General features: G+C 73.5%; 75 protein-coding genes and 1 pseudogene (1 of these 76 running past the window's edge). 38 read left to right on the top strand and 38 right to left on the bottom strand.

Annotated elements, in window-relative coordinates; all coding sequences use genetic code 11:
* Positions 1 to 22,594 carry the 5' portion of a type I polyketide synthase gene (locus tag IE305_RS18690; protein WP_190130788.1) on the bottom strand. It extends 7,328 nt beyond the left edge of the window, so 22,594 of the gene's 29,922 nt are visible here — the first part of the coding sequence; its start codon is at positions 22,592 to 22,594; its stop codon lies beyond the left edge, outside the window.
* Positions 22,595 to 22,844: 250 nt separating this feature from the next.
* Here IE305_RS18690 and IE305_RS18685 point away from each other — a divergent pair, with 250 nt between their 5' ends.
* Positions 22,845 to 23,972, top strand: coding sequence for a nucleotide disphospho-sugar-binding domain-containing protein (locus IE305_RS18685; RefSeq protein ID WP_190130787.1), 1,128 nt, complete (start codon positions 22,845 to 22,847; stop codon positions 23,970 to 23,972).
* Between the two features lie 92 nt (positions 23,973 to 24,064).
* On the opposite strand, the gene IE305_RS18680 is transcribed toward IE305_RS18685, so the two are convergent.
* The 3 genes from IE305_RS18680 to IE305_RS18670 form a co-directional block, all read right to left on the bottom strand.
* Positions 24,065 to 25,615 (bottom strand): PH domain-containing protein, encoded by a 1,551-nt coding sequence (locus IE305_RS18680; protein ID WP_190130786.1) that lies wholly within the window; start codon positions 25,613 to 25,615, stop codon positions 24,065 to 24,067.
* Positions 25,612 to 26,103 (bottom strand): PH domain-containing protein, encoded by a 492-nt coding sequence (locus IE305_RS18675; RefSeq protein WP_190130785.1) that lies wholly within the window; start codon positions 26,101 to 26,103, stop codon positions 25,612 to 25,614. Before IE305_RS18675 ends, IE305_RS18680 begins: the two co-directional genes overlap by 4 nt.
* A gap of 94 nt (positions 26,104 to 26,197) precedes the next feature.
* Positions 26,198 to 26,761 (bottom strand): hypothetical protein, encoded by a 564-nt coding sequence (locus IE305_RS18670; protein WP_229891169.1) that lies wholly within the window; start codon positions 26,759 to 26,761, stop codon positions 26,198 to 26,200.
* Between the two features lie 154 nt (positions 26,762 to 26,915).
* On the opposite strand from IE305_RS18670, the gene IE305_RS18665 reads away from it, so the two are divergent.
* Together IE305_RS18665 and IE305_RS18660 are read left to right on the top strand one after the other, a co-directional pair.
* The gene (locus tag IE305_RS18665) at positions 26,916 to 28,166 is read left to right on the top strand and encodes a sensor histidine kinase (RefSeq protein WP_229891167.1); all 1,251 of its coding nucleotides are present in this window, start codon (positions 26,916 to 26,918) and stop codon (positions 28,164 to 28,166) included.
* On the top strand, positions 28,163 to 28,792 hold the full coding sequence (locus tag IE305_RS18660; RefSeq protein WP_190130784.1) for a response regulator: 630 nt from the start codon (positions 28,163 to 28,165) through the stop codon (positions 28,790 to 28,792). The genes IE305_RS18665 and IE305_RS18660 overlap by 4 nt, the downstream gene beginning before the upstream one ends.
* A 58-nt stretch (positions 28,793 to 28,850) precedes the next feature.
* On the opposite strand, the gene IE305_RS33515 is transcribed toward IE305_RS18660, so the two are convergent.
* Both IE305_RS33515 and IE305_RS18650 read right to left on the bottom strand, forming a co-directional pair.
* Positions 28,851 to 31,613 carry a helix-turn-helix transcriptional regulator gene (locus IE305_RS33515; protein ID WP_268255937.1) on the bottom strand — a complete coding sequence of 921 codons (2,763 nt, stop codon included), beginning with the start codon at positions 31,611 to 31,613 and terminating at the stop codon, positions 28,851 to 28,853.
* 192 nt (positions 31,614 to 31,805) lie between these two features.
* Complete coding sequence (locus IE305_RS18650; protein ID WP_190130782.1) at positions 31,806 to 32,570, bottom strand: thioesterase II family protein; 765 nt, start codon at positions 32,568 to 32,570, stop codon at positions 31,806 to 31,808.
* Positions 32,571 to 33,058: 488 nt separating this feature from the next.
* On the opposite strand from IE305_RS18650, the gene IE305_RS18645 reads away from it, so the two are divergent.
* Positions 33,059 to 33,874 carry an AfsR/SARP family transcriptional regulator gene (locus IE305_RS18645; protein ID WP_190130781.1) on the top strand — a complete coding sequence of 272 codons (816 nt, stop codon included), beginning with the start codon at positions 33,059 to 33,061 and terminating at the stop codon, positions 33,872 to 33,874.
* Between the two features lie 19 nt (positions 33,875 to 33,893).
* On the opposite strand, the gene IE305_RS18640 is transcribed toward IE305_RS18645, so the two are convergent.
* The 9 genes from IE305_RS18640 to IE305_RS18600 all read right to left on the bottom strand — a co-directional run bounded on the left by IE305_RS18640 (position 33,894) and on the right by IE305_RS18600 (position 44,595).
* Positions 33,894 to 35,867, bottom strand: coding sequence for a class I tRNA ligase family protein (locus IE305_RS18640; protein WP_190130780.1), 1,974 nt, complete (start codon positions 35,865 to 35,867; stop codon positions 33,894 to 33,896).
* Positions 35,864 to 36,955, bottom strand: a complete 1,092-nt coding sequence (locus tag IE305_RS18635; RefSeq protein ID WP_229891165.1) for an NAD(P)/FAD-dependent oxidoreductase — start codon at positions 36,953 to 36,955, stop codon at positions 35,864 to 35,866. Before IE305_RS18635 ends, IE305_RS18640 begins: the two co-directional genes overlap by 4 nt.
* Complete coding sequence (locus IE305_RS18630) at positions 36,943 to 38,259, bottom strand: lysine N(6)-hydroxylase/L-ornithine N(5)-oxygenase family protein (RefSeq protein ID WP_190130779.1); 1,317 nt, start codon at positions 38,257 to 38,259, stop codon at positions 36,943 to 36,945. Before IE305_RS18630 ends, IE305_RS18635 begins: the two co-directional genes overlap by 13 nt.
* 34 nt (positions 38,260 to 38,293) lie before the next feature.
* Positions 38,294 to 39,697 (bottom strand): KamA family radical SAM protein, encoded by a 1,404-nt coding sequence (locus tag IE305_RS18625; protein WP_190130778.1) that lies wholly within the window; start codon positions 39,695 to 39,697, stop codon positions 38,294 to 38,296.
* 77 nt (positions 39,698 to 39,774) lie between these two features.
* Positions 39,775 to 40,407, bottom strand: a complete 633-nt coding sequence (locus IE305_RS18620; RefSeq protein ID WP_190130777.1) for an SET domain-containing protein — start codon at positions 40,405 to 40,407, stop codon at positions 39,775 to 39,777.
* Between the two features lie 4 nt (positions 40,408 to 40,411).
* Positions 40,412 to 41,698, bottom strand: a complete 1,287-nt coding sequence (locus IE305_RS18615; RefSeq protein ID WP_190130776.1) for a preATP grasp domain-containing protein — start codon at positions 41,696 to 41,698, stop codon at positions 40,412 to 40,414.
* A gap of 17 nt (positions 41,699 to 41,715) precedes the next feature.
* Positions 41,716 to 42,444, bottom strand: coding sequence for a class I SAM-dependent methyltransferase (locus tag IE305_RS18610; protein WP_190130775.1), 729 nt, complete (start codon positions 42,442 to 42,444; stop codon positions 41,716 to 41,718).
* A 75-nt stretch (positions 42,445 to 42,519) separates the two neighbouring features.
* Positions 42,520 to 43,368 carry an alpha/beta fold hydrolase gene (locus IE305_RS18605; RefSeq protein ID WP_190130774.1) on the bottom strand — a complete coding sequence of 283 codons (849 nt, stop codon included), beginning with the start codon at positions 43,366 to 43,368 and terminating at the stop codon, positions 42,520 to 42,522.
* On the bottom strand, positions 43,369 to 44,595 hold the full coding sequence (locus IE305_RS18600; protein ID WP_190130773.1) for an MFS transporter: 1,227 nt from the start codon (positions 44,593 to 44,595) through the stop codon (positions 43,369 to 43,371).
* Between the two features lie 138 nt (positions 44,596 to 44,733).
* Between IE305_RS18600 and IE305_RS18595 the strand changes: the two genes are divergently transcribed.
* Together IE305_RS18595 and IE305_RS18590 are read left to right on the top strand one after the other, a co-directional pair.
* Complete coding sequence (locus IE305_RS18595) at positions 44,734 to 46,011, top strand: ATP-grasp domain-containing protein (RefSeq protein ID WP_190130772.1); 1,278 nt, start codon at positions 44,734 to 44,736, stop codon at positions 46,009 to 46,011.
* Positions 46,008 to 47,138, top strand: a complete 1,131-nt coding sequence (locus IE305_RS18590; protein WP_190130771.1) for a GNAT family N-acetyltransferase — start codon at positions 46,008 to 46,010, stop codon at positions 47,136 to 47,138. The genes IE305_RS18595 and IE305_RS18590 overlap by 4 nt, the downstream gene beginning before the upstream one ends.
* 45 nt (positions 47,139 to 47,183) lie before the next feature.
* On the opposite strand, the gene IE305_RS18585 is transcribed toward IE305_RS18590, so the two are convergent.
* Positions 47,184 to 48,413, bottom strand: coding sequence for an MFS transporter (locus IE305_RS18585; RefSeq protein ID WP_229891163.1), 1,230 nt, complete (start codon positions 48,411 to 48,413; stop codon positions 47,184 to 47,186).
* A 443-nt stretch (positions 48,414 to 48,856) separates the two neighbouring features.
* Here IE305_RS18585 and IE305_RS18580 point away from each other — a divergent pair, with 443 nt between their 5' ends.
* The 8 genes from IE305_RS18580 to IE305_RS18545 are packed head-to-tail and all read left to right on the top strand — an operon-like array spanning position 48,857 to position 59,117.
* Complete coding sequence (locus IE305_RS18580; RefSeq protein WP_190130770.1) at positions 48,857 to 52,003, top strand: non-ribosomal peptide synthetase; 3,147 nt, start codon at positions 48,857 to 48,859, stop codon at positions 52,001 to 52,003.
* 27 nt (positions 52,004 to 52,030) lie between these two features.
* A complete protein-coding gene (locus IE305_RS18575) occupies positions 52,031 to 52,984 on the top strand; it encodes a fatty acid desaturase family protein (protein WP_190130769.1) in 954 nt (317 codons plus the stop codon).
* Between the two features lie 46 nt (positions 52,985 to 53,030).
* Positions 53,031 to 53,717, top strand: a complete 687-nt coding sequence (locus IE305_RS18570; protein WP_190130768.1) for a GNAT family N-acetyltransferase — start codon at positions 53,031 to 53,033, stop codon at positions 53,715 to 53,717.
* Positions 53,689 to 55,398 carry an aspartate aminotransferase family protein gene (locus IE305_RS18565; RefSeq protein ID WP_190130767.1) on the top strand — a complete coding sequence of 570 codons (1,710 nt, stop codon included), beginning with the start codon at positions 53,689 to 53,691 and terminating at the stop codon, positions 55,396 to 55,398. Before IE305_RS18570 ends, IE305_RS18565 begins: the two co-directional genes overlap by 29 nt.
* 8 nt (positions 55,399 to 55,406) lie before the next feature.
* The gene (locus IE305_RS18560) at positions 55,407 to 56,903 is read left to right on the top strand and encodes an AMP-binding protein (RefSeq protein ID WP_190130766.1); all 1,497 of its coding nucleotides are present in this window, start codon (positions 55,407 to 55,409) and stop codon (positions 56,901 to 56,903) included.
* Entirely contained in the window at positions 56,900 to 57,868 is a 969-nt protein-coding gene (locus IE305_RS18555) for an amidohydrolase family protein (protein WP_190130765.1), read from the top strand. Before IE305_RS18560 ends, IE305_RS18555 begins: the two co-directional genes overlap by 4 nt.
* A gap of 38 nt (positions 57,869 to 57,906) precedes the next feature.
* Positions 57,907 to 58,155, top strand: coding sequence for an acyl carrier protein (locus tag IE305_RS18550; RefSeq protein ID WP_190130764.1), 249 nt, complete (start codon positions 57,907 to 57,909; stop codon positions 58,153 to 58,155).
* The gene (locus IE305_RS18545; protein WP_190130763.1) at positions 58,152 to 59,117 is read left to right on the top strand and encodes an amidohydrolase family protein; all 966 of its coding nucleotides are present in this window, start codon (positions 58,152 to 58,154) and stop codon (positions 59,115 to 59,117) included. Before IE305_RS18550 ends, IE305_RS18545 begins: the two co-directional genes overlap by 4 nt.
* Positions 59,118 to 59,134: 17 nt before the next feature.
* On the opposite strand, the gene IE305_RS18540 is transcribed toward IE305_RS18545, so the two are convergent.
* Positions 59,135 to 60,010: a phenylalanine 4-monooxygenase gene (locus tag IE305_RS18540; protein ID WP_190130762.1), complete on the bottom strand. Its 876-nt coding sequence runs from the start codon at positions 60,008 to 60,010 to the stop codon at positions 59,135 to 59,137.
* 174 nt (positions 60,011 to 60,184) lie between these two features.
* Between IE305_RS18540 and IE305_RS18535 the strand changes: the two genes are divergently transcribed.
* Together IE305_RS18535 and IE305_RS18530 are read left to right on the top strand one after the other, a co-directional pair.
* A complete protein-coding gene (locus tag IE305_RS18535) occupies positions 60,185 to 61,519 on the top strand; it encodes a cytochrome P450 (protein ID WP_190130761.1) in 1,335 nt (444 codons plus the stop codon).
* Positions 61,458 to 62,225, top strand: a complete 768-nt coding sequence (locus tag IE305_RS18530) for a serine/threonine protein kinase (protein ID WP_229891161.1) — start codon at positions 61,458 to 61,460, stop codon at positions 62,223 to 62,225. Before IE305_RS18535 ends, IE305_RS18530 begins: the two co-directional genes overlap by 62 nt.
* Before the next feature lie 41 nt (positions 62,226 to 62,266).
* Here IE305_RS18530 and IE305_RS18525 read toward each other — a convergent pair whose 3' ends face one another.
* Entirely contained in the window at positions 62,267 to 63,250 is a 984-nt protein-coding gene (locus IE305_RS18525) for an aldo/keto reductase (protein WP_190130760.1), read from the bottom strand.
* A gap of 188 nt (positions 63,251 to 63,438) precedes the next feature.
* Here IE305_RS18525 and IE305_RS18520 point away from each other — a divergent pair, with 188 nt between their 5' ends.
* Positions 63,439 to 67,407, top strand: coding sequence for a non-ribosomal peptide synthetase (locus IE305_RS18520; protein ID WP_190130759.1), 3,969 nt, complete (start codon positions 63,439 to 63,441; stop codon positions 67,405 to 67,407).
* Positions 67,408 to 67,468: 61 nt separating this feature from the next.
* Positions 67,469 to 67,951, top strand: coding sequence for a nitroreductase family deazaflavin-dependent oxidoreductase (locus IE305_RS18515; protein WP_190130758.1), 483 nt, complete (start codon positions 67,469 to 67,471; stop codon positions 67,949 to 67,951).
* Between the two features lie 10 nt (positions 67,952 to 67,961).
* On the opposite strand, the gene IE305_RS18510 is transcribed toward IE305_RS18515, so the two are convergent.
* The gene (locus tag IE305_RS18510) at positions 67,962 to 70,400 is read right to left on the bottom strand and encodes a helix-turn-helix domain-containing protein (protein WP_190130757.1); all 2,439 of its coding nucleotides are present in this window, start codon (positions 70,398 to 70,400) and stop codon (positions 67,962 to 67,964) included.
* 161 nt (positions 70,401 to 70,561) lie between these two features.
* On the opposite strand from IE305_RS18510, the gene IE305_RS18505 reads away from it, so the two are divergent.
* The 3 genes from IE305_RS18505 to IE305_RS18495 all read left to right on the top strand — a co-directional run bounded on the left by IE305_RS18505 (position 70,562) and on the right by IE305_RS18495 (position 73,335).
* Positions 70,562 to 71,692: an AfsR/SARP family transcriptional regulator gene (locus tag IE305_RS18505; RefSeq protein ID WP_190130756.1), complete on the top strand. Its 1,131-nt coding sequence runs from the start codon at positions 70,562 to 70,564 to the stop codon at positions 71,690 to 71,692.
* Positions 71,689 to 72,447, top strand: a complete 759-nt coding sequence (locus IE305_RS18500) for a DUF6585 family protein (protein ID WP_190130755.1) — start codon at positions 71,689 to 71,691, stop codon at positions 72,445 to 72,447. Before IE305_RS18505 ends, IE305_RS18500 begins: the two co-directional genes overlap by 4 nt.
* Positions 72,448 to 72,576: 129 nt before the next feature.
* Positions 72,577 to 73,335, top strand: a complete 759-nt coding sequence (locus tag IE305_RS18495) for a PE-PPE domain-containing protein (protein ID WP_190130754.1) — start codon at positions 72,577 to 72,579, stop codon at positions 73,333 to 73,335.
* An 81-nt stretch (positions 73,336 to 73,416) separates the two neighbouring features.
* Here the strand turns inward: IE305_RS18495 and IE305_RS18490 are convergent, their stop codons facing one another.
* Complete coding sequence (locus IE305_RS18490; RefSeq protein ID WP_190130753.1) at positions 73,417 to 74,790, bottom strand: condensation domain-containing protein; 1,374 nt, start codon at positions 74,788 to 74,790, stop codon at positions 73,417 to 73,419.
* Positions 74,791 to 74,895: 105 nt separating this feature from the next.
* Here IE305_RS18490 and IE305_RS18485 point away from each other — a divergent pair, with 105 nt between their 5' ends.
* From IE305_RS18485 to IE305_RS18465, 5 genes are all read left to right on the top strand, one after another.
* The gene (locus tag IE305_RS18485) at positions 74,896 to 75,657 is read left to right on the top strand and encodes a class I SAM-dependent methyltransferase (RefSeq protein ID WP_190130752.1); all 762 of its coding nucleotides are present in this window, start codon (positions 74,896 to 74,898) and stop codon (positions 75,655 to 75,657) included.
* A 144-nt stretch (positions 75,658 to 75,801) separates the two neighbouring features.
* Entirely contained in the window at positions 75,802 to 76,812 is a 1,011-nt protein-coding gene (locus IE305_RS18480) for a Gfo/Idh/MocA family protein (protein ID WP_190130751.1), read from the top strand.
* Positions 76,809 to 78,191 (top strand): alkaline phosphatase, encoded by a 1,383-nt coding sequence (locus IE305_RS18475; RefSeq protein WP_190130750.1) that lies wholly within the window; start codon positions 76,809 to 76,811, stop codon positions 78,189 to 78,191. Before IE305_RS18480 ends, IE305_RS18475 begins: the two co-directional genes overlap by 4 nt.
* 166 nt (positions 78,192 to 78,357) lie before the next feature.
* Positions 78,358 to 79,494 carry a DegT/DnrJ/EryC1/StrS family aminotransferase gene (locus IE305_RS18470; RefSeq protein ID WP_190130749.1) on the top strand — a complete coding sequence of 379 codons (1,137 nt, stop codon included), beginning with the start codon at positions 78,358 to 78,360 and terminating at the stop codon, positions 79,492 to 79,494.
* Between the two features lie 96 nt (positions 79,495 to 79,590).
* Entirely contained in the window at positions 79,591 to 80,550 is a 960-nt protein-coding gene (locus IE305_RS18465) for an aldo/keto reductase (protein ID WP_190130748.1), read from the top strand.
* Between the two features lie 99 nt (positions 80,551 to 80,649).
* On the opposite strand, the gene IE305_RS18460 is transcribed toward IE305_RS18465, so the two are convergent.
* Complete coding sequence (locus IE305_RS18460; protein WP_190130747.1) at positions 80,650 to 81,864, bottom strand: ParB/RepB/Spo0J family partition protein; 1,215 nt, start codon at positions 81,862 to 81,864, stop codon at positions 80,650 to 80,652.
* A 460-nt stretch (positions 81,865 to 82,324) separates the two neighbouring features.
* Between IE305_RS18460 and IE305_RS18455 the strand changes: the two genes are divergently transcribed.
* From IE305_RS18455 to rfbD, 3 genes are all read left to right on the top strand, one after another.
* A complete protein-coding gene (locus IE305_RS18455) occupies positions 82,325 to 83,392 on the top strand; it encodes a glucose-1-phosphate thymidylyltransferase (RefSeq protein WP_190130746.1) in 1,068 nt (355 codons plus the stop codon).
* 18 nt (positions 83,393 to 83,410) lie between these two features.
* Entirely contained in the window at positions 83,411 to 84,400 is a 990-nt protein-coding gene (gene rfbB / locus IE305_RS18450) for a dTDP-glucose 4,6-dehydratase (RefSeq protein WP_190130745.1), read from the top strand.
* Positions 84,401 to 84,476: 76 nt separating this feature from the next.
* Positions 84,477 to 85,340, top strand: coding sequence for a dTDP-4-dehydrorhamnose reductase (gene rfbD / locus IE305_RS18445; RefSeq protein WP_190130911.1), 864 nt, complete (start codon positions 84,477 to 84,479; stop codon positions 85,338 to 85,340).
* Between the two features lie 25 nt (positions 85,341 to 85,365).
* On the opposite strand, the gene IE305_RS18440 is transcribed toward rfbD, so the two are convergent.
* The 5 genes from IE305_RS18440 to IE305_RS18420 form a co-directional block, all read right to left on the bottom strand.
* Positions 85,366 to 85,968: a dTDP-4-dehydrorhamnose 3,5-epimerase family protein gene (locus IE305_RS18440; RefSeq protein WP_190130744.1), complete on the bottom strand. Its 603-nt coding sequence runs from the start codon at positions 85,966 to 85,968 to the stop codon at positions 85,366 to 85,368.
* Between the two features lie 89 nt (positions 85,969 to 86,057).
* Positions 86,058 to 87,101 carry an inosamine-phosphate amidinotransferase 1 gene (locus IE305_RS18435; protein ID WP_190130743.1) on the bottom strand — a complete coding sequence of 348 codons (1,044 nt, stop codon included), beginning with the start codon at positions 87,099 to 87,101 and terminating at the stop codon, positions 86,058 to 86,060.
* Between the two features lie 65 nt (positions 87,102 to 87,166).
* The gene (locus IE305_RS18430; RefSeq protein WP_190130742.1) at positions 87,167 to 88,108 is read right to left on the bottom strand and encodes a phosphotransferase; all 942 of its coding nucleotides are present in this window, start codon (positions 88,106 to 88,108) and stop codon (positions 87,167 to 87,169) included.
* Between the two features lie 50 nt (positions 88,109 to 88,158).
* Positions 88,159 to 89,400, bottom strand: coding sequence for a DegT/DnrJ/EryC1/StrS aminotransferase family protein (locus IE305_RS33510; RefSeq protein WP_190130741.1), 1,242 nt, complete (start codon positions 89,398 to 89,400; stop codon positions 88,159 to 88,161).
* Between the two features lie 61 nt (positions 89,401 to 89,461).
* A complete protein-coding gene (locus IE305_RS18420; RefSeq protein WP_190130740.1) occupies positions 89,462 to 90,979 on the bottom strand; it encodes an FAD-binding protein in 1,518 nt (505 codons plus the stop codon).
* A 211-nt stretch (positions 90,980 to 91,190) separates the two neighbouring features.
* On the opposite strand from IE305_RS18420, the gene IE305_RS18415 reads away from it, so the two are divergent.
* Positions 91,191 to 92,465 carry a DegT/DnrJ/EryC1/StrS aminotransferase family protein gene (locus IE305_RS18415; RefSeq protein WP_190130739.1) on the top strand — a complete coding sequence of 425 codons (1,275 nt, stop codon included), beginning with the start codon at positions 91,191 to 91,193 and terminating at the stop codon, positions 92,463 to 92,465.
* 34 nt (positions 92,466 to 92,499) lie between these two features.
* On the opposite strand, the gene IE305_RS18410 is transcribed toward IE305_RS18415, so the two are convergent.
* The 6 genes from IE305_RS18410 to IE305_RS18385 are packed head-to-tail and all read right to left on the bottom strand — an operon-like array spanning position 92,500 to position 99,213.
* Positions 92,500 to 93,126, bottom strand: coding sequence for an HAD family hydrolase (locus IE305_RS18410; RefSeq protein ID WP_190130738.1), 627 nt, complete (start codon positions 93,124 to 93,126; stop codon positions 92,500 to 92,502).
* Between the two features lie 52 nt (positions 93,127 to 93,178).
* A complete protein-coding gene (locus tag IE305_RS18405; protein ID WP_190130737.1) occupies positions 93,179 to 94,174 on the bottom strand; it encodes a phosphotransferase family protein in 996 nt (331 codons plus the stop codon).
* The gene (locus tag IE305_RS18400; protein WP_190130736.1) at positions 94,171 to 94,851 is read right to left on the bottom strand and encodes a StsF protein; all 681 of its coding nucleotides are present in this window, start codon (positions 94,849 to 94,851) and stop codon (positions 94,171 to 94,173) included. The genes IE305_RS18405 and IE305_RS18400 overlap by 4 nt, the downstream gene beginning before the upstream one ends.
* 39 nt (positions 94,852 to 94,890) lie before the next feature.
* Entirely contained in the window at positions 94,891 to 95,652 is a 762-nt protein-coding gene (locus IE305_RS18395) for an SAM-dependent methyltransferase (RefSeq protein ID WP_190130735.1), read from the bottom strand.
* A 52-nt stretch (positions 95,653 to 95,704) separates the two neighbouring features.
* Positions 95,705 to 97,444: an ABC transporter ATP-binding protein gene (locus tag IE305_RS18390; RefSeq protein WP_190130734.1), complete on the bottom strand. Its 1,740-nt coding sequence runs from the start codon at positions 97,442 to 97,444 to the stop codon at positions 95,705 to 95,707.
* On the bottom strand, positions 97,441 to 99,213 hold the full coding sequence (locus IE305_RS18385; RefSeq protein WP_190130733.1) for an ABC transporter transmembrane domain-containing protein: 1,773 nt from the start codon (positions 99,211 to 99,213) through the stop codon (positions 97,441 to 97,443). The genes IE305_RS18390 and IE305_RS18385 overlap by 4 nt, the downstream gene beginning before the upstream one ends.
* A 173-nt stretch (positions 99,214 to 99,386) precedes the next feature.
* Between IE305_RS18385 and IE305_RS18380 the strand changes: the two genes are divergently transcribed.
* Complete coding sequence (locus IE305_RS18380; protein ID WP_190130732.1) at positions 99,387 to 100,673, top strand: NAD(P)H-dependent oxidoreductase; 1,287 nt, start codon at positions 99,387 to 99,389, stop codon at positions 100,671 to 100,673.
* A 12-nt stretch (positions 100,674 to 100,685) separates the two neighbouring features.
* Entirely contained in the window at positions 100,686 to 101,459 is a 774-nt protein-coding gene (locus tag IE305_RS18375) for an inositol monophosphatase family protein (RefSeq protein WP_190130731.1), read from the top strand.
* A 4-nt stretch (positions 101,460 to 101,463) separates the two neighbouring features.
* Here the strand turns inward: IE305_RS18375 and IE305_RS18370 are convergent, their stop codons facing one another.
* From IE305_RS18370 to IE305_RS18345, 6 genes are all read right to left on the bottom strand, one after another.
* Positions 101,464 to 102,609 carry a dTDP-dihydrostreptose--streptidine-6-phosphate dihydrostreptosyltransferase gene (locus IE305_RS18370; protein ID WP_190130730.1) on the bottom strand — a complete coding sequence of 382 codons (1,146 nt, stop codon included), beginning with the start codon at positions 102,607 to 102,609 and terminating at the stop codon, positions 101,464 to 101,466.
* Positions 102,610 to 102,719: 110 nt separating this feature from the next.
* The gene (locus IE305_RS18365) at positions 102,720 to 103,325 is read right to left on the bottom strand and encodes a streptomycin biosynthesis protein StrG (RefSeq protein ID WP_190130729.1); all 606 of its coding nucleotides are present in this window, start codon (positions 103,323 to 103,325) and stop codon (positions 102,720 to 102,722) included.
* Positions 103,326 to 103,333: 8 nt separating this feature from the next.
* The gene (locus tag IE305_RS18360) at positions 103,334 to 104,077 is read right to left on the bottom strand and encodes a glycosyltransferase family protein (RefSeq protein ID WP_229891159.1); all 744 of its coding nucleotides are present in this window, start codon (positions 104,075 to 104,077) and stop codon (positions 103,334 to 103,336) included.
* Positions 104,078 to 104,438: 361 nt separating this feature from the next.
* On the bottom strand, positions 104,439 to 105,362 hold the full coding sequence (locus tag IE305_RS18355) for an aminoglycoside phosphotransferase family protein (protein WP_190130727.1): 924 nt from the start codon (positions 105,360 to 105,362) through the stop codon (positions 104,439 to 104,441).
* 41 nt (positions 105,363 to 105,403) lie between these two features.
* Positions 105,404 to 106,951: a M1 family metallopeptidase gene (locus IE305_RS18350; RefSeq protein WP_190130726.1), complete on the bottom strand. Its 1,548-nt coding sequence runs from the start codon at positions 106,949 to 106,951 to the stop codon at positions 105,404 to 105,406.
* Between the two features lie 225 nt (positions 106,952 to 107,176).
* Positions 107,177 to 108,970 (bottom strand): glycoside hydrolase family 15 protein, encoded by a 1,794-nt coding sequence (locus tag IE305_RS18345; RefSeq protein ID WP_229891157.1) that lies wholly within the window; start codon positions 108,968 to 108,970, stop codon positions 107,177 to 107,179.
* Between the two features lie 177 nt (positions 108,971 to 109,147).
* Here IE305_RS18345 and IE305_RS18340 point away from each other — a divergent pair, with 177 nt between their 5' ends.
* The 6 genes and pseudogenes from IE305_RS18340 to IE305_RS18315 form a co-directional block, all read left to right on the top strand.
* Positions 109,148 to 110,563 carry an eCIS core domain-containing protein gene (locus IE305_RS18340; RefSeq protein ID WP_190130725.1) on the top strand — a complete coding sequence of 472 codons (1,416 nt, stop codon included), beginning with the start codon at positions 109,148 to 109,150 and terminating at the stop codon, positions 110,561 to 110,563.
* A gap of 548 nt (positions 110,564 to 111,111) precedes the next feature.
* A complete protein-coding gene (locus IE305_RS18335; RefSeq protein ID WP_190130724.1) occupies positions 111,112 to 112,344 on the top strand; it encodes an NHL repeat-containing protein in 1,233 nt (410 codons plus the stop codon).
* Positions 112,345 to 112,356: 12 nt separating this feature from the next.
* Entirely contained in the window at positions 112,357 to 113,922 is a 1,566-nt protein-coding gene (locus IE305_RS18330) for an NHL repeat-containing protein (RefSeq protein ID WP_190130723.1), read from the top strand.
* Positions 113,923 to 114,022: 100 nt separating this feature from the next.
* Positions 114,023 to 114,418 carry a hypothetical protein gene (locus IE305_RS18325; RefSeq protein WP_229891155.1) on the top strand — a complete coding sequence of 132 codons (396 nt, stop codon included), beginning with the start codon at positions 114,023 to 114,025 and terminating at the stop codon, positions 114,416 to 114,418.
* Complete coding sequence (locus tag IE305_RS18320; protein WP_190130722.1) at positions 114,415 to 114,573, top strand: DUF6760 family protein; 159 nt, start codon at positions 114,415 to 114,417, stop codon at positions 114,571 to 114,573. The genes IE305_RS18325 and IE305_RS18320 overlap by 4 nt, the downstream gene beginning before the upstream one ends.
* Positions 114,570 to 115,343: pseudogene (locus tag IE305_RS18315) on the top strand (hypothetical protein); the annotation flags it as partial. The gene IE305_RS18320 and the pseudogene IE305_RS18315, both read left to right, overlap by 4 nt.

Here is a 115,343-nt window from a genome sequence, read left to right as displayed (position 1 = left end):
CCACCTCGCGGAACGCGTCCAGCATGCCGTCCATCAGCGGCGAGTGGAACGCGTGGCTGACGGTGAGGCGACGGGTCTTGCGGCCCTGCGCCGCGAACCGCTCGGCGATCGCGAGAACCGCGTCCTCGTCACCGGCGACGACGACCGACGCCGGGCCGTTGATCGCAGCGACGCTCACACCGTCGACGAGCTCGATCTCACTCTCAGTGGCCTGGACGGCCACCATCGCGCCACCCGCAGGCAGCTCCTGCATCAGGCGGCCACGGGCAGCGACCAGCGCACACGCATCAGCCAGCGAGAACACGCCGGCCACGTGCGCGGCAGCGATCTCGCCGATCGAGTGACCGGAGAGCGCGTCGGGCTTCATGCCCCAGGTCTCCACCAGGCGGAAGAGAGCGACCTCGACCGCGAAGAGCGCCGGCTGGGCGAACTCCGTGCGGTCGAGCACCGCCGCGTCCTCGCCGAAGAGCACGTCCTTCAGCGGGCGGCGGAGGTGCGTGTCCAGCTCCGCGCACACCGCGTCGAGTGCCTCGGCGAACACCGGGTACGCCTCGTACAGCTCACGGCCCATGCCGAGCCGCTGGCTGCCCTGCCCCGTGAAGAGGAAGGCGGTCTTCCCGCCGGTCGGCGAGCCGTGGACCAGGCCGGCGGCGTCGCGGCCGGCGGCCAGCGCCTCCAGGCCGGCGAGGGCCTGCTCACGGTCGCGGACCACCAGCGCGGCCCGCGTCTCGAAACCTGCCCGGCCCACGGCCAGCGAGTGGGCGACATCGACCAGAGGCGTCGCCTCGTCCAGGAGGTGCGTCCGCAGTCGCTGCGCCTGGTCCCGGAGCGCGTCGCCGCCCTTGGCGGAGAGCACCAGCGGCAGGACCGACGGCGCGATGGCCGTCTCGTCCGTACGGTCGGTGTCGGGCTCGGTGTCCGGGGCCTGCTCGATGATGGTGTGCGCGTTGGTGCCACTGATACCGAACGACGACACGCCGGCGCGGCGCGGGTGACCGGTCTCCGGCCACTCACGGGCCTCGGTCAGCAGGGAGACAGCGCCTGCCGCCCAATCCACCTGGCTGGTGGGCTCGTCGACGTGGAGGGTCTGCGGCAGCACGCCGTGCCGCATGGCCATCACCATCTTGATGATGCCCGCGACGCCGGCCGCGGCCTGGGTGTGACCGATGTTCGACTTGATCGAACCGAGGTAGAGCGGCTGCTCCTCGGCCCGCTCGCGCCCGTAGGTGGCCAGCAGCGCCTGCGCCTCGATCGGGTCACCGAGCTTGGTGCCCGTACCGTGCGCCTCCACCGCGTCGATCTCGCTCGGCGCGAGGCCGGCGGCAGACAGCGCCTGCCGGATGACGCGCTGCTGGGACGGGCCGTTGGGCGCGGTCAGGCCGTTGCTGGCGCCGTCCTGGTTGATGGCCGAGCCGCGCACCACCGCGAGGACGGGGTGGCCGTGCTTCCGCGCGTCGGACAGCCGCTCGACGAGCAGCATGCCCGCGCCTTCGCCCCAGCCGGTGCCGTCGGCGGCGTCGGCGAAGGACTTGCAGCGGCCGTCGACGGCGAGACCGCGCTGGCGGCTGAAGTCGATGAACGTCTCCGGCGTGGCCATGACCGCCACACCGCCGGCGAGCGCCATGTCGCACTCGCCGTTGCGGAGTGCCTGGGCAGCCAGGTGCAGCGCGACGAGGGACGACGAGCAGGCCGTGTCCACGGTGACGGCCGGGCCTTCCAGGCCGAAGGTGTAGGCCACCCGGCCCGAGGCGATGCTGCCCGCGTTACCGGTACCGATGTAGCCCTCGACGCCCTCGGGGAACGTCGCCATGCCGGCGAGGTAGTCGTGGTACATGACGCCGGCGAAGACACCGGTGCGGCTGCCGCGCAGCGCGGTCGGGTCGATGCCGGCCCGCTCGAACGCCTCCCACGACGTCTCCAGCAGCAGACGCTGCTGCGGGTCCATGGCGAGAGCCTCGCGCGGCGAGATACCGAAGAACGCCGGATCGAACTCACCAGCCCCGTGAAGGAAGCCACCCTCACGCGTGTACGACGTCCCCGCATGGTCCGGGTCCGGGTGGTAGAGCCGCTCGACGTCCCAGCCGCGGTCGACCGGGAAACCCGAAATGCCGTCGCTGCCCGACAGCACCAGTCGCCACAGGTCCTCCGGCGACTCCACGCCGCCCGGGAACCGGCAGCTCATGCCGACGATCACCACCGGGTCGTCGACGACGCCGGTGATCGCGGTGCCACCGCGCACAGCGGTGACAGCGGGCTCGTCCGTCCCCACCAGCTCCTCGCAGAGATGCCGGGCGAGGTCGGCCGGGGTCGGGTAGTCGAAGACCAGCGTGGCGGGGAGGCGCAGGCCGGTGAGCGAGTTGAGCTCGTTGCGCAGTTCGACGGCGGTCAGCGAGTCGAAGCCGAGCTCCTTGAACGCGCGGGCGACGTCGACGGCCTGCGGTCCGCTGTGGCCGAGGACGGAGGCGACGCGGGCCCGGACCAGTTCGGCCATGACCTCTTCGCGCTCGGCCCGTGCCAGGCCGGCCAGCCGGTCCGCGAGCGAGCTGCCGCCGCTGTCCACGGCCGAGCCGGCCGCACGGCGTACGGGTGCGCGGACGATGCCGCGCAGCAACGGCTGCACCCCACCGTCGGCCGCGGCCGACGACTGGAGCGCGGCCAGGTCCAGCCGTATCGGCAGCACCACTGGCGCCTCGGCGGCCGAGCACGCCACGTCGAAGAGGTGGAGGCCCTCGTCCGACGACAGCGGAACGACGCCTTCGCGGCTGATGCGCCGCAGGTCGAGGTCGCTGAGGTGCCCGGTCATACCGCTCGCCTGGGCCCACAGACCCCAGGCCAGAGCAACCGCCGGCAGCCCCTCGGCACGCCGCTGCTGCGCCAGCGCCTCAAGGAAGGCGTTCGCGGCGGCATAGCTCGCCTGTCCGGCAGCACCGAACGTGGCGGCCGCACCGGAGAACAGCACGAATGCGGACAGATCGAAGTCGCGGGTGAGCTCGTGCAGGTTCCAGGCCGCGTCCACCTTCGGACGCAGCACACCGTCCACACGCTCCGGCGACAACGACGTGATCACACCGTCGTCGATCACACCGGCGGCGTGCACCACGGCCCGCAGCGGCTGCTCGGCCGGTATGGACTCCAGCAGCCCGGCGAGTGCCTCGCGGTCGGCGACGTCACACGCGGCCCACGTCACCGACTCGGCACCGAGGCCGGTCAGTTCCTCCGCGAGCTCCTGGGCACCTTCGGCCTCGGCGCCCCGGCGGCTGACGAGCAGCAGGTGACGGGTGCCGTGCTCGGTCACAAGGTGACGGGCCAGGAGCCCGCCCAGCGTGCCCGTCGCACCGGTCACCAGAACCGTGCCGTCGCCCGCGAAGGCATCATCCCCGTCGACGTCCGCCAGCGCGGCACGGCCGAGACGCGGAACGCGCACCAGCCCCTCACGGACGGCCAGTTCGGGCTCGTCCAGCGTCAGCCAGGCCGGGTCGACCGCCTCGACGGATGCGTCGAGGTCGACCATCACGAACCGGCCCGGGTGCTCCGACTGCGCCGAACGGAACAGACCACGCACCGCAGCAGCCGCCAGATCGGCCACACCCTCGCCCGGCAGCACCTCCACCGCACCACGCGTCACCAACACCAACCGCGCATCCGCACAACGCTCATCGGCCAGCCACACCTGGACGTCGTCCAACGTGCGGTGAACGGAAGCACGTACGGAGCCGGAGCCGAAGGGCTCGCCCGGCGCGCCGCACTCGACCACCACGGTGGCGGGTACGGCAGCACCGGCATCGAGCGATGCGAGGAACGACCGCAGCCCGTCGGCACCCAGCGTCACGACCTCACCGGCAGCATTCGCCGCCCCGGCGGCCGGAGCGGCAACCCACTCCACCCCGAACAGCGACTCGACACGACCGGCAGCCCGCACACCCTCCGCAGAGGCAGCACGCAACGCCACCGAATCGACCGCCGCGACCGGCTGGCCCACACCGTCGGCCACCAGCAGCGACACTGCACCCGGACGCAGCGCGGACAGCCGTACCCGCAGCACCGACGCACCCGCCGCCCGCAGCGACACACCGCTCCACGCGAAGGGGAGCAGGGCGCCGGACGCGGACTCGTCGTCCTTCTCCAGGCCGAGGGAGTGGAGGGCAGCGTCCAGGAGCGCCGGGTGCATGCCGTACCGGGCAGCTTCTTCCCGAGTCTCGTCGGGCAGCGCGACCTCGGCGAAGAGGTCGGTGCCACGCCGCCACACCGCGCGCAGCCCGCGGAACACCGGTCCGTACGCCAGACCGTCGCCTGCCAGCTCCTCGTACAGCCCCTCAACGGGGAGGGCCGTCGCATCGACCGGCGGCCAAAGGGTCAGGTCCTCGTCGCCGGCGGGGACGTCGTTCGCGAGCACGCCGGTGGCGTGGCGCGTCCACGGCTCGCCACCCAGCACGTCCTGGCGTCGCGAGTACACGCTGAACGAACGGTGACCGGCCGCATCCGCAGCCTCCACCATCAACTGCACCCGCACACCCACACCGTCAGGAAGCACCAACGGCGCCTCCAGCGTCAGCTCATCGAGCCGACCAGCCCCCACACGGCTTCCCGCATGCAGAGCCAACTCCACAAACGCCGTACCCGGCAGCAGAACAGAGCCCAGCACCACATGGTCCGCAAGCCACCCCGGCGCACCAGCCGACAACACACCCGTGAACAGGAACCCATCACTGTCGGCCAGACCCACCACAGCACCCAGCAACGGATGACCAGCAACGCTGAGGCCCATGGCCTCGGGGTCACCACTCGCGACGATGCCGGCGACGTCCGGCCAGAAGCGCTCGCGCTGGAAGGCGTACGTGGGCAGGTCGACGCGGCGGGCGCCGGTCGTGGCGTAGTACGCGTGCCAGTCGACGGCAATACCGCGCGTGTACGCCTGGGCGAGGGCGGTGGTCAGCGTCTCGGTCTCGGCGCGGTCGCGACGCAGGACGGGCACGAAGACGGCATCCGCATCGACGAACTGCTGCGCCATGCCCGACAGCACACCGTCGGGCCCGAGCTCCACGAACGTCGTCACGCCCTCGGCGAGGAGAGCCTGCACACCGTCGTGGAAGCGGACGGCCTCACGCACGTGCCGCACCCAGAAGTCAGGCGATGCCATCTCGTCACCTGCGACGAGTCCACCAGTCAGATTGGAGACGACCGGGACACGCGGCTCGCTGTAGCTGATCCCAGCGGCCACCTCCCGGAACGCGCCCAACATGCCGTCCATCAACGGCGAGTGGAACGCATGGCTCACGCTCAGGCGACGCGTCTTACGACCGTCCGCCTCGAAGCGGGCCGCGATCTCCAGAACCGCCGCCTCGTCACCGGAAACGACCACCGACGACGGGCCATTGATCGCAGCAATACCGACCAGATCGGTCAGGTACGGGGTGACTTCCTCCTCGGTGGCCTGCACGGCCACCATCGCACCGCCCGCAGGCAGCTCCTGCATCAAACGGCCACGGGCCGCGACCAGCGCACACGCATCAGCCAGCGAGAACACACCCGCCACATGCGCAGCAGCAATCTCACCGATCGAATGGCCGGCCAGCGCATCGGTCGTGAGACCCCACGCCTCGACGAGCCGGAACAGCGCCACCTCGACGGCGAACAGCGCCGGCTGAGCGAACTCCGTCCGCTCCAGCAGCTCCGCGTCGTCGCCGAACATCACCTCGTACAGCGGCAGCCGCAGGTGACCGTCCAGCTCGGCGCACACCGCATCAAGCGCGTCCGCGAAGACCGGATAGGCGTCGTACAGCTCACGCCCCATACCGATTCGCTGGCTGCCCTGCCCGGTGAACAGGAACGCAGTCTTCCCGCGCCCGCCGTCCACCGTGCCCCGCACCAGACCAGCGGCCTTCTCCCCCGCCGCCAGCGCACCGAGCGCATCGACAAGAGCCACCCGCTCACCGGCAACCACAACAGCACGCTGGTCAAGCGCCGCACGACCCGTCGCCAGACTGAACGCAACATCAACAGAGGCAGCAGCATCCGGCCGCTCCTCCAGGTGAGCCCGCAGCCGCGCCGCCTGCGCGCGCAGCCCCGCCTCGTCCTTCGCCGACAACACGTACGGCAGCACAGCCGGAGCACCCATGGACGCACCCTGCGCGGACTCCGTCTCCGGCGCCTGCTCCAGGATCGCGTGGGCGTTGGTCCCGCTGATGCCGAACGACGACACGCCGGCTCGGCGCGGGCGGTCGGTGCCGGGCCACGGCGTGGTCTCGGTCAGCAGGGACACGGCACCCGCGGACCAGTCGACGTGCGGCGTCGGCTCGTCGACGTGGAGGGTCTGCGGCAGCACACCGTGCTGCATCGCGAGCACCATCTTGATGAGCCCGGCGACACCCGCGGCGGCCTGCGTGTGGCCGATGTTGGACTTGATCGAACCGAGCCACAGCGGCTGGTCCTCGTCCCGGCCCTGGCCGTAGGTGGCCAGCAGCGCCTGGGCCTCGATCGGGTCACCGAGCGTCGTACCGGTGCCGTGCGCCTCCACCGCGTCCACATCAGCAGCGGACAGACCTGCGGACGCCAGCGCCTGCTGAATGACGCGCTGCTGCGACGGGCCGTTCGGTGCCGTGAGGCCGTTGCTCGCACCGTCCTGGTTGATGGCCGAGCCACGGACGACCGCGAGTACCGGGTGGCCGTTCTTCCGCGCGTCGGACAGCCGCTCCACGAGCAGCATGCCGACACCCTCGCCCCAACCGGTGCCGTCCGCACCGGCTGCGAAGGCCTTGATGCGGCCGTCGGCGGCGAGGCCGCGCTGGCGGCTGAAGTCGACGAAGTTCTCGGGGGTCGTCATCACGGTGACGCCGCCGACGAGGGCCAGCGAGCACTCGCCCTGCCGCAGCGCCTGGGCCGCCCAGTGCAGGGCGACCAGCGACGACGAGCACGCCGTGTCGACGGTGACCGCCGGGCCCTCCAGGCCGAAGACGTAGGCGACGCGGCCGGAGACGACGCTCGCGGCGTTGCCCGTGCCGAGGTGGCCCTCCAGGCCGTGGCCCTCGGGGGCCTTCATCAGCAGGGACAGGTAGTCCTGGCCGTTGGTGCCGACGAACACACCGGCCTGACTGCCGCGCAGCGTCGCCGGGTCGATGCCGGCCCGCTCGAACGCCTCCCACGACGTCTCAAGCAGCAGACGCTGCTGCGGGTCCATGGCGAGCGCCTCGCGCGGCGAGATGCCGAAGAAGTCGGCGTCGAACCGGTCGGCGCCGGCGAGGAAGCCGCCCTCGCGGGTGTAGGTCTTGCCCGCCTTGCCGGGCTCCGGGTCGTAGAGCGCGTCGACGTCCCAGCCCCGGTCGGCGGGGAAGGCGGTGATGGCGTCGCCGCCGGAGACGAGCAGCTGCCACAGCTGCTCCGGCGACTCGATGCCGCCGGGGAAGCGGCAGCTCATCGACACGATGACGACGGGGTCGTCGTCGGTGGCGACGGTGGTGCCGGTGACGGCCGGGAGGGCGGTGTCGGCGGCGGGTTCGCGGCCGAACAGCTCGGAGCGCAGGTAGCCGGCCAGCTCGGAGGCGGTCGGGTAGTCGTAGACGAGGGTGGTGGGGAGGCGCAGGCCCGTGGCGGCGCCGAGGCGGTTGCGGAGCTCGACGGCGGTGAGGGAGTCGAAGCCCAGCTCGCGGAAGGCCCGGTCCGAGTCGACGGCGTCGGTGCCGTCGTACGCGAGAACGGCGGCGACCTGCGCCCGGACGAGCTCGAGGAGCTCCCGGTCGCGCTCGGTGCCGGTCAGGCCGGCGAGCCGGTCGACCAGCCCGGAACCGCTGCCGGCGGACGGCCGGCCCGCGCCGGCCTGGCCCGCGGCGGGAGTGCCGCCGGCCTGGTCCGTCTGCTCCTTGAGGAGTTCGGCGAAGAGGTTGCTGGGCCGGGCCGCCGTGATCACGGGAGCGAGGAGGCTCCAGTCCACGTCGGCGACCATCACGGTGGCCTCGGGCCGGCCGAGGGCCTGCCCGAGCGCCCGCAGGGCGGTGGCGGGGGCCATGGGGGCGAGACCCTCGCGGCGCAGCCTGCGTTCGATCTCGTTGTCGGCGGCCATGCCGCCTTCGGCCCACGGGCCCCACGCGATGGACGTGGCCGGCAGACCGGCAGCGCGACGCTGCTCGGCGAGCGCGTCGAGGAACGCGTTCGCAGCAGCGTAGTTCGCCTGACCGGCGGCACCGAGGGTGCCGGCGATGGAGGAGAAGAGAACGAACGCCGACAGGTCGAGGTCCTGCGTGAGCTCGTGGAGATTCACCGCAGCCGACGCCTTGGCGTGCAGGACCCGCTCGAAGCGCTCGGGGGTCAGCCCCTCCAGCACACCGTCGTCCAGGACGCCGGCGGCGTGGAACACCGCCGTCAGCGGATACTCCGTCGGCAGCGACTCCAGCAGCGCGGCGAGAGCGCTGCGGTCGGTGACATCGCAAGCGGCAATGGTGACCTTCGCGCCGGTGGCCTTCAGCTCGGCCTCCAGCTCCACAGCACCCGGCGCCTCAAGACCTCGACGGCTGGTCAGCACCACATGCTCAGCACCACGCGCCACCAGCCAACGCGACACCTCGGCACCCAGTGCACCGGTACCACCGGTCACCAGCACAGAACCGCCGGCCGACCACTCACCACCACCGTCGCCGCCGGTGGCACGCACCAGACGACGGGCAAAGACGCCCGACGCCCGCACGGCCACCTGGTCCTCGCCGGACTCGCCGGACTCGCCGGCAAGCACACCCGCCAGCCGGTCCAGCACCCGCGCGTCAACACCCTCGGGCAGGTCGACCAGACCACCCCACCGCTCGGGGTACTCCAGCGCAACCACACGCCCCAGACCCCACACAGCGGCCTGGGCCACGTCACGGACGCGGTCCGAGAGTGCCGTGGCGACGGCACCGCTCGTGACGCACCACAGCGGCGCGCCGACACCCGCATCACCCAGCGCCTGCACCAGCGCGGCCGTCGAGACGGCGTCCGGCAGCAGCGACACCACACCGGAGTACGAACCCTCGGCGACAAGAGCGGCCAGCTGCCCTCGGTCGAGCTCACCCGCCGCACCCGTCACCAGCTGCCGGACCTCGGCACCCCGCACAGTCAGACCATCGACAACATCGGCGCCTGCTCCCTCCTCGGGAACAGCCACCAGCCAGGTGCCGGAGAGGGGCGCGGGGCGGAATTCGGGCAGGGGCTGCCAGGTCACCCGGTAGCGCCAGCCGTCGAGCTCGGCCTGCTCGCGCTGCTGCCGGCGCCACGCCGAGAGGGCGGGCCACACGTCGCTCGCGGGCTGGTCCGGCTGCACGGCCAGCTCGGCGGCGATCGAGGGCCAGTCCTCCCGCTCGACGGCGTCCCAGAAGCGCGCGTCGACCGGGTCGGACGACGCCGTGCCGCCGGCCGGGCCGGCGGCCGGGCTCTCCAGCCAGTAGCGCCGGCGCTGGAAGGCGTACGTGGGCAGGTCGACGCGGCGCGCACCCATACCGGCGAAGTACGCGTGCCAGTCGACGGCCACGCCGTGGACGTGTGCCAGGGCGACAGCCGCGGTCAGGGTCTCGGCCTCGGACCGGTCGCGGCGCAGGGCGGCGCCGAAAGCGGCGTCGCCGGTCTCGACGAAGTCCTGCGCGAGGGCGGTGAGGACACCGTCCGGACCGAGCTCGATGAACGTGGTGACGCCTTCGGCCTCCAGCACCCGCACGCCGTCGTGGAAACGGACGGCCTCGCGGACGTGGCGCACCCAGAAGTCGGGCGACGTCACCTCCTCCGACACCAGCGCGCCGGTCAGGTTGGAGACGAGCGGAATGCGCGGCTCGCTGTAGCTGATCCCGGCGGCCACCTCCCGGAACGCGTCCAGCATGCCGTCCATCAGCGGCGAGTGGAACGCATGGCTGACGCTCAGCTGACGCGTCTTACGACCCTGCGCCGCAAAACGCTCAGCGATCTCCAGAACCGTCGTCTCGTCACCGGCGACGACGACCGACATCGGGCCGTTGATCGCAGCGATGCTCACGTCGTCGACCAGCTCAGGCGTGATCTCGTCCTCGGTGGCCTGCACGGCCACCATCGCGCCACCCGCAGGCAGCTCCTGCATCAGCCGCCCACGGGCAGCGACCAGCGCACACGCATCAGCGAGCGAGAACACACCCGCCACATGCGCAGCAGCAATCTCACCGATCGAGTGGCCGGAAAGGAAGTCAGGGGTAACACCCCAAGCCTCCATCAGCCGGAACAGCGCCACCTCGACCGCGAACAGCGCAGGCTGAGCGAACTCCGTCCGCTCCAGAACACCCGCGTCATCGCCGAACAGCACGTCCTTCAGCGGCACCCGCAGCAGACCGTCCAGCTCCGCACACACCGCGTCCAGCGCGTCGGCGAACACCGGGTACGACGCGTACAGCTCACGCCCCATCCCCAGCCGCTGGCTCCCCTGACCCGTGAACAGGAACGCCACCCGGCCCCCGCCGGCAGCCGACCCCGTCACGGTCCCCGTCGCGTCGCGGCCCTCGGCGAACGCGTCGAGGGCAGCCAGTGCCTGCTCGCGGTCGTGGGCGACGACCACGGCCCGGTCTTCGAGGCCGGCGCGGCCCACGGCCAGCGAGTAGGCGACGTCGTGCAGCCGCGCGTCGGCGTCCGCCAGCAGACGGCCCCGCAGCAGGCGGGCCTGGTCCCGGAGTGCGTCGTCGCCCTTGGCCGACAGCACCAGCGGCAGGACCGGCGGCGTGGCGGCCGTCTCGTCCGCCGGCTCGCTGTGGCTGCCGGTCTCCGGGGCCTGCTCGATGATGGTGTGCGCGTTCGTGCCACTGATGCCGAACGAGGACACGCCCGCCCGGCGCGGACGGTCGTCCGTGCCCGGCCACTCACGGGTTTCGGTCAGCAGCTCGACCGCGCCCGCCGCCCAGTCGATCTTCCGCGACGGCTCGTCGACGTGGAGGGTCTGCGGCAGCACGCCGTGCCGCATGGCCATCACCATCTTGATGATGCCCGCGACACCGGCCGCGGCCTGCGTGTGACCGATGTTCGACTTGATGGAACCGAGCCACAGGGGCCGGTCCTCGGCCGCGCGCTCACGCCCGTACGTGGCCAGCAGCGCCTGCGCCTCGATCGGGTCACCCAGCGTCGTACCCGTACCGTGTGCCTCCACCGCATCCACATCCGCGGCCGACAGACCGGCCGAGGCCAGCGCCGCCCGGATCACACGCTGCTGCGACGGACCATTCGGCGCCGTCAGACCGTTGCTCGCACCGTCCTGGTTGATCGCCGAACCCCGCACGACCGCCAGCACCGGGTGACCGTGCTTCCGCGCATCGGACAGCCGCTCCACGAGCAGCATGCCGACACCTTCGCCCCAGCCGGTGCCGTCGGCGGCGTCGGCGAAGGACTTGCAGCGGCCGTCGACGGCGAGACCGCGCTGGCGGCTGAAGTCGATGAACGTCTCCGGCGTGGCCATGACCGCCACACCACCGGCGAGCGCCATGTCGCACTCACCGTTGCGCAGCGCCTGCACGGCCAAGTGCAGGGCCACCAGCGACGACGAACACGCCGTGTCCACCGTCACCGCCGGGCCTTCCAGGCCGAAGGTGTAGGCCACCCGGCCCGAGGCGATGCTGCCCGCGTTGCCCGTGCCGATGTAGCCCTCGACACCCTCCGGGAAGGTGGCAAGACCCGCCAGATAGTCGTGGTACATCACACCGGCGAAGACACCGGTGCGGCTGCCCCGCAGCGCCGTCGGGTCGATACCGGCCCGCTCGAACGCCTCCCACGACGTCTCCAGCAGCAGACGCTGCTGCGGGTCCATCGCCAGAGCCTCACGCGGCGAAATCCCGAAGAACGCCGGGTCGAACTCGCCCGCACCGTGCAGGAAGCCACCCTCACGCGTGTACGACGTCCCCGCATGGTCGGGGTCCGGGTGGTAGAGCCGCTCGACGTCCCAGCCGCGGTCGACCGGGAAACCGGAAATGCCGTCGCTGCCCGAGAGCACCAGTCGCCACAGGTCCTCCGGCGACTCCACGCCACCCGGGAACCGGCAGCTCATGCCGACGATCACCACCGGGTCGTCGACGACACCAGTGACGACTCCGGCCGTACCGCCGCCCGCCGTCATGGTCACCACCGGGGCGGCGTCCGTGCCGACGAGTTCGTCGCGCAGGTAGCGGGCGAGGTCGGCCGGCGTCGGGTAGTCGAAGACCAGCGTGGCCGGCAGGCGCAGACCGGTGACGGAGTTCAGGGAGTTGCGCAGTTCGACGGCGGTCAGCGAGTCGAAGCCGAGCTCCTTGAACGCGCGGCTGGACTCCACCGTGCGCGAGCCGCTGTAACCGAGGACACCGGCCACGGCACGCAGGACGAGTTCCAGCAGCTCGCGGTCCTGCTCGACGGAGGACAGCGCGACGAGGCGCTGGGCCAGGGAGGAGGAGGCGGCGTTCCCGGCGCCAGCGGTGCCGTTGTCGGCCGCGCGGCGCACGGGTACGCGGACGATGCCCCGCAACAGCGGCTGCACACCGCCCTCAGCGGCGGCCGACGACTGGAGCGCGGCCAGGTCGAGCCGCATCGGCAGCACCACCGGCGCCTCGGCAGCCGCACACGCCACGTCGAAGAGCTCCAGGCCCTCCTCGGAGGAGAGGGGCACCATGCCGTCACGTGCGATGCGGCGCAGGTCGAGATCGCTGAGGTGCCCGGTCATACCGCTCGCCTGGGCCCACAGACCCCACGCCAGAGCAACAGCCGGCAGACCCTCGGCACGACGCTGCTGCGCCAGCGCCTCAAGGAAGGCATTCGCAGCGGCATAGCTCGCCTGTCCGGCAGCACCGAACGTGGCGGCCGCACCGGAGAACAGCACGAATGCGGACAGATCGAAGTCGCGGGTGAGCTCGTGCAGGTTCCAGGCCGCATCCACCTTCGGACGCAGCACACCGCCCACCCGCTCCGCCGACAACGACGTGATCACACCGTCGTCGATCACACCGGCCGCATGCACCACAGCACTCAACGGGTGCTCGGCAGACACCGACTCCAGCAGTGCGGCCAGCTGCTCGCGGTCGGCCACGTCGCACGCGGCCAGGGTGACGTCGGCGCCCAGCTCCCGGAGGCCGGCGACCAGCTCGTCGGCGCCCTCGGCCTGCATGCCGCTGCGGCTGACGAGCAGCAGGTGACGGATGCCGTGCTCGGTCACCAGGTGCCGGGCCACGAGCCGGCCGAGGGTACCCGTGGCGCCGGTGACCAGCACCGAGCCCTCGCCGAACGCCGGCGCCCCGGCAGCGTCTCCCTCGGCCACGGCGGCACGCACGAGGCGCGGCACCCGTACGACACCGTCACGGACGGCGAGTTCGGGCTCGTCCAGGGCCAACCACGCCGGGTCGACCGCCTCGACGGATGCGTCGAGGTCGACCATCACGAACCGGCCCGGGTGCTCGGACTGCGCCGAACGGAACAGACCACGCACCGCAGCAGCCGCCAGATCGGCCACACCCTCGCCCGGCAGCACCTCCACCGCACCACGCGTCACCAACACCAGACGCGCATCGGCACAACGCTCGTCGGCCAGCCACTCCTGGACCACACCCAGCACGCGCTGCACCGCATCACGCACCGTCGTCGCGCCGAACGCCTGACCCGCCTCATCGGCCGCACTGCCGTCCACGACGACCGTGCCGGGCACCGGCGCACCGGCGTCGACCGACTCCATCAGCGACCGCAGCCCGTCGACGCCCAGCGTCACGACCTCGCCGGCACCACTCGTCGCCCCGGCGGCCGGAGCGGCAACCCACTCCACCCCGAACAGCGACTCGACACGCCCGGCAGCCCGCACACCCTCCGCAGACGCGGCACGCAACGCCACCGAGTCGACGACCGCAACCGGCTGACCCACACCATCGGCCACCAGCAGCGACACCGCACCCGGACGCAGCACCGACAACCGCACCCGCAGCACCGACGCACCCGCCGCCCGCAGCGACACACCGCTCCACGCGAAGGGAATGTGCGGCCCGGCGCTCAGCTCGCCCAGCTCGTCGGCGCTGTCGATGCCGACGGCGTGCAGTGCGGCGTCCAGCAGGGCGGGGTGGACACCGTAGAGAGCGGCGTCCTCCCGCGCGTCCTCGGGGAGGGCGACCTCGGCGAAGAGGTCGGTGCCACGGCGCCACACCGCGCGCAGCCCACGGAACATCGGCCCGTACGCCAGACCGTCGCCCGCCAGCTCCTCGTACAGCCCCTCAACGGGGAGGGCCGTCGCACCGGCCGGCGGCCACACGGCCAGCTCGTCCGACCCGTCGGCGACGGGCCCGTCCACGAGCACACCGGTGGCGTGACGCGTCCACGGCTCGCCGCCGAGCGCGTCCTGGCGTCGCGAGTACACGCTGAACGAACGGTGACCGGCCGCATCCGCAGCCTCCACCATCAACTGCACCCGCACACCCACACCGTCAGGAAGCACCAACGGCGCCTCCAGCGTCAGCTCATCGAGCCGACCAGCCCCCACACGACTACCCGCATGCAGAGCCAACTCCACAAACGCCGTACCCGGCAGCAGAACAGAGCCCAGCACCACATGGTCCGCAAGCCACCCCGGCGCACCAGCCGACAACACACCCGTGAACAGGAACCCATCGCTGTCGGCGAGCCCCACCGCAGCACCCAGCAGCGGATGACCGGCGACGGTGAGACCGACCGGCTCCAGGTCCCCGGTGCGCATGGCCTCGGGGCCGGGCCAGTAGCGCTCGCGCTGGAAAGCGTACGTGGGCAGATCGACACGGCGGGCCCCCGTACCGGCGTAGTACGCGGTCCAGTCGACGGTCACGCCACGGACATGGGCCTGGGCGAGCGCGGCGGTCAGCGTCTCGGCCTCGGCGCGGTCGCGGCGCAGGACGGGCACGAAGGCACCATCTGCGACGCTCTCCTGAGCCATGGCCGACAGCACGCCATCGGGCCCGAGCTCGATGAAGGTCGTGACGCCCTCGGCCTCCAGCACCCGCACACCGTCATGGAAGCGGACGGCCTCACGGACGTGCCGCACCCAGAACTCCGGCGAGGACATCTCCTCACCGGACACCAACGCACCGGTCAGATTGGACACGACCGGGACACGCGGCTCGCTGTAGCTGATCCCAGCGGCCACCTCCCCGAACGCCGCCAACATGCCGTCCATCAACGGCGAATGGAACGCGTGACTGACGCTCAGGCGACGCTTCTTACGACCGTCCGCCGCAAAACGGTCGGCGATCTCCAGCGCCACAGCCTCATCGCCGGAAATCACCACCGACGACGGGCCGTTAATGGCAGCAATGCCCACCTGGTCGGTCAGGTACGGGGTGACTTCCTCCTCGGTGGCCTGCACGGCCACCATCGCGCCACCCGCAGGCAGCTCCTGCATCAGACGACCACGAGCCGCCACCAGCGCACACGCATCAGCCAGCGAGAAAACCCCCGCCACATGCGCAGCAGCAATCTCACCAACAGAGTGACCGGAAAGGAAGTCGGGCGTAACGCCCCATGCCTCCACCAGCCGGAACAGCGCCACCTCGACCGCGAACAACGCAGGCTGCGCGAACTCCGTCCGCTCCAGAACAGCCGCATCCGCGCCGAACAGCACGTCCCTCAGCGGCACCCGCAGGTGACCATCCAGCTCCGCACACACCGCATCAAGCGCGTCGGCGAACACCGGATAGGCGTCGTACAACTCACGCCCCATCCCCAGCCGCTGACTGCCCTGCCCGGTGAACAGGAACGCGACCTTGCCGCGGCCGCCGCCGTCCACCGCGCCCCGCACCAGACCAGCGGCCTTCTCCCCCGCCGCCAGCGCACCGAGCGCATCGACAAGAGCCGCCCGCTCACCGGCAACCACAACAGCACGCTGGTCAAGCGCCGCGCGCCCCGTCGCCAAGCTGAACGCAACATCAACGGAGGCAGCAGCATCCGGCCGCTCCTCCAAGTGAGCCCGCAGCCGCGCCGCCTGCGCGCGCAGCCCCGCCTCGTCCTTCGCCGACAGCACGTACGGCAGCACCGCCGGAGCACCCATGGACGCACCCTGTACGGGCTCCGTCTCCGGCGCCTGCTCCAGGATCGCGTGGGCGTTGGTCCCGCTGAGGCCGAAGGCCGAGATGCCGGCGCGGCGCGGACGGTCGTCCGTGGCCGGCCAGTCGCGGGCCTCCGTCAGCAGCTCGACCGCACCCGCGGCCCAGTCCACGTGTGCCGACGGCTCGTCGACGTGGAGCGTCTGCGGCAGCACGCCGTGCTGCATCGCCAGCACCATCTTGATGATGCCCGCAACACCCGCAGCAGCCTGAGTGTGACCGATGTTGGACTTCACAGACCCCAGCCACAGCGGCCGGTTCTCGGCCGCGCGCTCGCGCCCGTACGTGGCCAGCAGCGCCTGCGCCTCGATGGGGTCACCGAGCGTCGTACCCGTGCCGTGCGCCTCCACCGCGTCCACGTCCGCAGCGGACAGGCCGGCGGACGCCAGCGCCTGCCGGATGACGCGCTGCTGCGACGGACCGTTCGGCGCCGTCAGACCGTTGCTCGCACCGTCCTGGTTGATCGCCGTGCCCCGCACGACCACCAGCACCGGGTGACCGTGCTTCCGCGCATCGGACAGTCGCTCCACCAGCAGCATGCCGACGCCCTCGGACCAGCCGGTGCCGTCCGCACCGGCCGCGAAGGCCTTGACCCGGCCGTCGGCGGCAAGACCCCGCTGGCGGCTGAAGTCGACGAACGCCTCGGGCGTGGACATCACGGTGACGCCGCCCGCGAGCGCCAGGTCGCACTCGCCGTTGCGCAGCGCCTGGACCGCCAAGTGCAGGGTGACCAGGGAGGACGAGCAGGCCGTGTCGACCGTGACGGCCGGGCCTTCGAAGCCGAAGACGTAGGAGACGCGGCCGGAGACGACGCTGGCGGCGTTGCCGGTGCCCAGGTGGCCTTCGAGGCCCTTGGGCGGGGTGGTGATGAGGGAGGCGTAGTCCTGGCCGTTGGTGCCGGCGTAGACGCCGGTGCGGCTGCCGCGCAGCGAGGTCGGGTCGATGCCGGCGCGCTCCAGCACCTCCCACGAGGTTTCCAGCAGCAGGCGCTGCTGCGGGTCCATGGCGAGGGCCTCGCGCGGCGAGATGCCGAAGAAGTCGGCGTCGAACCGGTCGGCGCCGGTGAGGAAGCCGCCCTCGCGGACGTACGAGGTGCCCTGCCGGTCGGGGTCGGGGTGGTAGAGGCGGTCGAGGTTCCAGCCGCGGTCGGTGGGGAAGGCCGTGATGGCGTCGTCGCCCTGGGCGAGCAGCTGCCACAGCTGCTCGGGCGACTCGATGCCGCCGGGGAAGCGGCAGCTCATGGCGACGATGACCACGGGGTCGCTGTCGGTGGCGGTGCCCGGGCCCGTCGGCCGGCCGGCGGCCGTGGCGGCAGCATCGGCGGTGACGACGTCGCCGAGCAGTTCGTCGCGCAGGTGGCCGGCGAGCGCGGACGCGGTCGGGTAGTCGTAGACGAGCGTCGCGGGGAGGGTGAGGTCGGTGGCGGCGCCGAGGCGGTTGCGGAGCTCGACGGCGGAGAGCGAGTCGAAGCCGAGCTCCTTGAAGGCGCGGTCGGCTTCGACGGCGTCGGCGCTCCCGTGCCCGAGGACGGTGGCCACCTGGGTGCGGACGAGGTCGAGGAGGATGCGGTCCTGCTCGTCGCCGCGCAGCCCGAAGAGGCGTTCGGCGAGGGTGGTGACGGCGTCGGCGTCGGAGACGACGCGGGCGGCGCCGTCCGCGGCCCGGGCTTCCTGCACCTCGGGCAGTTCGGCGATCAGGGGGTGGGGGCGGACGGCGGCGTTGTCGCGGGCGTACCGGCCCCAGTCGATGTCGGCGACCGTCAGCACGGCGTCGGCCGCGGAGCCAGCCCCAGCGAGGACGCCGGCCAGGGCCTGCACGGCCAGGCCGGGGTCCATGGGGGGCATGCCCTCGCGGCGCATGCGGCGTTCGAGGGCTTCGTCGGCGGCCATGCCGCTGTCGGCCCACGGGCCCCAGGCCACGGAGGTGGCGGGCAGGCCCTCGGCGCGGCGCTGCTCGGCGAGGGCGTCGAGGCAGGCGTTCGCGGCGGCGTAGTTGGCCTGGCCGGCGGCGCCCAGCGTGGCGGTGACGGACGAGAACAGCACGAACGCCGACAGGTCCGGGGCCAGGTCGCGGGTCAGCTCGTGGAGGTTCTGCGCGGCGGTGGCCTTGGCGCGCAGTACGTGCTCGAACCGCTCGGGCGTGAGCCCGTCCAGGACGCCGTCGTCGAGGACGCCGGCCGCGTGGATGACGGTGGTGAGCGGGTGCTCGGCGGGGATGCCGGCGAGCAGGTCGCGCAGCGCGTCGCGGTCGGCGGCGTCGCAGGCGGCGACGGTGACCCGGCAGCCGGCGGCGGTGAGTTCGTCGCGCAGCTCGGTGGCGCCGGGCGCGTCGGTGCCGCGGCGGCCGGCCAGGACGAGGTGTTCGGCGCCGTTGGCGGCGAGGTGACGGGCGATGCGGGTGCCGAGGGCGCCGGTGCCGCCTGTGATGAGGACGGTGCCGCGCGGGCTCCACTCGGCGGCGGAGGCGTCGGTTGCGGTGCCGGAGTGGTCGGCGCGGACCAGCCGGCGTCCGAACATACCCGAAGGACGGACCGCGACCTCGTTCTCGCCGTGGCCGTTCCCGCCGGTGCTCAGCAGGACGGTGGTAAGGCGGGCGGCGGCGCGCTGGTCGAGGGTCTCGGGGAGGTCGACGAGGCCGCCCCAGCGTTCGGGCAGTTCGATGGCGGCGACGCGGCCCACGCCCCAGTGCGCGGCCTGTCGTGCGCTGCGGACGTGGTCGGCGCGGCCGGTGGTGACGGCACCCTGGGTGGCGCACCACAGGGGCGCGGCGATGCCGGCGTCGCCCAGCGCCTGGAGGAGGGTGGCGGTGGCGGCGGGGCCGTGGGCCTCGTCGAGGGCCAGCAGCGACAGCACACCCACAGCCTCGGCATCGGCATCGGCATCGGCATCGGCATCGGTGAGTCGTCCGGCCAGCGCGGCACGGTCCGACGCCTCGTCGTGCCGTACGTCGATGCGCCGGACGCGTACGCCGCGCTCCTCCAGGGCGGTGACGATGTCACCGACGACGGTGCCCGCACCGCTGCCCTCGTCCTTCACCGGGACAACAACGAGCCAGTGGCCCGCACCCGCAGCGCCCGCGTGGCCGCCCGCGTGCCCGCCCGCCAGGTCCCCCAGCGGCTTCCAGGTGACGCGGTAGCGCCAGCTGTCGATGAGGGAGTGGTCGCGCTGGCGCTTGCGCCACGCCGACAGGGCGGGCAGCAGGTCGGTGAGGGGCTGGTCGGGGCCGACGGCGAGTTCGGTGGAGAGGGAGTCGAGGTCGTGGCGTTCGACGGCGTCCCAGAAGCGGGCGTCGGCGGCGTCCGCGGCCGCGTCGGCCCCGGAGGTGCCGGTGGCGCGGGTCGCGGAGGCGGCGTCCAGCCAGTAGCTCTGGCGCTGGAACGCGTACGTGGGCAGTTCGATGCGGCGCGCGCCGGTGCCGGCGTAGGCGGCCGCCCAGTCGACGGTGGCGCCGCGGACGTGGGCGTGGGCGACGGCGGCGTGCAGGGTCTGCGGCTCGTCGCGGCCGGCGCGCAGGGTGGGCAGGAAGGCGGCGCCGTCGCCGGTGACGCAGTCCTGGGCCATGGCCGACAGGACGCCGTCGGGGCCGAGCTCGACGTAGGTGGTGACGCCTTCGGCCTCCAGGGAGCGGACGGCGTCGAGGAAGCGGACGGCGTCGCGGACGTGGCGGACCCAGAACTCCGGCGAGGTCAGCTCGTCGCCCGGGACGGGGGCGCCGGTGAGCGCGGAGACGACGGGGATGCGCGGGGCCCGGTAGTCCAGGACCTGGGCGATGCGGCGGAACTCGTCCAGCATGCCGTCCATGAGGGGCGAGTGGAAGGCGTGGCTGACGGTGAGCCGCTTGGTCTTGCGGCCCTGGTCGCGGAAGTGCCCGGCGATGTGCTCGACAACGGTCTCGTCGCCGGACACGACGACGGCGGTGGGGCCGTTGACGGCGGCGATGCCGGCCGTGTCCTCGTGGCCGGCGAGCAGTGGCAGCACTTCGTCCTCGGCGGCCTCGACGGCCACCATGGCGCCGCCTTCGGGGAGTTGCTGCATGAGGCGGCCGCGGGCGGCGACGAGGGCGGCGGCGTCCTCCAGGGAGAGGACGCCGGCGGCGTGGGCGGCGGCCAGTTCGCCGATCGAGTGGCCGGTGAGCACGTCGGGGGTGACGCCCTGGGACTCGAGGAGCCGGAAGAGGGCGACCTGGAGGGCGAAGAGTGCGGGCTGGGTGTATTCGGTGCAGTGCAGCAGCTCGGCGTCCGGGGTGCCGGGCTCGGCGAACATGACGTCCAGCAGGGGCCGTTCGAGGTGCTCGTCGAGGTACCAGCAGGCGTCGTCGAGGGCGTCGGCGAAGACGGGGTACGTCGTGTAGAGGTCGTGGCCCATGCCGGGGCGCTGGCTGCCCTGGCCCGTGAACAGGTAGGCGAGGCGGCCGGCGGTGGCCGTGCCCTGGACGACGGAGGCGTCGGGGGCCTGGGTGTCGCCGTCGGCGAGGGCGCGCAGGCCGGCGAGGAGGGCGTCGCGGTCGGTGCCGGTGACGACGGCGCGGTGCTCGAAGGTGGCCCGGGTGGTGGCGAGGGAGTGGCCCACGTCGGTGGCGGACGCGTCGGGGTGGGCGTCGAGGTGGGCGTGGAGGCGCCGGGCCTGGTCGCGGAGGGCGTCGGCGGTCTTGGCGGAGAGGACCCACGGCTGGTGGGGCCGGGCTGCCGGGGTGACGGGCGCGGCGTCCGCGGTGGGGGCCGCGTCCAGGGCGTCCAAGGCATCGAACGGGTCGAGGGCGTCGAACGGGTCGAAGGCGTCCGCCGCCTCGTCCGCGCTGCCCGGCGTGCCGTCGGTGTCCTCCGCAGCGTTCTCTTCCGCGCCTGCCTCCGGCGCCTGCTCGATGATGGCGTGGGCGTTGGTGCCGCTCATGCCGAACGACGACACACCCGCGCGGCGCGGACGGTCGCCCGCCTCGGGCCACTCGCGGGCTTCGGTGAGCAGTTCGACGGCGCCTGCCGTCCAGTCGACGTGCGGGGTGGGCGCGTCGACGTGGAGGGTGCCGGGCAGGACGCCGTGGCGCATGGCCATGACCATCTTGATGACGCCTGCGACGCCGGCGGCGGCCTGGGTGTGGCCGATGTTGGACTTGAGGGAGCCGAGGAGCAGCGGCTGGTCGTCGTCGCGGCCCTGGCCGTAGGTGGCGAGGAGGGCCTGGGCCTCGATGGGGTCGCCGAGCTTGGTGCCGGTGCCGTGGGCCTCGACGGCGTCGACGTCGGCGGGGGTGAGGCCGGCGTTGGCGAGGGCCTGGCGGATGACGCGCTGCTGGGCGGGGCCGTTGGGGGCGGTGAGGCCGTTGCTGGCGCCGTCCTGGTTGATGGCGGTGCCGCGGACGACGGCGAGGACGGGGTGGCCGTTCTTGCGGGCGTCGGAGAGCCGCTCGACGAGGAGCATGCCGGCACCCTCGCCCCAGGCGGTGCCGTCGGCGGCGGCGGCGAAGGGCTTGCAGCGGCCGTCGGGGGCGAGGCCGCGCTGGCGGCTGAAGGCGATGAAGGAGCCGGGGTTGGCCATGACGGCGACGCCGCCGGCGAGGGCGACGGTGCATTCGCCGTTGCGCAGGGACTGCACGGCGAGGTGGAGCGCGGCGAGGGAGGAGGAGCAGGCGGTGTCGACGGTGACGGTGGGGCCTTCGAAGCCGAAGGTGTAGGCGATGCGGCCGGAGGCGACGCTGGCGGCGTTGCCGGTGACGAGGTAGCCCTCGTAGCCCTCCTCGGCCTCGTGCAGGCGGGGGCCGTAGTCCTGGGCCTCGGCGCCGACGAACACGCCGACGCGGCCGCCGCGGAATCCGGCGGGGTCGATTCCGGCGCGTTCGAAGGCTTCCCAGGAGACTTCCAGCAGCAGGCGCTGCTGCGGGTCCATGGCGAGGGCTTCGCGCGGGGAAATGCCGAAGAATGCGGGGTCGAATTGGTCGGCGTCGTGCAGGAATCCGCCCTCGCGGGCGTAGCTGGTGCCGGGGTGGTCGGGGTCGGGGTCGAAGAGGCCGGCCAGGTCCCAGCCGCGGCCGGCCGGGAATTCGGTGACGGCGTCGGTGCCGGTGACCGCGACGTTCCACAGGTCGTCGGGGGAATGCACGTCGCCGGGGTAGCGGCAGCCCATTCCGACGATGGCGATGGGCTCGTCGTCGGCGAAGGCGGCGGGCACGGCCGGCTGGTCCTCGGTGTCGTCGGCGAGGCCGAGGAGTTCGGTGCGCAGCCGGCGGGCGAGCGCGGCGGGGGTGGGGAAGTCGAAGGGGAGGGTGACGGGCAGCCGCAGTCCGGTGCCGGCGGTGAGCCTGCTGTGCAGGTCGACGGCGGCGAGCGAGTCGAAGCCCAGGTCGAGGAAGGGCTTTTCCGGGTCGAGGACGGCGGGGGCGGCGTCGCGGAGGGAGGCCCGGACGAGGGTGGTGACCCAGTCGCGGAGGGTCTTCTCCTGCTCGGTGGCGGAGAGCCCGGCGAGGCGTTCCTGCCAGGGGTGAGCGTCGTGCGCGGCGTCGGCCGTGCCGTGCGGGGCCGAGCCCTTCACGTCGCTGGTTCCGTGCGTGAAATCCTCGGATCCACTCATCAACGCGCTCCATTTACCATGCCAGACAGAATCCAACGACCATTTCGCAGCCTGCCATGGTGACAAGGGGCCTCGTAACCCCTTCAAACCCCCTAGGTACCCCTATCGATGCGGGGCTCCGGAGGCATTGTCCACGCCTTGACGGGTTTTCCCCGGACCCCTGAGAATGCGCTGGGCAAGCCGAAGAAGTCAAGAATGCCGACCGCAATTTGACATTGCGGGTGAGGCAGTACGAAAGGAGCGCGCACCGATGCGCGTACTGTTCGTGTCGTATCCGGCCATCGGCCATGTTTTCCCGACGGTCCCGTTGCAGTGGGCGTTGCGGGCCGCCGGTCACGAGGTGCTGGTGGCGACGGGGAGTTACGGCCTGGAGGTGCAGAACGCGGGGCTGCACGTGGCGGACGTGGCGCCGGGGCTGGAGCTGGAGAGCTTCTTCCAGGAGACGGTGCCGGACCTGCTGGTGCGGGTGCGGAACCCCGAGGGTCCCGACCCGATGGCCGGAATCCAGCTGTTCGCGCACCTCAACGACCACATGACGGACGGCATCGTGCGGACCGCGGAGGCGTTCCGGCCGGATCTGGTGGTCTACGAGCAGATCTTCGTGTCGGGTCTGATCGCGGCGCAGAAGCTGGGTGTTCCGGCGGTGCAGCACAACTTCGGTTTCGCGCGCGGTGGTGACATCCGGGCGCTGACGGTGTCGCAGCTGGGCGCGACGATGGCGCGGCACGGGGTGACGTCGCTGCCGGAGCAGGTGCGGACGATCGACATCGCGCCGCCGAGCATGGTGGAGCCGGAGCCGCTGGGCTGGTCGGTGCGGCCGGTGCCGTACAACAGCGGTGCGGTGCTGCCCGACTGGGTGCTGGAGAAGCCGGACCGGCCGCGGATCGCGGTGACGCTGGGCACGGCGTCGGTGCACGTGACGGGGCTGGGCCCGGTGCAGCGGCTGATTGCGGCCGCGTCGTCGGTGGACGCCGAGTTCGTGCTGGCGCTGGGCGAGGTGGACACCAGTGCGCTGGGCGAGCTGCCGCCGAACGTGCGCGTGGTGGGCTGGGTGCCGCTGACGGTGCTGATGCAGACGTGTGCCGGTGCGGTGCACCACGGTGGTGCGGGGACGACACTGGCGGCGCTGAACGCGGGCGTGCCGCAGATCATCCTGCCGGACGGCGCGGACCGGTTCGTGAACGCGGCGGCGGTGCAGGCGCGGGGTGCGGGCGTGAGCGCCACGGCGGAGGAGCTGGACGTGGAGCTGGTGCGCCGTCTGCTGACGGACGAGGCGATGCGTACGGCGGCCGCGGAGGTGCGGGACGAGATCGCGTCGATGGCGTCGCCGGCCTCGCTGGTGGCGCAGCTGGAGGAGCTGGCGGCGGCCGGTCTCTGAGAGCACCGGAGCAGAACAGAAACGGAGGGGCGGCGGGGGCCGCCCCTCCGTTTCCCGGGGGTTGGGACAGTTGGTTCGGGGGGGGGAGCCGGTCAGCGGCTCCTGCGGTGCGAGGGCGCCTGCTCCAGGAACGGGGCGAGCAGCCCGGGTACGGCTTCCTCGGCGAAGGCGAGGCCCTGGGCCACGCCGACGTCGCGGACCTTGTAGCACTGGTTGCCGGCGGCGGTGGTGGCGCCGAGGGTGAGCAGTCCGGCGCGGCGCTGGAACACCGAGCGGGTGACGTTCCAGCCGATGACGCCCTGGCGCTCCAGGGCCACGGTGCGGCGGGCGAACGTGCCGGAGCGGGTGATCAGGTAGCGGTCGCGCAGGGTGTGGCCGAGGGCGCGGTGGGCGTCGTAGGCCATGGCGAGGGTCGCGGGCAGCAGGACCAGGGCGGTGATGCCGGCGGCGTACAGCCAGGTCCTGGACAGCCACAGGCCGAGGGCGGCGAGCGGGGCGACGAGCAGCACGGTGGCGGTCAGGGCGCGGTTGATGCGGCGGCGCAGGGTGATGCGCGGGTGCCGGCGGAGGGCGCTGAGGGTGGGCGACTCGTGCTCGGAGAGGACCTCGGCGGCGACGCGCAGGGCGTCATTGCGGGGCATGGGCGGGGTGAGCATGCTGCGCTTGCTGTTCTCGTCGCGGTCGCCGAGGCCGCTGGCGACGGCGTTGACGCGGGCGCCGCGCGCCCAGCGCAGCAGCATGGTCTCGGTGAGCTCGACGCCGCGCATCCGCTTCTCCTCGATGGTGACGGAGCGGGTGACGAGCATGCCGCGCAGGACGCGGAAGGTGCCGCCCTGTTCGCGTTCGAGCCGGTAGCCGTACCAGCCCTCGGTGAAGGTGGCGGTGGAGAAGACGGCGCCGAGGGCGATGACGATCAGCGCGGTGACGAGGATGCCGAACCAGAGGGGCACCGACCCGTAGCGGTCCTCGATGTCCTTGACGAAGCCGAACTCCAGCGGGTCGATCTTCATCTCGTGGAGGATGCGGTAGGCGGTGCCGAAGGTGGTGAGGACACCACCGACGCCCCAGATGGTGAGGGGGGCGTAGCGGAGCCAGGACCAGTCCATGTCGGCGATGAGGCCGTCGTCGTCGGCCGCGCGGCCGGGGGCCGCGGTGCGGCGGCTGAGGAGCCGGTCGCGGAGTTCGGCGGCCTGGGCCTTGGTGACGCCGTCGATGGTGAGGCGGCGCCCCGCGGAGCTGGTCTGTTCGCCGGTGCCGATGCGTACGGAGGTGAGGCCGAAGATGCGGTGCACCGGGTTGGCGGTGAGGTCGACGCTGCGGACGCGGTCCAGGCTCATGGCGCGCTGGCTGCGGAAGAGCAGGCCGGAGCGGAGCTCGATGCGGTCGTCGGCGATGCGGTAGCGGGTGGTGAGGTACCGCATGACGCCGATGCCGGTGACCACCAGGAAGGTGATGAGGACGGAGCCGAGGGCGATGAGGACCTGGAGGTCGGCCTTGCCGCCGGAGACGGCGAGGGCGAGCAGGAAGGAGCCGAGGGGGGCGGCGAGCAGGCCGGCCTGGACGAGGATGAGGCGGCCGCTGAGCCGTTCCCACGGGGTGGCCGTGGCGTCGGCGGACTGCCGCGTCGGCGCCTGGGAGCTCATGTCGCGTCTCCCGGGGTGGCCTGGGTGTACTGGGTGAGGTGCTGGACGACGTCGGCGGCCACGTGCCGGTCCAGGCCCTTGATCTTGACGGCGCCGGAGGCGGAGGCGGTGGTCACGGTGATGCCGGAGAGGCCGAACATCTGCTGGATGGGGCCGCGGAGGGTGTCCACGGTCTGGACGCGGGACAGCGGTACGACGCGCCAGCGCTGCCACAGCCAGCCGGAGGCGGCGTACACGGCCTGCTCGGTGGTCTCCCAGCGGTGGACGCGGTAGCGCCAGACGGGCATGACCGCCATGTAGAGCAGGCCGGGTACGAGGGTGGCGACCAGGAGCCAGCCGAACACGGTGCGGGCCGGCGGTATGCACAGGAAGAGGATCGCGAAGACGATGGGGAGGGGCAGTGCGAAGACCGACGACTGGGTCAGCCACCAGGCCAGGGCCCGTCGGTCGACGCGGTTGCGAGGCGGGCGGAGCCTCACGTCATGCATGCGTTCCACTGCTTCTTCCCATCCGAGCGTTGTCAAGCGTTGTCATCGGCGTCATCGGTGCGTGCCGCCTGCGAGGGGTGTCGAGGGCCTTCGGTCACCGGGTGTGGTGCGCGGCCGGCTGCTCGTCGCCCGAGCGCGGGGCGGTGCCGGGCGCGGCGGCCAGGAGGCGGCGGCGCCGGGTGAGCAGGACGGCGGTGCGGGTGAGGACCATGGCCAGCGACATGAAGATGAAGGCGTTCGCGTAGACGTCCTGCCCGCTGAGCTTGTAGTCGATGCTGAACTTGATGATGCCCGCGGGGAACCAGTGCTCGGTCCCGTAGGCGAACAGCACCCGGGCGCTGGACAGGACGAACCACACCGCAGCGTAGCCGATGCCGCCGCGGGTGAAGACGTCGCCGGTGGCGGGGTCGCGGTGGGCGGGCAGCAGGGAGGCGGCGATGAGGCCGCAGATGACGCCGACGCCGATGCCCACGAGCTGGAGGGAGACGTCGTTGCCGGCGTGCGGCAGGGAGTGCACGAACAGCGCGATGACGATGGCGATGGCGAGCAGCGACCGGAGCATGCGCATGTTGGTGACGCGGCGGGTGCCGAGGTCGGTCGCCAGGATGATGGCGAGGATCGTCACGCTCGCGATGAGAGCGGTGAGAAACGGGCTCATGTCTGTCGGGCCTTTCCCTGTTCCGGCGCGATGCTCCGCGCCACTGTCCTCGACCTTATGGAGGACGGGCCCCTGGGCGGGACGACTGAACGGTGGGTCCGTCTGTCCACCGGTCGGTGGACAGGGGTGTATCCGCAGGTGGTAGGACTGGTGCGTGAGTGCAGAGACCCCGATGGCAGCCGATCAGGGCGATGCCGGTGCCCCCGAGGACGGGAACCGGTGGTTCGGTCTGTGGGACGGCTACTTCGCCATCAGTTACATCGTCACGACGGTACTGCTGTTCGCCGGCAGCGGTGACCAGACCGACCGGGCCGTCGCGGTGGCGGCGCTGACGCTGGCGGTGCCGTGGTACGCGGCACTGGGGCGGAGCCTGATGATCCGCCGGGGGGGCCGGGAGGCGTTCGGGCGGCGCAACATGGTGTTCGGGCTGGGCCTGTTCCTGTTGTTCGCGGTGGCCATCTCCTTCGACATCTCGGGGTCGTTCGCGTTGTTCGCGGTGGCGCCGATGCTGATGATGTCGATGCCCACGTCGCCCGCGGTGGCGCTGGTGTTACTGGCCAACCTGATGCCGGTGACGGTGGTGTGGCTGGCCGGCGGTGACGCCCGCAGCGTGCTGCCGACGTCGTTGCTGGGCATAGCGCTGTCGGTGCTGCTGGGGCTGTGGATCAGCCGGGTGGTGCGGCAGAGCCGGGAACGGGCCGAGCTGATCGAGGAGTTGCGGCGCAGCCGGCGGCAGCTGGCGGAGCTGTCGCACCGGGCGGGTGTGTCGGCGGAGCGGGAGCGGCTGGCGCGGGAGATCCACGACACGCTGGCGCAGGGGCTGACGAGCATCATCAGCCTGTTGCAGGCGGCGGAGTCGCAGGTGGAGTCGGCGCCGGCGCAGGCGCTCCGGCACCTGGGGCTGGCGGGCCGGGTGGCCCGGGACAGCCTGGTGGAGGCCCGGGAGTTCGTGGTGGAGCTGACGCCGCCGGCGCTGCGGGAGAGTTCGCTGGTGCAGGCGGTGCGGCGGCAGGCGGACGGGCTGGCGGCCGAGACGGGGCTGGCGGTGCGCTGCACGGTGGAGGGCCCGGAGCGGCCGTTGCCGATGGCGGTGAGCGTGGTGCTGCTGCGGTCGGTGCAGGAGTCCCTGGCGAACGTGCGGAAGCACGCGAAGGGGGCGACGGAGGTGGCCGTGGGCCTGCACTTCGACGACGGGACGGTTCGTCTGGTGGTGCGGGACGACGGGCCGGGGTTCGACGCGGACGGCGGGACGGCGGGCTACGGGCTGCCGGGCATGCGGGCCCGCGCGGAGGAGGTCCGCGGCCGGGCCGTGGTGAGCAGCCGTCCCGGGCACGGCACGACCATCGAGGTGACGGTGCCGCTGGACCCGGCGGAGACGACGGAGAACGGGGAACGGGCGGAATGAGCGACGACATCACGATCAGGGTCCTGCTGGCCGACGACCACCCGGTGGTGCGGGAGGGCCTGTGCGCGATGCTGGAGTCCGCGGACGGCATCAGCGTCGTCGGGCAGGCGTCGTCGGGCGAGGAGGCGGTGGCCCTGGCCGCCCGGCTCTCCCCCGACATCGTCCTGCTCGACCTGCGCATGGGCGGCATGGACGGCGTGGAGGCCACCGGTCATGTGCTGCGCGGCTCGCCGGGCAGCAAGGTGGTGATCGTCACCACGTACGAGAGCGACGCGGACATCCTGCGCGCGGTGGAGGCCGGCGCGTCGGGCTACCTGCTCAAGGGCAGTTCGCGGCAGGAGCTGATCAACGCGGTGCAGTCGGCCGCGCGCGGCGAGACGGTGCTGACGCCGTCGCTGGCGCCCAAGCTGTTCCGGGCGCGGGCGGTGGAGACGCCTCCGCTGTCGGAGCGGGAAACGGAGGTGCTGCGGCTGGTCAGCCAGGGCCTGACGAACGCGGAGATCGGCCGGCGGCTGTTCATCGGCGAGGCGACGGTGAAGACGCACCTGCTGCGGGCGTTCCGCAAGCTGGACGTGTCCGACCGCACGTCCGCCGTCATCACGGCGCTGGAGCGCGGCCTGCTCTGACGGCGGCTCATGACGTGCCGGCCCCCCACCGCGTACGGCGGTGGGGGGCCGGTGCTGCTCAGGCGATGCCGGCCGCCATGCTGCTCTCGGCGAGCTTGGACGGCAGGTCGCGGCGGCGCTTGACCTTCAGCTTGCGGTAGATGCGGGTCAGGTGCTGCTCGACGGTGCTGACCGTGACGTAGAGCTTGGTGGCGATCTCCCGGTTGGTGTGGCCGTGGGCGGCCAGCAGCGCCACCCGCGACTCGGCCTCGGTGAGGGCCTCGGCCTCGCCCGTGGCGTCCACCTGTGCCGTGGCCACCTCGCCGTCGGCGTCGCCGGGCATCAGCTGCTGGCACAGCGGCTCCGCGCCGCACGCCTTGGCCACGTGCCACGCCTTGCGGACCAGCAGGCGGGCCCGGTTGAACTCGCCGAGCGCCCGGTAGCCGTTGCCCAGCTCGCCCAGGCCGATGGCCAGCTGGAGCCGGTCGTCGCCCTGCTCCAGGATCTCCACGGCCTCCTTGAGGACGTGCAGCCGCCGCTTGAGCTCCACGGTGCGGGCCAGCACCAGCAGCTGGGCGCCGCGGCTGCGGCGCGCCCCCGCGTCACCGCGCCGGGGCTGCCGTTCGGCGAGCGCCCGCGCCTGGTCGGGGTCGCCCAGGGCGAGCCACGCCTCGGCCGCGTCGACGCGCCACGGCACCAGCTCGGGGGCGTCCACGCCCCACTCCCCCATCAGCCTGCCGCAGGTGAGGAAGTCCTCCAGGGCGGCGTGGTAGCGGCCGGTCGCCAGGTGGCAGCGGCCCCGTGCTCGTAAATAGTGCAGCCCCGGCAGCGTGCGGAACAACGCCTCCGGCACGGGCTGCTCCAGCAGGGCGGTGGCCTCCTCGTGCCGGCCCATGGCCGTCTCGGCCTGGACGAGGGTGGCCAGCGGCAGCGCGATGCCCACGCCCCAGCTCTGCCGGGACATCAGCGACATCGCCGCGTTGGCGTGGTGCGCGGCGCCCGGCAGGTCGCCCTGGCGCAGCGCGATCTCCGCCCGTACGGCGGACAGCAGGGCGTGCCAGGCGGGGGTGCGGCGGCCCTGGCACTCGCCGAGCAGCCGCTCGCACCAGGCCTGCGCCAGGTCGGCGCGGCCGGTGTAGAGCAGGGCCAGCAGGGCGAAGGCGAGGGGCTGGAGGGTGTTGTCGCTGAGCCGGTAGCGCTGGAGGACGCGCTGGGCCTCGGCGACGGCGCCCTCGCCGTGGTCGCCGGCGAGGGCGGCGGCGACGGCGGAGGCGGCCTGGCCGTGGGCGTCGCCGGTGAGACCGGCGGCCGGGGGTGCGGCGGCCTGGTCGGCGCCGGAGCCGGGGAAGACGGCCCGCAGCGCCGGGCTGATCATGGTGAGCCAGCGGCGGCCCGCCTCCAGGGCGCTGCGCTCGGGGGCGGCGGGGCCGGCCGGGGTGCCGGTGAGGCCGCGGACGGTGTCGGCGGCGTTCTCCAGGTGCCCGGACCAGGCCAGGTAGGACAGGGACAGGGCCACGTCGCGGGCCGGCAGCCGGCCGGGCCGGAGGCCGGCGGTGAGCTGGGGCAGGTGGCCCTCGGCGGCGGCGGGGCTGAGCCGCCAGACGACGCTGACGAGCCGGGCCTTGATGACGGCGCGGTCCTCCTCGTCGGGGCAGGCGGCGTGGGCGAGTTCGAGGCAGCGCAGCGCGAACTCGACGTCGTCGTCGACGAGGGCGTACTCGGCGGCCTCCTGGAGGACGGGCACCATGACGGTGTCGGGGTCGCGCTGGGCGGCCAGCAGGTGGCGGGCCACTTCCAGGGCGGGCGCCCCGTCCTTGTGCAGGAGCTGGGCGGCGCGCAGGTGGAGGGCCTGGAGGACCGCCTTGGGGGTGGCGGCCAGGACGGCGTCGCGGGCGGAGTCGTCGCGGAAGGCGCCGTCGGTGAGGACGGCGCACCGGTCGAGGTCCTTCAGGCCCTGCTCGGCGACCTCGGCGTGCACGTCGAGGACGCGGCTGAGGAGGGCGGTGGAGCCGGCCCCGCCGAGGACGGCGACGCCCTGGGCGACGAGGAGCGTCTCGGGTTCGCCGCGGTGCAGGCAGTCGCGCACGGCCTGGGAGAACAGCTCCGCGGGGGCCGGGCGCTGGAACGGTTCGCCGTGGTCCCGGCTGCTGCGGCTGTCCTCCAGGAGGGCGCGGAGCAGCAGCGGGTTGCCGCCGGTGATGCGGTGGCACTCGGTGGAGATCCGGGCGGCGGCCTGGGGGCTGAGGTGGCCGGCGAGGACGTCGGCGGTGCCGCGGGCCGTGAGCATGTCGACCTGTACGCGGCTGCAGTGGGGCTGGCGCAGCAGCTCGGCGTGGAAGGCCAGTTGTTCCTGGCGCAGCCGGGTGGTCTGGGTGAGGACGATGAGGACGCGTACCTGGCGGACGCGCCGGGCGAGGTAGAGCAGGAACTGCAGGGAGTGGTCGTCGGCGCAGTGCACGTCGTCGACGGCGATGACGACGGTGCGTTCGGCGGCCAGCTGCATCAGGGCCCAGGAGGCGTAGGGCATGGCCTGCATCCGGGCGTGCGGGCCTTCTTCGGCCACGTCGTCCATGCGGTGCAGCACCTCGGTGCGCAGCCGGTCGGTGATCGAGGGGTGGTCGAAGATCTTCCGCAGGACGCCGAAGGGGAGGTCGCGCTCGGCGCGGGAGGCGGTGGCGTCGAGCAGCAGCACCCCCTCGTTCATCGCCTGTTCGGTGAAGCTCTCCAGCAGCTGGGTCTTTCCGCTGGCCACGGCGCCGCTCACGAGGACGACGCGACCCCGCCCCGTTTTCGCGCTCTGCAGCAGGTCGTTGAGTGCCGCCAGGTGGGAATCGCGTTCCACCAAGGGACCGGACAATGTCAAGGTCATGAATTCCCCCGACGCGCGGCCACGCCGGGTGGGGGTGGTCGCCCCGGCGTGCGCGCGTGGATCGGATGGTCGGAACCAAGGGTTCTGGGGATGCTGGAACACAGCGGACCGGCTCCCGTGGGCCGGTGCACGCCCGGGGCCCCGCTCGGCGGGCGGGGCGTTCCGCTACGAGGCGGCCGCGGCCGCGGTGATCCCCTCGGAGACGATCCGGACGATCTCCTGCTGGTGCTGGGCGAGGAAGAAGTGGCCGCCGGTGAAGGCGTGGAGGGCGAACGCGCCGGTGGTGTGGTCGCGCCAGGCCTCGGCCTCCTCCCGGCTGGTGCGCGGGTCGCTGCTGCCGGTGAGCACGGTGACGGGGGTCTGCACCGTGGCGCCGGGCTCGGACCGGTAGGTCTCGATGGCCTTGTAGTCGCTGCGGATGGCGGGCAGCACCATGCGCAGCAGCTCCTCGTCACCGAGGATCTGGGAGTCGGTGCCGCTGAGCAGCCGCATCTCGGCGACGACGCCGTCGTCGTCGCGGCGGTGCACGTTCTCGTCGCGGTAGCGCGAGGGGGCGCGGCGGCCGGAGGCGAACAGCGTCAGCGGCACGAAGCCGAGGTCCCGCTCCAGCCGGCGGGCGACCTCGAAGGCGATGACCGCGCCCATGCTGTGGCCGAAGAGGGCCGTGGGCCGGTCCAGCCACGGCTTCAGTTCCGCGGCGATCAGGTCGGCGTACTCCCCGATGTCCTCCACGGCCTTGTCATGGCGTCGGTCCTGACGTCCTGGGTACTGGACGCAGAGCACGTCGACCGCCGGTGCCAGTGCCCGGGACATGGGGAAGTAGAACGGGGCCGACCCGCCGGCGTGCGGCAGGCAGACCAGACGTACTCCGCTGTCCTCGGCAGGGTGGAAACGGCGTATCCAACGGCTTGCGTCCTGGAGCTCACCCACTGCACGAAACTCTTTCCTGTGGATCCGCGATGGTGGCCGGGCAGCGTCCCCCGCGTGCCCACGGCACGCCTCCGACCGGCGGGTTCACCGTCCGGGGCGGCTCTTCCGCGAAGGGCTCGGCCGGTTCATGTCTAGCAGAACGGTTGATCTAGGGGGTACCCCTACCTTCGGGTGTTCCGGCCGGTAAGGGCTGAAACGGGCCACGGGGCCCAGGACGGGCAGGGCCGGTCGGCCCTTGCGCCGCAAGGGGGTGCGCGACCGATGATTTCCGGCCGTTCAGCAGGGGTATTCATAGATTTCACCGGACGGGAAATCATGCCCTTGCACGGTTACGTTCTGGATTCCCAAGAACGAGACGATCCGTCGGTTTAGGCGGGCATTTCACTCCATATGTCTGTCGTCCTGCCGCCCTCCTTGTCGCCCCTGGACCGCCTTGATAAGAAGGGCGCCGCTGGCCGGGGGGAAACAAGGCCGACAACGGGGGCAAGATGATCTTTGGTGTTCTGGGGCCCGTCGGGATCTGGAGCGACGACGCCCGTGCCGAGCGCCTCGCCGAGGCGCAGTTGAGCGAGCACAGAACGCGGGGGGCCCTGGCCGCCCTGCTGCTGCGCCCGAACCAGTACATCACCCAGTCCGCGCTCGCCGATCTGCTCTGGGACGACCCGCCGCCGTCGGCCCGGCCCAATCTGCGCGCGCACGCGGCACGCCTGCGCAAGGCGCTCCTCGCCGCCGACCCGCGGGAGCAGCGGCTCAAGTCGCTGCGGCGCGGCGGCGACTGGACCGGCGGCGCGTACCTGCTCGTGGTGCGGCCGCTGGAGGTGGACGCCGACGTCTTCCTGCGGCTGCTGGCCCGCGCCCGGGGCGACGCGCTCGCCGGCCGGCACGCGGAGGCGGTCGCGGGCCTGCGCCAGGCGCTGGGCCTGTGGCGCGGGGAGGCGGGCGGCACCGACGTGGCCGGCTCCACCCGGCTCCTTGCCCAGCTGCGGTCCTTCAACGACCTGCGCATCACGGCGCAGGAGGACCTGATGGCCGCCCGGCTCCGGCTCGGCGAACACCGCGTCCTCATCCCGCAGATCCGCTCGGTGCTCGCGGACCACCCGCACCGCGAGATCGCGTGGAGCCAGCTGATGTACGCGTACTACCGCTGCGGCGACATGGCCAACGCCCTGCGCACGTACCAGGAGGCCCACACGGTCCTGGACCGCGAGCTGGGCGTCCAGCCGGGCGACGGCCTCCAGCAGCTGCACCACGCCATGCTGAACCGCGACGACGACCTCGTTCTGCGGACGCTCGAAATGACGTGACGGCCGGGCCGGGCGGGGGTCACTGCCGGAAGAAGACGGCCTCCGCCAGGCCGACCGGGGTGCCCGGCGGCAGGAGTTCGACCGCCGAGGGCCACTCGCGGGGCTCGGGCAGCCCGAGTGCGGCGGCGAGCCGGGCGGAGAAGCGCGGCATCAGGGGCGCCGCCACGCAGGCCAGCAGCCGGGCCGCGGCAAGTTCCAGCGCCACGGCCGTGCGGGCCTCGTCGCGCCACTCGTCCGGGCCCGCCAGCAGCCCCTCGCGCCGTCCGAAGGCCGCCGCCTCCTCGACCAGCCCGTCGAGTTCGGCCGCGGCCCGGCGCAGCGAGAACGCGTCCGGCCCGAGAGCGGTGGTGACGGCGGACAGCCGGACCCCGAGGCTCGCCAGGAACGCCGAGTGCGCCGGCGTCCAGTTCCCCGCGTCGGGCGCGGTGCCGCCGTACTCGCGGGCGATGCGGCGCCCCAGGCCGTTCAGCCACTGCTGCCAGGTCCCGATCAGGGTCTCGCTCAGCACCTTGTCGTAGGCCGCGCGCCGGAAGTCGGTACGCACGTCCTCCGGGCGGGTGCTGCTCAGGTAGTAGCGGACGGCGTCCACGCTGTCCGGGCCGAGGATCTCCTTGCCCCACACGGCGTGCCGGCGACTGGTGGAGAACTTCTCTCCCTCCAGCAGGTAGAACTCGTTGACGTGGTAGTCGATGTCCGGCTCCCAGTCCGGGAAGGCCAGCCGGTACAGCACCGGGTAGAGCACCCCGTGGTAGAAGCTGTTGTCGTAGCCGAAGAAGTGGACGACCTTCCAGTCCGGCCGTGGCTCCAGGGCCCGCCAGCCGGCGCCGGTGCGCCGGCCCAGGGCCTCGATGCCGTGCAGGAAGCCGTACGACATCTCCGGCCACACCCAGATCACCTGGCCCTCGGGGCCCGCCTCCGCCGGGGGCACGCCCCAGGCCGACGGGTGCGTCACCGGCAGGTCCAGCCGGTCCCGGCCGAGGACGCGGTGCGCGAGCTCCGCCAGCCGGGCGGGCACCCGGCCCGCGCGGTGGTGCTCGCGGACGGCGTCGCGGAACTCGTGCAGCGGCAGCACGTACCGGGCCAGGCGGTCGCGCCGCGGCGGCGCCGACGAGTGCGCCGAGACCGGCCCGGCCAGGTCGGTGACGACGTTGGGCTCGCCGCACTCCTCGCAGATGTTGCCGCTGGTCGTGCCGGAGCAGCCGGGGCAGCCCCCGCTGACGTCCACCTCGTACAGGTACTGCCCGCTCTCCGCGTCGAACAGGGCCTCGCCCTCGGTCAGGGACACCTTTCCCGAGCCGGTCAGCCGGGCGAAGTACTGCCGCAGCCCGTCGCGGTAGGCGGCGTCCCGGCCGGTCACCGTGTACTGGTCGGGGACGATGTCCATCAGCCGCAGCGTCTCGGCGATCTCGGCGCTGTAGTGGGCGGCCGTCGCCGCCGGAGACCGGCCCTCGGCACGGGCCGCCGCCGCCACGTAGCTCTGGAAGTCGTCGCTGCCCGTCAGGTGCCAGGCGCGGGCACCGTTCATGCGCTGGAAGCGCACGTAGGCGTCCGCGCCCAGGTAGGGACCCGACAGGTGGCCCAGGTGCAGGTCACCGTTGGGCGTGGGCGGGGTGGAGAAGACGAAGACGGGGCGGTCGCCGAAGCCCTTGCGCTCCGCCGAGGCCGCCGAGCGCCGGGCCCGGCCGGCGTCCCGCCAGTACTGGGTGAGGAAGACCAGGTCCGTCCCGCCGGTGTTGGTGAGCACATGGGACTCGAAGGGCTCGAAGAGCGCCACGGTACCCGGGGCGACGGTGTGCCGGCGGCCGTCGCACTCGAGCTCGCCGCGGCCCGCGACGATCACGAACATCTCCGTCTCGTCGTGGCGGTGCCGGCGGGTCGACCGCCCGGGGGCCACCCGGCCCCACCCGGCCCCGGTCCCCAGGCCCTCCACGGAGCTCATCCCGATGCCGAACGCCTCGTGCAGCCCGGCGGCGTCGTACACATTGATGATCATGAAGCCATCCCTTCCGGTACTCCCGACGGTTTCTTCGGCAGCAGCAGCCCGGCGGCCTCCGCGGCGATCGCGGGGGCCAGCCGGTACCCCGATCCGCCGGCGGCCCCGGCGAAGACCACCCGGCCGGCCGGGTCCAGCGGCCCGACCAGCGGCTCGCGCCCCGGCCCGTAGGCGTCGCAGAACACCCGGCCGGCCGGGGCGTGCCGGACCAGCTCCGGCGCGTACCGGGCCAGCACGGCGTGGGCCTCGTGCAGGTTGCGGGCCGAGATGCCGCCCGTCACGGCGTCCGGGCCGACGTCCCACTCGGGGCAGGTGTAGCTGAACAGCCAGTGGCCGCGGTCGTGCAGGGGCAGCAGGAAGGCGTCCTCGTCGTGGAGGACGACCACGGGGTCGCCCGGCTCGGGGGCGACGTCCACGTGCAGCGCCACCACCTTCTTCACCCGGGCCCCCAGCGGCGCCACCAGGTCCCGCCAGGCCGGTTCGGCCAGCCAGGGCCCCGGGGCGAGCACCACACGGCCGGCCCGCACCACCTCCCCGGTGCCCAGCCGCAGCTCCACGTCCCGCTCGCCGGGCCGCAGCCCGGTGACCCGGGCACCCTCCCGGAACACCACGCCCCCCGCGCGCAGCCGCCGGACCACGAACTGCGTCAACCCGTGCACGTCGGCGTAGTGACAGCCCTCCCCCGTCCAAGCCGCCGCGCCTTCCGGCACCCGGACCGGGCCGCCCGGCACCGGACCGGCCCGCCGCAACCGGGCCACGGGGAGGTAGACGTCCCGCAACGCCCGTTCACCGGTCGCCGCACCGATCAGCGTCATGGGCAGCGGGTGCAGGGGCACGCCCGGGTGGCGGGTCCGCAGCGCCGCATAGCGGTCGTGGCTCAGCGCCGCCATGTGCCGGATGCGCTCGGTGGCGCCGCGCGGGAAGTGCAGGCCGGCCGAGCGCCGGGAAGCACCCGAGGCGGGAGTGTCGCGGTCCAGCACCATCAGCGACGTCTGCGGTGCCCGGGCGTGCAGCTCCCGCGCGACCATGCAGCCGATGACGCCGGCCCCGACCACGGCGACGTCCACGCCCGTCGTCACGCCGGCCACGGCGCCTCGCCGGTGTCCTTCGCCGACCACTCGATGAACGAGGCGAGCTGGTCGTCGCCGCGCACGCCGAGCAGCCGGTCGGCGATGCGCCGGCTGCGCCAGGCGTTGAGGCTCAGGTTGGGATCGGCGAGGCCGCGCTGCTGCCGGGTGGCGTTCTGCACGAACACGTCGTGGCCGGGCGGGCCGTCCCACAGCACCGCGTAGTCCTCGTCCACCTTCGGCTCGCCGTCGACCCGTTCCATGCGGCCGGCGATCGGCTCCAGGAAGTCCATGGGCGCGCAGCGGAAGCCGGTCGCCCACACCACCACGTCCGCCTCCAGGCGCTCGGCGCGGCCGGGCTGGTCGTTGTGGCGCAGGGTGAGGGCCCAGGTGCCGGCCGGGCCGCGGCCGACCTCGACCACCTCGCGGTTGGGGTGCAGCCCCACCAGGTCGGTGCGGTCCTCGACGAAGCGGTGCAGGTAGATCCGCTGGTAGATGGCGCGGAGCGTGTCCTCGGAGATGCCGTCGCTGCTGAGCAGGTGCTGTTCGTTGAAGGCCTTGCGCAGCTCGCCGGGCAGGGTGAAGAAGTAGTCGGAGAAGGAGGGCGTGTAGAAGTCGTTGGTGAACGGGGAGTCGTCCATGGGGAAGTAGTTGCGGCGCCGTGACACCCAGGACACGCGGCGCGGCAGGGCGGTGCCCGTGCGGGAGACGAGGTCCAGGAACGCCTCCGCCCCGGACTGCCCGCCGCCGACCACCACGACCCGCTTGCCGCCCAGGTCCTGTGCCCTCGTCATGAACTCGCTGACGTGGTACTGGGTGGTGCCCGTCCACGGGCGGGCCTGCGGCGGCAGCCACGGTGCGATGCCGACGCCCACGGCGACGTTGTCGGCGGTCAGGGTGCGGCGGTCGGTGCGGACGCGGAAGACGCCGTCGAAGGCGACCTCCCGCACCTCCTCGCCGAAGACGACGTTCTCGTTGCGGCCGGCGGCCCAGGCCAGGTAGTTGCGGAACTCCTGGCGCGGCACGGCCGGGAACCGGGCGTTGAGAAAGTGGTAGATGCGCCCCTGGTCGTGCAGGTAGGCCAGGAACGAGAAGGGGTTGACCGGGTCCGCGAGGCTGACCAGGTCCTTGAGCATCGAGACCTGGAGCGAGGTGCCGGGGATCTGCTGGTCGTCGTGCCATCCGAAGGCGGTCTTCCGGTCCAGGAAGAGGTTGCTCACCTCCGGGTGGCCGTGCAGGAGGGAGGCCAGGCTCAGGTTCGCCGGCCCCACGCCGATGCCCAGACAACGGTAGTGGGTGGGTGATCGGCCGTGCTCGTGCTCCATGTGCGGGACCTCTCTTTCGAGCCGGGACGGACGGTCAGTGCACGACGGACAGCGGGGAACGGGGGACGGGGCCGCCGGGGGCGTGGGCCTTCCACCAGTCCTGGCCCTCGGCCGGGAGGGTGTGGATCGGGTCGTGGTACTCGTACAGCCGGGTCAGGGCGTCGGGGTCGTCGGCGTCCAGCGCGGTCCGGTAGTTCTTGGACCAGTACGAGATGCCGCGCACCCGGTCGTAGTCGGAGACCTGGTGCACCCAGCGCTTGCCGACGAAGGGCACGTCGCACACGATGCGGGGCGTCGCGAAGCCCGGCAGGTAGCCCATGATGCGGTGCTGGAGGTCCTGGGCCTCGGCCACGGAGGTCCGCCAGTGCTCGCTGTGGGGAATCATGTCGCAGAGGTAGACGTAGTACGGCGTGATCATGGCCTGGTCGAGCAGGGCGAAGGACAGGTCGAGCAGGGCCGCGGGGCTGTCGTTGACCGAGCGCAGCAGCACCGCCTGGTTGCGGATGTCGCGGAGCCCGGCGTCGAACAGGCGCCGGGCGGTGGCCACCACGGCGGGGGTGATCTGCTGGGCGGCGTTGGCGTGGGTGTGCAGGGCCAGCTGGACGCCGCGGGAGCGGGCGGTGGCGGCCAGCCGGGCGATGCCGGCGACCACCTTGTCGTCGGCCCAGTGCTGGGGCAGGCCGATCAGGCCCTTGCTGGCGAGGCGGATGTCCCGGATGGAGTCGATCTCCAGGAGGGCGTCGACGAACGCCTCGACGCGCGGCCACGGCACGTTGGCGAGGTCGCCGCCGGAGACCACGACGTCGCGCACGGCCGGGGTCTTCCGGAGGTAGGCGGTCATCGCGTCCAGCCGGGCCTGCGGTTTGAGGGCGAAGGCCGTCTTGCGGACCTGCGGCGTGGACGTGCCGACGAGGTCCATCCGGGTGCAGTGCCCGCAGTACTGGGGGCAGGTGGAGACGAGCTCGGCCAGGACCTTGGTGGGGTAGCGGTGGGTGAGTCCCTCGGTCACCCACATGTCGCGCTCGTGCAGGGAGTCCCGCTGGGCGTAGGGGTGGGAGGGGAAGTCGGTGCGCCGGTCGGAGAAGACCGGCAGCATGTAGCGGCGGACGGGGTCGTCGTAGAAGGCGTCGGTGAGGCTGCCGGGCCCGTCGGCGGGGCTGTCCGCCGCGATGGTGTTGAGCATGTGCGGGGTGATCAGCAGCGGCATGGTGGCGCAGGTGCGCTGGTCGTGCTCGAGGTCGGCGAGGAAGGTGTCGGCCAGGAGGTCGCCGGTCACCTCCCTGAGCTGCCGGACGTTCTTCACGCAGTGGGCCCGCTGCCACTGTGCCGACCGCCACTCCCGGTCGGTGACGTCGCGCCAGCCGGGCAGGCGCCGGTGGTCGGGGTCTTCGGGGGTCGACTGTCGGTAGGAGTACGGCTGTTGCACGTCGTGGGACATCCGACGTCCTCTCGATTCGTTGCGCTGTCGGGGGTGCGCCGGGGCGGCGGCACGGACCGCCCCGGCGCACCGGGCCGTCAGGCCGGCGGCGACCATCCGGCCGCCGCGAAGGCGGGTGCGTGGACGGCCGCGCCGGTGGACACCTCGCCGAGGGTGGTCAGCCCGCGCAGTACGCGCCGGTAGGGCTCGCTGAGTGCGGTGAGCACGTCGTGCAGGGGCTGTGGCACGGCCGCGATGCGCGGCAGGGCACGTTCCACGGTCGTGCTCCACTGCTGCCGGAGCCCTGGGGAACGGCCCTCGTCGGTGGTGATCGTGCCGCGGCAGCGGGGGCTGCGGCAGTGACAGGCCATGCTCCAGCCGTGGTCCTCGGCGAAGGTGGCGTAGTCGCAGGTCACCTCCTCGCCGGGGGCGATGTCCCGGACGGCCACCCCGAAGTCCAGGCCGAAGTCGAGGACGTTGGCCTCGCAGGAGTGGTTCATCAGGTAGGCGCCCAGGCAGGGCAGCAACAGGCTGCCGTCGGCCAGCAGGTGGCCGTACGTGTCGAGCGAGGCGAACCGGTCCTCGGGCAGGGCGGCCACCTCCTCCCGGGACCAGCGGGAGCACTTGGTGCAGGGCAGCCAGACGACCGTTCCGGCGGGCAGGGGCTCGGTGGCGAAGAGGCCGACGTTGTGCGTGCGGCTCGCCCTGATGTCGATTCCCTTGGTGAGCACGGTCTCAGGCCAGCTTCAGGAGGCCGGCGAGGACGCTCTCCAGTTCCTCGACCCGCTGGTGGGTGCCGCCCAGGATCAGGTAGCGCCACTTGCCGTCGGAGGAGAGGGTGTCGGCGGTGAGGACGACGCCCTCGTCGGCGCCCGGCCGGAAGTCGATGCCTTCCTTGCGGATCAGGCCGAGCCCCGTGGCGAAGTCCGGCTCGGCACCGCCCGGCCGGGTGTCGGCCAGCCACACCGCCCGTTCGGCCCGCTCCTCGCCGAGGAGTCTCCGGACGAGGAAGTCCAGGTAGGTGCAGCCGGTCTTGCGGACGTTGCTCTCGGTGGAGTACAGCACGCCGTCGGGGGTGATGCCGCCGTCGATGTCGAACGGGCCGCGGTAGCCGGCCGCGTGCAGGTGCTGCCCCAGGGCCAGGCCCGCGGCGACGAGTTCGTCGACGGCCGCGGAGCCGGCCACGAGCGGGGTGATCTGGCCGCTGAAGCTTCCGTTGGGCGTCCGCATCTCCCCGACGTGCAGCACCGCGGGCCCGTCCGCGCGGGACTCCATCTCGACGGTGACCACCCGCTCGAAGGTCAGGCGCTCCTCGACGACCCAGCCGGGAGGCTGTTCGGCGACCGTGGGCAAGTAGGCGGCGAGCCGGTCGTCGAGCCCCGCGAGGTCGGCCCGGTCGAGGAAGATCACACCGTAGCCGTTGGAGCCGCGGGCCGGTTTCACGACGGCGCCGTCGTGCTCGGAGAGAACGCGGCGCACCGCGGTCGCGAGCTCCTCGGGCGTGCCGCAGGTGTGGCCCTCGGCGATCCGGATGCCCAGGGCGCGGGCCGTCTCGCGGAAGCCGGGCTTGGTGTTGATGCGGTACGCGGCCTCGACGGCCTGCTCGGGTACGGTGCCCGACGGGTAGTCCTCCAGGGGGACGCCGAGTTCGGCTGCGAGGTCCAGCGCCGGGCGGTCCTGGGCGAAGGGGTGGAAGCGGATGCCGGGCCGGGCCTCGGTCTCGGTTCGCAGCCGGTCCGTGAGGCCGTTGCGGCGCACCGCCTCGGTGAGGGTGGCCAGGCCGTCGGTGGGTGCGTGGAGCAGGGTGACGTCGTCCGGGGAGAAGCCGAGCATCTCGCAGGCGTAGTCCCGCAGGGCGCCGGGCACGGCCCGGGGGGTCAGCAGGACGTCGCCGGGCCGGGTCAGCCAGATCTTGCGGGGGGAGACGGCCACCAGGGCGTCGGCGTGCCGGTGCACGGGGACGGTGACCATGAGTTCGTTGACGAAGTTGGCGAAGACGAGCAGGGGGTGGTCGCGGCGCATGGCGGGGGTTCCTCCGATCACGCGGCGGGCTTGACGCCGCCGAAGACGGCGTGCCCGGCCTTCATCCAGTACAGGTCGACCTCGGTGAACCCCGCCTCGCGCAGCCAGCCCAGCTGGTCGAGGACCGGGGAGGGCTTGTCCAGCTCGTCGGGGTACTCGTAGCAACTCCACTCGAGGGCGTGGAACTTGTCGTAGGCCTGGAGGCCGCCGGTGCCGGCGAGGCTCTGCTCCCGTACGGCGTCGTTCCACATGGCGCGGGCCAGGGCGACTCCGCGTGGGCCCGCCGGCTGGACGAGGTCGGCGATGACGAGGACGCCGCCGGGGCGCAGCATGGTGTGCACGTCGCGGTAGAGGGCGCGCTTTCCGTCCGCGTCCAGGTGGTGGACGGCCAGGGAGGAGACCACGGCGGCGGGGGCCACGGGGCGCTTCCGCCAGTCGTGGGCGGCCAGGTCGAACCGTTCGGTCCGGAAGCGGTCGCCGTGGCCGGCCAGGTCGCGGCGGGCCGTGTCGAGCATGGCGGGGCTGAGGTCCAGGCCGGTGACGGTGGCGGTGGGGAATGCGGCGAGGAGGGCCGCGCTCAGTTTTCCCTGCCCGCAGCACAGGTCCAGCATTTCCACGGGGGAATCGGGCGGCGGAATCATCGCGGTGACGACGTTCATCTGGGTCTGCCGCTCGGGGACGAAGTACTCGCCGAGTTCGATGAATTCGCTGGAATCCTGCTCGTGCCAATCCTGCTGCAGCGTCATGGGGGTCTCCCTGTCGTGATGGCAGAAAGGTTTCGGCGAAAGGCGTGCCGAGGCACACGGGGGCGGCGCCTCGTTCTAGTCCATCGCGGTTCTTCCGAGAAAGGACGTGACGGCCGACGCGACGGCGTGGGGTGCGTCCACGTGGCACATGTGGCCGGCCGCCGGTATCAGCACCGTGGTGCTGCCGGGCAGAAGAGCGGCCCAGGCGGAAAGGTGCGGGGGTCCGGCCAGGCCGTCGAGTTCTCCGGTGAGGGCCAGGACCGGGCAGGTGAGGTGGCGGACGGCCTCCCGGACGGTCCCGTCGAGTGCGGGGAATTCGGTCGTGTTGAAATGCCGTAGCGCGTCGGCGTTCGCCGGCCGGGTGGCGAGCCCGGCCCGCCAGGCGCGGGCCCGGCCGGTCAGCGGGCCCAGCCACAGCGGGGCGAGCCGGGCGAGGAGCCGGCCGAGGGCGGCGTCGTCCTCGGGCTCCGCGGGCGTGCGGTCCAGGAGGGCCAGCGCTTCGGCGACGGGTCCCTCGGCGGACCGTGCCCGGTGGCCGGCCGCGGCGATCCGGTCGGCCCGTTCGCCGCCGAAGGCGGGCGTGGCGAGCAGGACGAGGTGGCGCACCAGGCCGGGGCGGCGGGCGGCGGCCAGCAGCGCCACCAGGCCGCCGTGCGAGTGGCCCAGCAGGTCGGCCGGTTCCCCGTCGGCGTGCTGCTCCAGCCAGGTCACCAGGTCGTCGGTGTAGTCCCGCAGCGCGTAGCCGTCCGGGGCGGCCGGGCGCGGGGCGTCACCCGTGCCGCGGGGGTGCAGCAGCGCCACGGTCCGTCCGGGGAGGGCGGCCGTCAGCGGCTCCAGGTACGAGGGGTGCAGGCCGGGGCCGCCCGGGTGGCACACCAGCAGGGGACCGCTTCCGTACCGGGAGACGGCGGGACGTGAAGCCACTCACGCCTCCCGGGGGATCAGCAGCCGGGCGCATCCGGCCGAGACCAGGGTGAGGGCGGCGGCCACCGCGAAGGTGGTGCGCAGCGACACCGCGCCGGCCAGGAAGCCGCCCAGGGCGGTGCCCACCGGGAAGCCGATGAGGTTGACGCTGATGGACACGGTCATGATGCGGCCGAGCCAGCCGGGGTCGGTGCGGCGCTGGCGGAGGGAGAGGAGGCTGACGTTGACGGTCCCCTCCGCCATGCCGAAGACGGCCAGCCCGGCGCCGAGAGCGATCAGGGAGCCGAGGGCGCTCAGCGGGAAGACCGCGAGGGCGGCGACCACCGTGGCACCGGCCATGTAGCGGCGCTCGACCCCGGCGTGCAGCATCTTGCCCGCCAGGAGGGCGCCCAGCCCGCCGAAGAGGCCCGCGACCGACCACATGGCGCCGGCCAGCCGGCCGGCCGAGTCGCCGTCGGCGAACCAGCGCTCGACGGCGACCGGGACCACGACGATGAGCATCCCGTAGGCGACCTGGAACACCGAATAGGAGACGGCCAGGGCGCGCAGGGTGGCGTTGCGCGCCAGGTAGCGGATGCCGTCCCAGGCCGCCTGCAGCAGGTGCCGTTCGGTGCCGCCGCCGGGTGCGGCGGGGCGGCTGCCGCCGCGCAGCAGCGCGAGGCTGAATCCGGCCATGGCGTACATGGCGGCGATGGTCATCAGGGTGGGGTCGGGGCCGGCCGCGGCGAACAGCGCGCCGGCCGCCAGGGGGCCCGCCACCTCGATGACCGAGTACGTGCTGAGGTCGAGGGCGTTGGCCTTGTCGTAGGCGGCCTCGGGGACGAACTGCGGGAAGAGCGTGCGGATTCCGCCGTCCGTCAGCGGGCTCGTCAGCGAATAGAGCGCGAGGAGCAGGAAGAGCAGCGCGGGGGTCAGTACGCCGGAGAGGGAGGAAATCCCGATGGCGCCGATGCAGACGGCGCTTCCCACGCCGTCCAGGGCCACTGCCCGTACGGCGCCGAAACGGTCGAGAATCGCTCCCGCCACCGGGCTCACCACGAATCCGGGGAAGGTGAGGAAGAATCCGCTGAGTCCCGCGACGGCTGCCGAGTCGAACTGCGCAATGGCATAAAGAACGACGGCGAACAGCATCATGGCATGGCCCAGCCGGAACAGCGAGGCCGCCAGGAGAAGTTGCGGGACGTTGCGGGATGTCAGGACACTTCGATAGGAGACCGGCTGAGTCATGTACCTATCACTTCGCGTAGCTCCCCCGTGAACGTGGGACACCAACTGACCGCGCCGACAAGGATGTTGGCATATGTCGTCGATCTATGGAAGCCTCGATCGCGGTCAACTTCCTGCATGATGAAATGAAGGAGTGTTGTGGCCCGACGTATTGCTTCCCCGCCGCACCCGGGTGACCTGCGCGTCCTGTATCTCGGCCGGCAGCAGGAGGCCGTGGACGCGCTGACCCGGCTGGGTGCGGCAGTGACGTGTGTGATGCAGCCCACGGAGCGCGAGAAGGCGCTCCGGGAGGGGTTCGGCGGGGCCCTGGCGGTCGCCGGGGACCACACCTGCGTGGAGGACGTGCTGGGGGCGCTGGCCGATCTGGGCCTGGCACCGGAGGACTTCTCCCTGGTGTGCACCGAGGACGAGTTCGCCATCGTCACGGCGGCGGTGCTGGACGGCCGGGACGGCCCGGCCGTGGCCGCGGCCCTCGCCCTGCGGGACAAGGGGCTCCAGAAGCGGCTGGTCAGGGCCGCCGGCATCCCGACGGCCGACTGGGCGCGCTTCCCGGACCTGACGGCCGTGGCCGGCGCGGTGGAGCGGGGCGCGCTGCGCTTCCCCTTCGTCGTCAAGCCCCCGGCAGGCGCGGGGGCCCAGCACACCTGGGTGGTCGCCGGCCGGGAGGGCCCGGACGGCCTGGACGCCCTGCTGCGCCGCCCCGGCACACCGGCCGGCCCCTGGCTGGCCGAGGCGTTCGTCCCCGGCGAGGAGCTGCACGTCGACGGCGTGGTCCGGGACGGCCGGGTGCTGCTGGCCTCGGTCAGCCGCTACCTGCACAACGTCGTCGACGTGCACCGGGGCCGGCTGGTGGCGTCGGCGACGCTGGACGACGACGCCGAGCGCGACCTGATCCGCGCCGCGACCGACCTGACCGAGCGGTCCCTCGCCGCCCTCGGCCGCACCGACGGCGTCTTCCACCTGGAGGCGTTCCACCGGGACGGCGTCCTCACGTTCGGCGAGTGCGCGGGCCGGATCGGCGGCGGCCTGATCCTGGAGGCGGTGCGCCGGAAGCACGGCATCGACCTGTACCACGAGTGGGCGGCGGCCGTGCTCGGCCGTCCCTCGTCCGTCACCGGGGGCGGCCCCGGACCGGTCAAGGACTCCTTCGGCTGGGTGAACCTCGCGGCGCCCCCGGGCCGGATACGGGAGCTGCCGTCCCGGGAGGCCCTCGAAGCCCGTCCCGGTGTCGTCGAGGGCCAGCTGTGGGCGGCGCCGGGCGAGGTCGTGGGGGACCTGAGCCAGGGCTCCCACCTGCTCGTCGCCAAGGCCCTGGTGCAGGCGCCGAGCGAGGCCGCCGCCCGGTCCCAACTGCTCGATGTGGCCGCGTGGTTCGGCGAGGAGCTGCGCGTCGATCCCCTGGACGGCACGGCATGAGCACCCGGGGCACGGGGCGGCTCCTCACGCTCGCCGAGGCCGGGCGGTCCGCCTCGTGGGCCGCGTTGTGCGACTCCGACGACCTGTTCTGCACCGCGCCGTGGCTCGCCGTCGAGCGCGACGCCGTCGGGCCCTGGGTTCCCGCCCGCAGCGCCTGCCTGGTCCGTACGGACGGCGACCACGTGGTTGCCGGTGTCACCCTCCAGCAGTTCGACCGGGCGGTCGGCGACGAGACGTGCCGCGTCGACAAGATGGTGCGCTCCCTCACCGGATGCGACGACACCCTGGGCGCGGAGCTGGAGGCGGCCCTGCTGCCGTCACTGATGTGCGGCGGCTGGTTCAACTCCACCGTCCTGACCCCGCCCGGCCTCCCTGGCCCGGCGGCCGGCGCGGCACGCCGCGCCGCGATCGCGGAGGCGGTCGCCACCGCCAGGTCCTGGGGCAGCCCATCGGTCTGTTTCCCGTACGTCGACGGTGCGGACGCCGGGCTGCGCGCGGCCCTGCGGGACGCGGGTTTCCGCGAGCTCCCCGCGCCGGCACGCCACGTGCTGGACTGCGACCACCCGTCGTACGACGCCTATCTGGCGACGCTGCCGTCACGGCGCAGGGTGCGCATGCGCAAGGAGTGGCGGCAGTTCCAGGAGGCGGGCGTGGTCACGGACCAGGTGCCCCTGGAGGGCGCGACGGTGGAGCGGGCGGCGGCGCTCGCCCACCGGCTCGACCAGAAGTACGGCGAGAGCTCGACGGCCGGCCAGCTCACGGAGTGGTTCGCGGCCATCGCCCGGCACGTCCCGGCGACGGTGTTCACCGCGTCCCTGGAGGGCCGGGTGTTCGCCATGACCCTGTGGCTGCACTGCGGCGAGCGGCTCTACGGCTTCCACGCCGGGTTCGACTACGAGGTGGGACGCGGCCTGCCCATGTACTCGGTGGTCGGCTACCACCTGCCGATCGCGTACGGCTGCGCGCATCCGGGGGTGAAGGTGCTGGAGTACGGCATCAGTGCCGACGAGGCCAAACTCCTCCGCGGGACCCGGGCCCTGCCCCAGACCCTCGCGCTGCTCCCTCTCACCCCGCGCGCGGAGGCCGTCCTGACGAAGCTGGAGGACCGGCTGCCGTCACCCGCGTAGGGCCGTCCGTACGGTGCGGGGGCGGCACCCCCGCACCGTACGTCCTCAATGCCGCTCCGCCACCGCGTCCCCCACCGCCCCCGCACCGTCCGCCGGAGCGGGGGCCTTCCGCCTGGCCGGCGGGGGCGGGAGGAGGAGTTCGCCGGCGAGGACGACCACGGAGGCGGCTGTGAGCAGGCCGCCGACGAGGAACGCGCCCCGGACCTCCAGGGCGGGCAGGATGACGCCGCCGAGCAGGGCGCCGGCGGCGACGCCGACGTTGAAGGCGGCGGAGTTGGCGGCGAGCGCGACCTCGGTGCGGCTGGGCGCGACGGTCAGCATGCGGGTCTGGCTGGCCATGAAGACGGGTGCGGCGGAGACGCCCAGGAGCGCGAGCATCGCGATGGTCACGGCCTGGTTGCCGCCGCCCCAGGCGAGGCCGAGGAGGGCGACGCCCTGGAGGGCGACGGGAAGGGCGAGGGTGGCCCGGGGGTGGCGGTCCACGAAGGGGCCGGTCAGGCTCACGCCCGCCACGCCCGCGAGGCCGAAGACCATCAGCATCACGCTCACCACGTCGTCGGAGAAGCCGCTGACGTCGTTGAGGAACTCCACGATGTAGGTGAAGCCGGTGAACATGCCGGTGACCGACAGCGCCGTGACGGACAGCACGATGAAGAAGCGGCGCACGTCCGGCGCCGAGCCGAACGCCCCGTGGCCCTCCTCGGGGCGCGTGGTGGGCAGCAGGGTGGCGATGGCGACGAGCGCGAAGAGGCCGAAGCCGCTCAGCACCAGGAAGGGCACCCGCCAGCCGTGCTGCTGGCCCAGCCACGTCCCCGCCGGCACGCCCAGCACCGTGGCGAGCGACCCGCCCACGGACATGGCGGCGACGACCCGCCCCCGGACCTCCTGCGAGAACAGGCCCACCGCGACGGGCGCCTGGACGGCCCAGAACAGCGCCTGGCAGAGCGCGGTCGCCACGCGGGCGCCGAGCAGCAGCCCGTAGGACGAGCCGGCGACGGAGACCCAGGTGGCCACGCACAGCACCGCCAGCAGCCCGGAGAGGACGTAGCGGCGCGGGATGCGCCGCGTCATGTGGGCGAGCGGCACGGAGACGACGGCGACGGTCAGGCCGTAGCCGGTGACGAGGTAGCCGACGGAGGACAGCGAGACGTCCAGGTCGGAGGAGATGAGCTTGAGAAGCCCGATGGGCAGGTTCTCGGTGGTGTTGAAGGCGAAGGCGGAGAGGATGAGCCCCGCAACGATGGTGATCCTGCGCCAGGTGCCGGAACGCGTCAACGCCTTCCGCCTCTCGTGAACGGTCGGACGGTCGGAGGAATCGGCCGGGGAACCCCGCTCGCCCTCCGGACGGTGAACTCCCCGGAATATACGCGGCGTTCGATCTTCACAGTAGGGGTCTGATCGATCTCGGCTTGATCACACCGCCGCACGTCCGCCATACGCCCGCCACGCGTCCGGTTCGCCCGTATTTCACGCGTTGATTCTGTGGCCAGTGAGTTGAACAGTCGTCCCTTGACACGTCCTGCGACCCGAGGGAAGTATCACGGCGTTCGCATGTTCGAGACGCACGCCACCACCCGCGACGCCCCTCTCTCTTTCCTCCTCCACGACCGCGCCATTTCCTCCCACCGGGCGCGGAGCGCGAATCCGGCGAGCCCCCGCTACCCATTCCCGGCCGGGCTCCTGCCGGAATCGGTTTCTCCGGATCGGAAGGACGAACATTGCCCGAGTTCGATGCCCCGGAATGGCCCCTGCTTTCCGCGCAGTTGACCACCTGGCTGGCCCGTTCCGGCGACCCGGCCGCCCCCTCCTTCTCCATCAGCGACTGCCTGGACATCCACGGCCCGGTGGACCCCTCCCTCATGGACGCCGCCCACGAGCGTGTCCTGCAGGAGGCCGAGGCGCTCCGCCTGTGCCTGGTGGAGACCGACGACGGCTACCGTCAGCACCTCGCGCCCGTCACGCAATTCCCCCTTGTCCACCTGGACTTCGGCGACCGGCCCGACCCCCGGGCCGCCGCCGACGCCTGGGTCCGCGCGGACATGGAACGGCCCGCCGACCCCGCACGCCTGTGCACGACCGCGCTGATCAGGACGGCACCCGACCGGTACGTCCTCTACCGCCGGGTCCACCACGCCGTCCTCGACGGCTGGAGCCTCGCCCTGGTCCACAACCGCACCGCGGCGGTCTACACGGCCCTGGCGGAGGGACGCCCCTGCGACGACGGCGCGCTGCCGCCGTTCCGGCTGCTCCTGGAGAGCGAGGAGCAGTACACGCAGTCGAAACGTTTCGCGGCCGACCGCGCGTACTGGCGGGAGAAGTTCCCCACGGCGCCCGAGCCCGTTCAACTGTCCGGACGGTGGTCGACGACCGGCCGTCCCGCCCACCGCCGCCGCACCGAGCTCGGCGCGGACCGGCTGGCGCGCCTGCGCAAGGCCGCCGAACAGCTCGGCGTCGGCTGGTCCGACCTGGCCACCGCCGCCGTGGCCGGCTACGTGGGCCGGATGACGGGCGCCTCCGAGGTCGTCCTCAGCATCCCCGCACCCGCCCGGCTCACCCCGCAGGTGCGCGGCGTCCCCGGCATGACGACCAACGGCGTGCCGGTCCGCGTCCCCGTCGGGCCGGGCACGACCCTGGCCGGCCTCGCCCGGCACGTCGCCGGCGAGCTGCGCCAGGCCCACCTGCACGCCCGCTACCCCGCCACCGAGCTGGCCCGCGAGCTGGGCCTGACCGGTACCGGGCGCCGCCTGCACGGCCAGGTGGTCAACGTCATGGCCTTCGACTACGCCCTCGACTTCGCCGGCTCCCCCGCCACCGTCCGCACCGTCTCCCTCTCCCCCGCCGACGACATCGCCGTCACCTTCTACCGGACGTCCGGCGACGCCGACGCCATGGAGCTCCTCCTCGACGCCCACCCGGACCTGTACGGCCCGGAGGAGACCGGGGCCCACCTGGCACGGCTGCTGCGCTTCACCGACGCCCTGGCCGACGCCGTCACCGGGGCGGCCGGCCCGGAGACCCCGCTCGACGACGTGCCCCTCGTCGGCCCCGAGGAACGGGAGCAGTTGCTGGCCTGGGGCGCCGGGCCCGTCCACGACATCCCCGCCACCACCATGCACGGGCTCGTCGAGTCCTGGGCCGCCCGCACGCCGCAGGCACCGGCCGTCGAGTTCGAGGACACGGTGCTGAGCTTCGCCGAGCTCGACGAGCGGGCCAACCGGCTGGCCCGGCACCTGCTGGCGCAGGGCGTACGGCCGGGCGGCATCGTCGCCTTCGCGCTGCCCCGCTCGCCGGAGCTGCACGTCGCGGCCCTGGGCGTGCTCAAGACGGGCGCCGCCTTCCTGCCGCTCGACCCGTCGTACCCGCTCTCGCGGCTGGCCTTCATGGTCTCCGACGCCGCGCCGGAGCTGGTCCTGCTGCACTCCGCCACCGCCTCCCTGGAGGACGAGCTCGGCGTACGGTGCCTCGTCCTGGACCACGCCGAGGCCGGCGAGGCCCTGGCCGGGCTGCCCGGCGGGCCCCTCACCGACGAGGAGCGCGGCGGCCCCTGCGACCCGGGCGCACCCGCGTACGTCATCTACACCTCCGGCTCGACCGGCGTGCCCAAGGGCGTCGTGGTGCGGCACTCGGGCGTCGTCAACCTCACGGCGGCCATGGTCGACCGGCTCGGTTCGGGGCCCGGGACGCGTACGCTCCAGTTCGCCTCGTCCAGCTTCGACGCCTTCGTCGGCGAGATGACGCAGTGCGTCCTCAACGGCGGCACGGCGGTGTCCGCCCCCGCCGAGCGCCTCGTGCCCGGCCCAGAACTGCTGCGCCTCGTCAAGGAGAAGCAGGTCAACGACCTGGTGCTGCCGCCGTCGGTGCTCGCGGTCCTGTCGCCCGAGGAATGGCCGGCGGGTACGACGATCTCGGCGGTGGGCGAGGCGAGTTCGCCGACGGTCATCGAGCGCTGGGCGCCGGTGTGCCGACTGATCAACGGCTACGGGCCCACCGAGGCCACCGTCTCCACCGCCATGAGCACCGCCCTCTCCCCCGCCCAGGCGGCGGCCCCGCCCATCGGCAGACCGCTGCGGAACGTCCGGGCGTACGTCCTCGACCCGCAGCGGCGCCTGGTGCCGGCCGGCGCGGTCGGCGAGCTGTACGTGGGCGGCGCCGGCGTCACCCCGGGCTACCTGGGGCGCGCGGAGCTGACCGCGGAACGGTTCGTCGAGGACCCGTTCGGGGCGCCGGGCGACCGGATGTACCGCACCGGCGACCTGGTGCGCTGGACCGCGGACGGCGAGCTGACGTTCGTCGGGCGCAACGACGACCAGGTGAAGATCCGGGGCTTCCGGATCGAGCTGGGCGAGGTGGAGGCGGCCCTGTCGCGCTCCCCCGGCGTCGCCAGGGCGGCGGCGACGGTCCGCGAGGACCGGCCGGGCGACAAGCAGCTGGTCGGCTACGTCGTGCCCGAGGAGGGCGCGCGGCTCGTTCCCGAGCGGCTGCGCTCACGGCTCGCCGCCGGGCTGCCGGCGCACTTCGTGCCCGGCCTGATCGTCGTCGTCGACGACCTGCCGCGGACGGGCAGCGGCAAGCTCGACCGCAAGGCCCTGCCCGCGCCCACGCCCACCGCCACGGCGGGCGGCCGGCCGCCGGCCACCGAACTGGAACGCGAGCTGGCCGGGCTGTTCGCCACGATCCTCGGGATCGCCGAGCCGGGCGCCGACGACAGCTTCTTCGACCTGGGCGGCCATTCGCTGTCGGCGACCCGGCTGCTCGGCCGGATCCGCAAGCGGACCGGGGTGCGGATCACCGTCGGCGAGCTCTTCGCCACCCCCACGCCGGCGGGCCTCGCGGGGCGCGTCGAGGCCGCCCTCGCCCGGTCATGAGAACGGCAGAGGAGAAGAGAGGACACGATGGAATCCCCTTCGGGTGAGGGGACCCGGCACGCGCCGGAGCCGGTCGCGGCGGCAGCGGAGCTCCGTGCCTCGCTGAAGCACCTGAGAACCGGCATCCGCGGCAGGGTCTTCGCCACCAAACTCGTCGTGTGCGCGCTGATCACCGTCACCGGTGGCGTGCTGGCGGCCCAGGACGCGCTGTCGGTGCGGATCGCGGGCGTGGTGCTCCTCGGCTGCATGTACGCGCACGCCGCGGAGCTCCAGCACGAGACGCTGCACAACCTGGCGTTCCGCAGCCGCCGGGCCAATACCGTGGCGGGCACGGTGCTGGGCATGCCGATGCTCATCTCGTTCGCCGCCTACCGCACGTCCCACCTGCGCCACCACCGCTATCTGGGCACGCCGCTGAACCGGGAGTTCTTCGACTACGGCGACCAGTACGGGGCGGGGCAGCGCTCACGGACCGCGGCGGCGCTGGACTGGGTCACCAGGTTCACCATGTTCCACCACTACGGTCTCTTCCTCGCCAGCACCGTCCGCGCCCTGCGCGGGCAGGACTTCGCCGGCGAGACCGCCACCGTCTCGCGCCGCATCCGGCGCGACCACCTCCTCATGCTGGCGGCCGTCCTCGCGCTCACCGCGCTCTCCCTGGCGCTGGGCAGCACGCTGGTGCTGTGGGTGTGGGTGCTCCCGCTGGTGCTGGTGGCGGCCCCGGTGCACGCGCTCGTGGAGCTGCCCGAGCACCACCGCTGCGAGACCCTCAACGAGGACCCCTTCCGCAACACCCGCACCATCCGCTCCAACCGGCTGATGACGTGGTTCACCAATGGCAACAACTACCACGTCGAACACCACGTGATGCCCAACCTGCCCATCGAGCGGCTGCCCGACCTGCACGCCGAGATCCGGGACCGGCTGCACTTCTACCACCCCGGCTACGTCGACTACTTCCGCAAGCTGGTCGCCAAGTGAGCCAGATGAGCCAGGTGAGCCACGTGACCCGAAGGGACGGCAAGCGATGACGAGCACAGTCCAGTTCCGCGTCGCCCGGACGCCCGCCGAGCGGGCCGACGTGCTGCGGCTGCGCGACGCCGTGTACGTCCGGGACCAGGGACGGCTGGCGGACGCCGCCGACACGGCGGCGACCTTCGACCGCTTCGACCCGCACGCCGACTACGTCCTGGCCTACGCCGGCGACGAGGCGATCGGCACCGTCAAGGTCGTCCCCGACTCGGACGCCGGGCTGCCCTGCGAGGACATGGTGGACCTCGGGCCGCTGCGCACCGCCGGCAACCGGCTGACCGAGTTCGGGCACCTCATGACGCTGCCCGAGGTGCGCGGCCGCAAGGTGGGCATGGCGCTGATGCGGGAGGCGCTGGTGCACAGCGTGTCCGTGCACGGCGCGACCCACGTCCTCGGCGACTTCTTCGCCGACGAGGAGGCCGGCGGCCTGCGCGGCTTCTACCTGGAGATCGGCTTCACGGCCGTGCAGGAGCCCTACCGGGACACCCGCTTCCAGGGGGCGCCGCTGAGCGTGGTGGGGGTGCTGGACGTCCGTGCGGCCGCCGCCCGCGCCCGCACCGCGGCGGGCGCGGACGTCCCGCTGCTCCAGTACTTCTTCCACGACTACGCCGCATACGCAGACCGGACGGCGGTCCAGGCGAAGGGACACGAGGTTGCGCACGCTCCGTCAGGAACTCGCTGAGTCCAAGGCCCTGCACAACCACCCGACGTACTCCAAGATGGCGTTCGTCATGGGCTGCGGCGTGCAGGGCGCGGGGTCGGGCAGCCACGTGGTGGACGACCGGGGCCGCGCCTTCCTGGCCCTCTTCGACCAGTACGGCAACCAGTCGTTCGGCTACTCCAACCCCCGCATCACGGCGGCGATCCGCGAGCAGCTCGACTCCGGCGTCCTCAACAGCACCAAGATCATGTTCGAGGAGGTGCAGATCCGGCTCACCGCCCGGCTCGCCGGACTCACCGGCGGCCGGCTGCCCTTCGCCTACCTGGCGAACGGCGGCGGCGAGACCATCGACAACGCCCTCAAGCTCGCCCGGGCCACCACCGGCCGCCCCAAGTTCATCAGCGCCCGCGGCTGCTTCCACGGCAAGACCTTCGCCACGCTCAGCGCCTCGGCGCGCCCCGAGCACGTGGCGCGGTTCGGGCCGATGCTGGACCGCTTCGAGCTGGTCGACTTCGGCGACGTGGCGCAGCTGGCCGCCGCGATCGACGAGGACACCGCCGCGGTCCTGCTGGAGCCCGTGCAGGCGGAGGCCGGGGTGATCGTGCCGGACCCCGGGTACCTGCGGGAGGTGCGGCGGCTGTGCGACGAGCACGGGGCGCTGCTGATCCTCGACGAGATGCAGACGGCCTTCGGCCGGTGCGGCACCTTCTTCGCCCACGAGCACTTCGGCGTCACCCCGGACATCATCTGCATCGGCAAGGCGTTCGGCGGCGGCATGCTGCCGATCTCCGCGGTGCTGGGCACCGAGCAGGTGTGGGAGACGCTGCGGGTGCTGCCCTCCACGTTCGGGTCCAGCCTCGGCGGCAACCCGCTGTCGTGCCGGGTCGGCCTGGAGTCGGTGGCCATCGCGTCCGACCCCGCCTTCCTGGCCGGCGTACGGGCCAGGGCCGGCGTCATCGGGGCCCGGCTCGCGCGGACGGCCGAGCGCTTCCCGGGCCTGGTCGCCGCCCACCGCGGCCTGGGCATGATGCACGGCCTGGAGTTCCGTGACGACGCCACCGCCGGGCTGGTGCTGGGCGGGCTGCTGGCGGCGGGCGTGACGTCCACGTACTCCCTCTACAACACCCGGGTCCTGCGCGTGCAGCCGCCCATGGTGATCGAGGAGAAGGACCTCGAACACGGCCTGGACGTCCTCGACGAGGTCCTGGCAGGGGCCGCGCGGGCCGGTCACGACCGGCCCGGCGCCGAGGTCCTGTCGCCCGTGCACCGCACCGTACGGCTGTCGCGGCCGCCGGAGGCCGTACGGGAGCTGCTGCGCACCCGCCCGCACCTCCTGGACCCCTTCGCCGAGGACCCGGGGGCGGAGACCGCGGAGCCGGCCGGGCCGGACGAACTGGTCGAGCCGTCGTTCCGGGGGACGCTGGGCCACGACGTCGTGGTCTGGGCCGACCGGGTGCGGCAGTTGCCGGACGGCGTCGGGCTGCGGGCCGAGCCCTGCTGGCTGTGGGCGTCGCTGGAGCGCACGGTCACCGTGCGGCCGGCGGCGGACGGGGCGGGCAGCGAGCTGACGGTCACCGTCGCCTGGGACACCGGCAGCGGCGGCTACGAGCCGATGCTCGGCGGGCGGATCGGCCACTTCGTGACGGAACGGCTCGGCGAGCTGGTCACGGCCCTGGAAGCGACACCGGAACGACCGGAATGAGGAGCTGCATGAACTTCGAGGAACTCGCGGACCGCTACCGCCGGCACGACTCCGCACGCGTGGTGCACATCGACGCGGCGGGCCGGCGGCGCGAGCTCACCCAGGCCGAGCTGCACGCGCTGGCCACGGAACGCGCCGGGCAGCTGGCCGTCGCCGGCGTGCGGCCGGGCCACGTCGTGGGCATCCGCGCCGCCAACAGCGTCGACTGGCTGGCCTGGGACCTCGCGGCCGTGGCGACGGGGGCCGTGCTGAAGGCGTTCCCTGACGAGATGCCCGTGGACGAGCCCGGCGCGTTCCTCGCCCGGCACGGCCTGGCGCTGCTGATCACCGACGCCGAGGGCCTGCCGGCCCACCCGGCGGTGGTGGCGCCGGACGGCACGCCGGGACGGGACGTCGCGGTCGTCGACGCGCCCCGCGGCGAACCCGGTGACCTGCACAGCCTCGTGTTCTCCTCCGGCACGTCCGGCCGCCTGAAGGGCCTGAACGTCAGCCGGAAGGGCACCGAGTACGTCATCGGCCGGTTCGTCGAGGCGTTCGCCATCACCTCCGCCGACCGGCACCTCATCTTCCTGCCGCTGGCCAACTACCAGCAGCGGCTGTCCGTCTACTGCTGCCTGTGGACCGGCGCCGACCTCGTCCTGGCGCCGTACCAGCGGGTGTTCGCCGCGGTGAAGACCGAGCGGCCGACCTTCCTGATCGGTCCCCCGGTCTTCTACGACACGGTGCTCCAGCTGCACCGCAAGGGCGGCACGGGCACCCTCGCGGCGATGCTGGGCGGCGACATCCGCTTCCTCATCACCGGCATGGCGCCGATCCGGCGGGAGACGCTCGACGCGTTCTGGGCGGAGGAGGTGCCGCTGCTGGAGGCGTACGGGATGACCGAGTCCGGGATGATCGCGTGGAACACCCTCGACGAGCACCGACTGGGCTCCGTGGGCCGCCTGATCGACCCCGACGCGGTCACGCTGCTGCCCGACGGCGAGCTGCTCGTCCACCGCCCGGCCCCGCTGAGCAGCGGCTACTTCGACACCGGCGGCGCGCAGGACGACACGTACCGGCCCGACGGCACCATCGTGACCGGTGACTACGGCGAGCTGGACGCCGACGGCTACCTCACCCTGCTGGGGCGCAAGAAGGACGTCATCGCGCTCGGCAGCGGGCGCAAGGTGCACCCCGCCGAGATCGAGTCGTTCTTCACCGGTATCGCGGAGATCGCCGAGATGGTCGTGGTGCCGACCCCGCAGTCGAGCCGGCTGGGGGCGATCGTCACGCCGGCACCGCCCGCCACGCCGGGCGACGAGGCCGCCGAGGCCGTGATCCGCAAGCGGATCGAGGAGGTCAACCAGGCGCTGGAGCCGCACCAGCGCGTGATGTCGCTGGTCTTCTCCGCGCAGCCGCTGCGCTCCGACCCCCGGTTCATGACCGCCAACATGAAGCTCAGCCGCCCGCTGGCCGCGGCCCACTTCGCGCAGGCCGTGGGAAGCACCGAGGGCGCGGGCGCATGAGCGGGCCCGGCGGCGCGCCCGTGCCGCACCTCGTCGACGCACAGGTGAACCTGGCGAGCGAGCTGGCGATCCCGCGGGCCTTCATCGAGCACCAAGCGGTCAACGCCCACCACCGGCTCGCCGCCTACGGCCACCCCGTCCGCCGGGAGCGGATGGTCGAGCAGACCCTCGCCCTCTACCAGGACGACGACGGCGACCGGCTGGTGGAGGAGATGGACGCCGCCGGTGTGCGGCAGGCGTTCCTGCTCGCCGCCGACTTCTCGCACGCGGCCCGGTGCGCCCTGTCGCCGCCGGAGCTGGCCGCCCTGCACGACCGCGTGAACCGGCGCCACCCCGGGCGGTTCCACGTGTTCTGGGGCGTGGACCCGCGGGCCGGGCAGGACGGGGTGGACCTGTTCGAGAAGTGCGTGGCCGACTACGGGTTCGCCGGCCTGAAGCTGTACCCGCTGTGCGGCTACTCGCCGAGCGACCCGCGGCTGTACCCGTACTTCGAGATCTGCGCGGAGCGCGGCCTGCCGGTGATCAGCCACACCGGACCCGGCTGGGGGCCGCTGGACTTCTCCTACGGCGAGCCGCTGCTGGTGGACCGGGCGGCCCGGGACTTCCCCGGCGTGAACTTCGTCCTGGGCCACGGCGGGGTCACGCACGTGGACGAGGCGACGTACCTCTGCGCGCACCGGCCCAACGTGTATCTCGACATCAGCCAGTTCCACGGCGTGCTCAGCGCGGACGGATGGCAGGCGCACCTGAACCGGCTCTTCCTGATGGGGATCGAGCACAAAATTCTCTTCGGGACCTGCTGGCCCTCCTACCGGATGTCGCATTCGCTCGCCGGACTGGTCCGGGATTTCGCACCGGGTTCGCCGGTTTTCGCCGGGGTGCGGGAATCGGCACGGCGGATGGTGATGGGCGGCAATGCACTCCGGCTGGTCGGCGGAACACAGCGGGCACACCACCGGGAATAACTCGGGAACAACGCTTCGAAAAGGAAGGAAGGACGACCATGGGCAAGGACACGGCCGAGCTGGAGAACGAGCTGGTCGACTGGGTCAGGAAGTGGAACGAGCAGGAGGCGGACGCCGTCGTCACCCCGGAGACGGACCTCAGCGGCACCGGGCTGCTGGACTCCATGGCCCTCGTCGGGCTGGTCTCCTACCTGGAGGAGCGCGCCGACGTGTCGTTCGACTTCGCGACGTTCGACCCGCACGGCGGCGTCACCATACGCGGCCTGATCGGGCACTGCGCCGGATGATCGTCTACGACGGCCACTGCCACGTCGCCTCCACCCGTTTCATCCCGCGGCAGTTCCTGGCCGACGTGGCCGGCAACGTGCACGCCCGGCTGAGCGCCCACGGCGCCGGCCCGGACCCCGGGCGGCTGACGGACGGCTACGCCGCGCAGCACGACGACCACCTGGCCGACGGCCTGGTGGCGGAGATGGACCGGGCCGGCGTGGCCCGGGCGGTGCTGATGGTGCCGGACTTCGGGCTGCGCATGGACTGCCCGCTGCCCATGGCGGAGATGGCGCGCCTGCACCACGAGATCCGGCTGCGGCACCCGGGCCGGTTCTGGGTCTACATCGGCGCCGACCCGCGGCGCGGCCCGGAGGGCCTCGCGGAGTTCGAGCGGAGCCTGGACGCGTACGGCTTCGACGGCCTGAAGCTCTACCCGCCCTGCGGCTACTCGCCCTCCGACCGCGCGCTCTACCCGTACTACGAGGTGTGCGCGGCGCGGGAGCTGCCGGTCTTCGTGCACACGGGGCCCACGGCACGCAGCCTGGACTACGACCCGGCCCACCCGTTGCGCATCGACGCGGCGGCGCGGGACTTCCCGTCGGTCGACTTCGTGCTGGGGCACGCGGGGCTGACGCACGTGGAGACGGCCGGCTACCTGGCGGCCCACCGCCCCAACGTGTACCTGGACATCGGGGGCTTCGCCAGCACGCCGACGCTGCCGCGCTGGCCCGAACACCTGAACCGGCTGTTCCGGCTGGGCGTCAACCACAAGATCATCTTTGGTACGGACTGGCCGCTCAACCGGCTGGCGGACGGCCTCCGGCGGTCGGTCGCGGAGGTCGTGGAGGGCCCCACGGTCTTCGCCGGCGTCGGCCGGCGGGACCGGGAACTCCTGCTGCACGAGAACCTCCTGCGGGTCCTCGCCCCCGCCAGCCGCCCGGCGGCCGGGGCAGGTGCCGGGGCCGGGAGCGGCGGGTGAGGGTCCGCGCCCGCCGCTCAGGCCGCGACGAGGGGGCTGTCGTCGGTGACCGCGGCCAGGAAGCCGGCCAGGAAGTCCTCGAGGTGGGTGAAGGAATCGGCGCAGAACAGCACGGGCTGGTAGGACTCGACCTGGTAGGGCAGGGCGGCCATGGCCGCCACGTCCAGCGGCCGGATCGTGGCCTGCCGGAACTGCTCCAGCTCGGCGCAGGACGACAGCAGGCTCGCGCCGAGCGCCTTCACCCCGCCGTCCTCGCGGACGAGGCCGGACTCCATGGTGAACCAGAAGACCCGGGAGACCAGCGCGACGGCCTCGTCGGACTCCAGCCGGCGCACCGTGCGGCCGATGAGTTCGTAGAGGGCCGCCAGGCGCGGGTTCGCCAGGTGGCTGCCGTGCCCCACCACCTCGTGGATCATGTCGGGTTCCGGCGAGAAGCGGGGCATGGAGGCGTGCCGGACGTACTGGGTGGCCTGGAAGCGGCGGTCGGCGAGCGATCCGTAGAAGTCGCGGACGCCCACCAGCCCCGCGGCCGGGCTGAGCGTGAACCCGGTTGCCCGCCGGATCGTGGCGGACGCCTCGCTCAGCTGCGGCAGCCGGTCGGCGGGCAGCGCCAGGCGCTCCACGCCCGCCAGGAACTCGCGGCAGCCGTACGTCCGGTGCTTCGCGGTCAGCTCGGCGCCGACGGTCCGCCAGGTCGCGTGCTCCTCCTCGGTGTACGCGATGTACGGCGCCGGCCGGCCGGGAACGTGCCGCAGCGCGGCGTCGGCTATGGCGGCTCGGTGTTTCTGGTACTGCGGGTCGTTGTAGCCCGGATGGTCCCTGGAGAACACCACGGAAACAATTCCGTTGTCCTCCTTGATGACGGGGGAATAAAGGGTGGCTTCCTTGAACACGAGGTTCCTTTCGTAGCTGCCCTCGAAAGTGCTCGCCGCATCGGCAGCAGCCCCGGCGGACGACGTGAAAATACTAGCCATCGATGCAAGGGGCGTCACCCTCGAACAATCCAGGTTCGGGCTGCCGCAAATTCGCACCGGAATTCCCGGGCGGGGCGCCCCGGAGAGGAAGCAGTGAACGGTCGGAGTCCCCGGTGGACGGTCGGCGGTCCGGATCTCGACCTGGCCGATCCGCACTTCTACACGGACCCGCGGCACCACGGGATCTGGCGTGCCGCCCGCGACGCCCACCCCGTCGCCTGGACCGAGTCGGCCCGCACCGGCGGGTTCTGGTCGGTCACCACGCACGCCGAGGGCAGTGCGGTGCTGAGGAACCCGCAGGTGTTCGTCTCCGGCCTGGGCATGCGGCTGGGCGCGGACCCCCGCGGGGTCGAGGCGGCCGCCGGCCGGATGCTGGTGGTCTCCGACGGCGCCGCGCACCGCCGGCTGCGCTCCGCCCACCAGTCGTGGTTCAACGGCCGGGCCGTCGCGGCGCTCCTGCCGGTGCTGCGCCGGCAGGTCGACGCGCGCCTCGGTGAACTGCTGGCGCGCGGCGGTCCGTTCGACGCGGTCGCCGAGCTCGCGGAGTGGATGCCCACCTGGGTGCTGTTCGAGATGATGGACATCCCGGGGCCCGACCGGGACGAGCTGGCGGGCATCATGGCCCGGGCGTTCGACGACGCCGACGAGAGCGCGGCGGGCGCCGCCGGCCGCACGGCCGCGCACACCGAGATCTTCGCGTACTTCGCCGGCCTGCTCGACGACCGCCGGGACTGCCCCGGCCGGGACATCGTGAGCTCGCTCGCCACCGCGGAGGCCCACGGCCGGCCCTTCACCGACGACGAGGTCCTCCTCAACTGCGACGGCCTGATGAACGGCGGCCTGGAGACGACGCCGCACGCGGTGTCCGGCGCCCTGCTCGCCCTCGCCCGGCGGCCGGACGCCTGGCGGCTGCTGAAGCAGGACCCGGGCCTGCTCGACACCGCCGTCGAGGAGGTGCTCCGCTGGACGTCACCCGCCCTGCACGCCATGCGCACCGCCGCCGAGGACACCACGCTGGGCGGGGCCCGGATCCGGCGGGGCGACCGGGTGGTCGTCTGGCTCCCCTCGTGCAACCACGACGAACGGGTCTTCCCCGACCCCGACGCGTTCGAGATCGGCCGGCGCCCCAACCCGCACCTCGGCTTCGGCGGCGGCCCGCACTACTGCGTCGGCTCGACGCTGGCCCGCGCCGAGGTGCGCTGCCTGCTGGAGGCCCTGCTGCGGCACGTGAAGTCGATCGAGGTGACGGGTGACGCACCGCGCCGGCCGTCCAACTTCCTGCGCGGGCTGCAGCGCCTGGAGGTGGAGCTGGTGCCCGAGGCCGGGAACGGCCGCGGGGCCGGCGCCGACGGAGAGGAGGACGTCCATGTCCACGAGGCCCACGAGCACGTCCGGGCTACTGGTGACGCAGCTGGTGACGCCGCCTGACGGGAACGGCGGACGGGCCGTGGAGGTCCCGCCCGGCCGAGCGGTGACCTTCGGCCGGGGCGCGGCCGGGCAGCCGGTGGACGTGGCACTCGACGACCCCGGCGGCGGGCCCGTGGCCGGCCGCATCCGGGCGGCCCACGGCTTCTGGCTGCTCAGCAACCTCAGCCTGGCCCGCACCGTCGTCGTGGAGAACGCCGAGGGGGGCGGCGAGTACCTGCGGGTGCCGCCCGGCCGGCTGGAGATGCCCGTGCCGTTCACCCGGGCCCGGGTGCTGCTGCCCGCGGCGGGCGGCCTGCTCTCCCTGGAGGTGACCGCCCCCGACCCCCTCTACCTGGACGCGGCCCTCCCCGCGGAGTGCCCCGACGACCACATGGCGCGGGCCTTCTCCCTGGACTGCATGGCCAAGTACTTCCTGGTGCTGGTGGCCCTGTGCGAGCCCCGGCTCGGCGACCCCTCGGACCCGGCCATCCCCGGCACCCGGGAGATCGTCGAGCGGCTGCGCGGCCTGGACTCCTGCCGGTCGATCACCCAGGCCGCCGTCAACTTCCACATCGACTACCTGGCCCGCCACAAGCTGCGGGTCAGGGACCGGCTCTCACCGGGCGGCGGGCTGCGGGCCAACTGGCAGCGCGAGGCCGTGGTCTCCACGGCCCTGCGCTTCGGCGTGGTGCGCCAGGAGCACCTGGCGCTGCTGGGCGCCCGGTGAGCCGCCGGGACCGCCACCGGCCGGGACCGGCCGGCCCGGCGTCACCAGGCGTACGCCTCCGGCGCCGGCCCGCCCGGGCCCGGGAAGAGGGCGTCGAACTCCTTGAGCACGGCCTCGTCGAGCCGCACGGACAGGGCCTTCGTCGCGCCCTCCAGCTGCGCCACCGTACGGGGACCCACGACCGGGGCGGTGACGCCCGGGCGGTGCAGCAGCCAGGCGAGCCCGACCGACGCCGGGTCCTCCCCCAGCTCCGCGCACCGGCTCTCGTAGGCCGCGATGCGGTCCCGGTGCTGCTCCAGCAGCCGGCGCGTCTTCGGCTCCTTGCTGCGGCCGGCCGCCCCCTCACGCTCCTCGCGCCGCAGCACGCCGGCCAGCAGACCGCCCTGGAGCGGGCTGTAGGGGAGGAGGCCGATGCCGTACTCCTCGCAGGCGGGCAGCACCTCCAGCTCGACCGTGCGCTCCAGGAGGTTGTAGACCGACTGCTCGCTGACCAGGCCGCGCGAGCCGCGCCGGCGGGCGGTCTCCTGGGCGCGGGCCAGGTGCCAGCCGGCGAAGTTGGACGAGCCCGCGTAGACCACCTTGCCCTGGGCGACGAGGAGTTCCACGGCCTCCCACACCTCTTCCCAGGGGGTGGTGCGGTCGATGTGGTGCAGCTGGAAGAGGTCGAGGTGGTCGGTGCCCAGCCGGCGCAGGGACGCCTCGCAGGCGCGCCGAATGTGCAGGGCGGACAGCCGTCCGCTGTTGGGGGTGCGGCCCATGGGCCCGTACGCCTTGGTGGCGAGGACCACCTGCTCGCGGCGGCCCGGTGCCGCGGCGAGCCAGCGGCCGATGATCTGCTCGGTGATGCCCTCGCCGAGCTTCCAGCCGTAGATGTCGGCGGTGTCGAAGAAGTTGATGCCCAGCTCGAGGGCGCGGCTCATGATGCGGTGCGCCTCGTCCTCGGGGGTGTGCGGGCCGAAGTTCATGGTGCCCAGCGCCAGCCGGCTCACCTGCACCCCCGAACGGCCAAGGTTCCGGTACCTCACCGGCACGTCTTCCTCCCGCGGCGTGATGGGGACGGCAACCCGGCGACCCTACCGCCGGCACCGGCAGCCCCACCAGCCCCATCTGCCCCTGTTGACAGGCGAATTGGCCGCGGCACAGGATCACGGGGGTGCCGGCTGACAGTCAGGGGGACGATGTGTCGGACGTTTCGGCGGGTGCAGTGGACGCGGTGAACGCCCCGGATGCCGTGGATGCCGTGACCGCGCGGCCGCCCCTGTCGTTCGCGCAGCGCCGGCTGTGGTTCCTGCACCAGCTGGAGGGCGCGAGCGCCACGTACCACCTGCCGCTGGTCGTACGGTTGCACGGCGACCTCGACGAGGACGCCTTCGAGGCCGCCGTGCAGGACCTGGCCGGCCGGCACGAGGTGCTGCGCACCCGGTACGAGGAGCGGGACGGCGAACCGGTCCAGTGCGTCCTGCCCGCCGGGCGGGCCCGCGTCCCCGTGGACTTCCTCCCCTGCCGGCCGGCCGAGGCCGACCGCACGGTGTCCGCGCTGCTCACCCGGCCCCTGGACCTCGCCTCCGGGCTCCCCCTCCGCGTCACGGTGCTGCGCACCGGCCCCGCCGAGCGGATCCTGGTGCTGGTCCTGCACCACATCGCCGGCGACGGCTGGTCCATGGGGCCGCTCGCGGCGGACCTCGCCGACGCCTACGCGGCCCGCCGCGCCGGGCACGCGCCGCGCCGGGAGCCGCTGCCCGTCCAGTACGCGGACCACGCCGTGCGGCAGCGCGAGGCGCTCGGCTCCGCGGCGGACCCGGGCAGCCCGCTCGCCGCACGGCTGGACTTCTGGCGGACGTTCCTGGCCGGGCTGCCCGAGGAACTCCCGCTGCCCACCGACCGCCCGCGTCCCGCGACCGCGTCCCACCGCGGCGGGAGCGTCCCCTTCCGGCTCGACGCCTGGACCCACGGGGACCTGGAGGACCTCGCCCGGCGCCACAAGGCCACGGTGTTCATGGTGCTGCACGCCGCCCTGGCCGTCGTCCTGACCCGCGTCGGCTGCGGCACCGACATCCCCGTCGGCACGGCCGTGGCCGGACGCCCGGAGGAGGCGCTGGAGGACCTGGTCGGGCTCTTCGTCAACACCCTCGTGCTGCGCGCCGACACCTCGGGGGCGCCCACCTTCGCCGAGCTCCTGGAGCGGGTGCGGGATGCCGACCTGGCGGCCTACGAACACGCGGACCTGCCCTTCGAGCTGCTGGTGGAGCATCTGCGGCCCACGCGGTCGCTCGCCCGCCACCCGCTGTTCCAGGTCTTCCTCTCCCTGGGCGTGGGCGGCACCCCCGACGTGCGGCTGGAGGGGCTGCGCAACACGCCCCGCGCGGTGTCGACCGGCACCGCCAAGTTCGACCTGACCTTCTACCTGCACGAACGGTTCGGCGCGGACGGCACCCCGGCGGGCATCGGCGGTGCCCTGGAGTACGACGCGGACCTGTTCGACGAGGAGAGCGCGAAGGCCCTCGCGGGCCGGCTGGCCCGGGTACTGGAGTCGGTCGCGGCCGACCCGCGGCAGCGCGTCGACAGCATCGACGTGCTCGGCGCGGACGAACGGCACCGGCTGCTCGTCGAGGGCAACGCGACCGGCCGGCCCCTGCCGGACACGTCCGTGCCGGACCTCGTCGCCGAGCAGGCCCGGCGGTCGCCCGGCGACGCCGCCGTGCTCTTCGGCGACACCGTGCTGACCTACGCCGGGCTGGCCCGGCGCGTCGACCGGCTGGCGCGGGAGCTCCTGGCCCGCGGCGCGGGCCCGGAGCGGCTGGTCGGCGTCATGCTCACCCGGTCCGAGCAGCTGCCGGTGGCCCTGCTCGCCGTGCTCAAGGCCGGTGCCGCGTACCTGCCGCTGGCGCCCGACAGCCCGCCGGAGCGCACCGCCTTCGTGCTGGCGGACGCCCGGCCGGTGCTGATGCTGACCGACACGGCAGCGGCGGCCGCACTGCCGCCGGAGGCTTCCGTTCCGCGCCTGGTGCTCGACGAGTTGACACTCGACGAGGACGAGGGGGACGAAGGGGACGAGGCCGCCCCCGCCTCCGTCCACCCCGACACCGCCGCCTACGTCATCTACACCTCCGGCTCGACCGGCCGCCCCAAGGGCGTCGTGGTGACCCGGCGCAACCTGCTCAACCTCCTCACGGACCTGCGGGAGCGGTTCCCGCTCGGCCGGGGCGACCGCGTGCTCGCCGTCACCACGCTCGCCTTCGACATCGCCGCGCTGGAGATGTACCTCCCCCTGCTCGGCGGCGCGGCCGTGGTCGTCGCCCCGGCCGACGCCGTACGCGATCCCGCCGCGCTCGGCGCGCTCGTACGCCGCCACGGCGTCACCGTCGCCCAGGGCACCCCCGGCCTGTGGGACATGGTGCGCACCGCCGACCCCGGGGCCGTCCGCGGCCTGCGCATCATGATCGGCGGCGAGGCGCTGCCCGGTGCGCTGGCCGAGGCCCTCGCCGCGCTCGGCGCCGACGTCACCAACGGCTACGGCCCGACGGAGACGACCGTCTACTCGGTCTGCGCCCCGCTCTCGGAGCCCTGGCCGGGCGGCCCGACGCCCATCGGGCGGCCGGTCGCCAACACCGCCGTGCGGGTGCTGGACGGCCGGCTGCGGCCGGTGCCGGCCGGCACGGCCGGCGAGCTGTACCTCGCCGGCACCGGTGTCTCGCGCGGCTACCTCGACCGGCCGGGCCTGACCGCCGAACGCTTCGTCGCCGACCCGTACGGGCCGCCCGGCAGCCGCATGTACCGCACGGGCGACCTGGTCCGGCAGGCCCGCGACGGCCGGCTCGTCTTCCTCGGCAGGACCGACCACCAGGTGAAGATCCGCGGCTTCCGCATCGAACCGGGCGAGATCGAGGCCGCCCTGGCCGACGACCCGGAGGTGGGGCGCGCCGTCGTCCTGGCCCGCGAGGACGACGGCCCCGCCGGGCCGGGGACCGGCCTCCGGCTGGTCGCGTACGTCACCCCCGGCGCAGGGTCCCCGCCGGACACCGCCGCACTGCGGGCCCGGCTGGCCCGCCGGCTGCCGGACTACATGGTGCCGTCGGCGCTGGTGGTGCTCGACGCCCTGCCGCTGACGCCCAACGGCAAGGTCGACCGGGCGGCGCTGCCCGCGCCCGGCGCGCCCGCCGTCGCCGGCCGGCCCCGCACGCCCACCGAGGAGATCCTCACCCGCCTCTTCGCCGAGTCCCTGGGCCTGCCCGACGTCGGCCCCGACGACAGCTTCTTCGACCTGGGCGGGCACTCGATGCTCGCCGTGCGGCTGGTCCGCCGGGTCCGGGAGGCGCTGGGCGCCGAGGCCGGCGTACGGGCGCTCTTCGAACACCCCACCGCCGCCCGGCTGGCGCGGTGGCTGGCCCGGGGCGGGCAGGGCGGCGACCTGGGGGCCGTGCTGTCGTACCGCACGGCGGGCGACCGCATCCCGCTGTTCCTCGTGCCCGCCGCCAACGGCCTGGGCTGGTGCTACGCGGCCCTGCCGCAGCACGTGCCGGAGGGCCACCCCGTGCACGCCCTCCAGGACCCCCGGCTGGTGACGGGCCGTCCGGAACCCCTGTCCGTGCGGCAGCTCGCCGCGCATTACGTGCGGCAGTTGCGCGACGTGCGGCCGAAGGGGCCGTACGCGCTGGCGGGCTGGTCGTTCGGCGGCACGGTCGCCCAGCAGATCGCGGCCGGACTGCGGGCGGAGGGCGAGGACGTGGCGCTGCTCGCCCTCTTCGACGCCTACCCCGGCGCCCCCGCCACCTCCACCGACGTCGCGGACGTCCTGGACCTGGCGCTGGGCGGGGTCGCCGACCCGGCGTGGCAGGACCTGCCCGGCCGGCCCCCTGCGGCGGAGATCCTCACGGTGCTGAGGGAGGCCGGCAGCCCCCTGGGCACGCTGGACGAAGGGACGCTGGAGACGCTGCTCGCGGTGACCGGGGAGAACCTCCGTGCCATGGCGGAGCACACCCCGGACCCCTTCGACGGCCCGGTGCTGTTCTTCGACGCCACGCAGGACGGCCGCGACGGCCGTGCGTCGGCGACGTGGGGGCCGTTCCTCGGCGGCGCGCGGGAGATCCACCGCCTGGCGGTGGCCCACGACGGCATGGTGGGCGCGGAGGCCCTGCGCACCGCGGGCCCGCTGCTGGCGGCGCGGCTGGGCGCGCAGGGGTAGGACTCGGCGCTTCCCGGGGAAGGATGCCCCTGACGGTCAGCCGAGCGAGTGGGTGGACGCGATGCCTCTTGAGGGCGAGTACGGGCCGAGTCCGGCGCAGTGGGTGCGCGAGCAGGTCGAGCTGTACGAGAGTTCGGGGGGCACACAGGGCACCACGCTCTGGGACACGGGCCTGCCGGTCGTGATCGTCACGATGCGCGGTGCGAAGAGCGGCAGGGTCCGCAAGGTTCCGCTGATGCGCGTGGAGCACGAGGGGCGGTACGCGGCGGTGGCCTCGAAGGGCGGCTTCCCTCGCCACCCGGTCTGGTACTTCAACCTCAAGGCCGACCCGCGGGTGGTCCTCCAGGACGGCCCCCGGCGCGAGGCCATGGTGGCCCGTGAGCTCACCGGGGACGAGAGGGACCGGTGGTGGCGGCGCGCGGTCGCCGCGTATCCGCCGTACGCCGAGTACCAGGAGAAGACCTCCCGCGTGATCCCCGTCTTCGTCCTCGAACCCGAGCACCCGGCCGGGGCGGCGGACACCCCGGCGCCGGCGGGGGACTGAGCGGCTCCTTTCACGCCGCTCCCCCTGCGGGCCTCCCTTCGTGCGCGCGTGCGAGGTGGTGCTGGAGGCGGGTGTGGCGGAACTGGTAGACCGCGCCCGACTGGCGGAGGACGCCGCGCTCGTAGGCGTCCTCCAGGAACGCGACGGGGGACCGGGGCAGACGGCCGGTGAGCGGCAGCCAGATGCGGCCGAAGACCACCCACTGGCCCCAGGCGGTCAGGGCCAGCACATAGCCGAGGGGGCCGCAGAGGCCACTGATGACGGCGAGCTTGAGGGTGGCCGTGGGGCTCCAGACGAGGGGACCCAGGACGAGTGACAGCGGCTGGATCAGCGCCCAGGGGCCCAGGGCGAGCAGCAGGGCGAAGGTGGGGGCCCAGACGAAGAACTGGGTGACGACCGTGCGGCAGTTCGTCCGCAGCAGGCTCACCGGGTTGACGGCGGACCGGATGTCGAGGGGGGACTCCAGGGCGTCGAGGAGGCCGAAGGTGGGACCGGTCGCCAGGGCGAAGACCAGTCCGTAGACGAGGGCGTCCAGCAGGGCGGCGCGCAGCGCGAGTGCCGGGCCGGCGTGCATGAGGAGGCCGTTGAGCACGCCGCGCACGTAGCCGTAGCCGAACCCGAAGACCAGGCCGCACAGGATGCCGACGAGGAACCGCTGCCCGGTTCTTCGCCTGCTCCGCCCGGTGCGGCCGAAGAGCTTCAGGCGTACGTCGGTCGGCGCGACCACGGTGCCCCGGGCCGCGACGAGGAACCAGTAGGTGATCCCGAACATGATGCCGGCGACGAGGCCGGCCACCAGTCCGTCCGCGAGCTGGTAGCCGACGGGGTCGAAGAGGGTGCCGACGGCGGCGTCGACCACGCCGATGGCCACGGCGACCACCACCGCGGTCACCAGGGTGCGCGTGGCGCGGCCGAGCCCCGCACCGAGGCGCCACCACTCCAGGTTGGGGGTGTCGAGCCGGGTGAGGTGGTGGGCGAGGTAGCCGAGCCAGTGCCGGCTGCGGTCGGGGTCGAAGCCGGGGCGCGGCCGGCCGCCGGGGCGGTGGTCCGGGCGGGGCCGGTAGACGGTGGCGGTGAAGTTGTCGAGGAGGTGCTCCTCCAGCTCGCCGGGGCTGCCGAAGCGCTCGGTGTCCAGGAGCGCGGCCGGGTCGTGGCCGGAGGTGTCGCTGTAGACGGCGCGGGCGAGGGTGACCATGAGGGGGGTGGTCAGCACGGGGGCGAGGTTGGCGCCGGCCCTGCTGTCCGGCCGTTCCCGCAGCTCGGTGAGGACCGGGTCCCACGCCGTCCCGGCGGCGTTGCCGCGGCGGGCCTTGCGGGTGGTGCGCGGCAGGTAGTCGGCGAGGTCGTCCAGGGTGAGGTCGGTCAGCTGCACCGCGGCCGCGGAGGTGAGCACGTCGGTCTCCCCCACGGCGGCGGCGTACTCGGCCGGACGGCTCGTCAGGAGCAGGGGCAGCACGGTGGCGTTGAGCGCTTCGAGCGCGGGGCGGCGCAGGCCGTCGGCGATCTCGTCGAAGCCGTCCAGGACGGGCAGCACCCGTCCGGTCTCGACCAGGGCGGCGGCGAGGCTGGTCCCGCCGGGGCCGGGGGCGGCGAGACCGGGGTGGTCGCGCCTCAGCTGGGCGATGAGCCAGTCCCGCAGCGTGATGGCGGTGGGGTCCCACGAGCCGATGCTGAAGATCACCGGTACGGCCTCGGCGCGGCCCCTCGCCTTGAGGTGCTCCAGGACGAAGCGGACGGCGAGGATCGTCTTCCCGGAGCCGGGCCGGCCCAGGACGACCAGCCGTCCGGAGGGTATGCGGCGGTAGACGTCCAGCACGTCGTTCAGCCGCCCGCCCAGGTCGAGCGGGCCGTGCTCCGCACCGGCGGGCAGGCGGCGGATGTTGGCCCAGTGGTCGGTGAGGTCCTCCGGGCCGGTCCGCCAGCGCACCGGCAGGGGGTAGGGGTCGTGGACCTGCCGCTGTTCCTCCTCGCGCTGCCAGCGGGCGGCCACCGCCTGCGCGAGGTGCTCGGCGACGTCGGCGAGGGTGGCGTGCAGGCCCGGAGCCGGAGGTTCTGGAACGGACCGTTCCGGAACCTCCGGCTCCGGAAGCGGCGGGCCCTCGTCCGGTGGCGCGGCGGGCGGCGCGGCGAGGGGGGCTGTCGCAGGAGCCGCCGCCACTGCCGCTGCCCCTGCCGGAGAGGATCGTTCCGCCGCCTCGGTCCCGGCCGGCCGGCCGCCGGGCCCCGTCCTGCGGACGGCGGCCGCCAGCAGCTCCTCGCGCGCCTCCGGCGTCAGCCCGAGGGCGTCGGCGAGCCGGCGCACCGTCGTCACCCGGGGATCGGCGCGCTCGCCGGTCTCCAGCCCGCGGACGGTGCGGACCCCCACCCCGGCGTGTTCCGCCAGGTCCTCCTGGGTCATCCCCGCCTCGCGCCGCAGCTGCCGCAGCAGCGTGCTGAACTCATTGGCCACAGGTCACGGTCTCCCCCCGGGACGTGTCGTTTCCCCAGCTGAGGGACTCTAGCGCGGCCACCGGCCGGATACGGCCGGTCCTGTGGCCTGTCCTGCCGGGCCCGCCGGGGCCAGCGTCGTCGGCGTCCACCGACCGACCCACCGGAGCACGGAGAGCCGCGATGCCGACGACCGCACCCACCGGCCGACCGACCGCACACCCCACCGTCCCGCCGGCCGCCACGGCCGCGCGCACCCAGTTCGCCGCACCCGCCGCCGCGCCCCTCGGGCGCCAGGAGCGCGAAGTGCTCTACGCGGTCGGCTGCGGCCTGCGGGACGAGGAGATCGCCGCCGCCCTCGCCATCCCCGAGGACGCCGTGGCCCGGCACCTCGCCCGCATCCTCACCGCGCTCGGGCTGCGCGACCGTTCCGCCGCCATCGTCCACGCGTTCGACTGCGGCCTGGTCGCCCCCGGCCGCGGCCCCCGCCGGCCGGGGACGGGGCCCGTGCCGCGGGCCGCGGCCCGCCGGGCGCCCGGCCCGCGGCTGCGGATCTCCCTCCTGGGACCGCTGCAGGCGTGGTGCGACGGCCGGCCCGTGGAACTGGGGCACCTGCGCCAGCAGGCCGTCCTGGCAGCCCTGGCGCTCCGCCCGGGACGGACGGTGAGCCAGCAGGAACTGCTCGACGGCGTCTGGGGGATGGAACCGCCGGTCACCAAGGTCGTCCCGGTGTACATCTACCGGCTGCGCAAGGCGCTGGGCACGGCCGACGGCGCGGGCGCGGTGATCGAGCGCGACCGGTACGGCTACCGTCTGCTCCCCGCGGCGGCCACCGTGGACGTGGCGCGCATGGAGGACCTGGCCGCCACGGCCGGCACGGCGGAGCGGGCCGGGGACCTGGCCGAGGCGGTCCGCGCCTGCTCCCGCGCGCTGGACCTGTTCCGCGGGGAGCCCCTGGCGGGCCTGCCGGGTCCGGCCGCCGAACTGGAGCGGCTGCGGCTGGCCGAACGGAGGATCACGCTCGCGCAGCGGAAGCTCGACTGGCGGCTGCGCCTGGGCGAACACGCCGAGGCGGTCGCCGAACTGTCGGCCCTGGCCGCGGCGCAGCCCCTGAACGAACCGGTCGCGGCGATGCTGATGCGCGCGCTGTACCGCGACGGGCGGCAGGCCGACGCGCTGGCCGTGTTCGGCCGCACCCGCCGCCGCCTGGCCGAGGAACTGGGGGTGCCGCCGGGCCGGCTGCTGCTGCGGACCCGTCAGATGATCCTGCGCGGCGACGAGGCCGGCCTGCGTTCCGCGGGACCGGCGGCATGACCGCGCCGGAGCCGCGCACCGGCGGCGAGGAACTCCTGCTGGCCCGCATCTCGGCGGCGGCAGGCCGGGCGCGCATCGGCAAGCGGCGCGCCACGTACGCCGCGACCGCGCGCACGGTCCCGGCACGCACCGCGCCGTCCCGCGGCGCCGGCGGCGCGCTCGCGTACCCCTGGCACCTCTGCCGCATCTGGTACGACCGGTGTGCCCGGTACGTCCGGTGGCCCGCCGCGACGGCGGGCACGGTGGCCCGGCTGGATCTGTACGAGCGTGGCATGACGGTGACGGTCCACGACCGGATCCACGTCGTCCGGTACGAGTCCGCCGCCGTCTTCCAGGAGGTGACCCGGCACCGGGACGACCCGGCGCGCTTCACCACCGCCTACACGCTGACGGCGCTCGGCGGGGAGTGCATCGTGCTGCGGAGCACGTCGGAGCGCGGCGGCGGTACGGCGGCGTGGGGGCCGGAGCTCCAGCGGGCCGTCGCCCAGGCCCGGCTGCCGCGCGCCCTGGCCGCCCTGCGCGACGGCGAGCGGCTCGCGTTCGGGGACTTCCGCCTGTCCGCGGAGGAGATCGTCTGCGGGAAGGCGGCCGCCCGGTGGGAGCTGGTCGAGCGGACCGCGATCCGCAACGGGCGCGTGGAGGTCCACGTCGGCGGCGCCGGCCCCCTGCTCGCCTGCGACGTGTCCGGTGTGCCCAACCTGTTCCTCTTCTGGACGCTCGTCGAGCGCCTGCGACCGGGTGACGGCGACGCCTGACCACACCTCCGACGTCACACCGGCCCCCGCACGTTTCATCGAAATGTCAACGGCCGTGGCTAGCGTCCCCGGCGAGCACGGCAGGCAGCACCCCTGCACTGCCCCGGACTCGTCGAGGAGAAGCAGAAGATGACCCTGGCCAACCGATGGAAGCGGGCGCTCGGTGTCGCCGGCGCGGCGGTGGCGATGACGGCCGCCACCGCCGTCGCGCCCACCGCGGCCCACGCCGACCAGCAGCGTCACTACTACCTGGAGGTCGGGGGCACGGGCTCCGCCGCGCCCGCCCCCGACTGCACGAGCACGTACACGTTCGCCAACAAGCACCTCAACGGCGGCATACCGGTGCCGGTCTGCTACCCGGCCAGCGCCGGGCCCTGGCTCAACGGCAACAACGTGCCGGACCTGGGCGCGCCCGCCTTCGACGCCAGCGTGCGCGAGGGCTACCGCAACCTGCTGGCCGCCGCCGTCGACACGTACCACCGCGACCCGGGCGCCCGGTTCACGATCGTCGGGTACTCGCAGGGCGCGCAGGTGGCCGACCAGGTGCTGCAGACGATCGCCAGTGGCGGCACGGACATCCCGCGCTCGCAGGTCGACGGCAAGCTGTACTCCGACCCCATGCAGCCCGGCACCGGCGTCTGGGCCCGGACGCCCAAGGGCTGGAGCGCACTGGGGTTCACCTCGCCCGGGCCCGGCCCGGCGGCGTTCGACGGCGGCGTGAAGGTGCAGCGGTTCTGCATCCGCACCGACGGGGTGTGCGACGCGACCTCCCTGGGGTCGCTCGTAGGGTTCTTCCAGCAGCACCCGAAGTACTGGCAGGACGGCAACGTCATGACGAAGACCATCGGCCAGGAGCCCGCCGACGGGATCGTCTGGGTCGACAACTGACCGTCCGGCGGCCCGGCCGCCCGCCGGCCCGCCCCGCGGCCCCGTCACCGGGCGCCGCGGGGCGGGCCGCGGCCCTTCCGCTCAGGCCGCCACCGCCTGCCCGGCCCCGGCCCCGATGCCGGCCAGGGTGCTGCGGAACGCGTCGACGTACGGCGGCACGGCCGCCCTGCCGCGCCCGGTGTCCGGGTAGCGGTAGCTCACGTACGTGCCGTGCGGCGAGCGGTTGACCCAGAGGTAGACCTCGTCGGGATGGCGGTGGCTGCTGCGCAGCATGGTGGCGCGCCAGTCGGCCCACCGCGGGGCGCCCGGGACGGTCCGCAGGTCCATGTACGACACGAAGAACCGCGGCTCCACCGGCACCCCGAGCAGCGCCGCGACCCGGGCCAGCGGCACCTCCGCCATCGGGCGGGCCTCCCTGAGCGCGGCCAGGGCGCGGGCGGCCAGCGGGGCGAAGCCGTCGCCGGCACGCACCGCGAACCGCAGCGGCGCCACCCCGACGTACCAGCCCACCGAGCCGGTCCAGCGGGCGTCGTGGCGCGTGTGGAACGGCATCAGGGCGGCGAACTCCCCCACCGGGCCCGCGGCGAGGGCGAGGCAGGCCAGCAGCCCGGCGCAGAACGAGACGCCGGCCCGGTGGCAGGCCGCCTCGAACGCGGCCGTGCGCGCCGCGTCCAGCAGCCGGCCCGCGCCGTTGCGCTGGGGAAGGCCCGCGGCACCGTCCGCGCCGACCGGCACGGGGAAGCCCGGCGTGCCGCCGCCGGTCGCCCGCAGGAACTCCCGCCACTTCAGCACCGTACGGTGGCCGTCGCCCACGCGGTCGGCGGCCCGGCGCTCGAGCGCCGCGAAGTCCGGGTGGCCACCGACGTCCGCGAGCCGCGCCCGGATGCCGTGGCGCGCCGCCGCGTAGAGCCGGCGGACCTCGTACGCGGCGAGGGCGAGGGAGTAGCCGTCCACGGTGGAGTGGTCGAAGGCGAGGCACAACGTGGTGGAGGCGGGACGGGACACGGTGGCGCAGAGGTACGAGGGCCACGCCGCCGGGTCCGCCTCCTGGTCGAACACGGCCTCCATGCGCCGCCGGAGCGCCGCCCCACTGGCGTACGTGCCCTCCTCGGCCGCCCGGAACGTCACCGCGCCCGGCGGCAGGGTGGCCCGGCGCAGTCCGGTGCCGTGCGGCCGGAGGTGGCTGCGCAGCGATTCGTGCCGGTCGGTCCACGCCGCCAGGGCGGCCCGCAACGCCCCGGGGTCCAGGGCGCCGGGCAGGTCGAAGGCCGTCCCGATCCAGGAGGGGCCGGCCGGAGCGGCCGTCCGCCGGTGGGTGATGTGCCCTTCCTGCACGTACGACGCGGGGCGCGCGTCGGGTGCCCAGCGGGGGGAGCCGGGGTCGGCGGGGACGGGGCGCCAGACGGTCAGCAGCCCCGGCCGGACCCCCAGGCCCGGCATGTCGGTGAATTCCATACGGCTCTCGGCTCCTCGGGGTGGGACGCGCGTGCCCCGAGTGCTCCACCGGGGCGGGATCATGGTGGTGGGAGCCGTTTAAACAGCGATGAAACAGGGGGCACGATGGACACGAGGGACGACACCGGGGACGGTCACCAGGAGCGGACGCGGCTGGGCGCGATCCAGCAGAGCGCGGACGCCTGGACGACGTCCCTCCTCCAGGGACTGCCGATGCGCCCCTCGTGGCACTGCCTCGAACTGGGCGCGGGGGCGGGTTCCGTCGCCTACTGGCTGGCGGACCGGTGCCCTGACGGGCAGGTGACCGCCGTGGACATCGACACCCGTCACCTCGACCCCGGCCGCGCGCCCCACCTGGTCGTCGAGGAGGCCGACATCACGCACCCCGGCTACCGGCCGGGCACCTTCGACCTCGTCCACGCCCGGTACGTCCTGTGCCACCTGCCGGAACGGGACGAGGTGCTGGCCCGCGCCGCCGAGTGGCTCGCACCGGGCGGCTGGCTGGTCGTCGAGGAGCCCTACCAACTGCCCGCCGAAACCTCGCCCTTCCCTCTCGTGCAGCGCCTCATGGCGGCCTACGAGCGCAGGTACGGCGCGCACGGGACCGACCTGACGTGGGCGCGCTCCCTCCCCGCGCTGCTGGCCCGCAGCGGCCTGGAGGACGTGCGGTTCTCGGGCCGGCTCAGCTGCATGGGCGGCTTCGGCAACGACCGCTGGCGGCCCCTGATCGACCACGCGGGGCCCGCGCTCGTCGCGGACGGCCTGCTGGACGAGGCGGACCTGACCGGCTTCCACGCCCTGCTGGCGGACCCGGCGTTCGTCGACATTCCGCAGGTCACGATCTCGGTGTGGGGGCGCCGGGCGTAGGCATCCGCCACCAGCATCCCTCATCGCCCCGCGCCCCACCCGCGTTCAGCCGAACCGGGACCGCGCCGGTGGTGCGGCGCCGGAAGCGCTGACTACCTTCGTCCCCCAATTCCCCGATCTTTCTCACCCTTTGGGAGACCTGCGATGAAGGTGGGTATCACCGGCGCCGGGCGCATGGGGCGCCTGCACGCCGAAGCACTGGCAGGACTGCCGGACGCGCCGTCCTTGCTGATCCACGACGCCGACCCGCGGGCGGCCCGGGGCCTCGCGGACGCGCTGCGGGCCGGTTCCGGCGCCACGGCCACCGCCCGGCCGGCCCTGGACGACGTCCTGGCGGAGGCCGACGCGCTGGTCGTGGCCAGCCCCGCGACAGGACACCGGTCCGCGCTGCTCGCCGCGGCCCGGGCGGGCCTGCCCGTGTTCTGCGAGAAGCCGCTGACGGCGGACGTGACCGAAGCGCGTGAGGTCGCTGCGGCCTTCGCCGACGGCCGGCTCCACGTGGGGTTCCAGCGGCGCTGCGACCCCCAGTACCGGTCGCTGCGCGACGAGATCGCGGCCGGCCGGCTGGGGCGGCCGCTGCTGGTGCGGTGCACGGCGTTCGACGACGCGCCCCCCTCGGGCACGTACGAGCAGTCGGCGGGGGACATCTTCACCGACTGCCTCATCCACGACATCGACGCGGTGCACTGGCTGACCGGGCAGCCGGCCGTCGCCGTCCAGGCCGACGGCGCCCGGCTGCTGGGCGACGGGGACGGCTACGACGTCGCCACCGTGGTGCTCACGCTGGCCGACGGGGCACGGGCCGTGCTGTCCGCGTCCCGGCTCGACCCCTTGGGCTACGACCACCGCGTCGAGGTACTGGGCACCGGGGGCTCGCTGTCCGTGGGCCTCGACGAGCGGACGCCGCTGCGCCACGTCGGCGAGGCGCAGGGGCCCCGTGCGCCGTACGCGAGTTTCTTCGACCGCTTCGCCGGGGCGTACCGGCACGAGATGCGGGCCTTCCTGGACATGGCCGCGTCCGGGGCGCCCAGCCCCTGCACGGCGCAGGAGGCGCTGCTGGCGCAGGAGGTGGCCGCGGCGGCAGGCCGGTCGGCCCGGACCGGGGAACGCGTGTCCGTCGCGGTGGACGCCCTCGTGGGAGGTGTGGGCCGATGAGCGCGGTACGAGGAACCCGCCGGCCGTGGGTCGTGGTCGCGTCCGTGGCGCTGCTGTTCACCGGCAGCGTCCCGGCGGCGTCGCTGTCGTCGGCCCCGGCGGCCGCGCCCCGCAACGTCATCCTCCTGATCGGGGACGGCATGGGCGACTCCGAGATCACGATGGCGCGCGACCACTCGGTGGGCGCCGAGGGGCGGCTGGCCATGGACGAGCTGCCGGCGACCGGTGCGTACGTCACCTCGTCGGTGGACGGGCGCGGCCGGCCGGACTACGTCACCGACTCGGCGGCCGGCGCCACCTCGTGGGCGACCGGGCACAAGACCGTGAACGGGCGCGTGTCCAAGACCCATGACACCAACCGGCCCCTGCCCACGCTGCTGGAGCTCGCCAAGCGCCAGGGGCTCGCCACCGGCAGCGTCACCACCGCGTCGGTCGCGGACGCCACACCCGCCGCTCTGACCTCGCACGTCACCGACCGCTCGTGCAAGGGGCCCGCCGACATGGCCTCCTGCCCGGCGGACCTGCGGGCCGCCGGCGGTGCCGGGTCGGTCGTGGAGCAGGCCGTGGCCCTGCGGCCCGACGTGCTGCTGGGCGGCGGGGCGGACCTCTTCGCGCAGCAGGTCACGGACGGGCCGGACCGCGGCCGCACGGTGCTGGAGCAGGCCCGTGCCCGCGGTTACCAGGTCGTACGCGACCGGGCGGAGCTGGGCGCCGCCGCACCGGACCGGCCGGTGCTCGGCCTGTTCGCCCCGGACAACGTACCGGCGGAGTGGACCGGCAGGCCGGCGGTCGCCGGGGGAACGCCGGCCCAGCGGTGCACCAAGAGCAACCCGGCGCGGCCGGCCGGGACGCCGACCCTGGTGGAGGAGACGCGGGCCGCGCTGAAGCTGCTGACCGCGCGCAACGAGCGGCAGAAGGACCGGGGCAAGGGCTTCTTCCTCCAGGTGGAGGGTGCGGGCATCGACGACCGGGCCCACGACGCCGACCCGTGCGGGCAGGTGGGCGAGACCGTCGCCTTCGACCGGGCCGTCCGTGTCGCCCTGGACTACGCCGCCGAGCACGGCAACACGCTGGTGGTGGTGACGGCCGACCACGGCCACGCGAGTCAGATCGTGCCGGTGGACGCCCGGCCGGCCGGACGGTCCACCACCCTGGTCACCGACGAGGGCGGGCAGATGCAGGTGGCCTACGGCAGCGGCGCGGTGGACGACGTGCAGGAGCACACCGGCACCCAGGTGCGGGTGGCCGCGCGCGGCCCCCGGGCGGAGGAGGTGCGGGGCGTGCACGCCAACACGGCGCTCTTCGGAACCCTCGGCCGCGCCCTGGGACTTCGTCCGAGCATAGGCGCCACTCCCCCGCCCGGCGATGCCGGACGCTGAACGGCTTTACCCCCGCATTTCCTTTCCATGACGCCGGTTGAAGAATTCCGGCACCCGCCCCAGCATGGTCCGGCGAGCAGATCCCCCGCATTCCCGCACGGCATTCGTGCAGGCACTGCGTTCCCCGTGATTCACCGTGATTCACCGTATTGAAGGGTGTGAAGCGTTGAGTTCTTCCATCGAATTACCGGGCTGGCCCCAGCTGTCGGACGAGGACGTCGAGGCCGCGGTCGCGGCCCTGCGCTCCAACCGCCTGGTCGGGCTGCGGAACGGCACGGTCGAGGAGTTCGAATCGGCGCTGGCCGCGGGCCAGGGCGTCGGTCACGCCGTCGCGGTGTCCACCGGCACGGCCGCCGTCCACCTGGCGCTGCACGCCCTGGACGTCGGGCCCGGCGACGAGGTGATCGTACCGGCCCACACCTTCATCGGCTCGGCGAGCCCGGTGACCTACCTCGGGGCCCGCCCGGTGTTCGCGGACGTCACCCCGGACACGCACTGCCTGGACCCCGACTCGGTGAAGTCCCTGCTCACCGAGCGCACCAAGGCCATCGTGGCGGTGCACATCAACGGCTGCGCCGCCGACATGGAGGCGCTGTGCGCGGTCGGCGCGGAGGCGGGGGTGCCGGTCGTCGAGGACATGGCGCAGGCCCTCGGCACGGAGATCGGCGGGCGCCCGGTCGGTGGCTTCGGCGACCTGGCGTGCGTCAGCCTCTTCGAGCAGAAGGTGATCACCTCGGGCGGTGAGGGCGGCGCCGTCCTCACCAACAACGCCGCGTACGCGGAGCGGGTGCGGCGGCTGCGCAGCCACGGCGAGGGCCCCATCGAGGGCCGCCCCGGCCTCATCTGGGCGCACGAGGTCGGCTACAACTACCGGCTCACCACGGTGCAGGCCGCGGTGGGCCTGTCCCAGCACGCCCGGCTCGGCGCCATGGTCGAGGCCCGCCGGCGCAACGCCGCGTACCTGTCGGAGCGGCTGGCGGGCGTCGAGGGGCTGGAGCTGCCCGTCGAGCCGGAGGGCACGGTGCACGCCTTCTGGAAGTACGTGGTGCGCGCGGTGCCGGGCGAGGGCCGGCCCGCGGCCGCGGAGATCGCGGCGACGCTGCGGTCCCGGGGTGTGCCGGTGCTGCTGCGGTACCCGTTCCCGCTGCACAAGCAGCCCGCGTTCGCCGAGCACAACGACGTGTCGCTGCCGGTCGCGGAGCGGCTGTCGGAGGAGCTGCTCGCCCTGCCGTCGCACCCGGCCCTGACCGAGGAGCACCTCGGCCACATCGCGGACGAGGTCCGCAAGGCCGTCGCCGGCTGAGACGGCGTACGGCAGGGGGTGCCGCGCCGGGCCGGCGGCCCGGCGCGGCACCCCCGTCCCTTCCCTTCCGACGCACCCCGAGATTCAGGAGAGCGCATGTCCGCTGCACTTCCCCCCTCGTCGTCCGCGGCCGCCCCGGAGGGGACCGGGCAGCTGCCCGTCCTCCTCGGTACCTCCGCGTTCGGGCAGAACGAGCGGGCCTTCCCCGTGTACGACGCCTACTGGGAGGGCGGGGGCCGGGCCTTCGACACCGCCTGGCTGTACGGGCACGCCTACGGGCCCGGCTGCTGCGAACGGACCTTCGGCGCCTGGGCGAAGTCCCGCGGTGTGGAGGACGAGGTATGGGTCCTGGCCAAGGGGGCGCACACCCCGGAGTGCCTGCCCGACCGTGTCGAGCCGCAACTGGCCGAGAGCTTCGAGCGCATGGGGCGGGAGAGTGCCGCACTTTACATGCTGCACCGGGACAACGCCGAGGTGCCGGTCGGCGAGTTCGTGTCCGTGCTGGACGGGCTGGTGAAGCGCGGGCTCATCGGCTCCTACGGCATGTCGAACTGGCCGCTGGACCGCGTCCGGGAGGCGGTCGCGTACGCCCGGGCGCACGGCCTGGCGGAGCCCGCCGGCGTGAGCAACCAGTTCAGCCTCATCGACATGGTGCAGCCGATCTACCCGGGCACCATCAGCGCCAACGACGCCGCGTGGCGGGCCTGGCTCGCCGAGGGCGGGATGTGCCTGTACCCGTGGGCGAGCCAGGGCCGCGGCGCCCACGCCCTGGCCGACCCGGCGGAGCTGCAGTCGGGCCCGCTCGCGGAGAGCTGGTACAGCGAGGCGAACGTCGGGCGGCTGCACCGGGCCCGGCGGCTGGCCGAGCACAAGGGCACGTCGTCGACGGGCATCGCGCTGGCCTGGACCCTCTCCCAGCCCTTCCCGGTCGTGGCGCTGATCGGGCCGCGGCAGCCGGAGGAGGTCCGGGACTCGCTGGCGGCGGCGTCCCGGCGGCTCACGGCGCAGGAGTGCGACTGGCTGGAGCACGGCACCGGTGAGATGCCCGTTCTCTGACGGGATGCGCACCGGGGGCGGTACGACGGCCGGGCCGTCGTACCGCCCCCGGTGCGTCCGCCCGGGTCCGTCCGGCGGGGGTGTCCGGACGGGTACGAGCTAGCGGGCGCTCCGGCGTTCCGCGCGGGCGAGGAGGTCGCAGCACTCGCCGGCCGCGGCCTCCTCCGCGGGCCCGGCCGGCGGGGTGATCGGCAGGCTCACCTCGTGCCGCCGCGTGGCCCGGGCGGCCACCGCGCGGCGCGGCGCTCCGGCGTCATCCCGGACCTCCGTGGGGACGTCCGTACGGACCTCCGTCGCGGGTGGGATGCTGCTGTCGGCGGCCGCCCATTCGAGCCGTTCGGCCACCTGTTGCCAGACCTCGGCGCAGCCCCGGGCCAGTTCGGCGACGGCGCCGACGCGGTGGGCGGGGACGTTGGCGAGCAGCCGTTCCCAGTCCTGGCCCGGCACCGCGACGACCGTGAGCCAGCGCAGCAGGGCCCGGCCGTCCTCGGTCAGCCGCACGGACGGATCACGGCTGAGATGACGGAGCATCAGGGACCGGGAGGGCCGGTTGGCCTCGGCCTCGTCGCGCCGCCGCGGATGCGGGGGCTCCTCCGTGGCGGGCTCCACCGTCGCCCTGGCCCCGGCCGTGTTCCTGCGGCCCCGTTCGGGTACGGGGCCCTCGCCGCGCCGGAGCCTCTTGCGCACGTCGGAGGCGGTGCCGAGGGAGACGCCGGCCTGGGCGGCGATCTGCCGCAGCGGCGCGGAGGGGTTCTCCTGGATGAGGCGGCCGGCCAGTCTGCGGCCCTCGGCCGGGTCGAGCGGCCGGGCCCTGCCGTCGCGGCCGATCCTGACGTTCGACTGCGGAACTCCCTCGGTCGAACGGGCGCGGAGCGCGCCGACCGTCTTGGCGGAGAGCCCGGTCGCCGACCCCACCGCCCGGTCCGACCACAGGGGATGCGTGCCGAGGATGCGCAGGGCGGCCGCCTTGCGGTCGTCGAGGGTGAGGGGCAGGCCGTGGGTGACGTTGGCCTCGACGGCGAGGACGAAGGCGTCCTTCTCGTCGCCCAGGAAGTACTGGACCTCCACCTCCGTCGCGCCGCGGAGCTCCGCCGCGCGCAGCCGGTGCATGCCGTCGACGACCCGCAGGGTGCCCGGCATGACGACCAACGGCGGGAAGGACGCATCGGATTCCGCGAGGGCCCGGATATGGGCGGCGTCCTCACCGCCACTGCGCGGCGAGTCGGACGGCAGGAGGGAGGAGAGGGGAACGGTGCGGACCTCGGATAAACGAGCGACGTTTCTGCCGACTTCCTCGGGAAGTTCCACTGGCATATCGACACTTTGAACGGGGCTGTCCCGGAAACTAGGCTCCACTGCACACCTTCCGATCGAAGCAATCTCGCCCTTGGGGCGTACAGCACCGTCCCCGCTTTGACTGCGGTTGGATACTCAACACCCGCCCCACGACCAGAGTAAAGATCAGTAAAGGGGCCGAAAAGTACTCACCAACACGACGGCCGGACAGCGGTCGAAACCGGCCCAAACATGGTGATCAACGCCGCTACCGGCACGGGATGCGAGCACCGGCGGTAACCCTCCGCAGCAATGCCGAGTCGCTCCACAGCTCTCCGTGAAATCCGGCCCCGGCTACACGCGTCAACCCAGCCCCTTACACGCCCGGTGAAAGGGGCAATGATCGCGCCGCATTCCATGTCTTTTCAGCCACCGGCACGGTGGCGAGGCCGCCGTGCGACCACGGCTGCCGTCCTGCCCCGCACGCGAGGGAGTCACGATGAAAGCACTCGTACTGGCCGGAGGATCGGGAACCCGGCTGCGCCCCATCACCCACACCTCCGCCAAACAATTGGTGCCGGTCGCCAACAAACCCGTGCTGTTCTACGGGCTGGAGGCAATAGCGGCGGCCGGGATCACCGAGGTCGGCATGGTCGTCGGCGACACCGTCGACGAAATCACCGAGGCGGTGGGCGACGGCTCGAAGTTCGGGCTCGACGTCACCTACATCCCGCAGGAGAAACCGCTGGGGCTCGCGCACGCCGTGCTCATCTCCCGCGACTACCTGGGCGACGACGACTTCGCGATGTACCTCGGCGACAACTTCGTGGTCGGCGGCATCGAGGAGCCTCTCCGCGCCTTCCAGGCCCACCGGCCCGACGCGCACCTCCTGCTGACCCGGGTCGCCGACCCCCGGTCCTTCGGCGTGGCCGAGCTCGACGCGTCGGGACGCGTCCGCGGCCTGGAGGAGAAGCCCGCCCACCCCAGGAGCGACCTGGCCCTGGTCGGGGTCTACCTCTTCTCCCCCGCCATCCACGAGGCCGTCCGGGCCGTACAGCCCTCCTGGCGCGGCGAGCTGGAGATCACCCACGCCGTCCAGTGGCTCATCGACCACGGCAGGGACGTGCGCTCCTCGCGGATCAGCGGCTACTGGAAGGACACCGGCAACGTCTCCGACATGCTGGAGGTCAACCGGCTCGTCCTGGAGTCCGTGGAGGCCCGCTGCGACGGCTCCGTCGACGCGGACAGCGAACTCATCGGCCGCGTACGCGTCGAGGAGGGCGCCACCGTGCGGTCCTCGCGGATCGTCGGCCCCGCGGTGATCGGTGCCGGCGCCGTCGTCACCGACTCCTACGTCGGGCCCTTCACCTCCCTCGGCGAGGACTGCCGGGTCGAGGACAGCGAGGTGGAGTTCTCCATCGTGCTGCGGAACGCCTCCATCACCGGCGTCCGCCGCATCGAGGCGTCCCTCATCGGCCGGCACGTCCGCGTCACGCCGGCCCCGCACGTGCCGCACGCCCACCGGCTCGTGCTCGGCGACCACAGCCAGGCCCAGATCTCCTCCTGACCCGAACGGAGCCCCACCATGACCACCCATGTCCTCGTCACCGGGGGAGCCGGATTCATCGGCTCCGCCCACGTCCGTGCCCTCCTCGGCCCCCACGGCCCCTCCGACGTGGTCGTCACCGTGCTGGACGCCCTGACCTACGCGGGCAACAGAGCCAACCTCGCGCCCGTCCAGGACGACCCGCGGCTGGTCTTCGTGCACGGCGACATCTGCGACACGGACCTCGTCGACGACGTCATGGCCGGCCAGGACCAGGTCGTGCACTTCGCCGCCGAGTCCCACGTGGACCGGTCCCTGTACGACGCCGCCGCGTTCGTACGGACCAACGTGCAGGGCACCCAGACCCTCCTCGACGCCGCCCGGCGGCACGGCGCGGCGCCGTTCGTGCACGTGTCGACCGACGAGGTGTACGGGTCGGTGGACGAGGGCGCCTGGTCCGAGGACGAGCCGCTGCGGCCCAACAGCCCCTACTCCGCCTCCAAGGCGGCGGCCGACCTGCTCGTCCTCGCCCACCACGTCAGCCACGGCATGGACGTGCGCATCACCCGCTGCTCCAACAACTACGGCCCCTACCAGTTCCCGGAGAAGCTCATACCGCGCTTCGTGACCCTGCTCATGGAGGGGCGCAAGGTGCCGCTGTACGGCGACGGCCTCAACGTCCGGGAGTGGCTGCACGTGGACGACCACGTACGCGGCATCGAGGCCGTGCGCACCCGGGGCCGGGCCGGCCGGGTGTACAACATCGGCGGCACCGCGCTGACCAACAAGGAACTCGTCGGCCTGCTGCTGGAGGCGTGCGGCGCCGGGTGGGACAGCGTGGAGCACGTCGAGGACCGCAAGGGCCACGACCGCCGCTACGCGGTGAACTCCAGCAGAATCAGCCGGGAACTCGGCTTCGCCCCGGCGACGGACCTGCGCGCCGGGCTCGCCGAGACCGTCGCCTGGTACCGCTCCCACCGCGCGTGGTGGGAGCCCCTGCTCGCCGGGGCCGCCCTGCCGGCGGCCTGACCCGGCCCGTCCCCACGGAGGTCCCCTCGTGCTCCCGCCCCCGAACGCGCAGTGGCTCGTCGTCGGCGCCGCCGGCATGCTCGGCCGCGACCTCACCGCCTGCCTGGCCCGTCGGGGGATCGGGGCGGCCCCGCTCGACCGCCACGCCCTGGACGTCACCGACGCCGCCGCCACGTTCGCGGCCGTCGCCCGGCACCGGCCGGCGGTCGTCGTCAACTGCGCGGCGTGGACGGCGGTCGACGCGGCCGAGGCACGTCCCGGCGAGGCCATGAAGGTCAACGGCGACGGCCCGGCCCACCTCGCCCGCGCCTGCCGGGCCTCCGGCGCCCGGCTGCTCCAGCTCTCCACCGACTACGTGTTCGCCGGCGACGCCCGCGTCCCGTACCGGGAGCTCGACCCCCCGGACCCGCGGACGTCGTACGGCAGGAGCAAGCTCGCGGGCGAACGGGCCGTCCTGGAGATCCTCCCGGAGGCGGGCTACGTGGTGCGCACGGCCTGGCTCTACGGGGCCGGCGGGCGCAACTTCGTCTCCACGATGATCCGGCTGGAGGCCCGCCAGGAGACGGTGACGGTCGTCGACGACCAGCACGGCCAGCCGACCTGGTCCGCGGATCTCGCCGAGCGCCTGGTCGCGCTGGGCACCGCGGCGCTCCGGGACGCGGCACCCCCCGGCGTCTACCACGCCACCAACACCGGCGCGGCCACGTGGTGCGGCCTGGCCCGGGAGACGTTCGCGCTGCTCGGCGCCGACCCCGGGCGGGTGCGGCCGACCACGAGCGAGGCCCTGGGCCGGCCGGCGCCGCGGCCCGGCTTCAGCGTGCTGGACCAGGGCCGGTGGCGGGAGGCGGGCCTGGAGCCGCTGCGCGACTGGCGGCGGGCGCTCGCGGCGGCGTTGCCGGCGCTGTGCGCCGCGGCCGGGCGGCCGGGCCCGGAGCGCTGACGCGCCGGGCCCGGCCGGGCCGGCGTCAGGCCCGGGAACCGTCCCGCAGCCCCTGGTGGAACGCCGCGCACGCCGCGTACGACGGCAGCACCCCGCGGCGTTCCAGCTCGTCCAGGGTGGGCGCGGCCGCGTCCTTCGCCGACAGCACCGGCTCGACACCGGTCGGCCAGGCGATGCCGAGCGAGGGGTCCAGCGGGTGGACGGCGTGCTCGCGCCCGGGCGCGTACTCCTCGGAGGTGACGTAGACGACGGTGGCGTCGTCGGTGAGCGCCATGAAGGCGTGGCCCAGGCCGGCCGCGACGTACACGCTCCGCCGCGGGTCGTCCAGGCGCACCGCCTCCCACTTCCGGTAGGTGGGCGAGCCGGTCCGGATGTCCACGACGACGTCGAGGACGGCACCGGCGAGACAGGTGACGTACTTGGCCTGGCCGGGCGGGACCTCCGCGAAGTGCACGCCGCGGACCACCCCGCGCCGCGAGACGGACCTGTTCACCTGGGCGGCGCCGGGGCGGTGGCCCAGCGCCGGGCTCAGCGAGCGGACGCTGAAGAGCTCCTGGAACGTGCCCCGGTCGTCCGCGAACGCCTCGGTCTCCACCACCCAGGCGCCCTCGATGCCCAGCGGACGCATGACGGACTCCTCTCCTCGTACGGGGGCCGCCCCCGTACAGGACGACGCCCCGCGCCCTGCGGGCGCGGGGCCATGACGGGGAAGACGGGTCAGAAGCGGTACGTCTCCAGCGTGCCGGACCTGCGGACGTCCAGGGTGGCGCAGTGGAAGCCGCCGCCCAGCGTCCGGGAGTGCGTGAGCTGGAGCGGCAGCACGTCGACGCCGTTGCTCTCCAGCACCCGCATCAGTTCCGTCTGCCGGCGGTCCACGATGACCAGGCCGGGCCGGACGACGAGGAGGTTCATGCCGATCCACACCGAGCAGTGCGGCTGGTCGCCGACGAAGCCGATGTCGACCAGCTCGGGGCAGACGACCTGCTTCCAGCCGCGCAGGAACTCGGGGAAGTTGTCGTCGTTGACGCGCTCCGGGTTGACCAGCACCAGCCCCGGCTGGAGCGGCACGATCGTCGAGTCGACGTGCGTCGAGGCGTACAGGCCACGGCAGGGGTGCACGGTGTACGTGTCGCCGACCGCCGACTGGAGCCACTTGGCGCCCATGGCGTTGCCGCTGTCGGAGACGAGGTAGAGCAGGTCCGTGCCGAAGCGCAGGACGTTGGCGGCGTCGAAGACCGGCTCGATCTCGCGCAGCCGCTCGCCGGCGGGCGCGGTCGGCTCGTACATCGCGTCGGCCAGGCGCGGCTTGGGCGCCGAGATCCACTTGCTGCCGCTGGAGAAGTACTCGATCAGCAGGTCCTTGTAGGCGAGCGACTCCAGGAACCGCGCGCGCAGGGCCATGGGCGTCTCGATGACGGTCTCGCCGACGGTCAGCAGGCCGTCGCGCGGGCAGTAGTCGTGGAAGCCGTCCGTCTCCCAGTCGGGCGTCCTGATGAGGGCCGAGTTGTCGCGCTCCTGCGGGCGGCGGACGGTGACGCCGAGTCCCCTGAGCTCCTCGCACAGGGTCTCCAGCTCCTCCTCCGTCTCCTTGATCACCCGGTCCGGGTAGGGGCCCGAGGGGACCTTGTCCTGGGTGCCGTACTCGGCGTACTCGACGGTGTACACGCTCCTGTCGGCCACCGGGACCCGGGCACCCACGGTGGTGCCGACGATGATCTCCTCCAGCGGGTCCCATTCGTTGTGAACACTGACCAGGCTCATGACTGACCTCTTCGGTTCGTTCGTGATTCGTTCGGGAAAAGCGGGAAAAGCGGGAAAGGGGGATGTCAGAGGGGCGGGAGATAGCGCGTGAGCCGCTCCCACATGGCACGGTCGTCCGCGTCCCCGGTGTGGGGCCCGGTGAAGCGTGCGGCGTACTCCGCTATCTCGGCCAGGACCCAGCGCAGTTCGTAGAACCGCAGGAACGCGGGGCGGCCGCGGGGCGGCAGGCCGAACGCCCGGGTGAGGGCCGACCAGTCGCGCTCGGGCGGTGCCCACATCGTCCCGCCCCAGTCGAGGATGCCGACGTCCACGCCGTCCGTGCCGAACAGGACGTTGGCCGGGCTCGGGTCACCGTGGGTGAGGGCCGGGCGCTCACCCTGCCAGAGCGCGGCGCACTCCTCGGCGGTGCGGGCCGCGTCCTGCCGCAGGGCGGTGATGTGGTCGCGGCGCCGGGCGACGAGGCCGGCGAGTTGCGGCCCGTACGGGCCGCACCCGGCGGTCGCCCCGTCCAGGGCGGCCTGCAGGGCCTTGTCCAGGTCGGTCTCGAACGGGAAGCGGAAGTCCTCCACGGGCACCCCGGCCGGCAGGCCCGCCGGGGAGGAGAAGCAGTGCACCTCCTCCAGCTGACGGACCAGCCGGTCGAGCTGGGCGGCGGCCGGGGCGAGCGGGGCGGAGGTCGCGCGCTCCACGTACGGGAAGACCACGACCGGGAACCCGGTCACCGTGTGCACCACCCGGCCGTCCCGGCCGGCCAGCGGTGCGAGTACGAATTCCTTTCCGCTCGCGCGCATTCTCAGCGCGGCCTCGTAGGCCCCCGGGAAATGACCGTCGAGGTCCCGGCGGACGCTGATCCACAAAGGACCGTAGCGATAGGACCAGCTGTCCTCGCCGAGCGGAAAGAATGTCAGTTCCCCGGCCTCTCCGGCAGCACCGAGGAATTCCTGGAAGTTGTCCGTGACCAGCCTCAGCAGGCTCCGGCGCTCCACGAGCTCGTTCTCCAAGAGCATGCCAGAGGCTAACACCGGCGGGGCATTACGGGAGTTGTCCCGCGCGGCGTTCAAGCAATGCCCGGAATACATGCCAGAACGGCGTCGCGGAACGTGTGCGCGACCTCGTCGATCTCGGCCGGCGACGATCCGGCGTGCACGCCGAAGCCCGCGCCCAGATAACTGTCGGAGACCCCCGTGGACACCGCCACCGACCGGGCCAGGACGTCGTCCGTGCGGGGCAGCGCGCCCGGCTCGTAGATGCGGGCCGCCGGGCCGGGGGCGGCCGCGCGGAACGGCACCACCGACCGGTCGCCCCGCCCGTACGCCGTCAGCGCGGGCAGGCCGCCGTAGTAGTGCGTCGGCGAGTCGACGAGGGTCTTCACGCCCAGGTGCTTGGCCACGGCCTCGGCGTGCGCGACGTCGTCGAAGACGTACACGGCGAAGCTCGCGCACTCCCCCGCCGGGTCGTGCAGCGTCCTGCGCCGCACCCCGGGCAGGTCGCCGATGCCCTCCACGAGCCGCCGTTTGACCTCCCGGACCCGGCCGAGGATGACGTCGAGCTTGGCCAGCTGCGCCAGCCCGACGGCCGCGTGCAGCTCGCCCAGTCCCAGGTTCATGCCGAGCAGCAGGTCGCCCTCGCCGTCGTCCCGGCGGTAGGGGAACCAGCCCTGGTCGTGGAAGGAGTAGGCGCGCTGGAAGACGAGGGGGTCGTCGGTGAGGACGAAGCCGCCCTGGAGCGCGGTGATCACCTTGAAGTGGTTGAGGGAGAACGCCCCGGCGCTGCCGAGGGTCCCCACCGGCCGCCCCTGGTAGGAGGCGCCCGCGGCCTGCGCGCAGTCCTCGATCAGGTGGAGCCCGTGCTCGTCGGCCAGGGCCCGCAGGGCCGTCATGTCGGCGGGCGCGCCCAGCATGTGCACCGGCATGATCGCCTTGGTGCGCCCGGTGATCCTCGACCGGACGTCGGCCGGGTCGAGGGTGAGGGACTCGTCGACCTCGGCGAGGACGACGTCGGCACCGCAGTGCAGCACCGAGGCGATCGAGGCGACGAACATGTAGCCGGGCACGATCACTTCGTCGCCCGGCCCGATCCCCAGCCCCACCAGGGCCGCGATCAGCGCCGACGTCCCGCTGTTGACGGCGAGGCAGTGGGCGGCGCCGAAGCGCCCGGCGGCGGCCTCCTCGAACCGCCGGACCATCTCCCTCTCCCCCGGGTCGTCGAACACCTCGCGCGTGGCGCTCCAGCGGTCGAGGACCGCCAGCACATTGGCGCGCTCCTCCTCACCGACGAAGCGGTATCCCGGTCCGGGCACGGTTCCTCCTTGTTGCAGGTGATACGGGCGTGGTGCGGGTCGAGTGAAGGCCGCCGCGGCGTCAGGCCGCGCCGGCGAGGAACGCCGCCAGCCGCCGGGACAGCGCGAGGGCGGTGAGGGACGGGTTCGCGGCGCCGAGCCGCGGGAAGACGGCGGGCCCGGCGGCGTACAGGCCGGGCAGGCCCGCGAACTCGTGCCGTGACGTCAGGACGTCCCCCAGCGGCAGGGTCCCGCCCTCGTGGTCCTCCGTGCCCAGCAGGCTCGTCCACGTCTCCGGCACGCCCACGCGCTGGGAACCGATCCGCTCCGGCAGGACGGCGGTGTTGTCGCGCCCGGGGTCGCCGAAGCCGGTGAACTCCATGGGCACCGGGTCGGTCCCCAGCTCGGTGGCGACCGCGTGCCAGAAGTCGCGCAGCACCGTCCGCTGCGCCTCGATCACCTCGTGGTCCTCCGGGCGCAGGGCGGTGCGCACCCGGGCCGGCCCGGCGGGGCCGGCCGCCGTGAGCACCTCGACCACGCTGTCCGGGTTGGGGAGCTGTTCCCCGGTGGTCCGGACGTCCAGCAGCAGTTCGCCGTCGCCGGCGGGCTGCACATCCATGCGCAGGTACGAGCGGGTTGCCGGGTCGGTGGGCACGTAGTACGAGCCGGGGTCCGGGACGTGGCGGGCGGCGCCGGGCGGCGCGGCCGGCAGGCGGACGACGAAGCCCTGCACGATGTGGTCGGCGAGGCCGCCCAGCCGCGGCGCGGCCAGCTTTCCCGCCGTGGTGAGGGCCTGCACGGCGAGCCGGGTGCTCTCCACGGTGCCCGCGCACAGCACCACCGTGTCGGCGGCGATGCTCCCGCTCCCCGTTGCGGGGTCGCGGACGAGCACGCCGCGGACGGCTCCGTCGCGGACGTCCACGGCGAGGACCTCGGTGCCGCAGCGGACGCGGACGCCTGGCGGCGGCACGGCGGTGCCGTCCTCGCCGCGCCAGCGGTCCAGTGCGGAGTACGCCTCCCAGCGGTCGTCGCCGGGCACCTGGCGGCAGGCCCGGGGCAGCGGCCGGAAGGGCTGCCCGCCGAACGTGCGGGCCTGCTGCCCGGCGGCGCCCTCCGGCGCGGTGCCGCTCCACTCCGCCAGGTCGGCGCCCACCCGCTCGTACAGCGAGGGGCCGCCCTGCCAGCTCCTGGTGAGGTCCGCGACGACGTCGGCGGGCCACCAGGGGGTGGCGAGCGCCCAGTCCTCCAGCGGCAGGACCACGCCGTGCCAGTACAGGGACCGGCCGCCCAGCCTGCGGCGCAGGCCGGAGATGCCGGTGTAGTGCGGGGCGGACGCGGAGTCCCAGGGCCGCCGGAAGTACGGGTCGCGCTCGGGGGCGAAGACCAGTTCGGTGGCCCGGTCCCGGGGGTGGGCCCGGTGGATGTGGTCCAGGTCCTCGCCGGGCCCGGCCTCGAGCACGAGGACGTCCTCGACGCCCTGGTCCGACAGGGCCGCGGCGAGCTCCAGTCCCGCGAGCCCCCCGCCCACGACCACGACGCGGGCCGCGTCCTCCCGTTCCCCCGCACCCCGTACCGCGTTTGTTTCGGAATTGCTCGGCATCGCTGTCTCCCCTACACGCTGACGTGCCGGCCGCCGGCTTGCCGCAGGGTACCCAGCCGTTCGACTGGGCACGTTCCTCAGTCGAACAGAGCAGTGCCGGACAGAGCCGTAACGGCTGTGCGCTCACGGTGGGTTGCGCGGTGGCGCACGCACCGCTGGGATGCGTACATTCCGACCCCATCTGTCGCATCGGCGAAAGGCGAGGGCAACCATGGGAAATGCATTGGCGCTGTCCGGCGGCCCACGACTCACCGACCGTGAATGGCCGCGCTGGCCCCAGCCGGGGGAACGCGCGCTGAAAAACCTCGCGGACGTCCTCAACAGTGGCCGCTGGACCATCTCCTGCGCCTATCAGGGACGCCCATCCTACGAGCGGCAATTCGCCACCGCATTCGCGGACTACTGCAATTCCGCGCACTGCGTGCCGACCGCGACGGGCACCTCCGCGCTGGCCGTGGCCCTGGAGGCGTGCGGGGTCGGCGCGTCGGACGAGGTGATCGTGCCCGGCCTCAGCTGGGTGGCGTCGGCGTCCGCCGTGCTGGGCATCAACGCGGTGCCGGTCCTGGTCGACGTCGACCCGTCGACGTACTGCGTGGACCCCGCCGCGGTCGAGGCCGCCATCACCGACCGGACCCGGGCGATCACCGTGGTCCATGCCTACTCCGCCGTGGCCGACCTGGACGCGCTGCTGGACATCGCGCAGCGGCACGGCCTGCCGCTGGTCGAGGACTGCGCACACGCCCACGGCGCCCGCTACAACCACTGGCCGGTGGGGTCCATCGGCACGGCCGGGGTCTTCAGCATGCAGGGCAGCAAGCTGCTGACCTCCGGCGAGGGCGGTGCCGTCGTCACCGACGACCCCGACATCGCCACGCGGGCCGAGCACCTGCGGGCGGACGGCCGCGTCCTGCGGCGCGACCGGGTCGGCGTCGGGGAGATGGAGCTGCTGGAGACCGGCCAGCTGATGGGCAGCAACCAGTGCCTGTCGGAGTTCCACGCGGCGGTACTCCTCGACCAGCTCGACCTCCTGGAAGAGCAGAACGCGCACCGGGCCAAGGCGGCGGACCACCTCACCCGCCGGCTGCAGGAGCTGGGACTGACGGTGCAGGACACGGCGCCGGGGACCACCGACCGCGCGTACTACCGGTACGCGGTGCGGCTGCCGGACGAGGTGCTGGCCGTGGCCCCGGTCGGCCGGATCGCCCGGGCCCTGACCGCCGAACTCGGCTTCTCCGTCATGCAGACGCACCGCCCGCTGAACGACAACCCGCTGCACCGGCCCAGCTCACGGCGGAGATTCGCCACCGACGCCCGGTACATGGCGCGGATAGAGCCCTCGCAGTTCGACCTGCCGGTGGCCACGCGGGTGTACGAGAGCGTGGTGAGCTTCGGCCACGAGGTGCTGCTGGCGCCGCTGGAGGCCATCGAGGACATCGCCCTCGCCTTCGAGAAGATCACGTCCCACATCGGCGAGATCGCGGACTGAACGGCCCCGGGACCAGTCCCGGAACGGCCCCGGCCTACAGGGCGGTCGGAACGGCGTCGCCCCGGACCGCCGGGGCGAGCCGGCCGGCGAGGACGTCCGGCGTGCCGACGTGCAGGGTCCGCATGCCGAGCCCGGCCGCGACCTCCAGGACCGCTGTCCGGTCGTCGACGACGAGCGTTTCGGCCGGCACCGCCCGGACGTGGTGCAGCGCGGCGGTGAAGAACTCCCGCGCGGGCTTGACCCGGCCGAGGCGCCACGAGGAGCACAGGACGTCGAAGAGGCCGAAGTGGCCGTGGGCGGCGTCCTTCAGCCGGTCCCAGTGCTCGGCCTCGTTGTTGGTGAGCACGACCGTGAGGTGCGGGTGGTCCCGCCGCGCCTCCCGCAGCGCCCGGAAGTTGTCGTCGTAGGCGCGCACGCTCTCCAGGTACGCGCGGTCCAGCCACCCGGTGTCCAGCGGTGCTTCCGCCTCCAGGAGGTCGCGGAACACCTCGTGCACATGGGTGCCGCCGTCCTCGTAGGCGGGGGCCGCCTTCAGCACCCTCGTCAGGAGTTCTCCGGGGTCGGCGCCGTGGCGGCCGGCGACCCGGGCGAGGAAGTCGGTCTCCTCGTTGATGTTGTTGTAGAGGACGCCGCCGGCGTCCACGAACAGCGTCCGGATCACCGCAACGCCCTTTCTTCCACGGGTACTTCCGTGGAGCTTCCGTCGAGCACGGTCATCGGAGGGCGCCGAGCAGCGGCGCGTAGTGGCCGCCGTCGGTGTGCGCCCAGGCGGTGAGCAGCCGGTACGGCTCCCAGTCCCGGAAGCCCTCCCGGCCGGGTTTGGCCCACTCCCGTTCCAGGCCCCACGTCTCCAGCTGGACGGCGTGACCGAGCAGCAGGTCGATGTCGGCGGGCGTCCGCAGGAACGGGCCGGCCAGGCCGGTCACGGCCTCCTGGAGCCGGCGGCGGCCCTTCGCGTCGCCCTCCGTCAGGGTCACGCCCGGCTCCACGGGCGCGAAGGCGATCTTCACGAGCTCGTTGAGGTCGAGGTGCACGGGCGCGAGGACCGCGAATTCGAAGTCGAGCAGGGAGACGACGCGGGAGCCGTCCCAGAGGGCGTTGACCGGGGAGAAGTCGCCGTGGTTCAGGACGCGCGCGGCGTCCGGGAGGGCGGCCCAGAACCGGTCCAGCAGGGTGCCCAGGCGGTCGTGTTCCGCCCGGGTGAGCACGCCTGCCGCGTGCAGGCGGGCCAGGCCGGCCGCGGCCTCGCCCGGGTGCTGCGCGTAGAAGGGGTTGCGGGGCCGGGCCAGCGGGGCCGCGGCGGCGGGGTCGGTGCCGTGGACCGCGCGGGCCCGGGCCCACAGCTGCCGTACGGCCTCGATGCGCCGGTCCCAGTCGAGCGAGGCCCAGGCGTCGTCCAGGTTCTCGGCGGGGATCTCGGCCGTCACCATCCACTCCCGGCCGCGGGTGGTGCCGCTGCCCAGCACCCGGGGGTAGCCGGCCTGCGGCGGCAGGACGGCGGCCAGCGCCGCCTCCCGCCGCAGGTCCGTCGCGCCCGGGGTGCCCGCGACGCGCACCACCACTCCCCCGCCGATCCAGGTGACGTTGGTCCGGCCGCCGGCGCGGCGGGCGTCGGCGAAGGCGGTCCCGAACCGCTGGAACACCTCGGCGGCGACGGCGCGCGTCTCCTCCTCGCGACGGCCGGCGTCCCCGCCGGCGGCCGGGGTCACGCGGCCCTCAGCCGCAGCGAGACGACCAGGCGCAGCGGGTCCGCCCCGCCGGGCAGCCGCAGCAGCGGCGGCACCTCGTGCCACATGCGCGGGCCGAGCAGGCGGGCGTCGCCGTCGCGGTCGTACAGGGGCTCCAGGTAGCCGCGGCGCAGGATGCGCATCGCGCCGACCGCGTCGTAGCAGAGCGGGAACTGGAGGTTGAAGCGGTCCAGGTCGGTGTCCTGCTCGGCGCCGTGCGGGCCGATGTAGTCGCCCTCCCGGTAGGCCAGCAGGAACACGCGCTCGTACCGCATGCTGCGGCCGGTGATGCGGTCCACGACCGGGATCAGCTCGGCGGCCATGCGCTCGGACCAGTCGGTCAGCCCGTGCTCGCGGAAGGCGGTGGTGACCCGCTCGGCGTGCTCGGGGGTGTCGGCCTTGGTGTCGATGCGCTGGAAGCGGAAGCCGTAGCCGAGGCCGTCGCCCTCGTCGCTGTGCTCCTGCGCGTCCTCCAGGGGCAGGTCGTTCAGCTTCTCGTAGAGCGAGAGGGCCACCGAGCGGAGTTCGGCGACCTCGGCGACCCGGGGTATCTGGGCGCACCGGTGGGCGGCGTAGTGGGCGCGGAGTCCCTCGATGTCGTGGTCCGGGACGTGGGCGGGGCGGAGCGATGCCAGCAGGGGGGCCGGTTGGGCGACCACGGACGTCTCCTTCACAGGGGTTGCGTACGGGCGGGAGGGTCAGGCGGTGCCCAGCACCATCAGGCGGCGGCTGCTGACGGTGAAGGGGCCGCCGTGCTCGTTCATGACCCGGGCCTCCGCGAACCCGGCGGTGCGGAACCACTCGAGGATCTCGGGGGCGGTGAACATGCGCACGCTGTAGCGGGCCCGGTCGACCTTGCCGTCCCGGATGGTGATCTTCTCGGCGTAGAGGCGGCTGGCCTCCGCGTCGAGCTCCTGGATGTCCACCGCCATGTCGTCACCGCGCCGCAGCACGTCGACGTGCATGTCGTGGTTGGCGAGGATGCTGGGGATGTGGCGGTACGGCGAGTGCATGTCGAGCAGGAACCGGCCGCCGGGGCGCAGCGCGCGGCGGTACCGGCGCAGGATGTCCCGGTCGGTCTCGTCGTCGAAATAGCCGAAGGAGCTGTACCAGGACACCGCGGCGTCGAATTCGCCGGCGAAATCCATCTCGCGCAGGTCGAGGTGGTGGTATTCCACGTCCACCCCCATCTGCGCGGCTTCTTCGCGGGCCATCGCGAGAAAGCGTTCGTCGCGGTCGGCGCCGACGACGCGAAATCCCCGCGAGGCGAGGATGTTCGCGTGCCGGCCGTGTCCGCAGGGGGCGTCGAGGAAGTCCATGCCCGGTTCGAAACCACCGAGCCGGACCATGGCCGACGCTTCTTCGGAACTCAGTTCCGGGGTGAGGTCGGGAAGGTCGAAGTAATCGTAGTCGTCGCCGAAAAGAAGGTCCCAGTCGACATGCGGCTGCCTCTCGTTCATGGCGCCAGGCTAGGGGTGTTCCCGCTTTTCCGGCAATGAATTCAAAGGTGGTTCAGCCGCCGTGCCAGGTGCGCCACAGGGCCGCGTAGGCGCCGTTCGCGGCGAGCAGGTCGGCGTGGCTGCCGAGCTCGCTGATGCGGCCGTTCTCGACCACGGCGATGCGGTCGGCGTCCTCCGCGGTGTGGAGCCGGTGCGCGATCGCGACGACGGTGCGGTCGCCCAGGACGGCCGCCAGCGCCCGTTCGGTGTGCCGGGCCGTCGACGGGTCCAGGAGCGCGGTCGCCTCGTCGAGGACGACGGTGCGTGGATCGGCCAGCACCAGGCGGGCCAGCGCCACTTGCTGCGCCTGGGCCGCGGTGAGGGCGTGCCCGGCCGAGCCGACGACGGTGTCGAGGCCGTCGGGCAGGTCGTCGGCCCACGTCCCGGCGCCGACCGCCGTCAGGGCGCGCCGCAGGTCCTCGTCGGCGGCGGGCCGGCCGAGGGTGACGTTCTCCCGGAGGGTGCCGCGGAAGACGTGGTGGTCCTGGGTGACGAGCGCGATGTGGGCGCGGAGTTCCTCGGTGCTGAGGTCGACCAGCCGGACGCCGCCGACGGCGACCGTGCCGGAGCGGGGCGCGTAGATGCCGGCGAGGAGTTTGCCGAGCGTGGACTTGCCGGACCCGGACGGCCCCACGACGGCCAGCCGTTCGCCGGGGGCGAGGTCGAGGTCGACGTCGTGCAGGACGTCGCGTCCGGGGAGGTAGGAGTGGGTGACCTTGCGGGCGGTGAGCTCCTCGCCGCGGGGTGTGGCGCCCGTGGGGCGCCGGTCGGCGGGCAGCTTGCCGATGCCGATCACGCGGGCCAGCGAGGCGGAGCCGATCTGGAGTTCGTCCATCCAGCTGAGGACCTCGTCCAGGGGGAAGATCAGCTGCCGTACGTAGAGGGTGGCCGCGACCACCTGGCCGAGGGTGGCGTGGCCGTTCGCGTGCAGCAGCCCGCCGACCGCCAGCGTCGCCACCACCGGCACCACGTAGCTGAACTCGACCAGCAGGTACCAGGAGCTGCGCAGCCACATGGCGTGCCGCTCGGCCTCGTAGGCCTCCCGCAGGTCGCTGTCCAGGACCCGCCGCCGGGCGGCCCGCAGGCCCAGCGCCTCGACGGTACGGGCGCCGGGCACCGTCTCGGCGAGGGTGTCGCCGAGGGCGACGTAACTCGCCCCGAGCCGGCGGTAGCTCGTGCCGGAGCGCCGCAGGTACCAGCGGGTGCCGGCCCACAGCATCGGGATGACGACGAAGCTCGGCAGCGCGGCGAGCGGCCCGTTGAGGAGGAGCGCGCCGAAGGTGAACAGGCAGGTGAGCACCGCGATCAGCGTCTCGGGGACCGCGTAGCGCACGGTGTTGGTCAGCGCGTCGGTGTCGCGGGACGCCCGGGTGACGAGGTCGCCGGGCTCGGCGTCCTCCACGGTCGACAGGGGCAGGCCGGCGACGCGGTCGACGAAGTCCTCGCGGATCTCGGCGGTCACCTTCTCGCCGAACCGGCAGGAGCGCTGGACCGCCCAGTAGGTCAGCGCGGCCTGCGCCACCAGGGACAGCAGCAGGCCGAGGCCGAGCCGGTCGATCACGGTGAGGGTGGTGCCGTGCACGACCTCGTCGATCAGCCGGCCGATCAGCCACGGGCCGATCAGGCCGCACACGGCGGCGAGCCCGTGCAGGACCAGCATCCAGGTGAGGTCCCCGGCGTGCCGCCGGGCCAGCGCCTTGCCGTGCCGGCGGACCTCCGCCGTGTCGGCCACGGGCAGTGTCGCCCTGCTCATTCGGCGCTCCCTCGGGTCGCCAGGGGGGTGGACGGTGCGTCGTCGGCCAGGGGTGGACCGGCCGGTGTCTCGCCGGTCTCGCGCTGGATGACCAGGCGGTAGTCCGGGCGGGAGGCCAGCAGGTCACGGTGCGGGCCGGTGGCCACGACGCGGCCGCCGGCCAGGAAGGCCACCTCGTCGGCCTGGTCCAGCAGCAGCGGGCTGGAGCTGACGAGGACGGTGGTGCGCCCGGCGCGCGCGGCCCGCAGCCGCCGGCCGATCTCCCGCTCGGTGTGGGCGTCGACCGCCGACGTGGGGTCGACGACGACGAGCACCTCGGGGTCGGCCAGGACGGCGCGGGCCAGGACGAGGCGTTGCCGCTGGCCGCCGGAGAAGCGGTGGCCGTCCGCACTGATCACCGTGTCCGTGCCGGCGGGCAGGGCCTCGACGATGTCCTCGGCCATGGCCGCGTGGAGGGCTGCGGCGACGGCCGCGTCGCCGGCGGTGCCGTGCGGGTCCAGGGTGGCCCGCAGCGGCCCCCGGAACAGGCGGGAGCGGTTGTCGACCACGAGGACGCGCCGCCGGAACTCGTCGGGCGGCACGCTGGTGAGCGGCCGGCCGGCGTAGGTGACCGGGTCGCCGGTGTAGCCGCCGAGGCGGTCGGCGAGCCGGACGCCGTCGGTGGACGGCGCGACGACGACGAGGAAGGTGCCCGGCGTCACGGTCAGCCCCGACCGCTCGTCGACGAGTTCCCCCGGCCCGGCGGGCAGCGGCCCAGCCTGTTCCTCCTGCTGGTTCTCCGGCTCCAGGCGGAGCACGGTGACCGCGCGGCGGGCGGCGACGTGGGCGCGGGCGAACCGGTCCGCGGTCTCCGTCATGATGCCCAGCGGCTCCACGAGGAACGCCGCGTAGGCGTAGAAGGCGACCAGCTCGCCGGGGGTCACCGAGCCGTCGAGCGCCGCGCGGGCGCCGATCCAGGTGACCACGCCGACCAGGAGGCCCGGCAGCAGCACCTTGGCGCTCCGGATCAGCGCCTCGGCACTGGCGACGCGGGTGCCCGCGGCCCGTACCTGCTGGGAGCGCTCGCGGTACGAGCGGGCGAAGAACGCCTCTCCCCCGACGCCCCGCAGCACCCGCAGGCCCGCGACCACGTCGGTGAGGCGGGAGGTGAGCTCGCCCTGGAGGTCGCGGTAGTCGTCCTGGCGCCGGTGCAGCGGGCGCAGGGTGTAGCCGAGGGTGAGGAGGATGGCCGGCAGCGCCACGAGCAGCAGCAGGCCCAGGGAGGGCGACTGGCCGAGCAGGACGACGGCCACCAGCACCAGCGACACCAGGGCGCCGACCGCCCGGCCCACGATGTCGAAGGCGCTGCCGATGGCGCGCAGGTCCGAGGTGCCGATGCTGACCAGTTCCCCGGAGTCCACGCGCCGTTCGAGGGAGGCGCCGAGCCGGTTGGCGTGCCCGACGACGAGCTGGACGGTGCGGAAGCCGGCGGACAGCGAGTTGTACAGGTTGAGCCGCCGGCGGGCCGTGCCGGCCACCGCCTGCACCACGCCGAGCCCCAGCAGCACGGCCGACCACAGGCCGACGACACCCATGTCGCCGGCCATCAGACCGTCGTCGATGGCCTCCCGGACGACCACCGGCACCAGGGCCTGCGAACCCAGCCAGAGCAGGCCGAAGAATGCCGCGGTGCCCAGCGGCCCGGGGATTCGGCCCGCCAGCCAGACCAAATAACGCGTGGCCGAACGAATATCGGGAGCACCGGGATCGGCGACGGGTAACGGGCGCATTGCGCGAGGTTATCCAGCATGCCGGTCCGGACGTCAACTTCCCTGTCCCGGGGCGGCATCGGGCGTTCGACTGCCGACGCTCGGCAGTCGAACGCGGCCTTCGTTGCCACCCCGATCACCCTCCCATAGCCTCGTCGCTCCGTGACAAGTCACTGCGAATCAGGGAATCGCCCATGCTGTTAGTCGACACCGCGCTGCGCCGGCGCGAGGAGAGCGGCCGCCCCATTCGCGTCGGAATGATAGGCGCCGGGTTCATGGGCCGCGGACTGGTCAATCACATCGTCAACGCCGTCCCCGGCATGCGGGTGGCCGCGATCGCGAACAGGACCGTGCCCAACGCCGAGCGCGCCTACCGCGAGGCGGGCGTCGAGCCGGTCCGCGCGGGGACGGCGGAACGGATCGGGGCGGCCGTGGCGGCCGGCACGCCCGTGGTGACCGAGGACGCGTTCGCCCTGATCGCCGCCGAGGGGATCGACTGCGTGGTCGACGTGACCGGCGCGGTGGAGTTCGGCGCCAGGATCACCGTCGCCGCGATCGAGCGCGGCCTGCCCATCGTGACAATGAACGCCGAACTCGACGGCACCGTCGGACCGTTGCTGGCCCACCGCGCCCGCGAGGCCGGTGTCGTGCTCACCGCCGCCGACGGCGACCAGCCCGGCGTCCAGGGCAACCTCGTGCGGTTCGTACGGAGCGTGGGGGTGACGCCCCTGGTGGCGGGCAACGTCAAGGGGTTCCACAGCCTGTACCGCACGCCCACCACACAGCAGGTCTTCGCCGACCGCTGGGGCCAGAACGTCAACATGATCACGAGCTTCACGGACGGCACGAAGGTCTCCTTCGAACAGGCCATCGTGGCCAACGCCTTCGGGCTCACCGTGCCGCAGCGCGGCATGTACGGGCGCGACCACACCGGGCACGTCGACGAGCTGACCGGGATGTACGACGTCGACGAGCTGCGCGAGCAGGGCGGCATCGTCGACTACGTCGTCGGCGCCAAGCCGGGGCCCGGTGTCTACGTGCTGGGCACCCACGACGACCCCCGGCAGCGGAGCTACCTGGAGCTCTACAAGCTGGGCAAGGGCCCGCTGTACAGCTTCTACGTGCCCTACCACCTCTGCCACTTCGAGGTGCCGAACACCATCGCCCGCGTCGTCGACTTCGGCGACGCCACCCTGACCCCGCCCGCCGGGCCGCGGGTCGACGTGGTCGCCACCGCCAAACGGGACCTGCCCGCCGGGACGGTGCTCGACGGCATCGGCGGCTACGACCTCTACGGCGTCGCCGAGGCCCACCCGGTGACGCGCGCCGAGCGGCTCCTGCCCATCGGCGTCTCCGAGGGCTGCGTGCTCCGCCGCGACGTCCCCCGGGACGCCGTCGTGACGTACGACGACGTGACGCTGCCGGCGGGCCGGCTCGTCGACGCGCTCCGCGAGGAGCAGGACAAGCTGTTCGCCGTCTGACGGAGGCGCGCCGTGGATCTGGATGAGGACTTCCTTCTGGCCGAACGTCTCGTCGGCCTCGCCGATTCTCTCGCCCTGACCTATTTCGGGGCCCCGAATCCCGTGCGGGACAAGACCGACGGCAGCCCCGTCAGCGAGGCCGACCTCGCCGTGGAGCACGCCATGCTCGACCTGCTGCGCCGGGAGCGGCCCGGTGACGCCGTGCTGTCCGAGGAGACGGGCGGGCGCGGGTCCTCCGGGCGCCGGTGGATCATCGACCCGATCGACGGGACGGTCCCGTTCCTCGCCGGCGGACGCGGCTGGGGCACGCACGTCGCCCTGGAGGTCGACGGCGAACTGGAGATCGGCGCGGTGAGCCGCCCCACGGAGAACACCGTGTACTGGGCGCGCAGGGGGCGGGGCGCGTACGTACGGGCCCACGGCCGGGAGCGCCGGCTGCGGATCGGCGGCGACGACGGGCCCGGTCCCGGGCTGGGTCTCGGCGCCGCGCGCGTCAGTGGTTTCCTCTTCCCCGAGTCGCCGGTGCGGCCGCACGTCGAGGCGCTGCCCGGGTGGACCGAGTGGCAGGTCAGCGCGATCGGGGATCTCGTCGAGGGGCGGGTGGACGCCGTGGCCGACGAGGGCGGCAAGGTCTGGGACCGGGCGCCCGCCGTCCTGCTGGTGCTGGAGGCGGGCGGCCGGGTCGACGACCTGAGCGGCGGCCGGCGGCTGGACGCGCCGTGGTTGCTGTACTCGGCTCCGTCGCTGGGCGCGGAGCTCACCGCTTTCGTACGGCAGCGGCTGTGAACGCTCAGCCGAGCACGGCCTGCCAGCGGGGGTCGGTGGTGTCGATGCCCGACGCGGCGAGCTTGCCGGTGAGTTCCTTGCGCAGCCGGGGCAGGTCGGCGCCGGACTGCCGGAGGTTCGCGGCGAGCCGCTTGCGGCGCGTCCGGTAGGACTCCGGGGCGTCCGGCCGGTTGGTGAAGTCCTCCAGCAGCAGGGCGTCGATGTGCGCGGACCACGGCAGTTCGTCGATGCCGGCGGCGATCTCGCTGGGCCGCAGCCGGTGCCAGTAGGAGATGCCGCCCGCGTGCACCAGCTGCGGGGCGAAGACCTTGGTGCCGGGGACATGGTGGAAGTGCGCGATGCGCCGGCCCGCGGCGAGCGCCATGAGCTGGTAGAACATCAGCCCGTCGAAGACGGTGCGGATCACGTCGTGCCCGTTCTGCGTGTGGTGGTACCGCTCGTGGCTGCGGACCTCGCGGCCGTCGTCGAGCACGTCCAGCAGTCCGCCCTGCGGGAACGGCAGCCGGTGCGCCTCCATGGCCATGACCTTGGCCAGGGCCGCCTCGTGGTGCGGCTCGATGAGGCGCACCATGGCGCCGTCGATCTCCTTCTCGGGGCCCGGCGGGATGTAGGCGTAGGCGGCGGGCGAGACGGGACCGCCGATGGCGTGCTCGATGCCGGCGCGGGCCGCCGGGTCGATGGCCATGAGGGGCGGGGCGGCCAGGGGGATGGGCCCGTAGGTGAAGGGCCCGCTGACGGCGACGCCCGGCTCCAGTCCGTCCATGCAGTGGCGGAACCAGTCGGCGTCCATGACGAAGCAGTCGACGTCGACGATGCCGAAGGGCCGGTCGAGGTTGCGCATCAGGAATTCGAAGATCTCGTGGCTGCCGACCCGTTCGGCGATGTCGAAGGAGCGCGGGCCGTTGTCCACGGCACCGGTCATGGCGTCGCGGACGGCCATTTCCTCCGGGGTCAGGGCGCTCGTGAGGAAGACGCACTCGATCTGCGGGGGGACGAAGCGCAGGAAGTGCTGTACGGCGTGCAGTAATCCGGTGGAGTAGAAGGAGAACCACAGGGGCCGGTCGTCGGGGAGGCCGGACAGGAATTCCTGGAACCGCTCGTCGAGGGAGGTCAGGGCCTCGGTGTCGCTCGTCTGCGAAGTCATCCTCATGGCGGGAAGGCTATGAATGCGGGTGCCGGTCGTCAAAGGGACCGCACACGGAAAAGGGGTGGTGCGGCGGACAGCGTCCGCCGCACCACCCCATTCCCTTTTCGGGGGTGTCAGAGAATGTCCCAGTACTCCCCGAGCAGGAACGGCATGCCGAACGACACCGACTTCTTGTCGTTGGGCCGGTAGCTGGTCCGCGGGAGGGTGCGGAAGTCCATGCTCACCCGGCTGATGGCGGTGTCGTTGACGACGTTGCCGTGCCAGGAGTTGGCACCGTCGAAGACGATGACCTCGCCGTACTCGGCGTGCACCGGCTCCTCGTCGATCCACACCGTGTTGTTGCCGTAGGCGCGGGTGAACGGCACCCAGTAGTTGAGCTCGGCGCTGTCGTGCCCGAAGTCGCTGTCGCGGTGCCAGTCGCCGACGGCGAGGGAGTTGCGGAGGTGGACCCGGAAGGTCGGCACCCGCTGGATGTAGAGGTCGTCCGCGGACGGCCCCAGCAGGCTCCGGGCCAGCTTGCGGTAGATGGGCGAGACGACGTGGAAGTTGTCGTAGAACCGCTTGTGGTGGTCCGTGGCCTGGTCGGTCTCCCGCGTGGCCGGCCGGTCGCTGGCCGCCAGGCCCTCCAGGTCCTCGACGCCGATCGCCTCGCGCACGTAGTCGGCGATCGGGATCTCCTTGACGTCGTACGTGAGCCGGGTGTACTTCGCCGCTGCCATGTCGCTCCTCACACCACCATGCGGCCGCGCAGCCGCTTGCACCGCCGGTACCAGCCGTCCACGACCTTGTCGACCGCCGGGTCGCCGGTCTCCCCGTCGCTCACCTCGTGGGCCCTGCCCGCGAGGCGCAGCGCGAGCCGCTGGGCCGCGAGCCGGGCGGGGATCGTGGGCGTCGCCAGGTCCTCCAGGTGGTTCCCCAGCCGCTCCAGCGGGCTGAGGTCGAAGAACTGGCGCTGCCACCGGAGTTCGTTGCGCCGCCAGTCGCGGAGGCCGTTGAAGCCGCGCCCGTCGTTGTGGTGCATGACGTCCTGGAGGTCCTGGACGACGACGCGCCTGCCGCCGGCGCGCACCATGGTGGCGAGGATGACGCCGAGCCCTTCGAAGCCGCCGTAGCGGCCCGGGGGGAAGCGCACGTTCTCGATGACCCAGCGGTTCACGGCGATGATGCAGTCGTCCACGGCGTGCACCTCGTACCGGTCGCTGCCGTAGTCGTGCACCTTGTCGTAGTCGGTGACCCGGCCGCGCCGGGTGTCCCGCTCGTTCCACCAGGCGAGCGAGACGGTGTCGGAGCCGCCGACCGAGCCGAGCATGGCGATGGACTCGTCCTCGAACGCCGGGCCCACCACGTCGACGGGGTTCTTGCGCAGTTCGATGTCGTCGTGGAGCAGTACGAGACCGGTGACGTCGGAGTTGGCGGCGGCCTGGTCGAAAATGGCGTTGTAGGCGTCGAACATGGATGTCTGGCCGCGCATGGTGAAAATGGGGCTGCCCGGCGTTCGGACGCGCTCGATGCCCGGACGGCAGATGCGGTCGAAAAGGCCGGTCGGTCCGACGCAGACGCCGTAACCTATCACGTGGGACGAACCTCCTGTCGGGTGCGGGAAGAACGGCCGGGAAGCAGTGACGGCCGGCTCAGGACCCGCCCGGAAATCAGCGGAAACGGTCCGGGTAATTCTGCGGTGAATCGTCTTTTCTCGCGAGCGTCCGCGTTATGCGTACAACGCATGCCGTACAAAAACGCGGCGGGGCGGGGACCGGAAATGATCTCCGGTCCCCGCCCTGCGCGTGTTCAACTGCCTAGGTTCCGCGGTCGAACACGGACCCGGCGCCCCGTCAGCGCCCTTCGAGTGCCTCGGCGACCGCGGTCTGCGAGGGGGCGAGCGCCGTGGCCCCGTCCTCGATGTCCCAGAGGGAGTTCTGCAGCAGCCGGCCCAGGGTCCAGCCCTTCGCACGGGCGCGGTCCAGGCCGAGGGTGTCGGTGAGCAGGTCGAAGCGGCGGCGCACCACACGCAGGGGCTCGCCCGAGGCTGCCACGGTCTCCCAGCGGCTGTCCAGGGCGGGCCACAGGTCGAAGCCGGGGTCGCCGGCGAGGGGTTCGGGGTCGATGGCGAGCCAGGGCTCGCGCTCGGCGGAGAGGACGTTGTCGTAGTGGAGGTCCCAGTGCAGCATCCGGTCCCCCGCCTCGCCGGCGAGTTCGGCCACCGCCGACGCCCAGGAGCGCAGCAGCCGCTGGTCGGCCGGGTCGGTCAGCGCGGTGACGGCGGTGGGCACCTGTTCCAGCATCTCGTGGGCGACGTCGCCGAGCCGGCGCAGCTCGGCGGGCGCCTGAACGGCGGTGAGGCGTGCCAGCAGGCCGGCGAGGACGCCCATCGCGGTGTCGTCGTCCTCGACGGCGGCCAGCGTGCGGGCCCCGTCCAGCCGTTCCAGCAGCATGGCGCTGCTGTCCGGGTCGTGGTCGAGGAGCCGTACGACACCGTCGCCGTTCCAGACGCGCAGTCCGGTCAGCGCGGCGGTGGTCTCCTCCCGGGGCATCTGGAGCTTCAGCACCGCGGGCGTCCCGTCCGGCCGCCGCACGGGCACCACCAGCGACGCCTCCCCGTGCCGCACGCCGCCGTCCGGCACGAGGCCCCAGCGTTCCAGCAGCCCGGCGGCCAGCAGGGGCAGACCGGCGACCCACTCCTTCCCCTCCTCACCGCTGTTCCGGATGCAGGCCTCGACGAAGGCCGGGGGTACCTCGACGCGCAGGGGTGTGCTCATGGCGGGACATCCTTCACGGGACAGGGGGTGTGGGCAGCAACCTAACGGGCTCCTGGTGCAGGGCTGGACGATTTCGGACACCGGTGCGCGCCCCGGTCCGCTTCCCGGGCCGCTTCGATCTTCTGCCAGGACGCCGGCTCCGCGGGCTTCCCGGCCGCCGGGGCGGTGGGGGACGGGGGTGCCGCCGGGCGGGCCGGGGTGAAGAGCCAGGTGGCGAAGAGGTCGTGCAGGGGCCGGCCGGAGACGCGTTCCGTGAGGCGGACGAAGTCCTGGACCGTGCCGTTGCCGTGCCGGCGTTCCGTCTGCCACTGGCGGAGCACGGTGAAGAAGGCGGTGTCGCCGAGGCGTTCGCGCAGGGCCTGGAGGGCCATGGCGCCGCGCTGGTAGACGGCGGGGTGGAACTGGTTCTCCGCGCCCGGGTCACCGGGCGGGACCGTCCAGAACGGGTCGTCGGCGGGGTGCTTGGCGTAGGCGTGGGCGGCGAGTTCCCGGGCCGTGCCCGTGCCCTCCTTCTCCGACCACAGCCACTGCGCGTAGGTGGCGAAGCCCTCGCTCAGCCAGATGTCGCGCCAGTTCTCCACCGAGACGCTGTTGCCGAACCACTGGTGCGCCAGCTCGTGCACGACCACGTCGACGAAGGGGCCGTCGGCGAACATGGCCGGTGCGTAGAACGGCCTGGTCTGTGTCTCCAGGGCGCCGTACCCGTCGGCATCCGGCACGAAGCCGCCGGCGGCCTCGAAGGGGTAGGGGCCGAAGAGGGAGCTCTCCCAGTCGATGATCTCGGCGGTGCGTCCCACGCTGGCGGTCGCCGCGGCCCGGCGGTCGCCCAGTCCCTTGCCGTACGCGGTGACGACGGGTATCCCGCCCGCCGTCGTACCGGTGGTGAGGTCGAACCGGCCGATGCCGAGCGTGGTCAGGTAGGGGGCCTGGGGGCGGGCCGAGCGCCAGTGGTAGCGGGTGCGGCCGCCTTCGGTGCGTTGGGAGACGAGGAGGCCGTTGCCGACCACCTGGAGCCCGGCCGGCACGGAGACGGACACGTCGTACGTGGCCTTGTCGCGCGGGTGGTCGTTGACCGGGTACCACCAGGGTGCGGACGAGGGCTCGTCGGCCACCACGGCGCCGTCGGCGGTGCGGTGCCACGCGGACGGCCGGCCGTCCTTCGCCTCGGAAGGTGTCCCGCCGTACGTGACGGCGACGGTGAAGGTCCGTCCGGCGGCCGGCGGGACGGCGGGCGTCACCTCCAGTTTGCGGGTGCCCCCGGTGCCGGTCCGGGTGAAGGCCGCCTTCCTGCCGTCGACGCGTACCTCCTGTGCGTCGAGCAGGAAGTCCAGGGTGAAGCGGGGCAGTCGTTGCGTGCTGCGGGCGGTGAGGACCGCGGTGCCGTCCAGCCGGTCGTCCTCCGGCCGGTACGTCAGCCGGAGGTCGTAGTGGGAGACGTCGTATCCCGGGTTTCCCGCGTCCGGGTAGTACGGGTCACCGATACCGGAAGTGCCGGTTCCGGGCCCCGTGGCGGAGGCCGGGGCGGCGGTCCCCAGGCAGGCGGCGACGGTGAGGGCGACGGCGGATCTGACGGCTGAGCTGCGGAGCACGGTGCGTTTCCCCTTTCACGCGAGTGCCCCGAGTCCAGCCGCGCGCCCCCGGGACGTCGAGGGGTTTCCCTCGCCCCTCCGCCATGAGGAAACAGGGAAACCCTGGCCCTGGGCCCCGGCCGGGGGGTGGACTGGAGGGGCCGGGTCCGGATCGGTCCCGGCAGGGCGCGGCGGTGCTACGGGCGCGGGGGTCTCGTGGCACCGCCGCCCCGCCCACCGGCCTCCCTACGTCCCCGGCCAGGGGCGGGCCAGGCGGGCCGCGCACTCCAGCATCAGGGCGTGCACGAACGCCTGCGGCAGATTGCCGCGCATCTGCCGCTGGGCGACGTCGTACTCCTCCGAGTACAGTCCGGCCGGCCCGCAGGCCGCGCGGTTGCGTTCGAACCAGCGGAACGCGGCCACCTCGTGCCCCTGCTGGTGCTCGGCGAGCGCGGTGACGAACCCGCACAGCAGGAAGGCGCCCTCGGCCGCCTCCAGCGGCTGGTCGCCGTGGCGGAACCGGTAGGCGAAGTGGTCCTCGGTGAGCTCGTCGACGTAGGCGCGCAGCGTGGCCCGGGTCCGCGGGTCGTCGGCGGGGACGGCGCCGCGGAGGGGCGGCAGCAGCAGGGCGCCGTCCAGGCCGGGGTCGTCGGGCGACCGCTGCCAGCGGCCGGACGGGTGCAGGCAGCGGGCGGCGGTGTCCGCCACCAGCCGGTCGGCCAGCGCCGTCCACTCGGCCGACCGCCCGCCGGGCGCCCCGGCGGCGGCGACGCTCCGCAGTCCCGCCGCGCACGCCAGCCTGCTGTGCGCCCACAGCCGCGGCGGGAGCTCCCACACGCCGGCGTCCGGCTGGTCGCGGCGCCGGGCGACGGCGCCCGCGGCGATGTCGGCCGCCCGCCAGCCGTCGGCGTCCAGCCGCCCGTGGCGTGCGGCGGCGCCCAGCAGGAGCAGGGACTCCCCGAACACGTCGAGCTGGAACTGCCCGCTGACCTTGTTGCCGACGCGGTCGAAGCCCCCGGGGTAGCCGGGCAGGTCGAGCTCGCGCTCCTCGGGGACGGTCCGCCCGTCCACGGTGTAGGCGGGGGCCATCCGGGGGCCGTCCTCGTGCAGCCGGGCGGTGACGAACCGCACCGCGTCGTCCAGCAGCGCCGTGTCCCCGGCGGCGGCGACCGCCTGGCCCGCGTAGCACTGGTCGCGGATCCACACGTACCGGTAGTCGTAGTTGCGGCCCTCCTCGGCCCGCTCGGGCAGGCTCGTGGTGGCCGACGCCACCATGCCGCCCGCCGTGCCCGTCAGCCCGCGCAGGACGGTGTACGCGCGGCGGGCGTCGATGCGTGCGACCGTGTCGCCGAGCGGTGGCACCGCCGCGTGCCACGCCTCCTCCGTGGCCCGCCACGCCGCGTCGGGCCGCGGGGGCTCCCCGGTCAGGGACCGGTCGCCGATCTCCAGGACCAGGTCGTGGCAGGCACCGGCCTCGACCGTCAGCTCCATCTCCAGCCGCCGCCCGCCGGGCCCCGCCGGCCGCGGCTCGGCGGCACAGCCGGACCAGCGCACCGACAGGTCACCGGCGCGCCCCGTCCACACCCCGTCGGCCTCGCGGGACACCTGACGGAGCGGCCGGCGGCCGAACCCGGCGCAGGGCTCCAGCACGACGGACACCCGGGCGGCGTTCCGGGGCGGCGCCAGGATCCGCCGCAGGAGCACGGCGCGGTGCGGGTCGCCGGGAAAGGCCAGCGCCTCGCGGCACTCGACGATGCCGTCGTCGGTGACCCAGCGGCTGCGCCAGATGAGCGTCCCGTCCTCGTAGTACCCGCCCCACACGCAGCGCCCCACGGGCGTCACGACGTACATGCCCGCGCCGCCGACCAGCGTCGAGAACACCGCGTCCGAGTCCCACCGCGGCACGCACATCCACGCGTACTCGCCCCGGGGCCCCACGATGACGCCCCGCTCCCCGTCGGCCAGCAGGGCGTACTGCCGCAACGGCTGGGGCGCGAAGGCCCCGCCGTCCTGCGCCGTACGGGATGAGGTCCTGGTCACCGGAGAGATCAGTAACCGCGGGTGGCGCCGGGCAAACCGGGTCCGCCCGGCCCGCACCCGGCGCGGGCCGGGCGGAGTGACGCCGCCTGGCCCCAAGTCGCCCTTCCCCCGCGCATGCGGCCCCTGTAGGCATGGGCTGACCGTCCACCGCTCCGTCCACCGTCCGGAAGGGGACCCATGCGTACGCCCGCCCCCCGCACGACGCCCGACGTCACCAGGACACCCACTGCCGCACCGCCCGCCCGGCCGCCCGGCGTGCCCTCGCCGGCCGCCCTGCTGCTCGGCCTCCAGCGCAGGGCGGGGAACGCGGCGACGGCCCGCATGCTGCGCCCGGCCGGCCGGCGCCCGGGAGTGCAGGACGTCCTGCGCGGACCGGGCCGGCCGTTGCCCGTGCCGCTGCGGGAGGAGATGGAGGCGCGGCTGGGCGCCGACTTCTCCGGCGTGCGCCTGCACACGGACGCGGCGGCGCGGGGATCGGCGGAGGAGCTCGGTGCCCGCGCGTACACCGCCGGGCAGCACATCGTCGTCGGTGCCGGCGGGGCGGACCGGCACACCCTCGCCCACGAGCTGATCCACGTGATGCAGCAGCGGTCCGGGCCCGTGGCCGGCACGGACCGGGGCGACGGCACACGGGTCAGCGACCCCGGGGACCGCTTCGAGCGCGCCGCGGAGTCCGGGGCCCGCAGCGCCCTGTCGGGGCGGGTACCGCCCGGGGCGGTGCCCGCCCCGGCCGCCGCCGGGAGCACGCGAGGCGGTCCGGTCGTCCAGCGGATGAAGTTCTACCGTGGCCTGTCCGAGGCGGACGCCGATGCCCTCGTTGCGCGGAGGGGCGCCGCGGGGCGTGGGCAGGCACCGCCCGAGCAACGGCCGGAGCACACCGGGCGGCTGGAGCCCACAGGGGGCGGCGAGTTCGGCAAGGGGGTGTACTTCTGGGAGGAGGACCGGGAGGCGGCGCTGCTGAGCGCGCTCCAGTACCAGGCCCAGTTCCGGAACTGGGCGGTCGTCGCGTACGACGTCCCCGACGAGCTGCTCCGGCAGAAGGCGGCCGAGGCCCGCGCCGGCGGCCAGGACTGGGTCAGCTTCCCGGACGACGCCGACACCAGGCCGTCCGAGTACGTCCCCATGCGGACCGACGAGCCGCGCCCGTACGAGAACTTCACCGAGGAGCAGATCGCGGCGGGGCGGCATCCCCATCCCCTCATCGAGCATCCGGTGGCCGGCGGGGCGTGGGGGAGGAAGAAGGACGGCACGCCGGTCACGGCGGTGGCCATGAACGTCCAGTGGTTCCGCCAGGCCAACAGCGATCCCGAGCGGCGCGGGCTGCCGGGGATGCCGCCGGACGGGATCGAGTGGACGAAGTACCCGTTCGTCGCGGGCATGTCCGTGGCGGACTACTCGAAGAACGGCCCCCGGCAGGCCCGCTTCCTGGGGGCGGGCATCGACCTGCTGAACCACGGCGAAGGCGTCACGATCACCAAGGTGCTGCGCGGAAAGCAGGCCACGCAGAACGACGTGTCCTGGCTCCGCAGGCTGACGATGGACGACCGTCCGGCCGTGGAGAAGGAGGCCAGGCGCAGGAAGCTCCTCTCCTGACCCCCGCACCACGCGTTCCCGCAGGTCCGGACCAAAGTCCGGGCCGGGCGGGCCCGGTGAATTCCCGCCATCGGGCCACCTCTCCCCCGGCAGAAAAACGGTTCTTGAAAGACTTCAGGCCAAGGCATTGCACGACGACGGCAGAGCCCGTGCGCCCTTGACAGCCGTGCATGCGCCCGGAGCCGCCGGCACGGAATGCGGAACAGCGGAAACCGCATAGCCGCGTTTGCAGCTGAGACGTCACGCACGGGCAAGCCTTCCGGCCGGCTGTCCGGATGCCGTGGCCACGGCATCCGGGTGGCCGGTTCGACCGGGTGTGTGCGGCTGTGCGGGCGGCATAGTCTCGTCCAGCCGAACGCCGCCCCCCGCGCGGGCCGCCGGTTCCTGCCCGTCTCCCCGATCGTGCGCTGCCGCGCGGGCCCGGCCGTTCACGTGCCGCACCCATCACCGGATTCGAGGGGGAAGCCGCAGTGACGGAAATCCAGGAATATCCCATCGGGAATTACCGGCCCCACTCGCTGGCCCAGGGGAACAGGAACTACCTCTGGGTGACCACGGACGACAAGGCGATCATCCGCGTCCACCCCGGCGCTCCCGGCCAGCAGCAGACGGTGAACCACTCGATGATCCCCCAGCTCACCGCCGGCATCATCAAGGACCCCGACGGGCTGCAGAAGGTCTGGTTCGCGGCTCCGGCCCCGCCGGAGAGGCAGGACCCGATCGTGATCATGGAGACCACGGGGAACAACGCCGTCACCTTCTACCCGCTGGAGGACGACGCCAAGGCCGAGAGCATCAAACTGCGGACCACCAACACGGGCACACCGACCACACCGGTCTACGAGTACAGCCTGCTGTTCGCGGAACCCGTGCACAAATACGTCGGCATCCTCACCCCGTCCACCGGCCTCATCGACCGCATGCAGGTCACCCAGAACACGTGGCTCTGGGACGTGGCCGTCACCACGGCCGCCGACGGCAGGACCCACACCTACTGGGCCACGGGGCAGAGCCGGACCACGAGCCCGGTGCGGACGGAGAACGGCCTCTACCGCCGCCGCCACGGAGAGATGACCTGGGAGTCGATCGGGGTCCTCCGGCCCGGCCAGAGGCCGTTCTACGTCATCGCGGACACCACCGCGGTGTGGCTGACCGCCACCAGCCCCAACCAGGTGATCCGCTTCGACCTCGGCTCCGGGACCACGCGCACGGTCGACCTGGGCACCGCCGTCCCGCAGCAGCTGGCGTTCACGGCGACGGGCGAGCTGTGGGTGGCCTCCAGCGAGGGGCTGCACGAGTTCGACAAGAACCTGACCGGCAGCGGAGGGCTGGTGCGCCTCCCCAACGGCGGCGGCGCCAAGGGCCTCTGCGTCGCGGCGGACGGCAAGCTCTGGTACACGAACCCCAGCAAGAAGACCGTGGGCAGCTACACCGTCCCGCCGCCGCCGTTCGGCTCGGCCTCGCTCATGGGCCGGACCCAGATCGTGTCGCAGAGCGAGTCCGAGGTCCACATGAAGGACCACGTCGAGCAGCCGCTGGTCGCCGAGTACGTGGCCAACGGCCGGCCCATCCCCAACATCCCCCTCACCTGCCGGATCGACGCCGAGGGCGCGGCCTTCGAGGACGGCACCCGGGAACGCGTGATCCTCACCGACCAGCGCGGGCGGGTCGCCCTGCCGGCCGTGGTCGCGGGCGACGTCCAGGAGGAGGCGGTCCTCAGCGTCGGCCTCGGCGACACCGAGCCGCACGCCGCCGCGACCCTGACCATCACGCCGGCCTGAAGGAGAACCAGCATGCCGTCCGCAGCGTCGCACATCACCCCCGAGAGCGACTCCAACACGTTCCCCATCGACGCCGCCGCCACCGACCTGGTCTGGCGGGGTGACGACCAGAACCTGTGGTTCGTCACCACCAAGGGCATCATCGGCTTCTTCGAGCCCCGCGACCCCTGGGGCAACACCGTCTTCGGCCAGGGATCCGGCCTCAGCGGCAGCGCCACCTCCCTCGTCGCCTGGCCCGGCCACGGCGTCTGGACGTTCGTCACCGGGCAGGACGGGGCCGCCTTCGTCAAGTGCACCGACGGCGGCCAGTACCAGGCGTACCCCCTGAACGGGATCACGGACTGCCAGGCCCTCGCCCTCGGCAAGGGCCGGGACGGCCGCCGCCGCCTCGTCGCCCCCCTGATCAGCTGGAACCAGCTGGCGATCGTCGACGCCGGGGGTGGTGTCCAGTACTCGCAGATGTACCCCGGCGGCCTGTACGGCATCGGCATCGCAGCCGAGGCACCCACCCGCTACTGGCTGACGTCCCCCGGCACCAAGGCGCTGGTCGCCTTCGACGCGACCAACGGCAGCTTCGGGCCGGCCGTCACCCTGGGCGTCACGCCCCAGCACGTGGCGGTCTCCCCGGCGGGCGACGTGGTCTGGGTGTCGACCACCGAGAAGAAGATCGTGAAGTACCTCGTCGCGGACAACACGCACTCGCTCGTCGACACGCCCCACCCGGCGGGCCACATGCTGGCGACGGCGGACGGCACGCTCTGGTTCGCCGCCCCGGCCGGGAACGTGATCGGCTACGTCCTGCCCGGCGCGACGCGGGCCGCCACGATCCCCACCGGCGCGGGCTCGCACCCCTCCGGGCTCGCCGTCGCCGGGGACGGCAGGCTGTGGATCGCCCTCGCCGGGCAGAAGGCCCTGCAACGCGTCTCGCGCCACCGGCTCGCCGTGGTCTCCGGCGACGGGCAGACGACGCACGCGGGTCACCGCTTCGCCGAGCCGTTCGTGGTCAAGGCGACGCAGCTGGACGGCACACCGGTGGGCGGGCAGAAGGTCGAGTTCTCCGTCGAGGAGGGCGCGGGCGTCTTCGAGAACGGCGAGCCGACCGAGGTGAAAGAGACCGGCACCGCGGGCGACGGGCTCGGCGTGGCGACGAGTTCGCTGCTCAAGCCGCTCAGGGAAGGCCCGTGCCCCGTCACGGCCCGCTGGCAGGAGACGGACGCGGTCGCCGCCTTCACCCGGCTCGTCGTCACCCCCGAGCCCGAGGCCGCCGACCGCGTCCGCTACGTCTCCGGCGCCGGGCAGACCGTGCCCGCGGGCAAGTCCTTCGAGCACCCCATGCGGGTCGTCGTGGAGGACGTCCACGGCAACGCCGTCGAGGGGGCCAGGGTCACCTTCAAGGTCCGCGGCGAGAACATGGCGATCTTCCCCGGCGGCGTGGACACCGCCGAGGTGACCAGCGGCAGCGACGGCTCGGCCGACTCCCCCGTCCTGACGGCCGGTGACAAACCCGGCGGGTTCCCGGTCGAGGCGTGGGCCGACGGCACGTCGGTGGGCCTGCTCTTCCACCAGAACATCCACTGACCGCCACGCCCCGGACACGACGACACGAACGTCCGGCCCGGCCCCCGCGCACACCGCGGGGGCCGGGACCGGCACACCTCACGGAGGACACCGCCCCACCATGCCCGACAACGCAACGCCGCTGCGCACCGAGTTCGACTTCGAGCTTCCCCACGGCTACGTGGACGACGCGGGCACCGTGCACCGCCGCGGTTCCATGCGGCTCGCCACCGCCCGCGACGAGCTGGCCCCACTGATCGACCAGCGCGTCCGCGAGAACCCCGCCTACCTGGGAGTCGTCCTCCTCAGCCTGGTCATCACCCGGCTGGGCACCGTCACCGACATCCACGCGGGCGTGGTGGAACGCCTCTTCGCCCAGGACCTCGCCCACCTCCAGGACCTCTACCGGCGCATCAACGGCCTCGACTCCGGCCACAGCGCCGTGTCCTGCCCCTCCTGCGGCACGAGCTTCGCCGTGCCCGGACCGGAGACGGGCAGCCGCCTGGGGGAAGCATGACGCACCCGGCGCACCGGCTCCGCGAGGAGACCGCGTACATCGCCTACCACTTCCACTGGGCGTACGAGGACATCCTCACCCTGCCGCACGAGGAACGGCGCGCCTGGGTGCGTGAGATCGCCAGGATCAACAGCACACGGGCGGGGGGACGGTGAGCCGGATGTGGCGGCGCCGCCGGTACGCCCCCGCCGCTTCGGCCCCGGCCCCGCGGGCGGAGTGGCGCCAGGTGCCGCCCGAGGGGCTGGTGCGTCTGCCGTGGCCGGCGTCGAGCGGCCTGGCGGCCTTCCGGCACGACCTGGCGGCCTGGCGCCCGGCACCGCTCGCCACGGCGGCGGGCCGGCTGGTGCCGCGGGCAGTGCCGCGCGTACTGGGGGCGACGCGCGTGGCGCCCGTGACGTACGAGGAAGCCGGCCCGCCGCCGGCGCCCACCGGCGGGCGGGACGGCGGGGACGGGGGCGACACGCCGCCCGGCTTCCTGCGCCGGCTCGGTTCCCGGGCCCGCAAGGGTCACACGAGGCGTCGCGTCCGCGTCCGCTCCACGGCCGGCACCGACGTTCCCACGAGGGAACGGGGACGCGCCGCCTCGGCCGGAGCCGGCCTCCCGGAAGCCCAGCGGGGCGTGGCGGTCGCCCCGCCGACGCCGGCACACGCTGCCGCACACCACCTTCCGTACGGCCCGGCGCCGTCCGGGGCGCCACCGGCCCGTACGGCGACCGGCCCCTCGACGGACCCGGCCCCCGGCACGCCGCGCCGCTCCCCCGGCCGGCGCGAGCCGAACGGCGGGCCCACGGCGCACGGCCCGGCCCGGCGCAACGCCAACACGCCGACGGGCCCCGACCGGAAGGCGGCGGACACCCCACAGCCCCCGGTGCACGGCCTCCTCGGCCGACCCGCGCCGCACAGCGGGCCCACAGTGCACAGCCCG

The organism is Streptomyces mashuensis (assembly GCF_014654785.1).
Taxonomy (GTDB): Bacteria; Actinomycetota; Actinomycetes; order Streptomycetales; family Streptomycetaceae; genus Streptomyces; species Streptomyces mashuensis.
This window is presented reverse-complemented; position numbering and strand designations above follow the sequence as displayed.

What these genes read in the sequence shown, in the direction of transcription:
- IE305_RS18530 (WP_229891161.1), top strand. Translation starts at nt 61,458, where the DNA reads ATGTCCACGAGGCCCACGAGCACGTCCGGGCTACTGGTGACGCAGCTG.
- IE305_RS18555 (WP_190130765.1), top strand. Translation starts at nt 56,900, where the DNA reads ATGAGCGGGCCCGGCGGCGCGCCCGTGCCGCACCTCGTCGACGCACAG.
- IE305_RS18625 (WP_190130778.1), bottom strand. Translation starts at nt 39,697, where the DNA reads ATGTCCCACGACGTGCAACAGCCGTACTCCTACCGACAGTCGACCCCC.
- IE305_RS18420 (WP_190130740.1), bottom strand. Translation starts at nt 90,979, where the DNA reads ATGCCGAGCAATTCCGAAACAAACGCGGTACGGGGTGCGGGGGAACGG.
- rfbB (WP_190130745.1), top strand. Translation starts at nt 83,411, where the DNA reads ATGACCACCCATGTCCTCGTCACCGGGGGAGCCGGATTCATCGGCTCC.
- IE305_RS18575 (WP_190130769.1), top strand. Translation starts at nt 52,031, where the DNA reads ATGGAATCCCCTTCGGGTGAGGGGACCCGGCACGCGCCGGAGCCGGTC.
- IE305_RS18390 (WP_190130734.1), bottom strand. Translation starts at nt 97,444, where the DNA reads ATGAGCAGGGCGACACTGCCCGTGGCCGACACGGCGGAGGTCCGCCGG.
- IE305_RS18380 (WP_190130732.1), top strand. Translation starts at nt 99,387, where the DNA reads ATGCTGTTAGTCGACACCGCGCTGCGCCGGCGCGAGGAGAGCGGCCGC.
- IE305_RS18395 (WP_190130735.1), bottom strand. Translation starts at nt 95,652, where the DNA reads ATGAACGAGAGGCAGCCGCATGTCGACTGGGACCTTCTTTTCGGCGAC.
- IE305_RS18440 (WP_190130744.1), bottom strand. Translation starts at nt 85,968, where the DNA reads ATGCGTCCGCTGGGCATCGAGGGCGCCTGGGTGGTGGAGACCGAGGCG.
- IE305_RS18325 (WP_229891155.1), top strand. Translation starts at nt 114,023, where the DNA reads ATGCCCGACAACGCAACGCCGCTGCGCACCGAGTTCGACTTCGAGCTT.
- IE305_RS18630 (WP_190130779.1), bottom strand. Translation starts at nt 38,259, where the DNA reads ATGGAGCACGAGCACGGCCGATCACCCACCCACTACCGTTGTCTGGGC.
- IE305_RS18680 (WP_190130786.1), bottom strand. Translation starts at nt 25,615, where the DNA reads ATGAGCTCCCAGGCGCCGACGCGGCAGTCCGCCGACGCCACGGCCACC.
- IE305_RS18485 (WP_190130752.1), top strand. Translation starts at nt 74,896, where the DNA reads ATGGACACGAGGGACGACACCGGGGACGGTCACCAGGAGCGGACGCGG.
- IE305_RS18570 (WP_190130768.1), top strand. Translation starts at nt 53,031, where the DNA reads ATGACGAGCACAGTCCAGTTCCGCGTCGCCCGGACGCCCGCCGAGCGG.
- IE305_RS18360 (WP_229891159.1), bottom strand. Translation starts at nt 104,077, where the DNA reads ATGCGCGGCCAGACATCCATGTTCGACGCCTACAACGCCATTTTCGAC.
- IE305_RS18615 (WP_190130776.1), bottom strand. Translation starts at nt 41,698, where the DNA reads ATGCGCCGCGACCACCCCCTGCTCGTCTTCGCCAACTTCGTCAACGAA.
- IE305_RS18560 (WP_190130766.1), top strand. Translation starts at nt 55,407, where the DNA reads ATGAACTTCGAGGAACTCGCGGACCGCTACCGCCGGCACGACTCCGCA.
- IE305_RS18600 (WP_190130773.1), bottom strand. Translation starts at nt 44,595, where the DNA reads ATGACTCAGCCGGTCTCCTATCGAAGTGTCCTGACATCCCGCAACGTC.
- IE305_RS18500 (WP_190130755.1), top strand. Translation starts at nt 71,689, where the DNA reads ATGACCGCGCCGGAGCCGCGCACCGGCGGCGAGGAACTCCTGCTGGCC.
- IE305_RS18460 (WP_190130747.1), bottom strand. Translation starts at nt 81,864, where the DNA reads ATGCCAGTGGAACTTCCCGAGGAAGTCGGCAGAAACGTCGCTCGTTTA.
- IE305_RS18590 (WP_190130771.1), top strand. Translation starts at nt 46,008, where the DNA reads ATGAGCACCCGGGGCACGGGGCGGCTCCTCACGCTCGCCGAGGCCGGG.
- IE305_RS18370 (WP_190130730.1), bottom strand. Translation starts at nt 102,609, where the DNA reads ATGAGGATGACTTCGCAGACGAGCGACACCGAGGCCCTGACCTCCCTC.
- IE305_RS18435 (WP_190130743.1), bottom strand. Translation starts at nt 87,101, where the DNA reads ATGAGCCTGGTCAGTGTTCACAACGAATGGGACCCGCTGGAGGAGATC.
- IE305_RS18545 (WP_190130763.1), top strand. Translation starts at nt 58,152, where the DNA reads ATGATCGTCTACGACGGCCACTGCCACGTCGCCTCCACCCGTTTCATC.
- IE305_RS18685 (WP_190130787.1), top strand. Translation starts at nt 22,845, where the DNA reads ATGCGCGTACTGTTCGTGTCGTATCCGGCCATCGGCCATGTTTTCCCG.
- IE305_RS18385 (WP_190130733.1), bottom strand. Translation starts at nt 99,213, where the DNA reads ATGCGCCCGTTACCCGTCGCCGATCCCGGTGCTCCCGATATTCGTTCG.
- IE305_RS18365 (WP_190130729.1), bottom strand. Translation starts at nt 103,325, where the DNA reads ATGGCAGCGGCGAAGTACACCCGGCTCACGTACGACGTCAAGGAGATC.
- IE305_RS18675 (WP_190130785.1), bottom strand. Translation starts at nt 26,103, where the DNA reads ATGCATGACGTGAGGCTCCGCCCGCCTCGCAACCGCGTCGACCGACGG.
- IE305_RS18610 (WP_190130775.1), bottom strand. Translation starts at nt 42,444, where the DNA reads ATGACGCTGCAGCAGGATTGGCACGAGCAGGATTCCAGCGAATTCATC.
- IE305_RS18670 (WP_229891169.1), bottom strand. Translation starts at nt 26,761, where the DNA reads ATGAGCCCGTTTCTCACCGCTCTCATCGCGAGCGTGACGATCCTCGCC.
- IE305_RS18490 (WP_190130753.1), bottom strand. Translation starts at nt 74,790, where the DNA reads ATGGAATTCACCGACATGCCGGGCCTGGGGGTCCGGCCGGGGCTGCTG.
- rfbD (WP_190130911.1), top strand. Translation starts at nt 84,477, where the DNA reads ATGCTCGGCCGCGACCTCACCGCCTGCCTGGCCCGTCGGGGGATCGGG.
- IE305_RS18480 (WP_190130751.1), top strand. Translation starts at nt 75,802, where the DNA reads ATGAAGGTGGGTATCACCGGCGCCGGGCGCATGGGGCGCCTGCACGCC.
- IE305_RS18340 (WP_190130725.1), top strand. Translation starts at nt 109,148, where the DNA reads ATGCGTACGCCCGCCCCCCGCACGACGCCCGACGTCACCAGGACACCC.
- IE305_RS18645 (WP_190130781.1), top strand. Translation starts at nt 33,059, where the DNA reads ATGATCTTTGGTGTTCTGGGGCCCGTCGGGATCTGGAGCGACGACGCC.
- IE305_RS18495 (WP_190130754.1), top strand. Translation starts at nt 72,577, where the DNA reads ATGACCCTGGCCAACCGATGGAAGCGGGCGCTCGGTGTCGCCGGCGCG.
- IE305_RS18320 (WP_190130722.1), top strand. Translation starts at nt 114,415, where the DNA reads ATGACGCACCCGGCGCACCGGCTCCGCGAGGAGACCGCGTACATCGCC.
- IE305_RS18550 (WP_190130764.1), top strand. Translation starts at nt 57,907, where the DNA reads ATGGGCAAGGACACGGCCGAGCTGGAGAACGAGCTGGTCGACTGGGTC.
- IE305_RS18505 (WP_190130756.1), top strand. Translation starts at nt 70,562, where the DNA reads ATGCCGACGACCGCACCCACCGGCCGACCGACCGCACACCCCACCGTC.
- IE305_RS18455 (WP_190130746.1), top strand. Translation starts at nt 82,325, where the DNA reads ATGAAAGCACTCGTACTGGCCGGAGGATCGGGAACCCGGCTGCGCCCC.
- IE305_RS18430 (WP_190130742.1), bottom strand. Translation starts at nt 88,108, where the DNA reads ATGCTCTTGGAGAACGAGCTCGTGGAGCGCCGGAGCCTGCTGAGGCTG.
- IE305_RS18515 (WP_190130758.1), top strand. Translation starts at nt 67,469, where the DNA reads ATGCCTCTTGAGGGCGAGTACGGGCCGAGTCCGGCGCAGTGGGTGCGC.
- IE305_RS18330 (WP_190130723.1), top strand. Translation starts at nt 112,357, where the DNA reads ATGCCGTCCGCAGCGTCGCACATCACCCCCGAGAGCGACTCCAACACG.
- IE305_RS18415 (WP_190130739.1), top strand. Translation starts at nt 91,191, where the DNA reads ATGGGAAATGCATTGGCGCTGTCCGGCGGCCCACGACTCACCGACCGT.
- IE305_RS18660 (WP_190130784.1), top strand. Translation starts at nt 28,163, where the DNA reads ATGAGCGACGACATCACGATCAGGGTCCTGCTGGCCGACGACCACCCG.
- IE305_RS18640 (WP_190130780.1), bottom strand. Translation starts at nt 35,867, where the DNA reads ATGATCATCAATGTGTACGACGCCGCCGGGCTGCACGAGGCGTTCGGC.
- IE305_RS18475 (WP_190130750.1), top strand. Translation starts at nt 76,809, where the DNA reads ATGAGCGCGGTACGAGGAACCCGCCGGCCGTGGGTCGTGGTCGCGTCC.
- IE305_RS18355 (WP_190130727.1), bottom strand. Translation starts at nt 105,362, where the DNA reads ATGAGCACACCCCTGCGCGTCGAGGTACCCCCGGCCTTCGTCGAGGCC.
- IE305_RS18465 (WP_190130748.1), top strand. Translation starts at nt 79,591, where the DNA reads ATGTCCGCTGCACTTCCCCCCTCGTCGTCCGCGGCCGCCCCGGAGGGG.